General features: G+C 70.9%; 102 protein-coding genes, 1 tRNA gene and 1 pseudogene (2 of these 104 running past the window's edge). 59 read left to right on the top strand and 45 right to left on the bottom strand.

Going from position 1 to position 115034, the window contains the following annotated elements; all coding sequences use genetic code 11:
* The 3 genes from pepN to CP978_RS09765 all read left to right on the top strand — a co-directional run.
* Positions 1-1147, top strand: the final stretch of a protein-coding gene (gene pepN / locus CP978_RS09775; RefSeq protein ID WP_043439466.1) for an aminopeptidase N. The gene continues 1394 nt to the left of window position 1, outside the view; only the last 1147 of its 2541 coding nucleotides appear in the window; its start codon lies off the left edge, out of view; it ends in the stop codon at positions 1145-1147.
* Positions 1148-1366: 219 nt separating this feature from the next.
* On the top strand, positions 1367-2722 hold the full coding sequence (locus tag CP978_RS09770; protein ID WP_043439463.1) for a pyridoxal phosphate-dependent decarboxylase family protein: 1356 nt from the start codon (positions 1367-1369) through the stop codon (positions 2720-2722).
* On the top strand, positions 2719-4128 hold the full coding sequence (locus CP978_RS09765; RefSeq protein WP_043439458.1) for a lysine N(6)-hydroxylase/L-ornithine N(5)-oxygenase family protein: 1410 nt from the start codon (positions 2719-2721) through the stop codon (positions 4126-4128). The genes CP978_RS09770 and CP978_RS09765 overlap by 4 nt, the downstream gene beginning before the upstream one ends.
* A gap of 83 nt (positions 4129-4211) precedes the next feature.
* On the opposite strand, the gene CP978_RS09760 is transcribed toward CP978_RS09765, so the two are convergent.
* Positions 4212-6035 carry a bifunctional metallophosphatase/5'-nucleotidase gene (locus CP978_RS09760; protein ID WP_043439455.1) on the bottom strand — a complete coding sequence of 608 codons (1824 nt, stop codon included), beginning with the start codon at positions 6033-6035 and terminating at the stop codon, positions 4212-4214.
* A gap of 327 nt (positions 6036-6362) precedes the next feature.
* Between CP978_RS09760 and pyk the strand changes: the two genes are divergently transcribed.
* On the top strand, positions 6363-7799 hold the full coding sequence (pyk, locus tag CP978_RS09755; protein WP_043439452.1) for a pyruvate kinase: 1437 nt from the start codon (positions 6363-6365) through the stop codon (positions 7797-7799).
* Between the two features lie 17 nt (positions 7800-7816).
* Here pyk and CP978_RS09750 read toward each other — a convergent pair whose 3' ends face one another.
* The gene (locus CP978_RS09750; protein ID WP_043439446.1) at positions 7817-8590 is read right to left on the bottom strand and encodes a helix-turn-helix domain-containing protein; all 774 of its coding nucleotides are present in this window, start codon (positions 8588-8590) and stop codon (positions 7817-7819) included.
* A 106-nt stretch (positions 8591-8696) separates the two neighbouring features.
* Positions 8697-8772, bottom strand: a tRNA-Leu gene (locus tag CP978_RS09745).
* Between the two features lie 102 nt (positions 8773-8874).
* Between CP978_RS09745 and CP978_RS09740 the strand changes: the two genes are divergently transcribed.
* Positions 8875-9525, top strand: coding sequence for an ANTAR domain-containing response regulator (locus CP978_RS09740; protein ID WP_043439443.1), 651 nt, complete (start codon positions 8875-8877; stop codon positions 9523-9525).
* 79 nt (positions 9526-9604) lie between these two features.
* On the opposite strand, the gene CP978_RS09735 is transcribed toward CP978_RS09740, so the two are convergent.
* From CP978_RS09735 to CP978_RS09700, 8 genes are all read right to left on the bottom strand, one after another.
* Positions 9605-10324 carry an ABC transporter ATP-binding protein gene (locus CP978_RS09735; RefSeq protein ID WP_043439440.1) on the bottom strand — a complete coding sequence of 240 codons (720 nt, stop codon included), beginning with the start codon at positions 10322-10324 and terminating at the stop codon, positions 9605-9607.
* The gene (locus CP978_RS09730) at positions 10321-11349 is read right to left on the bottom strand and encodes an ABC transporter ATP-binding protein (protein WP_043439438.1); all 1029 of its coding nucleotides are present in this window, start codon (positions 11347-11349) and stop codon (positions 10321-10323) included. Before CP978_RS09730 ends, CP978_RS09735 begins: the two co-directional genes overlap by 4 nt.
* 5 nt (positions 11350-11354) lie before the next feature.
* Positions 11355-13184 (bottom strand): branched-chain amino acid ABC transporter permease, encoded by a 1830-nt coding sequence (locus CP978_RS09725; protein WP_043439437.1) that lies wholly within the window; start codon positions 13182-13184, stop codon positions 11355-11357.
* A gap of 5 nt (positions 13185-13189) precedes the next feature.
* On the bottom strand, positions 13190-14122 hold the full coding sequence (locus CP978_RS09720; RefSeq protein WP_043439435.1) for a branched-chain amino acid ABC transporter permease: 933 nt from the start codon (positions 14120-14122) through the stop codon (positions 13190-13192).
* 110 nt (positions 14123-14232) lie between these two features.
* Positions 14233-15465 carry a branched-chain amino acid ABC transporter substrate-binding protein gene (locus CP978_RS09715; RefSeq protein WP_043439432.1) on the bottom strand — a complete coding sequence of 411 codons (1233 nt, stop codon included), beginning with the start codon at positions 15463-15465 and terminating at the stop codon, positions 14233-14235.
* Positions 15466-15753: 288 nt separating this feature from the next.
* Positions 15754-16380 (bottom strand): hypothetical protein, encoded by a 627-nt coding sequence (locus tag CP978_RS09710; RefSeq protein ID WP_043439430.1) that lies wholly within the window; start codon positions 16378-16380, stop codon positions 15754-15756.
* 379 nt (positions 16381-16759) lie between these two features.
* On the bottom strand, positions 16760-17224 hold the full coding sequence (locus CP978_RS09705) for a PaaI family thioesterase (protein ID WP_043439428.1): 465 nt from the start codon (positions 17222-17224) through the stop codon (positions 16760-16762).
* Between the two features lie 54 nt (positions 17225-17278).
* Positions 17279-19558: an FdhF/YdeP family oxidoreductase gene (locus CP978_RS09700; RefSeq protein WP_043439427.1), complete on the bottom strand. Its 2280-nt coding sequence runs from the start codon at positions 19556-19558 to the stop codon at positions 17279-17281.
* A 250-nt stretch (positions 19559-19808) separates the two neighbouring features.
* Between CP978_RS09700 and polA the strand changes: the two genes are divergently transcribed.
* The gene (polA, locus tag CP978_RS09695) at positions 19809-22532 is read left to right on the top strand and encodes a DNA polymerase I (protein ID WP_043439425.1); all 2724 of its coding nucleotides are present in this window, start codon (positions 19809-19811) and stop codon (positions 22530-22532) included.
* A 63-nt stretch (positions 22533-22595) separates the two neighbouring features.
* Here polA and CP978_RS09690 read toward each other — a convergent pair whose 3' ends face one another.
* Positions 22596-23453: a DUF4184 family protein gene (locus tag CP978_RS09690; RefSeq protein WP_043439424.1), complete on the bottom strand. Its 858-nt coding sequence runs from the start codon at positions 23451-23453 to the stop codon at positions 22596-22598.
* A 301-nt stretch (positions 23454-23754) separates the two neighbouring features.
* Between CP978_RS09690 and CP978_RS09685 the strand changes: the two genes are divergently transcribed.
* The gene (locus CP978_RS09685) at positions 23755-25506 is read left to right on the top strand and encodes a lytic transglycosylase domain-containing protein (protein ID WP_043439423.1); all 1752 of its coding nucleotides are present in this window, start codon (positions 23755-23757) and stop codon (positions 25504-25506) included.
* Positions 25507-25577: 71 nt separating this feature from the next.
* Here CP978_RS09685 and CP978_RS36370 read toward each other — a convergent pair.
* The 3 genes and pseudogenes from CP978_RS36370 to CP978_RS09670 all read right to left on the bottom strand — a co-directional run.
* A pseudogene (locus CP978_RS36370) lies at positions 25578-25865 on the bottom strand (S-methyl thiohydantoin desulfurase domain-containing protein); the annotation flags it as partial.
* A 53-nt stretch (positions 25866-25918) separates the two neighbouring features.
* Complete coding sequence (gene hrpB, locus CP978_RS09675; protein ID WP_043439422.1) at positions 25919-28462, bottom strand: ATP-dependent helicase HrpB; 2544 nt, start codon at positions 28460-28462, stop codon at positions 25919-25921.
* Positions 28463-28558: 96 nt separating this feature from the next.
* The gene (locus CP978_RS09670) at positions 28559-29545 is read right to left on the bottom strand and encodes a class I SAM-dependent methyltransferase (protein WP_079162070.1); all 987 of its coding nucleotides are present in this window, start codon (positions 29543-29545) and stop codon (positions 28559-28561) included.
* A 234-nt stretch (positions 29546-29779) separates the two neighbouring features.
* Between CP978_RS09670 and rpsA the strand changes: the two genes are divergently transcribed.
* From rpsA to CP978_RS09650, 4 genes are all read left to right on the top strand, one after another.
* Entirely contained in the window at positions 29780-31270 is a 1491-nt protein-coding gene (rpsA, locus tag CP978_RS09665; protein ID WP_043439420.1) for a 30S ribosomal protein S1, read from the top strand.
* A gap of 203 nt (positions 31271-31473) precedes the next feature.
* Positions 31474-32412 (top strand): PAC2 family protein, encoded by a 939-nt coding sequence (locus CP978_RS09660; protein ID WP_043439418.1) that lies wholly within the window; start codon positions 31474-31476, stop codon positions 32410-32412.
* 141 nt (positions 32413-32553) lie between these two features.
* Positions 32554-33210 carry a dephospho-CoA kinase gene (gene coaE / locus CP978_RS09655; protein WP_052454069.1) on the top strand — a complete coding sequence of 219 codons (657 nt, stop codon included), beginning with the start codon at positions 32554-32556 and terminating at the stop codon, positions 33208-33210.
* 50 nt (positions 33211-33260) lie between these two features.
* Entirely contained in the window at positions 33261-33641 is a 381-nt protein-coding gene (locus tag CP978_RS09650) for a tetratricopeptide repeat protein (protein WP_043439416.1), read from the top strand.
* 81 nt (positions 33642-33722) lie between these two features.
* On the opposite strand, the gene CP978_RS09645 is transcribed toward CP978_RS09650, so the two are convergent.
* A complete protein-coding gene (locus CP978_RS09645) occupies positions 33723-33989 on the bottom strand; it encodes a DUF6343 family protein (RefSeq protein WP_043448331.1) in 267 nt (88 codons plus the stop codon).
* A gap of 153 nt (positions 33990-34142) precedes the next feature.
* Between CP978_RS09645 and CP978_RS09640 the strand changes: the two genes are divergently transcribed.
* Positions 34143-34832, top strand: a complete 690-nt coding sequence (locus tag CP978_RS09640) for a class I SAM-dependent methyltransferase (protein ID WP_043439414.1) — start codon at positions 34143-34145, stop codon at positions 34830-34832.
* 136 nt (positions 34833-34968) lie between these two features.
* Entirely contained in the window at positions 34969-35418 is a 450-nt protein-coding gene (locus tag CP978_RS09635) for a DoxX family protein (protein WP_043439411.1), read from the top strand.
* Between the two features lie 134 nt (positions 35419-35552).
* Here CP978_RS09635 and CP978_RS09630 read toward each other — a convergent pair whose 3' ends face one another.
* Positions 35553-36260 (bottom strand): RNA-binding S4 domain-containing protein, encoded by a 708-nt coding sequence (locus tag CP978_RS09630; RefSeq protein WP_079162069.1) that lies wholly within the window; start codon positions 36258-36260, stop codon positions 35553-35555.
* A 107-nt stretch (positions 36261-36367) separates the two neighbouring features.
* Between CP978_RS09630 and CP978_RS09625 the strand changes: the two genes are divergently transcribed.
* Positions 36368-37090 (top strand): uracil-DNA glycosylase, encoded by a 723-nt coding sequence (locus CP978_RS09625; RefSeq protein ID WP_043439408.1) that lies wholly within the window; start codon positions 36368-36370, stop codon positions 37088-37090.
* A 116-nt stretch (positions 37091-37206) separates the two neighbouring features.
* On the opposite strand, the gene CP978_RS09620 is transcribed toward CP978_RS09625, so the two are convergent.
* The 3 genes from CP978_RS09620 to CP978_RS09610 all read right to left on the bottom strand — a co-directional run bounded on the left by CP978_RS09620 (position 37207) and on the right by CP978_RS09610 (position 38830).
* The gene (locus tag CP978_RS09620) at positions 37207-37623 is read right to left on the bottom strand and encodes a RidA family protein (protein WP_043439405.1); all 417 of its coding nucleotides are present in this window, start codon (positions 37621-37623) and stop codon (positions 37207-37209) included.
* Between the two features lie 95 nt (positions 37624-37718).
* Entirely contained in the window at positions 37719-38177 is a 459-nt protein-coding gene (locus CP978_RS09615; RefSeq protein ID WP_043439404.1) for a hypothetical protein, read from the bottom strand.
* Positions 38168-38830, bottom strand: a complete 663-nt coding sequence (locus tag CP978_RS09610; RefSeq protein WP_376697918.1) for an ATP-binding protein — start codon at positions 38828-38830, stop codon at positions 38168-38170. The genes CP978_RS09615 and CP978_RS09610 overlap by 10 nt, the downstream gene beginning before the upstream one ends.
* A gap of 358 nt (positions 38831-39188) precedes the next feature.
* On the opposite strand from CP978_RS09610, the gene CP978_RS09605 reads away from it, so the two are divergent.
* The 3 genes from CP978_RS09605 (at position 39189) to CP978_RS09595 (ending at position 41212) form a co-directional block, all read left to right on the top strand.
* Positions 39189-40049, top strand: coding sequence for a helix-turn-helix domain-containing protein (locus CP978_RS09605; protein WP_043439401.1), 861 nt, complete (start codon positions 39189-39191; stop codon positions 40047-40049).
* Entirely contained in the window at positions 40049-40303 is a 255-nt protein-coding gene (locus CP978_RS09600; RefSeq protein ID WP_150478184.1) for a DUF397 domain-containing protein, read from the top strand. The genes CP978_RS09605 and CP978_RS09600 overlap by 1 nt, the downstream gene beginning before the upstream one ends.
* A 90-nt stretch (positions 40304-40393) precedes the next feature.
* Positions 40394-41212 (top strand): SAM-dependent methyltransferase, encoded by an 819-nt coding sequence (locus CP978_RS09595; RefSeq protein ID WP_150478183.1) that lies wholly within the window; start codon positions 40394-40396, stop codon positions 41210-41212.
* Between the two features lie 205 nt (positions 41213-41417).
* Here the strand turns inward: CP978_RS09595 and CP978_RS09590 are convergent, their stop codons facing one another.
* Together CP978_RS09590 and CP978_RS09585 are read right to left on the bottom strand one after the other, a co-directional pair.
* Positions 41418-42908, bottom strand: a complete 1491-nt coding sequence (locus CP978_RS09590) for a glutamate synthase subunit beta (RefSeq protein WP_043439397.1) — start codon at positions 42906-42908, stop codon at positions 41418-41420.
* Between the two features lie 91 nt (positions 42909-42999).
* Positions 43000-43692 (bottom strand): DUF2293 domain-containing protein, encoded by a 693-nt coding sequence (locus tag CP978_RS09585; protein ID WP_150478182.1) that lies wholly within the window; start codon positions 43690-43692, stop codon positions 43000-43002.
* Positions 43693-43922: 230 nt separating this feature from the next.
* On the opposite strand from CP978_RS09585, the gene CP978_RS09580 reads away from it, so the two are divergent.
* Entirely contained in the window at positions 43923-44564 is a 642-nt protein-coding gene (locus tag CP978_RS09580) for a nucleoside/nucleotide kinase family protein (RefSeq protein ID WP_043448328.1), read from the top strand.
* A gap of 117 nt (positions 44565-44681) precedes the next feature.
* Complete coding sequence (locus CP978_RS09575; RefSeq protein WP_043439396.1) at positions 44682-45110, top strand: CBS domain-containing protein; 429 nt, start codon at positions 44682-44684, stop codon at positions 45108-45110.
* Positions 45111-45146: 36 nt separating this feature from the next.
* On the opposite strand, the gene CP978_RS09570 is transcribed toward CP978_RS09575, so the two are convergent.
* Complete coding sequence (locus tag CP978_RS09570) at positions 45147-45701, bottom strand: methylated-DNA--[protein]-cysteine S-methyltransferase (RefSeq protein WP_043439393.1); 555 nt, start codon at positions 45699-45701, stop codon at positions 45147-45149.
* Between the two features lie 125 nt (positions 45702-45826).
* Positions 45827-46699, bottom strand: coding sequence for a glycerophosphodiester phosphodiesterase (locus tag CP978_RS09565; RefSeq protein ID WP_150478181.1), 873 nt, complete (start codon positions 46697-46699; stop codon positions 45827-45829).
* Between the two features lie 292 nt (positions 46700-46991).
* On the opposite strand from CP978_RS09565, the gene CP978_RS09560 reads away from it, so the two are divergent.
* From CP978_RS09560 to aroQ, 7 genes are all read left to right on the top strand, one after another.
* A complete protein-coding gene (locus tag CP978_RS09560) occupies positions 46992-47867 on the top strand; it encodes an MHYT domain-containing protein (RefSeq protein ID WP_043439389.1) in 876 nt (291 codons plus the stop codon).
* Positions 47868-47907: 40 nt separating this feature from the next.
* Positions 47908-50046 (top strand): excinuclease ABC subunit UvrB, encoded by a 2139-nt coding sequence (uvrB, locus tag CP978_RS09555; RefSeq protein WP_043448326.1) that lies wholly within the window; start codon positions 47908-47910, stop codon positions 50044-50046.
* 157 nt (positions 50047-50203) lie between these two features.
* The gene (locus tag CP978_RS09550) at positions 50204-50782 is read left to right on the top strand and encodes a TerD family protein (protein WP_043439388.1); all 579 of its coding nucleotides are present in this window, start codon (positions 50204-50206) and stop codon (positions 50780-50782) included.
* 46 nt (positions 50783-50828) lie between these two features.
* On the top strand, positions 50829-52784 hold the full coding sequence (locus tag CP978_RS09545) for a TerD family protein (protein WP_150478180.1): 1956 nt from the start codon (positions 50829-50831) through the stop codon (positions 52782-52784).
* A 292-nt stretch (positions 52785-53076) separates the two neighbouring features.
* The gene (locus CP978_RS09540) at positions 53077-54111 is read left to right on the top strand and encodes a TerC family protein (protein WP_052454068.1); all 1035 of its coding nucleotides are present in this window, start codon (positions 53077-53079) and stop codon (positions 54109-54111) included.
* Between the two features lie 21 nt (positions 54112-54132).
* Complete coding sequence (locus tag CP978_RS09535) at positions 54133-55236, top strand: calcium:cation antiporter (protein ID WP_107070373.1); 1104 nt, start codon at positions 54133-54135, stop codon at positions 55234-55236.
* Positions 55237-55377: 141 nt separating this feature from the next.
* Positions 55378-55851 (top strand): type II 3-dehydroquinate dehydratase, encoded by a 474-nt coding sequence (aroQ, locus tag CP978_RS09530; protein WP_043439387.1) that lies wholly within the window; start codon positions 55378-55380, stop codon positions 55849-55851.
* A 27-nt stretch (positions 55852-55878) separates the two neighbouring features.
* Here aroQ and CP978_RS09525 read toward each other — a convergent pair whose 3' ends face one another.
* The 5 genes from CP978_RS09525 to CP978_RS09505 all read right to left on the bottom strand — a co-directional run bounded on the left by CP978_RS09525 (position 55879) and on the right by CP978_RS09505 (position 59996).
* Positions 55879-56607, bottom strand: a complete 729-nt coding sequence (locus CP978_RS09525; RefSeq protein WP_043448322.1) for an amino acid ABC transporter ATP-binding protein — start codon at positions 56605-56607, stop codon at positions 55879-55881.
* Between the two features lie 65 nt (positions 56608-56672).
* Positions 56673-57593, bottom strand: coding sequence for an amino acid ABC transporter permease (locus CP978_RS09520; RefSeq protein ID WP_043439384.1), 921 nt, complete (start codon positions 57591-57593; stop codon positions 56673-56675).
* On the bottom strand, positions 57590-58474 hold the full coding sequence (locus CP978_RS09515; protein ID WP_043439382.1) for an ABC transporter substrate-binding protein: 885 nt from the start codon (positions 58472-58474) through the stop codon (positions 57590-57592). The genes CP978_RS09520 and CP978_RS09515 overlap by 4 nt, the downstream gene beginning before the upstream one ends.
* A gap of 129 nt (positions 58475-58603) precedes the next feature.
* The gene (locus CP978_RS09510; protein WP_043439381.1) at positions 58604-59260 is read right to left on the bottom strand and encodes an MBL fold metallo-hydrolase; all 657 of its coding nucleotides are present in this window, start codon (positions 59258-59260) and stop codon (positions 58604-58606) included.
* A gap of 46 nt (positions 59261-59306) precedes the next feature.
* Complete coding sequence (locus tag CP978_RS09505; protein ID WP_043439378.1) at positions 59307-59996, bottom strand: maleylpyruvate isomerase family mycothiol-dependent enzyme; 690 nt, start codon at positions 59994-59996, stop codon at positions 59307-59309.
* A 223-nt stretch (positions 59997-60219) separates the two neighbouring features.
* Here CP978_RS09505 and uvrA point away from each other — a divergent pair, with 223 nt between their 5' ends.
* Positions 60220-63249 (top strand): excinuclease ABC subunit UvrA, encoded by a 3030-nt coding sequence (gene uvrA, locus CP978_RS09500; RefSeq protein ID WP_043448321.1) that lies wholly within the window; start codon positions 60220-60222, stop codon positions 63247-63249.
* A gap of 173 nt (positions 63250-63422) precedes the next feature.
* Here the strand turns inward: uvrA and CP978_RS09495 are convergent, their stop codons facing one another.
* Both CP978_RS09495 and CP978_RS09490 read right to left on the bottom strand, forming a co-directional pair.
* Positions 63423-64334, bottom strand: a complete 912-nt coding sequence (locus CP978_RS09495; RefSeq protein WP_043439376.1) for a carbohydrate kinase family protein — start codon at positions 64332-64334, stop codon at positions 63423-63425.
* Positions 64331-65377 carry a LacI family DNA-binding transcriptional regulator gene (locus tag CP978_RS09490; RefSeq protein WP_043439375.1) on the bottom strand — a complete coding sequence of 349 codons (1047 nt, stop codon included), beginning with the start codon at positions 65375-65377 and terminating at the stop codon, positions 64331-64333. Before CP978_RS09490 ends, CP978_RS09495 begins: the two co-directional genes overlap by 4 nt.
* A 278-nt stretch (positions 65378-65655) precedes the next feature.
* Here CP978_RS09490 and CP978_RS09485 point away from each other — a divergent pair, with 278 nt between their 5' ends.
* Entirely contained in the window at positions 65656-66081 is a 426-nt protein-coding gene (locus CP978_RS09485; RefSeq protein ID WP_043439374.1) for a Rieske (2Fe-2S) protein, read from the top strand.
* 18 nt (positions 66082-66099) lie between these two features.
* On the opposite strand, the gene CP978_RS09480 is transcribed toward CP978_RS09485, so the two are convergent.
* Positions 66100-67047, bottom strand: a complete 948-nt coding sequence (locus CP978_RS09480) for a hypothetical protein (protein ID WP_043439372.1) — start codon at positions 67045-67047, stop codon at positions 66100-66102.
* Between the two features lie 436 nt (positions 67048-67483).
* Between CP978_RS09480 and uvrC the strand changes: the two genes are divergently transcribed.
* From uvrC to pgi, 10 genes are all read left to right on the top strand, one after another.
* Positions 67484-69514: an excinuclease ABC subunit UvrC gene (uvrC, locus tag CP978_RS09475; RefSeq protein ID WP_043439370.1), complete on the top strand. Its 2031-nt coding sequence runs from the start codon at positions 67484-67486 to the stop codon at positions 69512-69514.
* Complete coding sequence (gene rapZ, locus CP978_RS09470) at positions 69511-70542, top strand: RNase adapter RapZ (RefSeq protein ID WP_043439367.1); 1032 nt, start codon at positions 69511-69513, stop codon at positions 70540-70542. The genes uvrC and rapZ overlap by 4 nt, the downstream gene beginning before the upstream one ends.
* Entirely contained in the window at positions 70539-71606 is a 1068-nt protein-coding gene (locus CP978_RS09465; RefSeq protein ID WP_043439365.1) for a gluconeogenesis factor YvcK family protein, read from the top strand. Before rapZ ends, CP978_RS09465 begins: the two co-directional genes overlap by 4 nt.
* Entirely contained in the window at positions 71597-72586 is a 990-nt protein-coding gene (gene whiA / locus CP978_RS09460; RefSeq protein WP_043439363.1) for a DNA-binding protein WhiA, read from the top strand. Before CP978_RS09465 ends, whiA begins: the two co-directional genes overlap by 10 nt.
* 482 nt (positions 72587-73068) lie before the next feature.
* Positions 73069-74076 (top strand): type I glyceraldehyde-3-phosphate dehydrogenase, encoded by a 1008-nt coding sequence (gap, locus tag CP978_RS09455; RefSeq protein ID WP_043439361.1) that lies wholly within the window; start codon positions 73069-73071, stop codon positions 74074-74076.
* Between the two features lie 169 nt (positions 74077-74245).
* Positions 74246-75457 (top strand): phosphoglycerate kinase, encoded by a 1212-nt coding sequence (locus CP978_RS09450; protein WP_043439358.1) that lies wholly within the window; start codon positions 74246-74248, stop codon positions 75455-75457.
* A 6-nt stretch (positions 75458-75463) separates the two neighbouring features.
* A complete protein-coding gene (tpiA, locus tag CP978_RS09445) occupies positions 75464-76240 on the top strand; it encodes a triose-phosphate isomerase (RefSeq protein ID WP_043439355.1) in 777 nt (258 codons plus the stop codon).
* 156 nt (positions 76241-76396) lie between these two features.
* On the top strand, positions 76397-76633 hold the full coding sequence (gene secG, locus CP978_RS09440) for a preprotein translocase subunit SecG (RefSeq protein WP_174498616.1): 237 nt from the start codon (positions 76397-76399) through the stop codon (positions 76631-76633).
* Between the two features lie 211 nt (positions 76634-76844).
* Positions 76845-77180 carry an RNA polymerase-binding protein RbpA gene (locus tag CP978_RS09435; protein ID WP_079162067.1) on the top strand — a complete coding sequence of 112 codons (336 nt, stop codon included), beginning with the start codon at positions 76845-76847 and terminating at the stop codon, positions 77178-77180.
* Positions 77181-77650: 470 nt separating this feature from the next.
* On the top strand, positions 77651-79306 hold the full coding sequence (pgi, locus tag CP978_RS09430) for a glucose-6-phosphate isomerase (RefSeq protein WP_043439348.1): 1656 nt from the start codon (positions 77651-77653) through the stop codon (positions 79304-79306).
* 90 nt (positions 79307-79396) lie between these two features.
* On the opposite strand, the gene CP978_RS09425 is transcribed toward pgi, so the two are convergent.
* From CP978_RS09425 to CP978_RS09415, 3 genes are all read right to left on the bottom strand, one after another.
* A complete protein-coding gene (locus CP978_RS09425) occupies positions 79397-81679 on the bottom strand; it encodes an ABC transporter permease (RefSeq protein ID WP_150478179.1) in 2283 nt (760 codons plus the stop codon).
* Between the two features lie 63 nt (positions 81680-81742).
* Positions 81743-82495 (bottom strand): ABC transporter ATP-binding protein, encoded by a 753-nt coding sequence (locus CP978_RS09420; protein ID WP_043439342.1) that lies wholly within the window; start codon positions 82493-82495, stop codon positions 81743-81745.
* Entirely contained in the window at positions 82492-83007 is a 516-nt protein-coding gene (locus CP978_RS09415) for a PadR family transcriptional regulator (protein ID WP_043439341.1), read from the bottom strand. The genes CP978_RS09420 and CP978_RS09415 overlap by 4 nt, the downstream gene beginning before the upstream one ends.
* Positions 83008-83295: 288 nt before the next feature.
* Between CP978_RS09415 and CP978_RS09405 the strand changes: the two genes are divergently transcribed.
* The 5 genes from CP978_RS09405 to CP978_RS09385 all read left to right on the top strand — a co-directional run bounded on the left by CP978_RS09405 (position 83296) and on the right by CP978_RS09385 (position 89969).
* Entirely contained in the window at positions 83296-84567 is a 1272-nt protein-coding gene (locus CP978_RS09405; protein WP_043439339.1) for an ABC transporter substrate-binding protein, read from the top strand.
* Positions 84568-84734: 167 nt separating this feature from the next.
* Complete coding sequence (locus CP978_RS09400) at positions 84735-86381, top strand: glycoside hydrolase family 13 protein (RefSeq protein WP_227745345.1); 1647 nt, start codon at positions 84735-84737, stop codon at positions 86379-86381.
* Positions 86382-86430: 49 nt separating this feature from the next.
* Positions 86431-87762 (top strand): ABC transporter substrate-binding protein, encoded by a 1332-nt coding sequence (locus tag CP978_RS09395; protein ID WP_150478178.1) that lies wholly within the window; start codon positions 86431-86433, stop codon positions 87760-87762.
* A 6-nt stretch (positions 87763-87768) separates the two neighbouring features.
* Positions 87769-89133: an ABC transporter permease subunit gene (locus CP978_RS09390; RefSeq protein ID WP_043439338.1), complete on the top strand. Its 1365-nt coding sequence runs from the start codon at positions 87769-87771 to the stop codon at positions 89131-89133.
* Positions 89130-89969, top strand: a complete 840-nt coding sequence (locus CP978_RS09385) for a carbohydrate ABC transporter permease (RefSeq protein ID WP_043439336.1) — start codon at positions 89130-89132, stop codon at positions 89967-89969. Before CP978_RS09390 ends, CP978_RS09385 begins: the two co-directional genes overlap by 4 nt.
* 72 nt (positions 89970-90041) lie before the next feature.
* Here the strand turns inward: CP978_RS09385 and CP978_RS09380 are convergent, their stop codons facing one another.
* From CP978_RS09380 to tkt, 6 genes are all read right to left on the bottom strand, one after another.
* The gene (locus CP978_RS09380; RefSeq protein WP_043439334.1) at positions 90042-90827 is read right to left on the bottom strand and encodes an alpha/beta fold hydrolase; all 786 of its coding nucleotides are present in this window, start codon (positions 90825-90827) and stop codon (positions 90042-90044) included.
* A gap of 142 nt (positions 90828-90969) precedes the next feature.
* Positions 90970-91752: a 6-phosphogluconolactonase gene (gene pgl, locus CP978_RS09375; protein WP_043439332.1), complete on the bottom strand. Its 783-nt coding sequence runs from the start codon at positions 91750-91752 to the stop codon at positions 90970-90972.
* Positions 91749-92807 (bottom strand): glucose-6-phosphate dehydrogenase assembly protein OpcA, encoded by a 1059-nt coding sequence (opcA, locus tag CP978_RS09370; protein WP_043439329.1) that lies wholly within the window; start codon positions 92805-92807, stop codon positions 91749-91751. The genes pgl and opcA overlap by 4 nt, the downstream gene beginning before the upstream one ends.
* The gene (zwf, locus tag CP978_RS09365) at positions 92804-94336 is read right to left on the bottom strand and encodes a glucose-6-phosphate dehydrogenase (RefSeq protein ID WP_150478177.1); all 1533 of its coding nucleotides are present in this window, start codon (positions 94334-94336) and stop codon (positions 92804-92806) included. The genes opcA and zwf overlap by 4 nt, the downstream gene beginning before the upstream one ends.
* Positions 94337-94340: 4 nt before the next feature.
* The gene (tal, locus tag CP978_RS09360) at positions 94341-95459 is read right to left on the bottom strand and encodes a transaldolase (protein WP_043439327.1); all 1119 of its coding nucleotides are present in this window, start codon (positions 95457-95459) and stop codon (positions 94341-94343) included.
* Positions 95460-95493: 34 nt separating this feature from the next.
* The gene (gene tkt, locus CP978_RS09355; RefSeq protein WP_043439325.1) at positions 95494-97581 is read right to left on the bottom strand and encodes a transketolase; all 2088 of its coding nucleotides are present in this window, start codon (positions 97579-97581) and stop codon (positions 95494-95496) included.
* Positions 97582-97994: 413 nt separating this feature from the next.
* On the opposite strand from tkt, the gene CP978_RS09350 reads away from it, so the two are divergent.
* From CP978_RS09350 to CP978_RS09340, 3 genes are all read left to right on the top strand, one after another.
* Positions 97995-99008, top strand: a complete 1014-nt coding sequence (locus CP978_RS09350) for a heme o synthase (protein WP_376697989.1) — start codon at positions 97995-97997, stop codon at positions 99006-99008.
* A gap of 135 nt (positions 99009-99143) precedes the next feature.
* Complete coding sequence (locus CP978_RS09345) at positions 99144-99509, top strand: hypothetical protein (RefSeq protein WP_043439322.1); 366 nt, start codon at positions 99144-99146, stop codon at positions 99507-99509.
* Positions 99510-99635: 126 nt separating this feature from the next.
* Positions 99636-100742 carry an amidohydrolase family protein gene (locus CP978_RS09340; RefSeq protein WP_043439320.1) on the top strand — a complete coding sequence of 369 codons (1107 nt, stop codon included), beginning with the start codon at positions 99636-99638 and terminating at the stop codon, positions 100740-100742.
* A gap of 49 nt (positions 100743-100791) precedes the next feature.
* On the opposite strand, the gene CP978_RS09335 is transcribed toward CP978_RS09340, so the two are convergent.
* The 4 genes from CP978_RS09335 to CP978_RS09320 all read right to left on the bottom strand — a co-directional run bounded on the left by CP978_RS09335 (position 100792) and on the right by CP978_RS09320 (position 104526).
* Positions 100792-101799: a COX15/CtaA family protein gene (locus CP978_RS09335; protein WP_043439318.1), complete on the bottom strand. Its 1008-nt coding sequence runs from the start codon at positions 101797-101799 to the stop codon at positions 100792-100794.
* A 104-nt stretch (positions 101800-101903) separates the two neighbouring features.
* Positions 101904-102620: an ABC transporter permease gene (locus tag CP978_RS09330; protein ID WP_221501236.1), complete on the bottom strand. Its 717-nt coding sequence runs from the start codon at positions 102618-102620 to the stop codon at positions 101904-101906.
* A gap of 124 nt (positions 102621-102744) precedes the next feature.
* On the bottom strand, positions 102745-103668 hold the full coding sequence (locus tag CP978_RS09325; protein ID WP_043439314.1) for an ABC transporter ATP-binding protein: 924 nt from the start codon (positions 103666-103668) through the stop codon (positions 102745-102747).
* 66 nt (positions 103669-103734) lie between these two features.
* Positions 103735-104526: an AAC(3) family N-acetyltransferase gene (locus tag CP978_RS09320; protein ID WP_043439311.1), complete on the bottom strand. Its 792-nt coding sequence runs from the start codon at positions 104524-104526 to the stop codon at positions 103735-103737.
* Between the two features lie 161 nt (positions 104527-104687).
* Here CP978_RS09320 and CP978_RS09315 point away from each other — a divergent pair, with 161 nt between their 5' ends.
* From CP978_RS09315 to CP978_RS09255, 13 genes are all read left to right on the top strand, one after another.
* Positions 104688-105470: a helix-turn-helix transcriptional regulator gene (locus CP978_RS09315; RefSeq protein WP_043439309.1), complete on the top strand. Its 783-nt coding sequence runs from the start codon at positions 104688-104690 to the stop codon at positions 105468-105470.
* Positions 105467-106888, top strand: coding sequence for a Fe-S cluster assembly protein SufB (gene sufB / locus CP978_RS09310; RefSeq protein ID WP_043439308.1), 1422 nt, complete (start codon positions 105467-105469; stop codon positions 106886-106888). Before CP978_RS09315 ends, sufB begins: the two co-directional genes overlap by 4 nt.
* Positions 106889-106975: 87 nt before the next feature.
* On the top strand, positions 106976-108160 hold the full coding sequence (sufD, locus tag CP978_RS09305; protein WP_150478176.1) for a Fe-S cluster assembly protein SufD: 1185 nt from the start codon (positions 106976-106978) through the stop codon (positions 108158-108160).
* The gene (locus CP978_RS09300; protein ID WP_150478175.1) at positions 108157-108477 is read left to right on the top strand and encodes a bifunctional 3-phenylpropionate/cinnamic acid dioxygenase ferredoxin subunit; all 321 of its coding nucleotides are present in this window, start codon (positions 108157-108159) and stop codon (positions 108475-108477) included. Before sufD ends, CP978_RS09300 begins: the two co-directional genes overlap by 4 nt.
* A 7-nt stretch (positions 108478-108484) precedes the next feature.
* On the top strand, positions 108485-109249 hold the full coding sequence (gene sufC, locus CP978_RS09295) for a Fe-S cluster assembly ATPase SufC (RefSeq protein ID WP_043439306.1): 765 nt from the start codon (positions 108485-108487) through the stop codon (positions 109247-109249).
* Positions 109246-110502, top strand: coding sequence for a cysteine desulfurase (locus CP978_RS09290; protein ID WP_043439304.1), 1257 nt, complete (start codon positions 109246-109248; stop codon positions 110500-110502). The genes sufC and CP978_RS09290 overlap by 4 nt, the downstream gene beginning before the upstream one ends.
* A 16-nt stretch (positions 110503-110518) precedes the next feature.
* Positions 110519-110986: a Fe-S cluster assembly sulfur transfer protein SufU gene (gene sufU / locus CP978_RS09285; protein WP_043439303.1), complete on the top strand. Its 468-nt coding sequence runs from the start codon at positions 110519-110521 to the stop codon at positions 110984-110986.
* Positions 110983-111318, top strand: coding sequence for a metal-sulfur cluster assembly factor (locus CP978_RS09280; RefSeq protein WP_043439302.1), 336 nt, complete (start codon positions 110983-110985; stop codon positions 111316-111318). The genes sufU and CP978_RS09280 overlap by 4 nt, the downstream gene beginning before the upstream one ends.
* Positions 111319-111453: 135 nt before the next feature.
* Complete coding sequence (locus CP978_RS09275; RefSeq protein WP_043448316.1) at positions 111454-111774, top strand: DMT family transporter; 321 nt, start codon at positions 111454-111456, stop codon at positions 111772-111774.
* Complete coding sequence (locus CP978_RS09270) at positions 111774-112325, top strand: TetR/AcrR family transcriptional regulator (RefSeq protein WP_043439301.1); 552 nt, start codon at positions 111774-111776, stop codon at positions 112323-112325. Before CP978_RS09275 ends, CP978_RS09270 begins: the two co-directional genes overlap by 1 nt.
* A gap of 55 nt (positions 112326-112380) precedes the next feature.
* Entirely contained in the window at positions 112381-113370 is a 990-nt protein-coding gene (gene dapD, locus CP978_RS09265) for a 2,3,4,5-tetrahydropyridine-2,6-dicarboxylate N-succinyltransferase (protein ID WP_043439298.1), read from the top strand.
* 100 nt (positions 113371-113470) lie between these two features.
* Positions 113471-113926, top strand: a complete 456-nt coding sequence (locus tag CP978_RS09260; RefSeq protein WP_043439296.1) for a hypothetical protein — start codon at positions 113471-113473, stop codon at positions 113924-113926.
* Positions 113927-114016: 90 nt separating this feature from the next.
* On the top strand, positions 114017-115034 hold the 5' portion of the coding sequence (locus tag CP978_RS09255) for a helix-turn-helix transcriptional regulator (protein WP_043439294.1). The gene runs 161 nt beyond the window's last position; only the first 1018 of its 1179 coding nucleotides appear in the window; its start codon is at positions 114017-114019; its stop codon lies beyond the right edge, outside the window.

Here is a 115034-nt window from a genome sequence, read left to right as displayed (position 1 = left end):
CACCGTCGACCACTACGGCAGCCGACCCCACCGCATCACCGTCGGCCTCTACGACCAGTCCCTCACCGAGGACACCGGCCTCACCCTGCGCGAACGCCTCGACCTCGACATCCCGGACACCACACCCCGACCCCTCGGCAGGCGCCCCGCCCTGCTGCTGCTCAACGACGGCGACCTCACCTACGCCAAGATCCGCTTCGACGACGCATCCTTCACCAACGTCCGCAACGCCCTCTCCGGCCTGCCCGACCCCCTCACCCGCGCCGTCGTCTGGAACGCCCTGCGCGACGCCGTACGCGACGGACGGCTCCCCGCCGGCGCCTACCTCGACATCGCCCGCACCCATCTGCCCCACGAGACCGACCTGGCCCTCACCGAAGGCGTCCTCGGCTTCGCCGCCGGCCAGATCGCCGACCGCTATCTGCCGGCCCACGGCCACCCGGCCCCGCCCGAGCAGCACGGCACCCCCACCGACCGCCCCGCCGCGCTCGCCACCCTCACCACGCTCTGCCGCGACCTCATCCGCCGCACCGAGGACGGCACCCACCCCGGACTGCGCCTGATCGCCGTACGCCACTTCATCGACGCCGCCGCCCACCCCGACACCATCGCCGCCTGGCTCGCCGACGGCACCGTACCCGGCGGACCCGAACTCGACCCCGAACTGCGCTGGCGCATCCTCGGCCGCCTCGCCGCCCTCGGCGCCGTCGACCAGGCCGCCATCGCCGACGAACTCACCCGCGACCCCAGCGCCACCGGACAGGAAGGCGCCGCCCGCTGCAACGCCGCCCTGCCCGACCCCGACGCCAAACAGCGCGCCTGGGACGCCATGTTCACCACCGACGACCTGTCCAACTACCTCTTCACCGCCACCGCACAGGGCTTCTGGCAGCCCGAACAGACCGCACTCCTCGAGCAGTACACCGACCGCTACTGGACCGACGCACCCGCCGTCGCCGCCCGCCGCGGACCCGCCATCGCCGCCGTCGCCGCCCGCTGGGCCTTCCCCCGGCACGCCGTGCACGCCGACACCCTCCGGCGCGGCGAGCAGTGCCTCAACGAGACTGACCCCACCCCGGCGCTGCGCCGCGGACTGGTCGACGCCCTCGACGACCTGGCCCGCGCCCTGCGCATCCGCGAGGCATAACCACCCGCCGGCACAGCCGGCCACCGCCGGCACCACCCGACACCGCCGGCGCCCGGACACCGCACCGGGCGCCGGCCCACGGCCCGCACCCCCATGGCGCCACCCACCGCCACCCCACCCCGATCCACCGGAAGGCAGAACCCCACCCCCCTCGGATCGTTGTCCTCCTCAGGCGGGCCCGCCCGGCCCGGACCCCCGCCGCACCCCCGGAGGACGCCCATGAGCCTGCCGCCCCTCGCCTCAGGACCCCACGGCCCCCACGCCCTACGACCGCTGCTCGCCACCGTCCTCGACGCCCTCGAAGAAGGCACCCGGCGGCGCGGCGGCCCCCTGCCCGCAGGCGGCCCCCGAACCGTCGCCGCACAGGTCCGCGACACCCTCGGCGACGTACTGCCCGAGCACGGCGACCCCGACGCCCTCCACACCGTCGTCCGCACCCTCGCCGAAGGCGCCGCCGACCCCGCCCACCCCCTGTGCGCCGCCCATCTGCACTGCCCGCCCCTCGCCACCGCCACCGCGGCCGACCTCGCCGCCAGCGCCCTCAACCCGTCCCTCGACTCCTGGGACCAGGCCCCCGCCGCCTCCGCACTGGAAACCCTGGTCACCCGCGCCCTCGCCCGGGAGACCGGCGCCGCAGACGCCCTCGTCACCACCGGCGGCACCGAAGCCAACCAACTCGCCCTGCTCCTCGCCCGCGAGACCTCCGGACCCGTCCGTCTCGTCTGCGGCGCCCACACCCACCACTCCCTCACCCGCGCCGCCTGGCTCCTCGGCCTGCCCCCGCCCCTCGTCCTCCCCACCCCCCGCGGCACCCTCGACCCCGCCGCCCTCCACTCCACCCTCACCGGGCTGACCGAACCCGTCCTCGTCGCCGCCACCGCCGGCACCACCGACGCCGGGCTCATCGACCCCCTGCCCCGCATCGCCGACCTCTGCGCCGGCCACCGCGCCCGCCTCCACATCGACGCCGCCTACGGCGGCCCACTCCTGTTCAGCGACCACCACCGGACCAAACTCGAAGGACTCGAACGCGCCCACACCATCACCCTCGACCTGCACAAACTCGGCTGGCAGCCCGTCGCCGCCGGACTCCTCACCGTCCGCGACCCCCACGACCTGGGCGCCCTACGACACCAGGCCGACTACCTCAACGCCGACGACGACACCGAAGCCGGACTGCCCGACCTCCTGGGACGCTCCCTGCGCACCAGCCGACGCCCCGACATCCTCAAGATCGCCGTCACCCTCAAAACCCTCGGCCGCACCGGACTGGGCGCACTCATCGACCAGGTCTGCACCCACGCCCACACCCTCGCCGACCTCATCACCGCCCACCCCACCCTCGAACTCCACGCCCCACCCACCATCAGCACCGTCCTGTTCCGGCCCACCACGGCATCCGACGACACCGTCGCCGGCATCCGCCGCACCCTCCTCCACAACGGCCACGCCGTCCTCGGCCGGGCCCGCCTCGACGGCCGCCTCTGGCTCAAGGCCACCCTCCTCAACCCCCACACCCGTCCCCGCGACCTGACCACACTCCTGAACCTGGTGGAAGGAAGCACACCCCCATGACCACCCCGCCACCCCCCGGACCCGCCACCCCCCGCGACCTCGTCGGCATCGGCATCGGCCCCTTCAACCTGTCCCTCGCCGCCCTCGCCCACCCCCTCACCGAACTCGACACCGCCTTCTACGAACAACGCCCCCGCTTCGACTGGCACCCCGGACTCCTCATCGACGGCGCCACCCTCCAAGTCCCCTTCCTCGCCGACCTGGTGACCCTCGCCGACCCCGCCAGCCCCTGGAGCTTCCTCAACTACCTCAAAACCCGCGACCGGCTCTTCCCCTTCTACTTCGCCGAGCGCTTCCACATCGAACGCGCCGAATACGACGCCTACTGCCGCTGGGTCTCCACCCATCTCCCCGGACTCCACTTCGGCCACCGTGTCGACACCATCCGCTGGAACCCCGACCACCAGCTCTTCGCCGTCGACCACACCCGGCTCGACGACGACGGCACCCCCCGCTCCACCGGCCGCACCCACGCCCGCAACATCGTCCTCGGCATCGGCACCCAACCCCATCTGCCGCCGGCCCTGGAACCCCTCGTCGCCGCCCCCGGCACACCCGTCCTCCACGCCGCCGACTACCTACGGCACCGCGGCGAACTCCTCACCGCCCGACACATCACCGTCGTCGGCGCCGGCCAGTCGGGCGCCGAGATCTTCCTCGACCTGCTCCGACACCGCCCCCTCGGCCGGGAACACCTCCACTGGCTCGCCCGCACCGAGGCCTTCGCCCCCATGGAGTACTCCAAACTCGGCCTGGAGCACTTCACCCCCGACTACACGCGCTACTTCCACGCCCTCGACGAACCCCAGCGCGACCGCCTCGTCGCCGCCCAATGGCAACTCCACAAAGGCATCGACGCCGACACCATCGCCGCCATCCACGACGAGCTCTACCGGCGCACCCTCCACGGAGACTGGCCCGACGCCGTCCTCACCCCCGGCATCACCGTCCACACCGCCCGACGCACCCCCACCGACCGGCTCGAACTCCAGCTGGAACACACCCGCCAGCACACCCGCTCACACCTCGTCACCGACGCGATCGTCCTCGCCACCGGCTACCGCGAACGCCCCCTCGGCCGCCTCCTCGCCGCACTCGACCCCCATCTGCAGCGCGACGACAGCGGCCGCCCCCGCATCGACGAACAGTTCCGCATGATCCTCGACCCCACCGTCACCGGAACCGTCCACGTCCAGAACGCCGAACTCCACACCCACGGCGTCGGCACCCCCGACCTCGGCCTCGCCGCCTGGCGCAGCGCCACCATCCTCAACTCCCTCACCGGCAAGGAGCCCTACCCCCTGCCCCGGCGCACCGCCTTCACCACCTTCGGACTCCGGCAGCCGGACACCGTCCCGCACGCCCGACGGCCCAGCACACCCACCCCGCTCACCGAACGGCGGTAGCACCACGAACCACCGGCGAACACAACGGCGGCGACGCGGCCCGCAAGGCCGTCGCCGCCGCCGAGAAGCAGGCCCGCGAACCGTCAGAACATCGGGACGCCGTCCCGCGTGAGCTTCCAGTCCACCGAAGAGAAGTCCTTCGGGTCCAGCTCACCCTTCGCGGTCACCCACTCCGCGATCCGGGTCCGGATCTCCGTCGACTCCGACCACAGCTCCTGAGCCGAAGCAACGTACGGGAAGTCACCACCGCCGTTCGCGCGGTAGTTGTTCACCGCCATCACGAACTGCTGCGCGTCATCCAGAGCCGCACCGTTGTACGTCAGATTCTTGATACGCGAACCCGGCGCCTGCGCCACATCGATGTCGTACTGCAGCCCCGACACATAGTCGTAGTTGTAGTCCGGACGGTTCTTCGCGTTCGTCAGCTTGTCCACGTCGACCGCCGCACCGGCGGGCGTCTGCACGTAGTACTCCGCCGAGTACTCCAGGTACGCCCGCACCTGCGCACCCGTCATCAGCTTCGCGACCAGCGTGTTGTCATACACATACAGGCTCGACAGATCCCGGATCGTCACCTTGCCGGCCGGGATCTCCGAGGTGCGCGAGAACGGCGACGCCTGCGCGATCACCGGCAGTGCGGCATACGCCGTACCCGCCAGCGCCTCCTTGACCACGTCCTCCTGGACCTTGGTGATCAGGTCGATGATCGGGGCGTCCTTGTAGCGGGCGTCCACCGTCGTCAGCGTCTCGGTCGCCGTGCCGACCACCTGGTTGACATACGCGACGACCTTGGCGTGCTCCGCCCGGAGCAGCTTGGTGATCTTCGGGTCGTCGGCGACCGTGGCGGCGTTCCGCAGCGACGCGGAGACCGACTCGACGTCCCACTTGCCCTTGTTGAAGACCAGGGTGATGTCGAAGACCGACAGCCGCTCCGCGAAGCACAGCGGCTCCGACAGCACAACCGTCTTCCCGGTCTTCTCGTTCTTGACCTTCAGCTCCGGGATCTCCTGGTGCGCATGACCCACCAGGATCGCGTCGATACCCGGAACCTTCTTGGCCACCTCGGCCGCCGCGTCCTCCAGATACGGCAGCTGGTCACCGTAGGACGACGTGCCGGACGTACCGGAGTGCGCCGACACCACGACCACGTCCGCGCCCATCGACCGCAGCTTGGGCACCCACTTCGCCGCCTGCTCCTCCAGACCGGGGAACGTCAGCTTGCCCTGGACATAGGCCTTGTCCCAGATCGCGATGCCCGGGTTGGTCAGACCGAGGACGGCGACCTTCACCGGGGGGCCGCCCTTCACCTTGAAGGTCTTCATGAAGTACGCGGGGAAGGCCGGCTTCAGCGTCTTCGCGTCCAGCGCGTTCGCACCCAGCAGCGGGAAGTCGCACTGCGACTCGAACTTCCGCAGCGTCTCGATGCCGTAGTTGAACTCGTGGTTGCCGAGCGCCACGGCGTCGTACCCGATCGCGTTCATCGCCCGCGCCATCGGGTGGACCGGGCCCTTCTTGGCCGTGATCGGGTCGACCTTCGCGTAGTAGTAGGTCAGCGGCGTGCCCTGGATCGTGTCGCCGGCGTCCAGCAGCAGCGTGTTGTCGCGGCCCTTCTCCTTCCGGACCTGCTCGATCAGGGTCGAGACCCGGGCCAGGCCCATGGCGTTGCCCGCCGCGTCCGAGTACTCCGCGTCCTTGAAGTAGTCCCAGTTGAAGACGTGTCCGTGCAGATCGGTCGTCCCCATCACCGTCAGGGAGCAGCGCTTGGCGTCCTTGGGGTTCTTGGGGTGCTCGGGGCCCTTCTTCGCCGGTGCGGCCTGGGCCGAGGGAACCGCGGCCGTACCCGCGATCGCGACCCCCGCCCCGGTTATGGCGGATCGCTTCAGGAACTTCCGGCGGTTCAACGGCATGTCTCGTTCTCCTCGAGAGGTGGGCGACGACGGGCAATGACGCGCGTAGATTCTGGCCGATCGTCATCGGTCGCAACAGAGCCCGAAGGTTGCGATCCGATGACCAGCAGGAGCCGGTCCCGGCCCGGCGCAGACGCGCGAGCGCGATCACCCGAGAAGACGAGAATGCGGGACACGCCCCGGAAATCCATCCCCATTCCCACCGGGATGCTCATCGGAGCGTGTCACCGCACAATTCAACGCTTGTCAATAACGCTTCATCCAAAGGTTGTTGAGAGGACACGTCGCACCAATTCGCTACCCACCGGTAAGGCCTACGCTCGAAACATGCGCCGAGCGAAGATCGTCTGCACCTTGGGCCCCGCCACCGGCACGTACGACCAGATCAAAGCCCTGGTCGACGCCGGGATGGACATCGCCCGCCTCAACCTCAGCCACGGCAGCCACACCGAACACGAGGAGCGCTACCAGCGCGTGAGAAAGGCCTCCGACGAAACCGGCCACAGCGTCGGAATCCTCGCCGACCTTCAGGGCCCGAAGATCAGACTCGGCCGATTCACCGAAGGCCCCGTACTCCTTGAACGCGGAGACACCTTCACCATCAGCGTCGAAGAAGGCACCGAAGGCGACCGCCACATCTGCGGAACCACCTACCCCGGACTGGCCGCCGACGTCACCCCCGGAGAACGCGTCCTCGTCGACGACGGAAAAGTCACCCTCGAGGTCACCTCCGTCGACGGCCCCCACGTCCACACCACCGTTGTCGAAGGCGGCATGGTCTCCGACCACAAGGGCCTCAACCTCCCCGGCGTCGCCGTCTCCGTCCCCGCCCTCTCCAAGAAGGACGAGGACGACCTCCGCTGGGCCCTGCGCACCGGCTGCGACATCATCGCCCTCTCCTTCGTCCGCACCGGCCGGGACATCAAGGACGTCCACCGCATCATGGACGAGGAAGGCCGCCGCCTCCCCGTCATCGCCAAGGTGGAGAAACCCCAGGCCGTCCAGAACATCGACGAGATCGTCGCCGCCTTCGACGGCATCATGGTCGCCCGCGGCGACCTCGGCGTCGAAATGCCCCTCGAACAGGTCCCCATCGTCCAGAAACGCGCCATCACCCTCGCCAAACGCAACGCCAAACCCGTCATCGTCGCCACCCAGATGCTCGACTCGATGATCGACAACGCGCGCCCCACCAGGGCGGAGGCCTCCGACGTCGCCAACGCGGTCATCGACGGCACCGACGCCGTGATGCTCTCCGGCGAGACCAGCGTCGGCAAACACCCCGTCGAGACGGTCAGAACCATGGCCCGCATCGTCGAGGCGGCCGAGGAGGACATCCTCGCCAAGGGACTCTCCCCGCTGACCGAGACCAACAAGCCCCGCACCCAGGGCGGAGCGATGGCCCGCGCGGCCGCCGAGACGGGCGACTTCCTCGGCGCGAAGTTCCTGGTCGCCTTCACCCAGTCCGGGGACACCGCCCGCCGCCTCTCCCGCTACCGCTCCCCGATCCCGCTGCTCGCCTTCACCCCCGAGCCGGCCACCCGCTCCCAGCTCAACCTCACCTGGGGAGTGGAGACCTTCCTCGGCCCCCATGTCGACTCCACGGACGCGATGGTCGAACAGGTCGACGAACTGCTGTTGAAGTACGGCCGCTGCGAGCGGGGCGACATCGTGGTGATCACCGCCGGTTCGCCCCCCGGGGTCCCGGGCTCCACCAACCTGGTCCGCGTCCACCACATCGGCGAGGACGACACCCCCAAGTGACCCCCACCGGCCGGGCCTCAGTACTTGGGCCCCACATGGGCGTCCAGCAGGGCGACGGAGGACTTGCGAGCGACGGAGACGTTGAACGGGTCGCTGCCGCGGGCGAGGGTGGTCCACTCGACGCCGACCTTGTCGAGGGTGTCCGTGAACAGCCTGCGGATGTCGTCGGACTTGTTGGAGAAGAAGTAGCGGGGGTATTCATAGCGCTTGCGTACGCCCCCGACGGTCTTCTCGGTCCAGTTGGTGATGCGGCAACCGTCGGAGTGGATGAGCCCGCGGACGAACTCCCAGGGGTGGTCGTTGACGATGGCCCCCTGCCAGGGCTCGAGGGCGATCCGCCGCTCGTGCTTCTTGCCGGGGCCGTGCTGGGGGAACAGGCAGGGCCAGTGCTTGCTGAAGCAGGTGACGTACTGGCATCCGGGTCGCTGGATACGGCAGACCCGGTTGGCCGGGCGTACCGCCTGAATGGCTTCGGCGCAGGCGTCGATGAGGCCGGGCCATGTGTCGCTGCAGGCGATGCGGAGGGAGTAGACGCCCCTCCGGTGGCGGCTCACACAGCCGTCTCCGAGGTAGAGGCCCAGCAGGTAGGCGTACGCAGGCTCGTCAGGTGTGCCGGGGATGTCGTGGCATCGGGGGCAGGACACCGAGCGGCTCGGGTCGAGAGGTTCGAGGCGCATCTGCCAGGAGCGGATCGCTGCCCGGGAAATCCCCGTCTGCTTGCTCACCGAATTCACGCTGCGCCCCTGAGCGACCAGGGCGAGGGCTCGCTTGCGTGTTCCCACGTCGTACATGAGCCCACTGTCCGTGGCCGGTCCTGCCCTTGTACGGCGAAAAGCGGAGGTTCACGAGAACGTGAACGTCCGCTTCTAGATGGTGACCTTGGAAACTAAGGAAAAGTGCCCCGGGTCGGACTCGAACCGACACTGTATGGGTTTTGAATCCATTGCCTGCTGCCAAATTGGGCTACCGGGGCCCAACGAATCGAAGGTTTGCCTCGACCCGCCGCCTGACCACCTTACCGTAGCTGGGTAGGCTCTTGTCAGCAGTACTGCCTGCCCTGAAACAAGGAGCCCGAGTGACCGCGTCCGAGTCACCCCAGCCCGTCGCCGGCGACGACGCGTCGCATGTGCCTCCGATGACCACCCGTGTCGTCATCGCCGAGGACGAGGCGCTCATCCGGCTCGATCTCAAAGAGATGCTCGAGGAAGAGGGCTACACCGTCGTCGGAGAGGCCGGTGACGGCGAGCGGGCCGTCGAGCTGGCGCGTGAGCACCGTCCCGACCTGGTGATCCTGGATGTGAAGATGCCGAAGCTCGACGGCATCTCCGCGGCCGAGAAGATCGCCGAGGAGTGCATCGCCCCCGTGCTGATGCTCACCGCGTTCTCGCAGCGCGACCTGGTGGAGCGGGCCCGGGACGCGGGTGCGATGGCGTATCTGGTGAAGCCGTTCAGCAAGAGCGATGTCGTCCCGGCGATCGAGATGGCGGTCTCGCGGTTCACCGAGCTGAAGGCGCTGGAGCGGGAGGTCGCCGACCTCACCCAGCGGCTGGAGACCCGCAAACTGGTCGACCGGGCGAAGTCGATCCTGCAGACCGAGTACGGGCTGACCGAGCCGGCGGCGTTCCGGTGGATCCAGAAGACGTCCATGGACCGGCGTATGTCGATGCGGCAGGTCGCGGAGGCGGTCGTCCAGGATTCCGAGGAGAAGAAGGCCGCGAAGGGCTGAGCCCGGCGGTTCTCGTCCCTTGTACGGGTGAGGCCCGCGTCCCCGGGGTCCGGGGACGCGGGCCTTGTCGTGGGGTCGCTCAGTCGTCCTCGCCGAGGTACGCCTTGCGCACGGAGTCGTCGTGGAGCAGGTCCTGTCCGGTGCCGGAGAGGGCGATGCTGCCGACTTCCATGACATGGCCCTGGTCGGCGAGGGAGAGTGCCGCCTGGGCGTTCTGCTCGACGAGCAGGATGGTGGTGCCCTGGGCCTTCAGCTCGGCGATGGTGGCCATGATCTTCTGCATCATGATGGGGGAGAGGCCCATCGAGGGTTCGTCGAGCATGAGCAGTTTGGGCTGGGACATCAGGGCGCGTCCCATGGCGAGCATCTGCTGTTCGCCGCCGGAGAGGGTTCCGGCCGCCTGCTTTCTGCGTTCTCCGAGGATGGGGAAGAGGTCGTAGGCCCGCTGGACGTCTTTTTCGATGCCCTGTTTGTCGCTGCGCAGGAAGGCGCCGAGGAGCAGGTTGTCCTCGATGGTCATGCGGGGGAAGATGTGCCGGCCCTCGGGGGAGTGGGCGAGCCCCAGGGAGACGATCTGGTGGGCGGGGACCTTCTTGAGTGATCTGCCGTTGAACTTGATCTGGCCGCCGACCGGTTTGAGGAGACCCGAGAGGGTGCGCAGGGTGGTGGTCTTGCCGGCGCCGTTGGTGCCGATGAGGGTGACGATCTGGCCGGCCTCGACCGTGAAGGAGATGCCCTTGACGGCGTGGATCTTGCCGTAGGCGACGCGGAGGTCTTCCACTTCGAGCAGTGCGGTCATCGGTCGTTCTCCTTGCCGGGCGCGGCGTCCGTGGTGGCCTCGGCGGGTGTGTCGGCCGGTGTCTCCGTGGGTGCGTCGGTCGGTGCGGCGTCCGTCGGTGCCGCATCGGCCGGTGCAGCGTCGACGGGTTCCGCCTCGGCCGGTGCCGCGTCGGCCTGTTCGTGTGCGGCCTCGGCGCTCTCGACCTCGGCCACCTCCTCGTCGCCGGGGGCGCCTTCGAAGGGTTCGCCGAGGTAGGCGGCGACCACGCGTTCGTCGCCCTGGACGGTGGCGCTGTCGCCTTCGATGAGTTTTTCGCCCTGGACGAGGACGGCGACGCGGTCGCAGAGGTTGAAGATGAACCGCATGTCGTGCTCGATGACGAGGACGGCGATGCCCATGTCGCGGATGGCGAAGACCAGTTCCTCGGTGGCGCGGGTCTCCTGGGGGTTCATTCCGGCGGTGGGCTCGTCGAGGAGCAGCAGTCCGGGTTCGCTGGCCAGGGCGCGGGCGATCTCCAGCTTGCGCTGTTCGCCGTAGGGGAGGTTGCGGGAGAGGTGTTCGGCCTTGTGGGCGAGGCCGACGAACTCCAGGAGTTCCATGGCGCGGGCCTTGGAGGCGGCTTCGGCGCGGTGGAAGCCGGGGCCGCGCAGGACGGCGGACCAGAAGCCTTCCTTGGTGCGGGTGTGCCGGCCGACGAGCACGTTCTCCAGGACGGTCATGTTGGCGAAGAGCCGGATGTTCTGGAAGGTGCGGGCGACGCCTGCGGCGGTGACCTTGAAGGACTTGGGTGGCAGGACCTGGCCCTGGTAGCGGACTTCGCCCTCGGTGGGGACGTAGAGGCCGGTGAGGCAGTTGAAGAAGGTGGTCTTGCCGGCGCCGTTGGGTCCGATGAGGCCGACGATCTCGCCGCTGTTGACGGTGAGGTCGACTCCGCGTACGGCGGTGAGGCCGCCGAAGCGCATGGTGACGCCGCGGGCTTCGAGGACGGGGTTGCCGGGGGTGGTGGTCACCGGCGTGTCCTTGGTGGTGGTGTCGGTGGTCATGGTGGTCAGGCCCCCGTCTTGCTGAGGACTGCGGGCGCGTCGGCCTCGTCGTGGAATTCCAGCTGGCGGCGGCGGTTGGGGATGAGGCCCTCGGGCCGGAAGCGCATGAGGAGGACGAGCGCCAGTCCGAACGCGAGGAGTTGGTAGTCGCCGAGGAACTGGAGCTTGTTCGGGATCAGGAAGAGCAGTGAGGCGCCGATGAGCGGTCCGGCGATGGTGCCCATGCCGCCGAGGACCACCGCGGCGAGCAGGAAGGCGGAGTTGGGCGGGGTGGAGCTGGCGAAGAGGTACTGCTCGGGGGTCACGGTGTAGGTGACGTGGGCCTGGACGGTGCCGGCGAGGCCGGCCAGGCAGGCGCCGACGGCGAAGGCGATCAGTTTGACCCGGAAGCCGTTGATGCCCATGGCCTGGGCCGCGGTCTCGTCCTCGCGGATGGCCACCCAGGCGCGCCCGATGCGGGAGTCGCCGCTGCGCCGGAAGACGAGCACGACGACGGCGGTGATCAGCAGCATCAGGAGGAAGTAGTTGGCGAAGCGGCCGATGGTGAATCCGGCGATGTCGTGCGGGAGGCCGAAGTCGAAGCCGAGGATCTTGAGGTTGGGGATGGAGGAGACGCCGTTGGAGCCGTTGGTGAGGTCGGGTCCTGAGGTGCCGTCGAGGTTGTTGGCGGTGATGCGGAAGATCTCACCGAAGCCGAGGGTGACGATGGCGAGGTAGTCGCCGCGCAGCCGCAGGGTCGGGGCGCCGATGAGGACGCCGAACACCAGTGAGGCGGCGGCGCCGACGAGGAGGGCGGCCCAGAACGGGAAGTGCACGTGGAAGGGGGAGTTGGGGGAGCCGGAGACCAGGGAGGCGGCGTAGGCGCCGACGCCGAGGAAGGCGACGTATCCGAGGTCGAGGAGGCCGGCGAGGCCGACGACGATGTTCAGGCCGAGTGCGACGGTGGCGAAGATCAGGATGTAGACGCCGAGGGTGGCGTACTGGTCGTCGGACTGGGTGAAGGGGAAGACGGCCGCGGCCAGGAAGGCACCGAAGGTGGTGATGCTCTGGTGCCGGCTGGTGATCTGGGAGGCGTGGGCGATGAGGCCCGACTTGTTGAGGGCGGCGAAGCTGAAACCGGCCAGGATGAGGAAGCCGATGAACAGTTCGTCGTATTCGGTGCCGATCCCGTAGGTGAAGACGGTGAGGCCCAGTGCGAGGACGCCGACGATGATCAGGATCTCGGCGTAGGACGGCAGCGTGCCCACGGGGCGGGGGGTGCCGGTCGCGAAGTTCGCCTTGACGATGGCCCGGAGGCGGGCCGCCTTGTGCTTGAAGTGCTCCCAGCCGCTGTCGTCGGGGTCGATCGGGTCCGGCTCGGGGCGTTCGAAGGGCAGGGCCAGGGCGCCGGTGAGGGCGACGAGGCTGCCGGCCGCGACGAGGTAGCCGCCGGGTTCGAGGTTGACGACGCCGCCGAGTTTGGCGCTGATGGCGATGACCGCGTACAGCGCGGTGCCGGCGGTGCCCAGCGCGGCGAGCTTGATGGCCCCGTCGGCGCCTGCGGGGGTGAGCCAGCGCAGGCCCTTGACGCCGTAGGAGGAGAGCGCCAGCAGGATGGTGAGGGCGGCGCCGATGAGGACGAGGACCTGGAGGCCGCCTGGGTAGCCGTAGACGGTGAGGTCGCCGGGGAAGTCGGAGGTCCAGGTCCAGGCGAGGAAGGTGGCGGCGAGTGTGAGGACGCCACCGCCGGTGGCGAGGGCGCGGCCGATGTGTTCCGGCATCGGGACCAGGCCGGTGCGTGCGGTGTCCGCGGCGGGGGCGCTGGGGGTCTCGGGTGCTGTGGTCTGTGTGGTCATCGGTGTCACGCCCTGTCCGCGACGCGCTCGCCGAGCAGGCCCTGGGGCCGGAAGAGGAGCACGAGGATGAGGAGAACGAACGCCCAGACGTCTGCCCAGGTGTTGCTGCCGAACTTCTCCATGCCGGGGATGTCGGCGATGTAGGCGGTGGCGAGGGTCTCGGCGACGCCGAGGACGACGCCGCCGATCATGGCGCCGTAGATGTTGCCGATGCCGCCGAGGACGGCCGCGGTGAAGGCCTTGAGTCCGAGGAGGAAGCCCATGCGGAAGTCGATCTGGCCGTACTTGAGGCCGTAGGCGACGCCTCCGACGGCGGCGAAGGCGGCGCCGAGGGCGAAGGCGACCACGATGATGCGGTCGGTGTTGATGCCCATGAGCCGGGCGGTGTCGGGGTCCTGGGCGGTGGCCTGCATGCCGCGTCCGGTGCGGGTCTTCATGACGAAGTAGCCGAGGACGGCCATGCTGAGCGGCGCGGCGACGAGCAGGAAGATGTCGCCGGTCTGGATGGTGACGCCGCCGATCTCGAAGGGGCCTCCGGCGATCTGCGGGAAGGTGAGGGCATCCTTGGCGCCCGGGTACCAGGCCCACACCGCCTGCTGCAGGGCGAGGGAGAGGCCGATGGCGGTGATCAGGGGTGCCAGGCGTGGCGCGCCGCGCAGTGGCCGGTAGGCGAATCGTTCCGCTCCGACCGCGACGAGGACGGCGACGATGATGGCGCCCACCAGCATCAGCGGCAGGGCGACCCACATCGATGTGCCGTTGGGCAGTACCCACAGATACACGGAGAGCGCGCCGAAGGCTCCCGTCATGAAGATCTCGCCATGGGCGAAGTTGATGAGCTGGACGATGCCATAGACCATCGTGTAGCCGATGGCGACCAGCCCGTACATGGATCCCAGTAGCAGGCCGTTGACCAGCTGCTGCGGCAGTTCGTTCACCGCATGTCCTCCGAGACTTCGGATGTTTGTCGAATGTGGCCGGATGCGTGTGCGCGCGGGGCGCCAGTGGAACAGCGCCCCGCGCGACTGGTAAGCGGTGCTGGTGCGGCTCAGCCGGTGAAGGTGCCGGAGTGGACCGACTCCCAGGCGCCGTTCTTGACGGCGTAGACGGTGAGCTGCTTGTTGGTGGCGTCGCCGAACTCGTCGAAGGAGACCTTGCCGGTCACACCGTCGAAGGAGACGTTTTGCATGGCCGCGGTGACCTTGGCGCGGGCGTCGTCGGGCAGCTTGCCGCCGTTGTCCTCGACGACCTTCTTGACGGCCTCGATGACGGCCCAGGCGGAGTCGTAGGAGTAGCCGCCGTAGGCGGAGTACTCGTCCTTGTAGCCCGCTGCCTTGTAGTCGGCCACGAACTGCTTGGCGGAGTCGAGGGTCTCGACGGGCGCGCCGACGGAGGTGGAGAGGTCACCGTCGCTGTCGGAGCCGGCCAGTTCGATGAACTTGTCGTCCTTGATGCCGTCGCCGCCGATCAGCGGGACCTTGGCGCCGGCAGCCTTGATCTGCTTGCTGAGCGGGCCGGCCTGCGGGTACTCGCCGCCGTAGTAGACGACGTCGGCGCCGGAGTTCTTCACCTTGGTGGCGACCGCGGAGAAGTCCTTGCTCTCGGGGTTGATGTGCTCGGTGCCGACGACCTTGCCGCCGAGCTTCTTGAACTCCTCGGTGAAGGTTCCGGCCAGGCCCGCACCGTAGGTCTTCTTGTCGTCGATGACGAAGACCTTCTTCTTCTTGGCCTCGTTGTAGAGGTACTGCGCGGCGAACGGGCCCTGGATGGCGTCGGTGGTCGCGGTGCGGAAGTACGACTTGTACTGGCGGACCTTCTTGTTGCGCCAGTCTGCGCCCTGGGTGAGGCCGGGGCCGGTGTTGGCGGGGGAGACCTGGACGAGGTGGGCGTCGTCGAGGACCTTCTGCATGCCCTCGGCCACGGACGAGTTCAGGGGGCCGACAACGCCGAGTACGGACTTGTCCGCGACGAATTTGGTGGCGTTCTGCTGGCCCACGGAGGCCTGGATCTGGTCGTCCAGAGCCTGGACCTTGAAGGTGACGCCCTTGACGAAGTTCTGCTTGTTGGCCGTCTTGGCGGCCAGGTCGGCGGAGTTCTTGATGCCGAGGCCCATGGCGGACAGGCCGCCGGTCAACGGAGCGTCGACGCCGATGGTGACAACGGTGCCACCCTTGCCGGAGTCCGAACCCTTGTCGTCTCCGCCCCGGGAGCCGCAGGCGGTGAGGGTGAGTGCTCCCGCTGCCAGTGCTGCGGTAACGGCGATGAGTGAACGTTGACGCACGATCAGTCCTTTCCCTGGCACGGCCCTCCCCCCTGGAAGTAGCCGAGTCGAACGCAGGGCCGAACTGACATTCAGGCCACGCGGTGACTGGCCGTGACTCTAAGCGCGTGCGGGGAATGTGGAGGAGGGTCTGACCAAGGCTGTGACTCTCTTGTTATGACACGAGGTAATGCAGAGCGGTACTTGGTGGGTGGAACAGTGGAATTCCGGCGGATTCGTCGCGTCCACATTGTGAGAACTCGCAGGACTCGTGGGGCCAAGTTCAGGTGCATGAGGGGTTTTTGCTGATTACTTTGCATGGTTGCCGCAGGCGACGTGCAGGGCGCCCGAGAGGTCGTGCGCATAGCGCGCCCCGAGGATGAAGCCGTGCGTCTCCTTTGCGCGCGCATTACGCAGAGTTAGATCCAGGAAAGGGAGCCCGGCGTTCTCAGGTGTTTTTCCGCATTCCGTCACATGTGCGTTGATGATGATCTTGCGGGAAGAACCCGCTTTTGTGCGGAAAGGGAGCCCCGGGGTCGTGGTCAGGGACAGCCCGGCGTAGGGCTGGGTCAGCCGGGTCACGGTGACGGGCGGGCCGGAACGCACGCTCAGCCGCACGGAGAAGCTGAAGCTCCTGGCCGGGGCGTCGCGCGGGGTGGCCTCGGGGTGCAGATAGACGACGGTGGTCACCTGGGAGGGGTACGCCGGGGCCGACGGGGCCGGCGGCGGAGGTGTCTGAGGGCGGGTGGCGTAGAGGTAGCCGCTGCCGGCGAGCAGGAGGGTGGCCGCAGCGGCCGTGAGCACGACCCGGCGGGAGCGGCCGTGGAGCCGTGGCGGACGCCTGCGCGGAGGTCCGCCGGCCGGCGGCAGGTCCGGGACGGGGGCGTCCCAGACGTGTGTGCCGTCGCCCGGCTCGACGGGGCCGATGCCGCTCATCGCCGGTGGCCCTGGCCCGGGCCGTCGGTGCCCCGGCGGCCGGCACCGCCGCGCGTCCCGTGCGGAAGGCTCCGCGCGGGCGATGTGTCGGCGGGGCGGCCCTGCGGGGGTGCGGCCGTGACGGGGGCCCGCGCGCCGATTCCGCTCCGGCCGGAGCCTGCGTACGGGGTCGCCGACGCCCCCGCGAACCGGGATTCGAGCGCCGTCACCGCGGTGCGGAGCGCTCCTTCCGCTGCCATGTCCTGACGCTAGGCCCACCGGGAGCGCGCGGACAACGGTGCGGCGGGGGCCGGTTCGGCACCCCGCCCCCGGCCGTGCGCATCTGCGCCGGTGTGCACGGCCGGGACGAGAGGACCCAGGGCGTGTTTCGGAACACGCCCTAGTTGCCGGAGTTCGCCTCGCGCAGCAGGCAGGTCAGGCGGGCGCTGCACACCCGCTTGCCCTCCTCGTCGCTGATCACGATCTCGTAGGTCGCGGTCGAACGGCCCCGGTGGACGGGGGTGGCGACGCCGGTGACCAGACCGGAGCGCACCCCGCGGTGGTGGGTGCAGTTGAGGTCGACACCCACCGCGATCTTGGAGCTTCCGCCGTGCAGCATGGCGCCGATGGAGCCGAGGGTCTCGGCGAGGACAGCGGAGGCGCCGCCGTGCAGCAGCCCGTACGGCTGGGTGTTGCCCTCCACCGGCATGGTGCCCACGACCCGCTCCGCGGAGGCCTCGACGATCTGGACGCCCATGCGGGTGCCGAGGTGCCCGGCGGAGAAGAGGGCGGGCAGATCGACGCCGAGTGCGGCGTACTCGTCGAGGACTTCCTGAGGGAACTTCACGGTGTGCTGTTCGCCCATGGGGTACTGCTCCGTTCGTGGTGTCCGGTCACTCGCCTCTGGCTGAGCGGGCGCTCAGTCGGTCGTCGATTGTTCCAGGCGGACCACGACGGACTTGCTGGCGGGGGTGTTGCTGGTGTCGGCGGTGGCGTCCAGCGGGACCAGGACGTTGGTCTCCGGGTAGTAGGCGGCCGCGCAGCCCCGTGCGGTGGGGTAGTGCACCACGCGGAAACCGGGCGCGCGCCGCTCGACGCCGTCCTTCCACTCGCCGACCAGATCGACATGGGAACCGTCGGCCACGCCCAGTGCCCGCGCGTCCTCGGGGTTCACCAGCACCACCCGGCGGCCGTTCCTGATGCCGCGGTAGCGGTCGTCGAGGCCGTAGATGGTGGTGTTGTACTGGTCGTGCGAGCGCAGGGTCTGCAGCAGCAGCCGCCCCTCGGGCAGTTCGGGGTATTCCACGGGGGCCGCCGTGAAGTTGGCCTTGCCGGTGGCGGTGGGGAAGCGGCGCTCGTCGCGGGGCGCGTGGGGCAGCGCGAAGCCGCCGGGGCGGGCGACCCGCCGGTTGAAGTCCTCGAAGCCGGGGATCACGCGGGCGATGCGCTCCCGGACGGCCGAGTAGTCCCGCTCGAACTCCTCCCAGGGGACCCGGCTGTCCGTGCCGAGCACCCGGCGGGCCAGCCGGCACACGATGGACGGCTCGGACAGCAGCTGCGGGCTCGCGGGCTCCAGCCGGCCGCGGGAGGCGTGCACCATGCCCATGGAGTCCTCGACGGTCACGAACTGTTCGCCGCCGTCCTGCAGATCGCGCTCGGTGCGGCCGAGGGTGGGCAGGATCAGGGCGCGGGCGCCGGTGACGGTGTGCGAGCGGTTCAGCTTGGTCGACACATGCACGGTGAGCCGGGCGCGGCGCATCGCGGCCTCGGTGACCTCGGTGTCGGGGGAGGCGGAGACGAAGTTGCCGCCCATCGCGAAGAAGACCTTCGCCTCGCCGTCGCGCAGGGCGCGGATGGCCCGTACGACGTCATAGCCGTGCTCGCGCGGCGGGGCGAAGCCGAACTCCTTCTCCAGGGCGTCCAGGAAGGCGGGCGCGGGGCGTTCGAAGATGCCCATGGTGCGGTCGCCCTGCACATTGGAGTGGCCGCGCACCGGGCAGACGCCCGCGCCGGGCCGGCCGATGTTGCCGCGCAGCAGCAGGAAGTTGACGATCTCGCGGATGGTGGGGACGGAGTGCTTGTGCTGGGTGAGGCCCATGGCCCAGCAGACGATGGTGCGCCGGGAGGCGAGAACCATCCGCAGGGCCTCGTCGATCTTCTCGCGGGTGAGGCCGGTCGCCGTGAGGGTCTCGTGCCAGTCGGCGGCGCGGGCGGTCTCGGCGAACTCCTCGAAGCCATGGGTGTGTTCGCGGACGAACTCCTCGTCGACCGCGCCCTCGGTCTCCAGGACCAGCTTGTTGAGGAGGCGGAAAAGTGCCTGGTCGCCGCCGATGCGGATCTGCAGGAACAGATCGGTCAGGGCGGCGCCCTTGAGCATGCCCTGGGGGGTCTGCGGGTTCTTGAAGCGCTCCAGGCCCGCCTCGGGCAGCGGATTGACACTGATGATCTTCGCGCCGCCCGCCTTGGCCTTCTCCAGGGCGGAGAGCATGCGCGGGTGGTTGGTGCCCGGGTTCTGCCCGGCGACGATGATCAGGTCCGCCTGGTAGAGGTCCTCCAGCAGGACGCTGCCCTTGCCGATGCCGATGGTCTCGGTGAGGGCGGAGCCGGAGGACTCATGGCACAGGTTCGAGCAGTCGGGCAGGTTGTTGGTGCCCAGCTCGCGGGCGAAGAGCTGGTAGAGGAACGCGGCCTCGTTGCTGGTGCGGCCCGAGGTGTAGAAGACGGCCTCGTCGGGGGAGGCGAGCGCGGTCATCTCCTCGGCGATGATGTCGAAGGCGCGCTCCCAGCCGACCGGCTCGTAGTGTTCCGCACCCTCGGGGAGATACATGGGGTGCGTCAGCCGCCCCTGCTGCCCCAGCCAGTAGCCGCTGCGCTCGGCGAGGTCGGCGACGGGGTGGGCGGCGAAGAACTCCGGGGTGACCCGGCGCCGGGTGGCCTCCTCGGCGACCGCCTTGGCGCCGTTCTCGCAGAACTCCGCGGTGTGCCGGTGGTCGCCCTCGGGCCAGGCGCAGCCCGGGCAGTCGAAGCCGTCCTTCTGGTTGACGCGCAGCAGGGTGAGCGCGGTGCGGCGCACGCCCATCTGCTGCTGGGCGATCCGCAGGGTGTGTCCGATGGCCGGCAGCCCCGCCGCCGCGTGCTTCGGCTCGGTGACCCGCGGCGCGTCCTGGACCGGGTCACCCTTGGGCGGTTTGCTGGCCATCTCCGACCTCCCCTTCGTGTACAGGTGTGAGATACGTCTCCGATCCTCGCACGGGGTGCCGACAATGACGGCGCCCGGTCATGCACGGGACGAGGACAGTGCTTGCGGGGGCAGCGGACCGGGGGTGCGGGCGCCGGGGCGGGGTGCGCGGGGCGTCGGGCAGCGGGGGACGGGTCGTGGTGGCCGCGGGACCTTCGGGGGCGCTCGTGGGCGGGGCCGGGTGTCAGTGGCTCGTGGCAGGATCGGGGACGTGGCAGATTCAGCATCGAAGAAGACCGAGAAGACCTCCGCAGGCCGCCCGCGGCTGATGCTCATGGACGGGCACTCGCTGGCCTACCGCGCGTTCTTCGCGCTGCCCGCGGAGAACTTCACGACCGCGACGGGCCAGCCGACGAACGCGATCTACGGCTTTGCGTCGATGCTGGCGAACACGCTGCGTGACGAGGCGCCCACGCACTTCGCGGTGGCGTTCGACGTGTCCCGCAAGACCTGGCGCTCCGAGGAGTTCACGGAGTACAAGGCGAACCGTTCGAAGACCCCGGACGAGTTCAAGGGTCAGGTCGAGCTGATCGGCGAGCTGCTGGACGCGATGCACGCCCGGCGTTTCGCGGTCGAGGGGTTCGAGGCGGACGACATCATCGCCACGCTCGCCACCCAGGCCGAGGCCGAGGGCTTCGAGGTGCTGATCGTCACCGGCGACCGTGACTCCTTCCAGCTGGTCACCGAGCACACCACGGTGCTGTACCCGACGAAGGGCGTCTCGGAGCTGACCCGGTTCACCCCGGAGAAGGTCGTCGAGAAGTACGGGCTGACGCCGGCGCAGTACCCGGACTTCGCGGCGCTGCGCGGCGACCCGTCGGACAATCTGCCCGGCATCCCGGGTGTCGGCGAGAAGACCGCCGCGAAGTGGATCAACCAGTTCGGTTCGTTCGCGGAGTTGGTCGAGCGGGTCGAGGAGGTCAAGGGCAAGGCCGGGCAGAATCTGCGCGACCATCTGGAGTCGGTGAAGCTCAACCGCCGGCTCACGGAGCTGGAGCGGCAGGTGGAGCTGGAGCGGACCGTCGCCGACCTGGAGCGCGCCCCGTACGACCGCACCTCCGTCACCATGATCCTGGACACCCTGGAGATCAGGAACCCCTCGCTGCGGGAGCGGCTCTTCGCCGTGGACCCGGGGGCGGAGGAGGCCGAGGGGACCCCGGTCGTGGCGGACGGCGTGGAGCTGGACGGCGCGGTGCTGGGCGCGGGGGAGCTGAAGCCGTGGCTCGCCGAGCACGGCGGGCAGGTCCTCGGCCTGGCCACGGTCGACTCCTGGGGGCTGGGTGCGGGCGCGGTGGCCGAGGTGGCGCTGGCCACGGCCGACGGCCCGGCGGCCTGGTTCGATCCGGCACAGCTGGACGAGGCGGACGAGAAGGCGTTCGCGGCCTGGCTCGCCGACCCGGCGAGGCCCAAGGTGCTGCACAACGCCAAGGGCGCGATGCGGGTCTTCCCCGAGCACGGCTGGTCCGTGGAGGGCGTGGCCATGGACACCGCCCTCGCCGCGTATCTGGTGAAGCCGGGCCGCCGCAGTTTCGCCCTGGACGCGCTGTCGCTGGAGTATCTGGGCCGGGAGCTGGCGCCGGCGGCCACCGCCGACGGGCAGCTCGCCTTCGGCACGGACGACGATGCCGAGGCCGACGCCCTGATGATCCAGGCCCGCACGATCCTCGATCTCGGCCAGGCGTTCGAGGAGAGGCTGGGGGAGGTCGGCGCGGCGGATCTGCTGCGGGACATGGAGCTGCCCGTCTCCGTGCTGCTGGCCCGGATGGAGCGCCATGGCATCGCCGCGGACCGGGCCCATCTGGAGGCCATGGAGCAGATGTTCGCGGGCGCCGTCCAGCAGGCGGTGAAGGAGGCGCACGAGGCGGCGGGGCACGAGTTCAACCTGGGCTCGCCCAAGCAGCTCCAGGAGGTGCTGTTCGGCGAGCTGGGTCTGCCGAGGACGAAGAAGACCAAGACGGGTTACACCACGGACGCGGACGCGCTGGCGTGGCTGGCGACCCAGACCGACAACGAGCTGCCGGTGATCATGCTGCGTCACCGTGAGCAGGCGAAGCTGCGGGTGACCGTCGAGGGCCTGATGAAGACGGTCGCGGCGGACGGCCGGATCCACACCACGTTCAACCAGACGGTCGCGGCGACCGGCCGGCTGTCCTCGACCGACCCGAATCTGCAGAACATCCCGGTGCGCACGGACGAGGGCAGGGCGATCCGCCGCGGCTTCGTGGTCGGCGAGGGCTTCGAGTCCCTGATGACGGCGGACTACAGCCAGATCGAACTGCGGGTGATGGCCCATCTGTCGGAGGACGAGGGCCTGATCCGGGCGTTCACCTCCGGCGAGGACCTGCACACCACCGTCGCCTCCCAGGTGTTCGGTGTCGCCCGCGACGCGGTGGACGCGGAGATGCGCCGCAAGATCAAGGCGATGTCGTACGGACTGGCCTACGGTCTGTCGGCGTTCGGCCTGTCCCAGCAGCTGAACATCGAGGCCGCGGAGGCGCGAGCCCTGATGGACACCTACTTCGAGCGGTTCGGCGGGGTGCGGGACTATCTGCGCCGCGTGGTGGACGAGGCGCGCGCCACCGGTTACACCGAGACCCTCTTCGGCCGCCGCCGCTATCTCCCCGACCTGAACAGCGACAACCGTCAGCGCCGGGAGATGGCGGAGCGCATGGCGCTGAACGCCCCGATCCAGGGCACGGCCGCGGACATCGTCAAGATCGCCATGCTGAATGTGGACCGGGCGCTGGGCGAGGCCGGTCTCACCTCCCGGATGCTGCTCCAGGTCCATGACGAAATCGTGCTGGAGATCGCCCCGGGCGAGCGGGAGAAGACGGAGGAGCTGGTCCGCCGCGAGATGGCGGGAGCGGTGCGGTTGAAGGCGCCCCTGGATGTGTCGGTGGGCGTCGGCGGGGACTGGGAGTCGGCGGCCCACTGAAGGGTCCGGGGCGGTCTTCCTCGCCCCGGGGCCCGGGCCCGGTCCGACGTGCTGCCGTCCTTGTCAGTGGGACGGTGACCGGACCGGTTCCGGCGCCGAGGCCGCAGGGGCGGTGGGGGCCGGGCGCCACATCCTGACGGCGGCCGTGTACAGCGCGAGTCCCACGACAAGGCCCGTACCCGCCCCGAAACACACCGTCGGTATCAGTTCCCAGGGCTTCGCGGACGCTCCCCAGTAGGACCACCACCGGTGCGCCCGATGCACCGCGGCCGCCGTCGCGCATCCGCCGATCACCGTGGCCGCCAGCAGGCGGTCCGCCCGGGACAGCGCGGGCACCCGCGCGGCGACGGCGGGTGCGCCGGAGGGCATCCGCCGCAGCGCCGTCGCGACGAACACCGCGATCACCACCGCCGCGGCGGCCGAACTCCCGTACTGCAGGTACCAGTACAGCGGCGCACCCGCGAACTCCTGTCCCAGCACCGGGAACAGGTGTATGCCCCAGCGGCCGGGATGGGTGAAGGCGTCCCACACCACATGCGTCGAGGCGCCGAGCACCGCCGAGACGTACCACCACAGGGCCGGACCCGACGCGACCTCGCGCGGTGGTGTGCCGCAGCGCAGCAGCGCCGCCACCCGCCCCTGCCCCGCCCGTGGGAGCAGTGCCACCAGCGGCTCCCGCAGCAACTGCCAGAGGCCCACCAGCGTCCAGGCGATGAGCACATCGACCGTGAACACCCCGGGGAGGGAGTGGGTGACCGCACCGAACTCCATCGCCCCGGGCACCACGCTCGCCGCGTAATAGGTCACATCGGGCGCGAACGACCCGGCGAGGAGGACCGCGGGCACCAGCCGTCCCCGGCCGGAACCGTCCCGGCGTACGGCGGGCAGCACCCCGGCTGCATGGCTGAGGGTGAACGGCACATCTGCTCCCCGTGCGGTGGTCCGCCGGGCCTGCCCCCGGCGACAGGAGGGTCCAGTATGAGGGGCGTCGGAAAGAGGCCGGGCGTTCCGGCCGGGTCTCCGCTCCCGGACAGGGCCGCGGATGACCAATGAGTGACAAGCCTCCGCCCGCTTATGACCAACGGGTGAAGACCGGGCACCAACCGATGTCCGGGTGGCGGAAGTTGTCGTAGGGTCATCTGGGCGCCGAGCCGGGCGCGTGGTCGAATACGTACACGACCGCAACGGGGCACACGGGGTCGTCGACGGGAGGGGTCACTCAATGGCGGCGCATTTCGGCAGCAGGCTGCGCAAGGGTGCGGCGAACACTGCCGTGGCAGCGGTCGCGGTCGCGGCCATGGCCGCGTCCCAGGCTCCGGGAACGGCCGCCGAGAGCGGACGGGGCGTCGACTCCCAGTCCGCCTCCGACACCGACGCCCACGGCACCGGCGAGGACAGCGCCACCGGCAACAGCCTCTACTACACCGATCTTCCGCCGCTCAACAGCCCCGTCGAGTCGTCCGCTCCGAGCGCCGGCCCCACCACGGGCACCAGCGGCACCACCGGCGACTCCGAGTCGGGCATACCCGCCACGGTCCTGGACGCCTACCAGAAGGCCGCGGCCGAGATCCGGCAGTCCAAGCCGGGCTGCAATCTGCCCTGGGAACTCCTCGCCGCCATCGGCAAGGTGGAGTCCGGTCATGCGAGCGGCGGCCGGGTCGACGCGGAGGGCACCACCTACTCGAAGATCCTCGGCCCGGCGCTCGACGGCAACGGCTTCGCGCTGATCAAGGACACCGACAACGGCCTCTACGACGGCGACTCCACCTACGACCGTGCCGTCGGGCCCATGCAGTTCATCCCCTCGACCTGGGCATGGGCGGGCCGCGACGGCAACGGGGACGGCGTCAAGGACCCCAACAACGTCTACGACGCCGCGCTCGCCGCCGGCCACTACCTCTGCCGCTTCGACCGTGACCTGTCGGTCCAGTCGGACATGAACGCGGCGGTCCTCGGCTACAACAACTCGCAGGCCTATCTGAGCACGGTCCTGTCCTGGTACGACTACTACCGCAAGGACGCCCACTCGATCCCGGACGGCACCGGCACGCTGCCCTCGCACCGCAGCGACGAAGGCTCCACCCCGAGCCCCGCCCCCACCTCCGGTCCGGCGAAGAAGCCCGGCAAGTCCCCGAGCGGCAACAAGCCGGGCAGTGGCAGCAGCCCCGGCGCCGACCCCACGCCCTCTCAGCCGTCCAGGCCGACGCCCACGCCGACGCCGACCCCCACCGACACCGTGGACCACCTGACGGACGGGGGCACGGGCGAGCTCTCCGCCATGGCGGGCGACACCTTCGGCCGCAAGGTCGTGGTGAAGGCCGTCACCGAGACCGGCAAGGCCGTGCCGGGGGTCCGGGTGCGGTTCCTGATCAGCGGCGACACCGACGCCGCCTTCTCCGGCGGCGAGATCGTGGCGACCGCCGTCACCGACAGCACGGGCAAGGCCACCGCGCCCGCGCTCGTCGCCGGTGAGAAGACCGGTTATTTCCAGGTCCGCGCCCTCGTGGTGGGCCGCACCGTGAGCGGCGTCGACTATCCGGCCACCGTGACCGAGCGCCGGGCCGACACGCTGGTCCGCGTCGGCGACGCCCCGCCGGCCTGCGTCCCGGGCGGGGAGTTCGCCGGGCAGATCGTGGTGAAGGCCACCTACCAGGGGGCCGTCGCGGACGGCGTCGCCGCCACCGCGACCCTCGTCAAGGCGGCCGACAACCCGTCCGAGGCTGGCTCGGGCCCCTACTTCAAGGACGCCGCAGGCAACGTCGTACGCACCCTCACGGGCCTGCGGACCGACGCGGGCGGCCTGTTGAGCCTGCCGAAGCTGTACGCCGACGACACCGCCGGCACGTTCCTGCTCCGGATCACCACCGCGGGCGGCGCGACGGTGACGGTCGAACTCCAGGTGGAGGCGGCCACCCCGTCGCCCACCCCGTCGCCCACCCCGTCCTCCAGCCCGTCGTCCGACGGCGCCTCGTAGCGCCGCCCGGAGGTCCAGGGGCGGCGGTCGGCTTCGGCCATGGACGCCGAGGCGGTCGGGACCATCACGGTGTCGGCGACCGGGCCGGCCAGCGTCGGCGGGGCGGCCCGGTGGCCGGTGACGGCGACGGTGGTCCGGTTGATCCGTGGGAAGGCCCGGCCCATGAGGTCGCCGTCGAGGACGGGCGCCCCGAGCCGGGCGGCGGCGAGCACGGCGGCGACCGCGTTCAGCCCGCCGATGTCGATCACGCCGACCGCGGCGAGCCCCCCCGCCGAGGTGGCCGGCCCACGGTCTCCACGGTCGGCGCGAGGTCGCGGGGCGCGAGCAGTCGTCCGACGAGCACATCGCCCGCACGGCACGGTCCGCCGCTCGTGCGTCCGGGGGCGGCCGGGTCCGGGGAGCCGGGGGCCGGTCAGCGCCTGAGCCGGGCGTTGGTGTGCCGGGTCGGCTCCGCACCCGCCGGGTCCTCGGGCCACGGGTGCTTGGGATAGCGGCCCCGCAGCTCCGCCCGTACCGCCCGGTAGCCGTCCCTCCAGAAGGAGGCGAGGTCGGCGGTGACGGCGGCGGGCCGCCCGGCGGGGGAGAGCAGATGCACCAGGAGCGGCACACCGGCGACCGTGGGTGACCTCTGGAGCCCGAACAACTCCTGGAGTTTCACCGCGAGCACGGGACGCTCGGGGTCCTCGTAGTCGATCCGGATCCTGGAGCCGCTCGGCACGGTGATCCGCTCGGGGGCGAGCTCGTCCAGCCGGGCCGCGTCGCCGGTGGACCAGGGCAGCAGCCGGGCTAGGGCCTCCCCGGCGTCGATCCGCGCGAGATCGGCCCGCCGCCGGGCCCGGCTCAGCTCCGGCTCCAGCCAGTCGTCGGGGCGTGCGTGCAGCGCCTCGTCCGAGACGTCCGGCCAGGGCTCCCCCAGATGCAGCCGCAGAAAGGCGAGCCTTCGGCGCAGCAGACGGGCGTCGGGGGACCAGCGCAGCAGTTCGAGCCCGTCCTCCCGCAGCCCCTCCAGAAGGGCTTCCCGTACCGGGGCGGGCGCGGGCTCCCGCAACGGCCGCACCGTCAGCTCCACGGCCCCGAGCCGTTCGACCTCACGGGCGACGACCTCCCCGTCGGCCCAGTGGACCTCCTCCCGCACGGTGTGCAGCGCGGCGGAGGCCCGGCGCGCCACGTCCTCGTCCACGACGGCGGCGAGCCGCACCCGGGCGTGCACCGATCCGACGGGCCGGTCGGCGACGGCGACGGCGAGCCAGGGGGCGCCGCGCAGCCTCGACCCGTCCGCCGGTTCGGCGCGGGTGCCGTTCACCATCAGGAAGGAGCCGCCGTCGGACCGTGCGAGCCGCTCGGGGAAGGCGAGGGCCGCGACCAGCCCCACCACCTGATCGTCCTGTGCCCCCGCCGCCCTGTCCGCGCCGGCGGAGCCCGCCTCGCCTGCCGCCGCCCGCAGCCGCCGTGTCTCCTCCCGCCAGCGGGCCGCATAGGCGTCGCCCCCGCGCCGGGCCGTCCGCCATGCCGCCGACAGATCGTCCCCGTACTCCCGCGGGGGCTCCTCGCTCAGCAGGGCGACCACCTCGGCGGCACGGTCGACACCGATCTCGGGGGCCGCGTCCAGCAGGGCCCGGGCCAGCCGGGGATGCAGGCCGAGCCGGGACATCCGGGTGCCGCGTTCCGTGGCCCGTCCCGCCGTGTCCACCGCGTCGATCGCCGTCAGTACCGACCGTGCCGCCGCCATCGCCCCCGCCGGCGGTGCGTCCAGGAGGGCGAGGCCGGAGGCGTCCGGGTCTCCCCAGCACGCGGTCCCCAGGGCGAAGGCCGTCAGATCGGCCAGCTTGATCTCCGGCGCCGGGAAGCGGGGCAGCCGCCCGTCCTCCGCCTCGGACCAGCAGCGGTACACCCGTCCCGGAGCCTCACGTCCCGCCCGGCCCGCGCGCTGCCGCCCGGTGGCCTGCGAGGCCCGTACCGTCGTCAGGGCGCTCAGCCCGCGCGCATGGTCGACCCGCGGCTCCCGCGCAAGACCGGAGTCGACGACCGCCCGCACCCCGGGCACGGTCAGCGACGACTCCGCCACGGCCGTCGCCAGGACCACCCGGCGCCCGGTGCCGGCGGACAGCACCGCGTCCTGCACGGCCGCCGGGGCCCGTCCGTGCACCTGAAGCACCTCGACCCCGCCGCCCAGGTCCCTCAGCTGCGCGGCCACGCGTGCGATCTCCCCGACACCGGGCAGGAAACACAGCACGTCCCCCGCGCACTCGGCGAGCGCCCGCCGCACCACCGACGCCACATGGCTCAGCAGCGCCGGGTCCACGCGCATCCCGTGCGGGGGCCGGACGGGACGCGTCGGGGCCCCTCCGGCGCGCGGTCCCGGGGGAGGCGCCCACACCACCTCGACGGGATGGGACACGCCCTCCGCCTCGACCACCGGTGCCCCGCCCAGCAGGCGGGCCCAGCCCTCCGCGTCCGTCGTCGCGGAGGCCGCCACCAGCCGCAGCTCCGGGCGCAGGGCCGCCCGTACGTCGAGCAGGAAGGCGGCGGCCGTATCGGCGTCCAGATGCCGTTCGTGGCACTCGTCGAGCACGACCACGTCGACGCCCGCCAGCTCCTGGTCCCGCTGCAACCGCTGGAGCAGCACCCCGGTCGTGACGACCTCCACACGGGTGCGCGGCCCCCTCACCCGCTCCCCTCGCACGGTGTGCCCGACGCTCTCGCCGGGCCTCTCCCCGAGCAGCCAGGCCATCCGCCGCGCCGCGGCCCGTGCGGCGATCCGCCGGGGCTCGGCGACCACCACACGGCGCGCCGGTCCGCCGCCCACCAGCCCGGCGAGGACCAGCGGCACCAGGGTGGTCTTACCGGTACCGGGCGGCGCGCACAGCACCGCGACACCGTGTGCGTCCAGCGCGTCCCGGAGCGCGGGAAGCGCGGAACGGACGGGGAGGCGGTCGAGGGCGTCATGGCGGATCACCGCACCAGTGTTCCAGGCACGCCCCTTCCGGCCGGATGCCCGGCGGGGGCCGCCTGCCCCGGCGCCGAAGCCGCCGGGGCAGGCCGGAGTCGCCCGTCAGTCCCGTTCGCAGACGAAGATCGCCGTGCCCGGGATCAGTGCGCCCCGCAGGGGTGACCAGCCGCCCCACTCCGAGGTGTTCCAGTCGGGCCACTCCGGTTCGACCAGGTCGACGAGCCGGAAGCCGGACGCCACGACGTCCCGCACCCGGTCGCCCAGGGTCCGGTGGTGTTCGACGTACACCGCCCGGCCCTCGTCGTCCTGCTCGACGTACGGCGTGCGGTCGAAGTAGGAGGTCGCCACCGACAGCCCCTCGGGGCCCGGCTCGTCGGGGAAGGCCCAGCGGATGGGGTGCGTGACCGAGAAGACGAGACGGCCGCCGGGGCGCAGCACCCGGTGCAGCTCGCGCAGGACCAGGACCGGGTCCGCGACGAAGGGCAGCGCCCCGTAGGCGGAGCACGCCAGGTCGAAGGAGCCGTCCCGGAAGGGCAGGGTGCCCGCGTCCGCCTGGACGAGGGGGAAGGCCCCGCCGATGCGGAGGGCGTGCTGGAGCTGGCGGTGGGAGAGGTCGAGGGCCACCGGGTGTGCGCCCTGACCGGCCAGCCAGCGCGAACACTGGGCCGCGCCGGCGCCGATCTCCAGGACGTCCTTGCCCTTGAGGTCCTCCGGCGCGCCGAGCAGCCCGGCCTCGATCTCGTCGAGCCCCTCGGGGCACCAGACGAAGCGGGCGTCGCCGAGGAAGGTGCCGTGTTCGATCTGATACTCGTCCGCGTTCCGGTCCCACCAGCCCCGGTTGGCCCGGGAACTCTCCGTGACGCCCGCGGCGCGGCGGGTGGCTTCCGGTTCGGACTGTTCGGGCTCTTGGATGGTGGGCTCCCTCGTCGTACTCTTCGTATTCTTCCGTCCCGGCCCCGCCTCGGCGGGGTCACGGAGGGCGTGTGCCGGGCCCGCGTGACTCGGGCGTTGTCCGGCATATGGGTGGCGTCGCGTGGCGTCTTGTGCCGGGAATGCGGCGATCCGCCCCGGCTGTGCGCCTTCGCGCATTGACCCTGTCCGGCTGCCCCCGTATGCTACAAGTTGCGCTGCGGGCCTGCGCGCCTCAGACGGAGCAGGCTGCGCTCGCATCTGTTGTATGTCCCCTCGGTTGTCGAGGCGTCATAGGTCACTTCGTGTCTCTGTGTGGCGCTTCCTTGGCTGTCCGGCTTCTTCAGAGCGAAACGGGCTCCCGGCGCAACGCAGTACCTACGACTCAATGTCCGTACCGGAGCCCTTTCCCACATGACGAGCAGCACCGAGACCACCGCCACCACCCCGCAGGTAGCGGTCAACGACATCGGTAACGAGGAAGCCTTCCTCGCCGCGATCGACGAGACGATCAAGTACTTCAACGACGGCGACATCGTCGACGGCGTCATCGTGAAGGTCGACCGGGACGAGGTCCTGCTCGACATCGGTTACAAGACCGAAGGTGTCATCCCGAGCCGCGAGCTCTCGATCAAGCACGACGTCGACCCGAACGAGGTCGTGGCCGTCGGCGACGAGATCGAGGCCCTGGTTCTCCAGAAGGAGGACAAGGAAGGCCGCCTGATCCTCTCGAAGAAGCGCGCCCAGTACGAGCGTGCCTGGGGCACCATCGAGAAGATCAAGGAAGAGGACGGCATCGTCACCGGTACCGTCATCGAGGTCGTCAAGGGTGGCCTCATCCTCGACATCGGCCTCCGCGGCTTCCTCCCGGCCTCCCTGGTCGAGATGCGCCGGGTCCGCGACCTCCAGCCGTACGTCGGCAAGGAGCTCGAGGCCAAGATCATCGAGCTGGACAAGAACCGCAACAACGTGGTCCTGTCCCGCCGTGCCTGGCTGGAGCAGACCCAGTCCGAGGTCCGCCAGACGTTCCTCACGACCCTGCAGAAGGGTCAGGTCCGGTCCGGTGTGGTCTCCTCGATCGTCAACTTCGGTGCCTTCGTGGACCTGGGTGGCGTCGACGGCCTGGTGCACGTCTCCGAGCTGTCCTGGAAGCACATCGACCACCCGTCCGAGGTCGTCGAGGTGGGCCAGGAGGTCACCGTCGAGGTCCTGGACGTCGACATGGACCGCGAGCGTGTCTCCCTGTCGCTGAAGGCGACCCAGGAAGACCCGTGGCAGCAGTTCGCCCGCACCCACCAGATCGGCCAGGTCGTGCCCGGCAAGGTCACGAAGCTGGTTCCGTTCGGTGCGTTCGTCCGCGTGGACGAGGGCATCGAGGGTCTGGTCCACATCTCCGAGCTGGCCGAGCGCCACGTGGAGATCCCGGAGCAGGTCGTCCAGGTCAACGACGAGATCTTCGTCAAGGTCATCGACATCGACCTCGAGCGCCGTCGCATCAGCCTCTCGCTGAAGCAGGCCAACGAGTCCTTCGGTGCCGACCCGTCCGCGGTCGAGTTCGACCCGACCCTGTACGGCATGGCCGCGTCCTACGACGACCAGGGCAACTACATCTACCCCGAGGGCTTCGACCCCGAGACCAACGACTGGCTCGAGGGCTACGAGACCCAGCGCGAGGCGTGGGAGCACCAGTACGCCGAGGCGCAGTCCCGCTTCGAGCAGCACCAGGCGCAGGTCATCAAGTCCCGCGAGGCCGACGCCGCTGCCGCCGCCGAGGGTGGCGAGGCCGCCGCTCCGGCCGCGTCCGGCGGTTCGTACTCCTCCGAGGGTGGCGACAACTCCGGCGCCCTCGCCTCGGACGAGGCCCTGGCGGCCCTGCGTGAGAAGCTGGCCGGCGGCCAGAGCTGAATCGGCCACGGCCCGCCGGGCCGGAGCTGATCGCCTGCTGAGGCCCAGCCGCTGACCGAAGGCCCGCACCCCCAGGGGGTGCGGGCCTTCGGCGTTGCCCATGCCCCGGCCGGTGACCGACCGTGCGCTGCCGGGGTACGGTCGGGAATGACCGTGCCCCGGCCCCTGTTGTGCAGTACGGACACAAGGAGGAGCGGTCTACAGTGCTTGATCCGCAGGGTTTGTACGCATGGGAGCCGAAGGGCCTGGCCGTCGTCGACATGGCGCTCGCCCAGGAGTCGGCCGGCCTGGTCATGCTCTATCACTTCGACGGCTACATCGATGCGGGCGACACCGGCGAGCAGATCGTCGACCGGCTCCTCGACACGCTGCCCCATCAGGTCGTGGCCCGCTTCGACCACGACCGGCTCGTGGACTACCGCGCCCGTCGGCCGCTGCTCACCTTCCGGCGTGACCGCTGGACCGAGTACGAGGAGCCCACCATCGAGGTGCGCCTGGTCCAGGACGCCACCGGGGCACCGTTCCTGCTGCTGTCCGGGCCCGAGCCGGACGTCGAGTGGGAGCGCTTCACCCTGGCCGTCCGGCAGATCGTGGAACGGCTCGGCGTGCGCCTCTCCGTGAACTTCCACGGCATCCCGATGGGCGTCCCGCACACCCGCCCGGTGGGCCTCACCCCGCACGGCAACCGCAGCGAACTCGTCCCGGGCCACCTCAGCCCCTTCGAGGAGGCCCAGGTCCCCGGCAGCGCCGCCGCCCTGATCGAATACCGGCTGATGGAGGCCGGGCATGACGTCCTGGGAGTCGCCGCGCACGTTCCGCACTACATCGCCCGCTCCCCGTACCCGGACGCCGCACTGACCGCCCTGGAGGCCGTCACGGCCGCCACCGGGCTCGTGCTGCCGGGTGTCGCGCACTCCCTGCGCACGGACGCCCATCGCACCCAGACGGAGATCGACCGGCAGATCCAGGAGGGCGACGAGGAACTGGTCGCGCTCATCCAGGGCCTCGAGCACCAGTACGACGCCGCCGCGGGCGCCGAGACCCGCGGCAATATGCTCGCCGAGCCCGTGGAGATCCCGTCCGCGGACGAGATCGGGCAGGAGTTCGAGCGTTTTCTGGCGGAACGCGAGGGCGACATCTGATCGGATACGCTCCCGGGTGGCCGCGCCCGCCGGTCCCGCCGCTGCGGGGGCGGTCCGCGGCCGGCCCGACCGGCGGTGTCCGGCGGCGTCGGAGTCGGCAAGTCGTCCCCGCGGCGGGGGCATGAGGGTGGAGGCGCGGTCGTGCTGTCCGTGGGCCTGACCGGCGGAATCGGTGCCGGCAAGAGCGAGGTGTCGCGGCTGCTCGTGGAGTGCGGCGCCGTGCTGATCGACGCCGACCGTATCGCGCGCGAGGTCGTCGCGCCCGGCACGGCGGGACTTGCCGCGGTCGTCGAGGCCTTCGGGGAGGGGATCCTCGGACCGGACGGCGGCCTGGACCGGCCCGCGCTGGGCTCCCTCGTCTTCGCCGACCCGGACAAGCTCGCCGTGCTGAACGCGATCGTGCACCCCCTGGTGGGCGCACGCTCCCGCGAGCTGGAGTCCGCCGCACCCGAGGACGCCGTGGTCGTCCACGACGTCCCGCTCCTCACGGAGAACGGGCTCGCCCCGCGCTACGACCTGGTGATCGTCGTCGATGCGAACCCCGCCACCCAGCTCGACCGCCTCGTCCGGCTGCGCGGCATGACCGAGCAGGACGCACGCGCCCGCATGGCCGCCCAGGCGACCCGAGAGCAGCGCCTGGAGATCGCCGACGTCGTCATCGACAACGACGTCCCCCTGGAGCGGCTGAGGCAGCGTGTCCAGGAGGTGTGGGCGGATCTTTCGGGGAGGGCGCGGCGCTCCCGGGAGCGAACCCCGGGCATCGCCCCCGGGACCTCCGCGGACGGCCCCCAGGAATAGCGCTCGCCGCCGGGAGCGTTGAAGCGAGTCGGCCAGGGAAGGAATCAGCCGTGCCCGAGTTCAGCGATCCGACCGGACGTACTCCGGAGACCCATGTCATCGACTTCCGCGCCGCGGAGCAGCTGCTGGCCGCGCGGGACCCCCGGGGCGCGGTGAAGCTGCTCGACGGCGTGATAGCCGCGCACCCCGAGAACACGGCGGCCCGGCTGCTGCGGGCCCGCGCCTTCTTCGCCGCCGCGCAACTGCGACCCGCCGAGCTGGAGTTCAGCATCGTGCTGGAGCGCGAGCCGGACAACGCGTACGCGCACTTCGCACTGGCCCGCACCTATGAGCGCCAGGCACGGCCGGAGCAGGCCCTGCGGCACTTCCGGCTGGCGGCCGCGCTGGACCCGAACCCGCAGTATGTGGAGGCGGCGCGGTTCGACGCGTAGCCGGCGCGATCGCACGCTCCACGGCCGGTACGCCGACCTCCTGCCTCCTGCCTTCTGCCCGTGGGGCACGCCCCCGGGCCGCTAGCGGCGGCGGTGCTCGGGCGGCAGATACGGCGGGATCTCCCGGCCCGGCTGCCAGTGCGGGCCCTGGTGGATATGGCGCACGATCATGGCCAGATCGAGGGCGACGATCAGCCACAGCGCACCGCACGCGGCGGCCCAGCCGGGCTGTTCCAGCAGGGCGAAGACGACCGTTCCCAAGGTCGCCCAGACCAGGCCCCAGACGCTCAGCCAGAAGCGCGCCCGCAGGGCACTGCGCGCTGTCGTCGGTTCACTGCCTGTACGCATCCGGATCACTGCTCCTCTCCTCACACGTACCCCTCGTGCCGCACATCCACCGGGGGGACCGTGATCGGATCAGGAGTTCGCCTCTCGAACGTTCACTCCATCGAGTGACGGAGGGGCGGGAACGGGGTCCGGTGGGCGGCCCGTTGGACGGGCATGAGGGCGAAGACACGGGACGGTTATCAGGGCACGGGCCCCGGCGCGATCACGCCGGACGGCTGCGCGGTCGAGCTGTACGCACGGCTGCCGATCGGGGAGGAGCCGGAGATCATTGCCGCGGCGGTGCCCGCGGGCGCGCACATTCTGGAGCTGGGCTGTGGGGTCGGGCGGATGACTCATCCGCTGCTGGAGCGCGGTTTCACGGTCACCGCGGTCGACGAGTCGCCGGAGATGCTGGAGCGGGTGCGCGGGGCACGCACCCGGTGCTCTCCGATCGAGGATCTCGACCTGGGCGAGAGGTTCGACGTGGTGATGCTCGCCTCCTTCCTCGTGCACGCGGGGGACGCGGAGGTGCGGCGAGGGCTTCTGCGGACCTGCGTCCGGCACCTGGCGGACGACGGGTGCGTGCTGATCCAGCGTGAGGGGGAGGACTACCACACCCGGGTACCGCGTGAGCGGGTCGACCCAGCGGGCTTCACCATACGGATCGCCTCCTCACGGCCCGTCGGTGACGGAGTGCGCGCGGTGCGCGCGGAGTACGAGTTCCCCGACGCGGCCTGGACACAGACCTTTCTGGCCCGCCCGCTGAGCAGGGAGCAGTTCGAGGAGGCGCTCGGAGAGGCGGGGCTGCGGGTGGACCGGTATCTGACCGAGGACCGGATGTGGGTGAGAGCGGTGCGGGCGTAATAGCCGGGGCCGGACGGCTCTCCGTCGAAAAGGCGGCCGGGCGGCGATGAGTCCGGCGACCTGGACGGGTCTACCTCTGTGACAGCACCGCGGTCGTGTGACAGCACCGTGGACAGGTTCCAGCGAGGAGGACCCCATGTCCGAGACCACCGCCACCGGCACCACTGCTTCCATGGAGGGCCGTGATCGTGGCCGTGTCCGGGGCCGTCGTGCGGAGATCGCTCTGCGGTCCCTGCAGATCGTGCTGGCGCTCTTCTACGGCATCGCGAGCGCGCTGCCCAAGCTGATCGCGCATCCGTCGGCCGTCGAGTCCTTCGACACGATCGGCTGGGGAAGCGCGGCGATGTATCTCATCGGCGCACTGGAGCTGGCCGGTGCGGTGGCGCTGCTGGTCCCGGTGCTGTCGTCGGTCGCGGCGGTGGCGCTGTCCGCCCTGATGGTGGGCGCCTTCATCGTCCAGCTCACCTCCTTCGACGGTGAGAACGCGGCGACCCCGCTGATCCTGATGGTTCCGCTGATCCTGATCGCCTGGGCCCGACGCCACCGCACGGCGGACTTGGCGCGCCTGCTGCCCCGCCGGGCGTGACGACGCCCGCGGACCAGGTGGGGCGTGCCGGGGGGCGCCGGGTGCACCGAGGAATCCCGAGCGCACCGAGCGCACCGAGCGCACCGAGTGTCCCGAGGACACCGGGACGGAGCAGGCCCCTCCCCGTCCCGCGCTCAGTGCTTGCCCGAGCCGCCCCGGCTGCCCGGTCGGCCCCGGGTTCCGGACCCGCGACGGCTGCCGGAGGGGCCTGGAGCCCCATGACCGTCACCGAAGCCACCGCCCGGGCTCCGCAGGCGCTCCATCTCACGGCGGTCGCGCTTGGTGGGGCGACCGGCGCCGCGGTCGCGGATGCCCGCCGGGGCCACGGCATCCCGCGGCGGCGGGGGCGGGCTGTTGTCGACATAGCACTGGACGGCCACCGGGGCCCCGACCCGCTTGCGGATCAGACGCTTCACCACGACGATCCGCTCCCGGCCCTCATGGCGCAGCCGCACCTCGTCACCGACGCGCACGGCGTACGCGGGCTTCACCCGCTCACCGTTCACCCGCACATGACCGCCCCGGCAAGCGGTGGCGCCCATCGAGCGGGTCTTGACGAGCCTTACGGACCAGATCCAGCTGTCGATGCGCACACTTTCGTCGGCCGACGGGCCCGCCGCCTCCGCAGCGGCCAGCGCGGCGGCCGTCTTCGCGTCCGACGGCTTCTCCCCGGTGGGCTTCGGGTCGCCGCTGCCGGGCGACCCGACCGCCTCGCCCTCCCCGGCTGCCCGGTGTTCCCCGGCCGTGACGGACTCCCACCGGTCCTCCGCGCGCTTTCCGCCCGCCGCGGATTCCTGGCCGGTCCCGCCCGTCCTGCCACCGTTCCCCACTACAGAAGCCATGTCCCGACCCTAGTCCTTCGGGCCCGCACGACCCGACGGCTTTTCCGCCCGGGGCCCGAGAGCGGCCTCCGCCCTGGAAGGCATCGCGGTGGCCCTACCGTGGAGAGATGGACGGCAAGGGCCTCACCGGGCTGGACGAGCGGATCACGGGCTGCCGTGCCTGCCCGCGCCTGGTCGCATGGCGCGAGGAGGTGGCACGTACCAAGCGGGCCGCCTTCGCCGACTGGACGTACTGGGGACGGCCGGTACCGGGCTTCGGGCCTCCGGACGCACGGCTGCTGGTGGTCGGTCTCGCCCCCGCGGCCCACGGCGGCAACCGCACCGGACGCATGTTCACCGGGGACCGGTCCGGGGATGTGCTGTTTGCGGCACTGCACGCCGTGGGTCTGGCCTCACAGCCCACCTCGGTGTCCGCCGACGACGGCCTGGAACTGTACGGCGTGCGGGTCACCGCGCCGGTGCACTGTGCGCCGCCCGGCAACAAGCCGACGCCCCAGGAACGGGACACCTGCCGACCCTGGCTGGTACAGGAGCTGCGGCTGCTGCGGCCGTCACTGCGGTCCGTGGTCGCTCTGGGCGGCTTCGCCTGGCAGTCCACCCTGACCGCGCTCGCGGAGGCGGGCCGCCCCGTGCCCCGGCCCCGCCCCGCCTTCGGCCACGGCGCCCGGGTTCCGCTGGACGGGCTGGAGCTCTTCGGCTGCTTCCACGTCAGCCAGCGCAACACCTTCACCGGCCTGCTCACCCCCCGGATGCTGCGGGACGTACTGCGCACGGCGGCCGACGCCGCGGGCCTCCCGACCCACCCGGAACCACACCCGCCCGGACCGTGACACGGAGCGATACCGCGACAGGGACCACCCGCGTCCCGGACCGACCGCGCCCGAGGCACCACGCCCGAGACACCGCGACCCCGAGACACCGCGACGCCCCGTTGCCGTGACCGGCGTCAGGCGTCCTCAGCGTCGGTCGGTACGACGGCCGTCGCCGTGATCTCCACGAGCTGTCCGGTGTAGCCGAGACAGGCCACCCCGAGGAGGGTCGACGCATGCGGCCCGTCGCTGAGGCCCGAGGCCCGGACCACGTCCCACACCGCGGAGAGCACCGCCGGATCCTGGCTCACGACATACACGTCCGTCGACACGACATGGGCCAGGTCGCTGCCGACCGCGCGCACCTGCTCGCGGAGGTTGGCGAGCACCTGCTCGGCCTGGCGCACGGGATCGCCCGCGCCGACGAGCCGCCCTTCGGAGTCGAGAGGCACGGACCCGGCGAGGAACGCGAGCCGGGTGCCCGCCTCCACGACGGACGCATGGGCGTAGCCGGGCGGCGGGAAGAGGGTGGGGACGAGGACGCGCTTCAGCATGGGGCCTCCAGGACGGGAGTGGGACCGGCACGGTGGCCTGGGCGTCCTCCCGCTCCCGTCCCCGGGATCTCAACGTACCGTCCGGTCAGATGGGTTCAGGCGGTGAGGGGGCGGGACCAGGACGGGGTGGTGCCGGTGACTCGGCACAGGGCCAGATAGAGCGGGATCGGCGGGGTGTAGGGGACGTCGTCGTCCGGGCGGTGGATCAGACCGGGGGTGTCCGGTGCGTCCGGTGCCAGCGCGCCGGGTGCGTAGCGTGCGGGGGCCGGCCACTCCAGAGCCACATCGGAGTCGGACGGCACGATCCACCACCAGTCGGCCCGGTCGGCGTAGACACAGCCCACCCGGGGCAGCCGAGGCAGCACCAACGGTCCGTAACGGGCGGGTACGGACACCGCGTCGCAGCCGAGCGGGAGCGTCATGCCGCTGGGCAGGGGGAGCCGTCGGCAGTCCCCCGCCGGTGTCCGTCGCGCCCGCCCGAGGCGGACCAGGGAGTCCAGGGCCACGGCCCGGGTACTGCCGGGTCCCGTGGTCCGCGCCGCCCTCACGCCCATGCGGTCCTCGTTCCCCCGTACGCGCCGGCCCCTGAACCCTGGCCGTCGGCCGGCGGCCGCTTCGCGCTCCAGCCCAGGTCGGACCGGGCCTCGCCGTCCGAGGCCGGTTCCCCGGCGCTCCGGTCCGGGCCGTGACCCGTGCCGGTGCTCGCGGTGTCCTCCGGCGCCGTCCCTTCCACGGCCCGGGACCTGCCGCCGGAACACGGCAGGTCCCGGGACGGCTGTGCGGGGACGACCGGCCCGGCCTCCGTCGGCCGGTCGCCCTCCCGTGGTAGCTCGGCCCAGACCAGCAGCCCGGCCCCGGCCTGCTGGGCACCCCAGGCCCGGCACAGGGTCGCGACGAGAAGCAGTCCCCTCCCGTGCTCCTCCTCGGGGAGGGACGGTGCGGGGTGCGGCTGGCCGGGAGCGCATCCCTCGTCCCGTACGGCGATGCGCACCACGTCGTGCTCGTCGCGGAGTTCGCAGACGACCCGCTCACCGGCGGTGTGCACGATCGCGTTGGTCACCAGTTCGGAGACGACCAGAGCGGCCGTGTCGCAGGTGTCCTCGCACGCCGACCAGCCGGCCAGCCGGGCACGCGTCAGTTCTCGGGCCTGTGCGACGGAACTCGGGCGTGCGGCGAGTTCGAAGCGGAACCGGCGTCCGGTGGCCACCCCCGGGCGCACCTCCCCGGCGTCGGCCGGTCCCCACAGGTCCCCGGCGGCCTCTGTCTCTAACGGCGCGGACGGAATCACGTCTGCCACTATCGCCCCGCCGCGAACACTTGGCAAGAGTCACTCTGAAAAATGCAGAGTGCAGTGTGACTTCGAGATGCCGCGTGGCACACTGCTTCGCAACAGCATTTACGGCGGCGCCAGTTGGTACCCGGTCAGGGGCAACCGCGTCCGCTGCCCGCATCGGGAGCCCGCACCCCGCGTGAGCACGCGGGCGGGCGCGCCATGCATGGTGCGGAAAGGTTTCGAACAGCGCCGTTCGGGCTGGAAAGGCACTGGGGACGCGAGGAGGCACGAGGTGAGCGAGCCGCGGTCGGCGCCGACGGTCGGTCAGGTCGTCCTCGGACGACGCCTGCTGGATCTGCGGGAACGCGCGGGTCTCAAGCGGGAGGAGGCCGCGCGCATCCTGCGTGTCGCGCCCGCCACCGTCCGCCGGATGGAGATCGCCGAGGTCGGCCTGAAGATCCCGTACCTCCAACTGCTGCTGAAGGCCTACGGGGTGAGCGACGAGGAGGCCGAGACGTTCGTCCAGCTGGCGGAGGAGGCCAACCGGCCGGGATGGTGGCAGCGGTTCCACGACATTCTCCCGGGCTGGTTCTCGATGTACGTCAGCCTGGAGGGCGCCGCCACGATCATCCGCCAGTACGAGCCCCACTTCGTGCCCGGCATCATGCAGACCGAGGACTACGCCCGGGGCGTCCTGAGATCGGGCGCCATCGGCCAGACCAGACCCGAGGACATCGAGCGGCATGTGGCGCTGCGCATGCAGCGTCAGGAGCTGCTGACGCGCGCGGATCCGCCCCGGGTCTGGGCCGTGATGGACGAGACGGCGCTGCGCCGCCCGGTCGTCGGCCCCCAGATCATGCGCGACCAGATCGAGAAACTGCTGGAGGTCGTGGAGCTGCCCCAGGTGACGCTGCAGGTGACCGAGTTCTCCTCGGGTCCGCACCCCGGCACCTACGGGCCCTTCGTCCTGTTCCGATTTGCCATGTCAGAACTGCCGGACATGGTCTACAGCGAGTACCTGACCGGCGCCGTCTATCTGGACGCGCGCGCCGAGGTGGCGACCCACCTCGAGGTCATGGACCGCATGGCGGCTCAGGCCGCTACGGCACAACGCACGAAGGAGATCCTCGTGGATCTCCGCAAGGAGCTGTAATGGAACGCACCACGTCGCGCCAACGCGTCTACAACGGCATGCCCGCCCGCGAGTTGGGGAGTGAGGGCTGGCACAAGCCGTGGAGCGGTGGCAACGGCGGCAACTGCCTGGAGGCGATGAAGCTCGCCGACGGCCGGATCGCCGTCCGCCAGTCCACCGACCCGGACGGGCCCGCGCTGATCTACACCTCCGACGAGATGACGGCGTTCATCCGTGGGGCCAAAGCAGGGGAGGCCGACTTCCTGCTCACATAACTCCCTTGTTTCCATGTGTTGTTGCTCTGCAGACCACTAAATTGGCACTCAGTTGATCACTCACTGTCCTCGACATCCACGGAGTTCCTCATGACCGGGCAGGACCCCGCTCAGGACGACCTCGTCATCGACAGCAGCAAACCGCACCCCGCCCGTATGTACGACTGGTACCTCGGCGGGAAGGACAACTACCCCGTCGACGAGGAGCTGGGCCGGCAGATGGTCGCCCTCGAACCGAGGGTGCCCGTGATGGCGCGGGTCAACCGCGCCTTCATGCACCGGGCCACCCGCTGGCTGGCCCAGAACGGCATACGGCAGTTCCTGGACATCGGCACCGGCATCCCCACCGAGCCGAACCTCCACCAGATCGCCCAGGGGGTCGCACCGGACGCACGCGTGGTCTACTGCGACAACGACCCGATCGTGCTGGCCCATGCGGCGGCCCTGCTGCGCAGCACGCCCGAGGGCGTGACCGAGTATCTGCAGGCCGATGTGCGGGACCCGGCCACCATCCTCGAGGGGGCCGGGAAGGTCCTGGACCTCAGCCGGCCGGTGGCGCTCTCCCTGGTCGCGCTGCTGCACTTCATCCCCGACGAGGACGGCGCGTACGAGCTGGTCGACCGGCTGCTGTCGGGGCTGCCCTCCGGCAGCTGTCTGATGATGACCCACGCCACCGCCGACTTCACCCCGCAGGACAAGGCGACGGAGGCGACCGAGAAGCTCAGGTCGGGCGGGGTCACCCTGGCGCTCCGCTCCCGCGACGAGTTCGCCCGTTTCTTCGACGGACTCGACCTCGTGGAACCCGGCGTCGAGGTGGTCCACCGGTGGCACCCGGAGCTGGGCGAGCCGGTCCCCGGCCAGGACGACGGGATCATTCCCGGCTACGGCGCGGTGGCCCGCAAGCCGTAACCGGGCGGGACGGACGGGACCGGAACCGGACCGCACCGGCCGTGGGGCGCCCACCAGGTGTCCCACGGCCCGTGCGGTCCGGTCGCTTCCACCGGCGTCGCGCGGTCCGGTCGTATGGTCCTTCCACCGGCGGTCGCGCGGTCCGGTCGCGTAGGCCCGTCCCGTGGTCGCCCCACCGTCGCCGGCCGGACCCGGGCGGGGCGGGTCAGGCGGTCATCGGACGGTCGTACGGTCCGATCGGCGCCGGCAGGCGCGAGGCGCCCCCGTTCAGCAGCCGGTCCACCGCCGCCGCCACGGCCCGGCCCTCCGCTATCGCCCATACGATCAGCGACTGTCCGCGCGCGGCGTCCCCGGCGGCGAACACACCCGGGACGTTGGTCGTGAAGTCCTCGTCCCGGGTGATCGTCCCGCGCGGGTCAAGGGCCAGCCCGAGCTGGTCGATCAGCCCGTCCTCGCGGTCGGGCCCCGAGAACCCCAGGGCGAGCAGCACCAGGTCGGCCGGCAGGGTCCGCCCGGTGCCCGGCAGCGGCTTCCGCCGCTCGTCCACCTCGACCAGATGCAGCGCTCGCACATGGCCGTCCGGGTCTCCCTCGAAGCGCAGCGTGGACGCCGCGAAGAGCCGCGCGTCCGCGTCCGCGGCGGGCGCCGTGCGCAGCGCGCCCGCCTCCTCGTGCGCGCCGGTCAGCCGGTAGATCTTCGGATAGGTCGGCCACGGCTGGGTGAACTCGTTGCGCTCCGCCTCCGGCAGCGGATAGATGTCCAGCTGGGTGACGGACGCGGCACCTTCGCGCACCGCGGTCCCCAGGCAGTCCGCCCCGGTGTCCCCGCCGCCCACGATCACCACATGCCGGCCGGCCGCCGACAGCGGGGAGACCTCCAGATCGCCCTCGCACACCCGGTCGGCCAGCGGCAGATACCGCATGGCCTGGTGTATCCCGGCCAGCTCTCGCCCGGGGACGTCCAGTTCGCGCCAGGCCGTGGCGCCGGTCGCGATCACCACGGCGTCATAGCGGGCCCGCAGCTCGGCGGCCCCGATGTCCTCGCCCACGGTGACGGACGTCCGGAACTTGGTGCCCTCGGCGCGCATCTGCTCCAGCCGCCGGTTCAGATGCCGCTTCTCCATCTTGAAGGCCGGTATCCCGTAGCGCAGCAGGCCTCCGATCCGGTCCGCCCGCTCGTACACCGCCACCGTGTGCCCGGCACGGGTGAGCTGCTGGGCCGCCGCGAGCCCCGCGGGACCCGACCCGACGACGGCGACGGTCCGCCCCGACAGCCGCTCCGGAGGGCAGGGCGGGGCGAAGCCCTCCTCCCAGGCCCGGTCCGCGATGGCGGCCTCGACGTTCTTGATGGTGACCGCGGGCTGGTTGATGGCGAGCACACACCCCGCCTCGCAGGGAGCCGGACACAACCGTCCCGTGAACTCGGGGAAGTTGTTGGTGGCGTGCAGCCGTTCGCTCGCCGCCCGCCAGTCCTCGCGGGAGACCAGGTCGTTCCACTCGGGGATCAGATTGCCGAGGGGGCAGGCGTCGTGGCAGAAGGGGACCCCGCAGTCCATGCACCGGTTCGCCTGCCGGCTGATGATCGGAAGCAGCGCGCCCGGTACGTACACCTCGTTCCAGTCCCGCACCCGTTCCTCGACGGGTCTGCGGGGCCATTCCTCGCGGGGCGTGCTCATGAAGCCCCTGGGATCGGCCATGGCCTTCCCCTTGCGTACGCATAGGAACCACCGCTGCGTGCCACGATACGACGCCCCCCTGCCGCCCGCTCCCCGGCGCCGGGGCCCGGGATCAGGCGGCCTCCGGGAGCCGCCACGACCGCAGCACCGACTCCACCCCGTCCGCGATGCGCCGCCGCGCCTCGGGCCGTGGCACCCCCTCCATCAGCAGACGGTCGTACGCCGTCTCCCTGTGCCGCACGGACGCCCGTACCGCGGCCGTCACCGCCTCCGGCGACAGCGCCCGCCCCGCCGCGCTGCGCCCGACCCGTCCGCTGCCGCGCAGCGAGGCATGCGCCGCGATCGCCTGGGCCCGCCCCGCCGGGCATCCGGGGAACAGCCGCCGGATCTCCCCGGCGAACGCCTCCGTGAACCGCAGGTCCTGCACCGCCCGCCGCCGGGCGTCCCGCGCCCGGCGTCTGCGCCGGGCCTCGGCGTCCGCCAGACACCGCTCCTCGGCCAGCGCGAGGGCCGCCTCCTCGACGAGCACCCCCTGCCGCTCGTAACGGCCGTGGCGCCGGTCGAACCGCACCACCACCGCGGACAGCACGCTCGCCTCCCGCGACCGCCGGGTGAGCGCCGTGTCGCCCCGCGGCAGGAACACCAGATGCCCGAGGTCCGCACAGTCCAGACAGCGCGGCCTCCCCTCCTCCACCACCAGCAACGGCTGCGGTCCCCTCCGGCATGCGGAGCAGTGCCGTCGCCTCAGCGGCTGGACCACCACAAGGCCCGGCGGGAGCGGAGGAGTCGGGGGCGGCGGCGCCATGACGGCTTTCTTCCCCGCCGGGCGGGCCGTGGACCGCCCCGGCCGGAGCCGTCGCGCGGGAATGTCCGGGCCGACCGCGCGGGAAAGTCCCGGGCCGGTCGCATGGGAACGTCCGGGCCGGTCGCACGGTGGCGGTCCGGGACGACAGGGGTCCGGGCCGGCGCGGGTTCCTCTTGGGCCGGACCGGCGGCGGCGATCGTGTCCCGGACGCACCGTCGGGGCGCGGCATCATGGGCCCTGTGCGACTCGAACCGATCACCTGGGAGCGGCTCGGCGACCTCCTCGCCGACCGGCTGCTCCTCCTGAAACCCGGCGACGGCGGTGCCTGGCCGCGCATCGCGTTCGACGGCGCCCCGGCGGCGCGCCCCGGTGACCTCGCCCGGCGGGTGTCCGAGGCGTTGCGCCTGCGCGGCAGGCCCTCGCTCGTCGTCGGTGCCGAGGGCTTCTGGCGCCCCGCGTCCGTCCGCCTGGAACACGGCCACCGGGACCCGGAGTCCTATTACGACGGCTGGGTCGACACCGGGGCCCTGTGGCGCGAGGTCTTCGGTCCGCTGGAGCCGGACGGCGACGGCCGTGTCCTGCCCGATCTGTGGGATCCGGTCACCGACCGCGCCACTCGCAGCTCCCCTGTGCAGCTCCCGCCCGGGGGACTGCTGTTGCTCCACGGTCCGTTCCTCCTCCGGCACTGGTTCCCCTTCGATCTGACGGTCCATGTGCTGCTCTCGCCCGGTGCGCTGCGCCGCCGCACCCCGGAGCCGGAGCACTGGACCCTGCCCGCCTTCGAGCGGTACGGGAGGGAGACGGAGCCGGGCGCCGTCGCCGACGTGCTGATCCGCGCGGACGACCCACGCCACCCGGCCTGGAACGGCTGACGCACCGCCGCCACGGGCTCCGGGTGCGTTTCCCGGGGTACCCGGCAAGAATGAAGGGCGCCGGGACATGCGGTGCGTCCCGTGCCGCGCCGGCCGTCCGGTATCAGGAGGTACTCCATGACCACCGCCGGAGAAATCATGCACCGTGGCGCCCAGTGGATCCCGTCCCACGAGACCCTGGACCGCGCCGCCCAGCTGATGCGCGAACTCAACGTCGGTGCCCTCCCCGTCAGCGACGAGAACGAGCGGCTCTGCGGCATCCTCACCGACCGCGACATCGTCATCGGCTGTGTGGCCATGGGCCACGACCCCGCGCGGGTGACCGCGGGCGACCTCGCCAAGGGCACGCCGCGCTGGATCGACTCCAACGCCGGTGTGGACGAGGTGCTCAACGAGATGGAGTCGCACCAGATCCGCCGGCTGCCGGTGATCGAGAACAAGCGTCTCGTCGGCATGATCAGCGAGTCCGACCTCGCCCAGCATCTGTCGGAGGATCAGCTCGCCACCTGGGTCGAGACCGTCTACGCGAGGAGCATGACGCGCTGACCCGGCCCGCTCCGGCCGGTCGTTGCCGGGCCCGCTTCAGAACAGCGGCTCCGGCAGCACCCCTTCGAGCGCCAGCAGCTTCCGCTTGGTCTCCAGCCCGCCCCCGAACCCGCCGATGCCGCCGTCCCGCTCCACCACGCGGTGGCACGGCACCACCACCGGGAGCGGGTTGGAGCCCATCGCCATGCCCACGGCCTGGGCCGCGCCCGGCTGGCCGACCCGGCCGGCCAGCTCGCCGTACCCCACCACCGCCCCGTAGGGCACGGTGGACGCCAACTCGCGCAGCACCTGCCGATTGAAGCCGGTGATCAGGGACCAGTCCAGCGGCAGCCGGAAATCGCGCAGCTCACCCGCGAAGTACGCCGCGAGCTGACGTATCGCCTCGGCCAGCAGCGGGGAAGCGGCGTCCTCGACGGGGGCCGCGCCGAGCCGGGAGGCGAGTCGTGCCAGTGCCTGGTCCCGGACCGGTTCCGTCGCGTGGAACACCACGTTCACCAGGCCCGCGCGGGTGGCGGCCAGCAGCAGCGGGCCGATGTCGGTGGCCACCACCGTCCACACCGGCTGCTGCTCGTCCTGCCCAAGACTGTCCATGGCCCCACCGTACGGCGCGGCACCGACAATGCCCCGGGGCGCCCACGGCACGCGGACCGAGTCCGGCCGTACGCACCCCGCGGACACCGTCGGCCGCTCCCGGTCCGTACCCCTGGGAGGCACCCCTAGTAGGCGGTCACCGCCTTGCGCACCACGTCGGGCGCATTGGTGATGATGCCGTCCGCGCCCATCTCGGTCAGCCGCCGGGCCTCGTCCGCGCGGTTGACGGTCCAGGCGAAGACCTTCAGGGGCTTGGCGTGCGGGCCCTTGAACGCGTGCACCGCGGAGACATAGGGGCCGGAGAGCTTGCCGCGGTCGGAGTTGATCTGGTCGGTGAACCGCGCGTACGCCGGGAGTTCCGTGATCCGCGGGGTGCCCAGATAGGCGGTCCTGACCCCCGGCCGCAGCCGGTGGACGGTACGGACACTGTCCGCGCTGAAGCTCTGGACGATCAACCGGTTCCGCAGATGGCCGGGGTCGAGCCAGCCCTCCCGGTCCAGCAGCCGGAGGGTCTGGCTCTCGATCCCGGGGTACAGCTCCGGGTTCTTGATCTCCAGGAGCAGGTTCTGGTGGTTGTGCGACAGCCGCCGCATGTACTGCCGCAGCGTCGGTACGCGCACGCCCGCGTACCCGGGGCCGTACCAGCTGCCCGCGTCGAGACGTGCGATCTCCCGGGCGGTGAAGTCCTTGACCCGCCAGGGGGCCCGGCCGGGGAACAGCCGTTTCACATCGGTGGTGCGCTCCAGCGTCCCGTCGTGGATGACCACCAGCCGGCCGTCCTTGGTGCGCTGCACATCGTTCTCGACCCAGCCGAATCCCATGGCGGCCGCCTTGTCGACGGCGGCCAGGGTGTTCTCGGGCGCATAAGCTGAGGCACCCCGGTGGGCGATCACGACCGGACCGTCGGCGCTGACGGCTCCGGCGGGGGGAGTGGGCAGTATGGCGACGCCGAGCCCGAAGAAGACGGTGGTCGTGGCGGCGGCAACGCGCGCATGCATGCGTACTCCTCGCGTCGATCGGTCACATACAGCACCACAGTGACAGCACAGAGCGATGGACCGGAACGGCGGACGACCGTGGATTGACGCGCGTCGCCCGAAAACATGCGCCGGAGCCGCCGCGCCGGGGGCGGCGGCATCGGATTCTTTGCCGGAAAATCGTTCGACCGTTCCGGTGAGGGCCGGGAGGGCCCTAACCTCTGCCTAACCCCGGCCGATTCCGGTCGTCGCGGACCTGGGGCGGGGGAGTTGTGCGATCGGGGACTCGGCAGGGTGGGAGGGGCAGCCGCGTATGCAGGGCACCGTGGACGGCTTCAGCTATGGAATGGTCACACCGCTGGTGGCGTGCCTCATGGCCTGCCTCGGCGGCGCGCTCGGTCTGCGCTGCGTCATCAGAGCGAGAAGGGCCGCTCCGGCCTGGCGGGCGGGCTGGCTGGCCCTGGGATCGGCCACGATCGGGTCGGGCCTGTGGACCACACATCTCGTCGCGATGACGGGCTTCAGCGTCGCGGAGACCTCCGTGCACTACGACGAGCCGATGATCTTCGCCGGTCTTGTCGTCGCCGTCGTCATGGTCGGCATCGGTGTCTTCATCGTGGGCCACCGGGGCGCCACCGGGGTGGCGCTCTTCACCGGCGGCACCGTCACCGGACTGGGCATGGCCTCGATGCACTATCTGGGCATGGCCGGAACGCGCCTGGACGGGGTACTGGAGTACAACACCGTCACCGTCGCCGCGTCCGTGGCCATCGCGGTCGTCGCCGCGACCGCCGCGCTCTGGGCGGCCGGACGGCGCAGTGGATTCCTGTGGAGCGTCGGCGCCGGCCTCGTCATGGGACTCGCCATGGTCGGCCTGCACTACACGGGCATGGCCGCCGTCAGCGTGCATCTGCACGCCACCCGCACGGTCCTGGCGGGCGACCATTCCGGCTCCCCGCTCGTCCCGATGATGATCGGTCCCCTCGTCTTCCTGTGCCTGGCAGGCGCCGTCGTGGTGTTCGACCCGCTGATGGTCATGGGCCGGCCCGAGCCGGCCCCGGCGGAGCGCAAGCCCGGTGTTCCCGCTCACCCAGGGAGCGGCCGTCCCGGGAGCGCCCGCCCCGGCCGGCGCCCGCCGTCGGGTGCCGGCCACCGCGACACCCGCAGCCGCGCCCCGCAGCGCCGGTGATCCGGCCCCGTTGTCAGTGCGGGGTCGTACGGTGGATGACATGCGGCCCGTATCACAGATCGAACGCACGGTGGCGCCCTTCGAGGTCGTCAGCCCCTACCGGCCCAGCGGCGACCAGCCCACGGCCATCGCCGACCTGGAAAAGCGCATCCGCGCAGGCGAGAAGGATGTCGTCCTGCTGGGCGCGACCGGCACCGGCAAGTCGGCGACCACCGCGTGGATGATCGAGAAGCTCCAGCGCCCCACCCTGGTGATGGCGCCGAACAAGACACTGGCCGCCCAGCTGGCCAACGAGTTCCGCGAACTCCTGCCGAACAACGCGGTCGAATACTTCGTCTCGTACTACGACTACTACCAGCCCGAGGCGTACGTCCCCCAGTCGGACACCTACATCGAGAAGGACTCCTCGATCAACGAGGAGGTGGAGCGGCTGCGGCACTCCGCCACCAACTCGCTGCTCACCCGCCGCGATGTCGTGGTGGTGGCCTCGGTCTCCTGCATCTACGGCCTGGGCACCCCCCAGGAGTACGTGGACCGCATGGTCGCCCTCGAGGTCGGCGACGAGATCGACCGCGACCAGCTGCTGCGCCGGTTCGTGGACATCCAGTACACACGCAACGACGTGGCCTTCGCGCGCGGCACCTTCCGGGTGCGCGGCGACACCATCGAGATCTTCCCGGTCTATGAGGAGCTGGCCGTCCGGATCGAGATGTTCGGCGACGAGATCGAGGCCCTCTCCACCCTCCACCCGCTCACTGGCGAGGTCATCAGCGACGACCGGCAGCTGTATGTCTTCCCGGCCTCCCACTACATCGCCGGACCCGAGCGCATGGAGCGGGCCGTCAACGGCATCGAGAGGGAGCTGGAGGTGCGTCTGGCCGAGCTGGAGAAGCAGGGAAAGCTCCTGGAGGCCCAGCGGCTGCGCATGCGCACCACGTACGACATCGAGATGCTCCGCCAGATCGGGACCTGCTCCGGTGTGGAGAACTACTCGATGCACTTCGACGACCGTGAGCCCGGCTCCCCGCCCAACACCCTGCTGGACTACTTCCCGGACGACTTCCTGCTCGTCATCGACGAGTCCCATGTCACCGTCCCGCAGATCGGCGCGATGTACGAGGGCGACGCCTCCCGCAAGCGCACCCTCGTCGAGCACGGCTTCCGGCTGCCGTCCGCCCTGGACAACCGCCCCCTGAAGTGGGAGGAGTTCCAGAAGCGCATCGGCCAGAGCGTCTATCTGTCGGCCACCCCGGGCCAGTACGAGCTGTCCCGGTCCGACGGCCAGGTCGAGCAGATCATCCGCCCCACCGGCCTCATCGACCCCGAGGTCGTGGTCAAGCCCACCGAGGGCCAGATCGACGACCTGGTGCACGAGATCCGCAAGCGCACCGAGAAGGACGAGCGCGTCCTGGTGACCACGCTCACCAAGAAGATGGCCGAGGACCTCACCGACTACTTCCTCGAACTCGGCATCCAGGTGCGCTATCTGCACAGCGACGTGGACACCCTGCGCCGCGTGGAACTGCTGCGTGAGCTGCGGTCCGGTGAGTTCGACGTGCTGGTCGGCATCAACCTCCTCAGGGAGGGCCTCGACCTGCCCGAGGTCTCCCTGGTGGCGATCCTCGACGCCGACAAGGAGGGCTTCCTGCGCTCGGGGACCTCGCTGATCCAGACCATCGGCCGGGCCGCGCGCAATGTCTCCGGCCAGGTCCATATGTACGCCGACAAGATCACCCCGGCGATGGAGAAGGCCATCGACGAGACCAACCGCCGCCGGGAGAAGCAGATCGCCTACAACACGGCGAACGGGATCGACCCCCAGCCGCTCCGTAAGAAGATCAATGACATCGTGGCGCAGATCGCCCGTGAGGACGTGGACACGGAGCAGCTGCTCGGCACGGGCTACCGCAGGACGAAGGACGGCAAGGCCGCCAAGAGCCCGGTGCCCTCGCTGGGCGACCAGAAGGCCAAGGGCGCCAAGGCCGCCAAGGGCAAGGCCGGTAAGACGGCCCCGACCGACCGTCCCGCGGCCGCACTGGCCGAGCAGATCGAGGACCTGACGGACCGGATGCGGGCCGCCGCCGCCGACCTCCAGTTCGAGATCGCGGCCCGGCTGCGTGACGAGGTCTCCGAGATGAAGAAGGAACTGCGGCAGATGAAGGAGGCCGGCCTGGCCTGACGGACCGTTGTCCGTGCCGGACCCCGGCATCCGTGCGGTGTGTTGCAAGACCGACACAAAGCGCGGACCGGGGTTCGGCACGGTCGACGCCGCTGCGTAGGGTTTTGAACATCCGCGGATCCCGCGGGGACCAGGGAGAACCTGAGAGGGGAACAGCGTGACCGTCAACTTGACCAAGGGTCAGGCCATCAGTCTTCAGAAGAACGACGGAGGCACGCTGACCGCGGTGCGGATGGGCCTCGGCTGGCAGGCCGCCCCCCGGCGCGGGCTGTTCGGCAAGCGCACCCGGGAGATCGACCTCGACGCGTCCGCCGTGCTGTTCGCGGACAAGCAGCCCGTGGACGTGGTCTTCTTCCAGCACCTCGTGAGCGACGACGGCTCCGTGCGGCACACCGGCGACAATCTGGTCGGCGGTGCCGGCCAGGGCGGCGACGACGAGTCGATCCTCGTCGATCTGGAGCGCGTCCCGGTCCACATCGACCAGATCGTCTTCACCGTGAACTCGTTCACCGGCCAGACCTTCCAGGAGGTGGAGAACGCGTTCTGCCGTCTGGTCGACGAGACCACCGGCCAGGAGCTGGCCCGCTACACTCTCGCGGGCGGCGGCGCGCACACCGCGCAGATCATGGCGAAGGTGCACCGCGTGGGCGGCGGCTGGACGATGACGGCCCTCGGCACATCCGCCGACGGCCGCACCTTCCAGGACCTGCTGCCGGCGATCCTGCCCCAGCTGTAGGGCGGCCGGACGCCCGGGACACGACGCGACACAGGGGGACGAGGCGATGGCGGCCGAGCTGGTCCGGGGGCAGAACCATCCACTTCCCCAGTCCCGACTCGAGGTCCGGGTGTCGGCCGGCCGGCCGGTCGTGGCGGGGGCCGCACTCGGCGACGCGCAGGGCAAGGTGTCCGGCAGCGAGTGGGTGGCCCACCCGGGCGCGCCCACCCTGCCGGGCCTGGAGGTCTCCCGGCAGGCGGCGGCCGAACACCGCCTCGCCTTCGACCTCGACGCCCTGCCGCCGGGCGTGCAGCGGGTCAGCGTGCTGCTCGCCCTGCCGCCGGGCATCGGCGGTCCGGTGCGGTTCGGCGCCGTCGCCGCCCCCTGGATCGCGGTCACCGGACTCGACGGCCAGGAGATCGCCCACTACACGATCACCGGACTGGACTCCGAGTCCGCGGTGATCGCGCTGGAGCTCTACCGCCGGCAGGGCGCCTGGAAGGTGCGCGCGGTCGGCCAGGGATATGCGGGCGGGCTGGCCGACCTCTTCCAGGACCAGGGCCTGCCGGAGGCCCGCCGGCTCGCGGACGGCATCAACGAGGCCGTGGCGCGGGGCCTGGCCCGCTCGGTGGCACCACCCCCGCCGCGACTGCCGGAGGGCGACCGCACCCGGCAGATGCCCGCCCCCGCCGCGCCCGGCGCCACCGGCGGCGTACCCCCGCGGCAGGACAGCCCCGGCGCGCCGCAGCAGGGTTCGCCCTACGACGCCCCCGGCCCGACGGGTTCCGCCGTACCTCCCGTCTCCGGCGGGGCGATCGACTACACCCACCCCCGCCGGGGGACCCCGGCACCGCCCCCGCCGGCCGCCCCCGCGGCTCCGCCCGGGCAGCCCGCACAGCCCGTCGCGGGAGACGCGACCGGCTGGTCCATGGACGAGCGGCTGTACAACCAGGTGTGGGGCATGTTCGAGGACCTGGCGCGCACCACGGCCGCGTACCGCAGCGCCGTCGACTTCGCCGAGGCGCGCCTGGAGCAGGAGCTGGACACGGTCCTGTCCGATCCGCGCAACAGGGTGAGCGGGCCGGGCGACGCCGCCCGCGCGGCCGCCGAGACCAAGCACACCGACCTGGTCGACCAGGCCAGGGCCGCGCTCGACCGTGACCTCACCCAGCTCGTCGCCGAGTCCGATGTCGTCGAGCCCGCCCTGCCCCCGGCGTTCGCCCGCTGGGACAACCCGGTCTGGCACGGCTACCGGGTGCCGATGGAGATCCCCATGGCCGTGCGCCTCGGCGACCTCCGGCTGCCCGAGAGCGAGAACCTCCGCATCCCCATGCTGGTGAGACTGCCGCTGGAGCGCGGGCTGTGGATCGACAGCGGCCGCCCGGGATCCCCGGACGCGCTCGTGGAGCCGGACGAACCGCGCCGGCTGGCCATGGAGACGGCGGTGACGCACGCGGCACGGCTGCTCGCCGTGTATCCGCCCGGCGAGTTCGCGGTGCAGGTCATCGACCCGGCGGGTGCGGGGGCCGCGGCACTGGCGCCCCTGGTGCGGTCGGGGGTGCTCGCCGCCCCGCCGGCCGCCGGAGCCGCGGGCACGGCCGAGATGCTGGCCGCCCTCACCCGGCGGGTCGACCTGGTGCAGATGGCGCTGCGCGGCGGAGCCTCCGACGCCCTGCCGCCCGGTTTCGACACCGCCGCACAGCTGCTGATCGTCCATGACTTCCCGCACGGCTTCGACGACCGGGCCGTGAACCAGCTGCGTTATCTCGCGGACGAGGGCCCGGCCGTCGGCGTCCATCTGATGATGGTGGCGGACCGGGAGGACGCCACCGCCTACGGCCCGCTGCTCGACCCGCTCTGGCGGAGACTGCTGCGGCTCACCCCGACGCCCGACGACCACCTCGCGGACCCCTGGGTCGGCCACGCCTGGACCTATGAGCCGCCGAGGGTGCCGGAGGGGAGCCAGGTGCTCTCTCAGGTGCTCACCCGGGTCGCCGAGGCGCGCCGCGCCTGGAACCGCTGATCCGGATCCGGGGCGTCCGACCAAGAACCAAGGACAGGTAAAGGGCTCCGACCAGCCATTTTGACCTTTCCTTGGGGAATCTCTTTACCTTCTCTTGGTGATCTGTGTAGTCTTTTTCCCACGGAGGGGAGTACTCCCTGATTGTTTCGGCGTCCCGTCAGTACGGATCGAGGTCTGGTCCCGGGGCGTCGGCCCAGCGGCCCCGGCGCCTGCCGTGCGCCGGGTGCCGCGGGCGGAGGAGACCTCCGGCAGCGACGACGCTGACTTGCCGTGACGTATGCCGGAGGACACAGTGAACGTTTCCCTGACCCTGTGGGTCCTGACCATCGGGGGCCTCGCCGCCCTCATCGCGGTCGACTTCTTCATCGGCCGCAGACCGCACGAGGTATCGATCAAGGAAGCCGGTGTCTGGACGGTCGTCTGGATCGCCCTCGCCGGACTCTTCGGAGCGGGTCTGTCCGTCCTCGGCGGCGGCCGGCCCGCCGGGGAGTTCTTCGCCGGTTACATCACCGAGAAGTCGCTCAGCGTCGACAACCTCTTCGTCTTCGTTCTGATCATGACGAAGTTCGCGGTGCCCTCGAAGTACCAGCAGCGGGTGCTTCTCGTCGGGGTGCTGGCGGCCCTGCTGCTGCGGGCCGTGTTCATCGCCGCGGGCGCCGCGATCGTCGCGTCCTTCTCCTGGGTCTTCTACCTCTTCGGTGCGTTCCTGATCTGGACCGCCTGGAAGCTGATCCAGGGCGCCGGGGCCGGCCAGGAGGACGAGACGTATGAGGAGAACGGGCTGCTGAAGGCCGTTCAGCGCCGCTTCGGCGTGGCCGACCGCTATCACGGCACCCGGCTGTGGATCCGGCGCAACGGCAAGCGGGTCATGACGCCGATGCTGGTCGTGATGCTCGCGATCGCCACCGCGGACCTGCTCTTCGCCCTGGACTCCATCCCGGCGATCTTCGGCCTCACCCAGGACCCGTACATCGTCTTCACGGCGAACGCGTTCGCGCTGATGGGCCTGAGGCAGCTGTACTTCCTGATCGGCGGACTGCTCAAGAAGCTGGTCCACCTCGCGTACGGACTGTCGGTGATCCTGGGCTTCATCGGGGTCAAGCTGGTGCTCCACGCCCTCCACGAGTCCGGCGTGCGGGTCCCCGAGATCTCCATACCGGTCTCCCTCGGCGTGATCTGTGCCGTCCTGATCATCACGACGGTCACCAGCCTGATGGCCCCCCGGGCCCGGAAGACGCCCGAAGAGGCCGGGAGGCCCACCGAAGGCGCCTCCGAGGAGCGCGTCGGATGCGACACCGGCACCGGCACCGGACATGCGGGCCCCTGACACTTCTGAGAGGATCACCGCATGATCGTCGGGCTGCTCCGGTCACTCCTGGGGGGCTGGACGGTTGTCGTACCGGTGATCGCGGTGGTCCTGCTGGCGCTCACCTGGGGACGCGCCCTGCCCGGCGCGGTCGTCGCCCTGGTGACCCTGGTGCTCGCCGGATCGGTCCTGGCCGCGGTCCACCACGCGGAAGTGATCGCGCACCGGGTCGGAGAGCCGTTCGGCTCGCTCGTGCTGGCCGTCGCGGTCACGATCATCGAGGTCGCGCTGATCGTCACCCTGATGGCGGACGGCGGCGCCAAGACCGCGAGCCTGGCCCGGGACACCGTCTTCGCCGCGGTGATGATCACCTGCAACGGCGTCGTGGGCCTGAGCCTCCTGGTCGCCTCGCTGCGCCATGGAATCGCGGTCTTCAACCCCGAGGGCACGGGGTCCGCGCTCGCCACCGTCGCGACCCTGGCCACCCTCAGCCTGGTCCTGCCGACCTTCACCACCAGCAAGCCCGGCCCGGAGTTCTCCACGGCCCAGCTCACCTTCGCCGCGCTCTCCTCACTGGTGCTGTACGCCCTGTTCGTGACCACCCAGACCGTGCGCCACCGCGACTACTTCCTCCCGATCACCCGCCAGGGAGAGGTGATCACCGCGGACGACCACGCCGACGCCCCGTCCGCCCGGGCCGCGGTCTTCAGCCTGGGCATGCTCGGTCTCGCTCTCATCGGCGTCGTGGGGCTCGCCAAGGGCGTGTCGCCCACGGTCGAGTCCGGTGTGACGGCGGCCGGACTGCCACAGGCCGTGGTGGGCGTGGTGATCGCGCTGCTGGTGCTGCTGCCCGAGACCATCGCCGCACTGCGGTCGGCGCGCCGCGACCGGGTCCAGACGAGCCTCAACCTCGCCCTGGGCTCGTCGATGGCCAGCATCGGTCTGACCGTCCCCGCCGTCGCCCTGGCGTCCCTGTGGCTCTCCGGACCGCTCGTCCTGGGCCTCGGCGCCCTGCACATGGTGCTGCTCGCCCTGACCGTGGTGGTCAGCGCCCTGACGGTGGTCCCCGGGCGTGCCACCCCCCTCCAGGGAGGCGTCCATCTGGTGCTGTTCGCGGCGTATCTGGAGCTGGCGGTCAATCCGTAGCCGGGACACCGGACAGCGGCGGCCGGGGTGTTCGGCCGAGCAGGACGGGACGGCTCCTCACCCGCCCGGTGCATCGTGATAGACCGGGGCGAGCAGCGGTCCTTCGCCAGGGCCGGCAGACCCGAACGGACCGGAGGAACCGTGCCCCGCACCCTCGCCGACGCCCCGATCATGATCCTCAACGGGCCCAATCTGAACCTCCTCGGGCACCGCCAGCCGGAGGTCTACGGCTCGGACACGCTCGCGGACATCGAGGCCCTGTGTGTGAAGGCGGTGGCCGCCTACGGGGGCACGGTGGACTTCCGGCAGTCCAACCACGAGGGCGAACTGGTGGACTGGATCCAGGAGGCACGGCTGAACCACGCCGGGATCGTGATCAACCCGGCGGCCTATTCGCACACCTCCGTCGCGATCCTCGACGCGCTCCACGCCTGTGAGGGGCTTCCGGTCGTGGAGGTCCACATCTCCAACATCCACCGGCGCGAGCAGTTCCGGCACCACTCCTATGTCTCCCAGCGGGCCGACGCGGTCATCGCGGGGTGCGGGGTGCAGGGCTACGCCTTCGCCGTGCAGCGCGTGGCGACCCTGGCGGGAGCGGCACGGACCCAGGTCTGACCCACCGGCGCCCGGGCCCCGGGCGCCTCAGAGCCGCCCCGCCTCCACGATGCGATGCAGGAACCGCCGGGTGCGCTCCTGCTGCGGATCGCCGAAGACCTCCTCCGCCGTGCCGCGTTCCAGGACCACACCGCCGTCCAGGAAGCAGACCTGGTCTGCGACCTCACGGGCGAAGCCCATCTCATGGGTGGCCAGCACCATGGTCATGCCGTCCTCCTTCAGGTCCCGGACGACGGCGAGGACCTCACCCACGAGCTCCGGGTCGAGGGCCGCGGTGATCTCGTCCAGGAGCAGCAGCCGAGGGCGCACGGCCAGCGCGCGCACGATCGCGACGCGCTGTTGCTGACCGCCGCTGAGCCGGTCCGGGTACTCGGCCGCTCTGGCGGCGAGCCCCAGACGCTCCAGCAGCTCGCGGGCGTGCCCCTCGGCCGCGGCCCGGTCCAGACCGTGCACCCGGCGTGGGGCGAGGGTGATGTTCTCCAGGACCGTCATATGCGGAAAGAGGTTGTACGCCTGGAAGACCACGCCGATCCTGCGGCGCACGGCGTCCTGGTCGGCACGCGGGTCGGTGATCTCCTTGCCGTCCAGCCAGATCGCGCCGTCGTCGATCTCCTCCAGGAGGTTCGCACAGCGCAGCAGCGTCGACTTGCCGGACCCGGAGGCACCGATCAGCGCGGTCACCGTGTGCGGGGCGACCTCCAGATCGACGTCGCGCAGCACGACCGAGCCGCCGAAGGTCTTGCGTACGGACTCCATGCGCAGCACGGGCGATCCGGCGTCCGCGGGGCCCTCGGGGCGGCCGTCCGGCTGAAGGATCTCGCTCACAGGTTCCCTCCCTGCGCCCGCCGCCGGTCCATCCGGGCCGTCACCCAGTCCGTGAACCGGGTCATGGGGATGGTCAGCGCCACAAAGGCCAGCCCCGCGACGATGTACGGGGTGTAGTTGAGACTGCGGCCCGCGATGATGTCGGCGGCCCGCACGGCGTCCACCGCGCCCCCGATCGAGACCAGCCCGGTGTCCTTCTGCAGCGACACCAGGTCGTTGAGGAGCGGCGGCACCTGACGCCGTACGGCCTGGGGGAGCACCACATGGCGCAGCGCCTGACGGTGGGTGAGCCCGAGCGAGCGGGCCGCGGCGCGCTGTGAGGGGTGGACGGACTCGATGCCGGCACGGAACACCTCGGCGACATACGCGGAGTACGTCAGCGTGAGCGCGGTTCCGCCGAGCAGCACCGGGTCCACGGTGACCCCCTGCAGCCGCAGCGCCGGCACACCCAGGACCACGATCATCAAAGTGATGATCAGCGGGAGCCCCCGGAAGAAGTCCGTGTAGGCGGTGGCCAGGACGCGCAGCGGGAAGAACACCGGACCGCGCAGGGTGCGGGCGACGGCGATCAGCATGCCGAGGACCAGGACCGCGATCCCGCACACCAGCAGCAGCCGGAGGTTGAGCCACAGCCCGTCCAGGACCTTCGGCAACGCCTCCCGTGCGTAGCCCGCGTCGAAGAAGGTCTCCCTGGTGCGCGGCCAGCCGGGCGCATGGACGACGATCAGATACAGGACGACACCGGTGACCAGGGTCGAGAGCGCGGCGACGGCGGTGGCGCGGCGGGCACGGCCACGCCGGTGACGCTCACGTGCGATCCGCCGCTCGGAGGGGACGTAGGTGTCGTCCCCCGCGGCCCCGTCCGCCGTACCGCCCGCGTCCGGACTCCCGGCGGGCTCCCGCTCGGTGAACGTCATGTGAGGACCGGGGCGTCGACGGCGTCGGAGAGCCACTGCTGCTCCAGCCGGGCCAGGGTGCCGTCCTTGCGCAGGGCGTCCACGGCGGAGCTCACACACGGGGTGAGCGCGCTGCCCTTGTCGAGCACAAGACCGAACTGCTCGGGTGTACCGCCCTGGTGCTCGAACTGGCCGACGATCTTCGCATCGGTCACCTCGGCGGCGGTGATGTAGAACGCGGTCGGCAGATCGGTGACGACGGCGTCCACCTGACCGTTCTTCAGGGCGGACTTGGCCTGGTCGTTCTTGGCGAACGCGGCCGGCTGCCGCTTCGGCTTCACCACGTCGGTGATGTAGTCCAGGCTGGTGCTGCCCACCTGGGCGCCCAGGGTGACGTCCTTGAGGTCGGCGATGCTCTTCGCCTCGGCCGCCCGGGAGCCCTTCAGGGCGATGACGGCCTGGCGCACGTCGTAGTAGCCGGACGAGAAGTCCACGGCCCTTCTGCGTTCGGCGCTGATCGACACCTGGTTGATGTCGAAGTCGAAGGTCTTCTCCCCGGGCGCGTAGGCCTTGTTGAAGGGGACGGACTGCCAGACGACGGCGTCCTTGCCGTAGCCGAGCCGCTCGGCCACGGCGTAGGCGACCGCCGACTCGAAGCCCTTGCCGCCGGCCGGCTCGTCGTCCTTGAACCAGGGCTCGTAGGCGGGCTGGTCGGTCGCGATCGTCAGCCTGCCGGAGGTCCTGGTGGCCAACGCACCCTTCGCGCAGCTTCCCGCGCCGGTGGCGGACGTCGAGCCGGAGGCCTTCTCCTCAGGCTGCGGGGCACAGCCCACGGCGAGGGCGAGCAGGGCGACGGTGGCGCCGGACGCGGCGCGGCGCAGGGCGTGTCGATCGAGTCGCATGGCGGCAATCATGGCGGGAGAGTGACAGTGTGACATCCCGTTTGTCGAGGTCACGCGAGCAATTGTCCGCAATGTGGGAACGCATGTTGCACCCGTATGAACACCCCCGCGCCGCCACTCCGCCCGCGCTCACCACCCCCGGGCGCGCCACTCCGGCAGATGCGGCCGCTCGGCGCCCAGGGTGGTGTCGTTCCCGTGTCCGGGGTAGACCCAGGTCTCGTCCGGAAGCACGTCGAAGATCTTCGTCTCCACGTCGTGGAGCAGGCGCGCGAAGGCCTTCGGATCCTTGTGCGTGTTGCCCACGCCTCCTGGGAAAAGGCAGTCCCCGGTGAACACATGCGGATGTCCGTGCGGGTCGTCGTAGACGAGGGCGACGGAACCCGGGGTGTGGCCCACCAGATGGCGTGCGGTGAGTTCGACGCGGCCGACGCGGACGGTGTCGCCGTCGTCGAGCGGGACGTCCGTCGGTACCGGGATGCCCTCGGCGTCCTCGCGTCCCGCGTGGGTGCGGGCGCCGGTGGCCGCCACGACCTCCGCGAGGGCCTGCCAGTGGTCGCCGTGCCGATGGGTGGTGACGACGGAGGCGATGCCGTCGTCACCGATCATGCCGAGCAGGGTGCCCGCGTCGTTGGCCGCGTCGATCAGCAGTTGCTCGTCGGTGGCCCGGCAGCGCAGCAGATAGGCGTTGTTGTCCATCGGCCCGACCGCGATCTTCGTGATCATCAGGTCCTGCAGCTCGTGCACATCGGCAGGGCCGCCCACCTTCACCGCTCCGCTGTACGTCATGTCGGCAGCCTATAGTGGCGGCACTCGGACGAGCGCGGTGCGACGGCTACAGCGGCGGAAGCGCCGGAAGCGGTCCGCCCTCGGTCCTCAGGGCCGATCCGTCGCGACGGCCCGCGAGCCAGCCGAGCAGTTCGGGCGCGGGGCCGTGCACCACGACCGGACCGCCCTCGGCGCCGCCGCCGGTCGTCCAGCGCCGGCCGTCGTCCGCAGCCAGGTCCGTGGCGGGCACGTCCCGGTGCCCGCGGAACCGCTCGGCGAGGAACTCGATCTCCCGCTCGACGAACTCCGCCGGCAGGTCCTCCAGCTCGTATCCGATGCCGAGATCGACATGGTGGAGCTCCACCTCGACCCGGCGCCGGAACGGAAGCCGGGCCGCGGTGTCCGTGACCCCGTTGCGCAGCTCGACCGTCCGCGACCAGTCCGCGGGGGCGTCCGTGATCTTCTGGAACCGGGCGCCGCTCTCCCGTAGGTCGGAGAGCTGGACGTCCAGGGGGCGCGGCGCGTCCCGCTCGATGTCGGCGTCCCGGGCCGCGGCGGAGACATACATGGGCCGCCCCTCCAGCACGTTCACGAGTGCGTCCGCGTTGCGGGCGAGGTGGGCGAGCACATGGCCCCGGGTCCAGCCCGGAAGCCGTGACGGTTCGGCCACGTCCGCGTTGTCCATGCGGGCGGCTGCGGTGAGCAGTCGTTCGGTCGCGTCACGTACAGACGCCAGGTCGTGAGCGTGATCAATCATGTGGCCGACCCTAGCCCCGCCACTCCTTCGGGTGAAGGAGACGGAGCTGAGTCATAAATCGAATGTACGTGCTATATGGTCGAGCATGGCGTCGGGCATGCTGGATGGCCGGGGATTGTTGTGAACCCAGGAATCCGACCGGCGTTGTCGGTGGCTCCCCCTAGTGTGTGAAGGGACGGGGGCCCCGCCCCTGTCGCTTCTCTCAAGAAAGGTGCGGACCGGCGTGGCCGACCGTCTCATCGTCCGTGGCGCGCGCGAGCACAACCTGAAGAATGTCTCGCTCGACCTGCCGCGCGACTCGCTCATCGTCTTCACGGGCCTGTCGGGGTCGGGCAAGTCCTCGCTGGCCTTCGACACGATCTTCGCCGAGGGCCAGCGGCGCTACGTGGAGTCGCTGTCCTCGTACGCCCGGCAGTTCCTCGGGCAGATGGACAAGCCCGACGTCGACTTCATCGAGGGCCTGTCGCCGGCCGTCTCGATCGACCAGAAGTCGACCTCGCGCAACCCGCGCTCCACGGTCGGCACCATCACCGAGGTCTACGACTATCTGCGGCTGCTCTTCGCGCGCATCGGCAAGCCGCACTGCCCCGAGTGCGGCCGCCCCATCGCGCGCCAGTCGCCGCAGGCGATCGTCGACAAGGTCCTGGAGCTCCCGGAGGGCAGCCGTTTCCAGGTGCTGTCCCCGCTGGTGCGCGAGCGCAAGGGAGAGTTCGTCGACCTCTTCGCCGACCTCCAGACCAAGGGCTACAGCCGCGCCCGGGTGGACGGCGAGACCATCCAGCTGTCGCAGCCGCCCACGCTGAAGAAGCAGGAGAAGCACACCATCGAGGTGGTCGTCGACCGGCTCACGGTGAAGGACTCCGCCAAGCGCCGGCTGACCGACTCCGTGGAGACCGCGCTCGGACTGTCCGGCGGCATGGTCGTGCTCGACTTCGTGGACCTCCCCGAGGACGACCCCGAGCGCGAGCGCATGTACTCGGAGCATCTGTACTGCGCGTACGACGACCTGTCCTTCGAGGAGCTGGAGCCCCGCTCCTTCTCCTTCAACTCGCCCTTCGGCGCCTGCCCCGAGTGCACCGGCATCGGCACCCGCATGGAGGTCGACCCCGAGCTGATCGTCCCGGACCCGGAGAAGACCCTCGACGAGGGGGCCATCCACCCCTGGTCGCACGGGCACACCAAGGACTACTTCGGCCGGCTCGTCGGGGCCCTCGCGGACGCGCTGGGCTTCCGGACCGACATCCCCTTCGCGGGCCTGCCGCAGCGCGCCAGGAAGGCCCTGCTCCACGGCCACAAGACCCAGATCGAGGTCCGCTACCGCAACCGGTACGGGCGCGAGCGGGTGTACACCACCCCCTTCGAGGGCGCCGTACCCTTCGTGCGGCGCCGGCACAGCGAGGCGGAGAGCGACGCCAGCCGTGAGCGCTTCGAGGGCTATATGCGCGAGGTGCCCTGCCCCAGCTGTGCGGGTACCCGACTGAAGCCGATCGTCCTGGCGGTCACGATCATGGGAAGGTCGATCGCCGAGGTCTCCGCGATGTCGATCAGCGACTGCGCGGACTTCCTGCACGAGCTGACGCTGGACGCCCGGGACAAGAAGATCGCCGAGCGGGTCCTCAAGGAGGTCAACGAGCGGCTGCGGTTCCTGGTCGACGTCGGCCTGGACTATCTCTCGCTGAACCGCGCGGCCGGCACCCTCTCCGGCGGCGAGGCCCAGCGCATCCGGCTGGCCACCCAGATCGGTTCCGGTCTCGTCGGCGTCCTCTACGTCCTCGACGAACCGTCCATCGGGCTGCACCAGCGTGACAACCACCGGCTGATCGAGACCCTGGTCCGGCTGCGCGACATGGGCAACACGCTCATCGTCGTCGAGCACGACGAGGACACCATCAAGGTCGCCGACTGGGTCGTCGACATCGGTCCCGGCGCCGGCGAGCACGGCGGCAAGGTCGTGCACAGCGGCTCCCTGAAGGGGCTGCTCGCCAACGCCGAGTCGCAGACCGGCCAGTATCTGTCCGGCAAGAAGTCGATCCCGCTGCCCGACATCCGCCGCCCGCTCGACCCCTCCAGGTCCCTCACGGTGCACGGCGCCCGGGAGAACAACCTCCAGGACATCGACGTGTCGTTCCCGCTGGGCGTCTTCACGGCCGTCACCGGTGTGTCGGGATCCGGAAAGTCGACCCTGGTCAACGACATCCTGTACACCCACCTGGCCCGGGAGCTGAACGGCGCCCGGAACGTCCCCGGGCGGCACACCCGGGTGGACGGCGACGACCTCGTCGACAAGGTCGTGCATGTCGACCAGTCGCCCATCGGCCGCACCCCGCGGTCGAACCCGGCGACCTACACCGGGGTCTTCGACCACATCCGCAAGCTGTTCGCCGAGACCACCGAGGCGAAGGTCCGCGGCTACCAGCCGGGCCGCTTCTCCTTCAACGTCAAGGGCGGCCGCTGCGAGAACTGCGCGGGCGACGGCACCATCAAGATCGAGATGAACTTCCTCCCGGACGTCTATGTCCCGTGCGAGGTCTGCCACGGTGCCCGCTACAACCGGGAGACCCTGGAGGTCCACTACAAGGGCAAGTCCATCGCCGAGGTCCTGAACATGCCGATCGAGGAGGCGCTGCAGTTCTTCGAGGCGGTCCCGGCGATCGCCCGCCACCTCGGGACGCTGCACGACGTCGGTCTCGGCTATGTCCGCCTCGGCCAGGCCGCCACCACGCTGTCCGGCGGTGAGGCACAGCGCGTCAAGCTCGCCAGCGAACTGCAGAAGCGGTCCACCGGCCGCACCGTCTACGTCCTGGACGAGCCGACCACCGGTCTGCACTTCGAGGACATCAGCAAGCTGCTCACGGTGCTCGGCGGACTGGTCGACAAGGGCAACACGGTCATCGTCATCGAGCACAACCTGGACGTCATCAAGACCGCCGACTGGCTCATCGACATGGGCCCCGAGGGCGGCGCGGGCGGCGGCCTGGTGGTCGCCGAGGGCACGCCCGAGGAGGTGGCGGGGATCCCGGCCAGCCACACCGGAAAGTTCCTGCGCGAGGTCCTCGGCGCCGAGCGCGTCAGCGATGCGGTCCCGTCACCGCGCAGGGGCGCCGTGAAGGCGGTGGCGGCCACCTCGGCGGCGAAGCGGACGGCCACGGCCCGGACGGCGAAGAACGCCGACAACACGGCGACCAAGAAGGCGGCCGGCGTCACCGGCAAGGCGGCACCCGCGAAGAAGACCACCCGGGCGCGCAAGGCCTGACGGCGGGCAGAGCCCGACACCCGGGCGGGAGCCCGGCGGGGACGGCCGGTCCCGGACCACGAGGGGCGAGAGAGCGCCTCGCGGTCCGGGACCATCGCCACCGACACAGGCGGGAGCGATCCCGTACGCCGTCCGGAACGGGCGGGTCAGGACAGCCGTCCGGAACGGGCGGGTCAGGACAGGGACAGTTCGGATGCGTACGGCGGTTCGGCGCCGGCCCGGGAGCAGGTGATCGCGGCGGCCCGGGCCGCGAGGCTCAGCAGTTCGGTCCAGCCCTCCGCGTCCAGGGCGGCCGGCGCCTCGGGGGAGAGGGCGTCGCGGGCGGCCAGACCGTGCAGCAGCGCCGCATTGACCGTGTCACCGGCGCCGATCGTGTCCACCACATCGACCGGCACCCCCGGCACGGAGTGCTCAGCCCCGTCCCGGGTGAACGCCGTCAGCCCGTCGCCGCCCCGCGTGATCACCACGGCGGCGGGACCGGCGTCCAGCCACTCGCGCGGGGTGCCGCCCAGCCAGGCGGCGTCCTCCTCGGAGAGCTTGAGCAGCGACACCGAGGGCAGCCAGCTCTTGAAACGGGCCCGGTAGGCAGCGGGGTCCGGGATCAGCCCCGTACGGATGTTCGGGTCGAGCGCAGTGAACACGCCCTCCGCGGCGGCCCGGTGCAGCAGTTCCTCATAGGCGCTCGCGCCCGGTTCGAGGACGAGTGAGCAGGTGCCGAACGACACGGCCCGGGTGCCCTCGGGAAGGGCCGCGGGCGCCGTGAACAGCCGGTCGGCGGTGCCCTGCACATAGAAGGAGTACGCAGCCGAACCGCTCTCGTCGATCGTGGCGACCGCCAGTGTGGTCGGCTCCGAGCCGCGCTGCACCGCCGAGACGTCCACGCCCGCGCCGCGCAACCCGTCGAGCAGGGCCTGGCCGAAGGCGTCCGAGGAGGTGCGGGAGCAGAAGGCCGTGGGGGAGCCGAGCCGGCCGAGCGCGAGGGCGGTGTTGTACGGGCCGCCGCCCAGCGCGGGTTTCAGCTGGGCGAGCGCGCCCGTTCCCTGCGGGACCAGGTCGATGAGGGCCTCACCGGCGACGACGATCACAGTGCGGTTCCCTTCCGGGAGAGGGTGTCGGGGCAGCCGCACGAGGTGCGGTGGACGAACGTGCAGGGGAGCCGCTCGGTGCGGGAGGGGCGGTCCGGCGCGTCCAGCCGGTCCAGGAGCAGTTGTACGGCCCGGGCACCGATCTCCCTGCTGGGCTGGGAGATCGCGGTGAGCCGGGGTGCGAAGAGATCGGCCCAGGCGAAGTCGTCGAAACAGCACAGCGCCAGGTCGTCCGGTACGGACAGCCCGCGCTCCCGCAGGGCCCGCAGGGCGCCGATGGTCATGGCGTTGTTGGCGGTGACCAGGGCCGTGGGCGGGTCCGCCAGGGACAGCAGGGCGGCGGTGGCGCGCTCGGCACCCTCCGCCGCGGAGTCGCCCCCGGTGACCAGTCGCTCGTCGTGGGGGAGTCCGGCGGCCACGAGACCCTGCCGGTAGCCGTCGATCCGCTCGGTCGTGGTGCTGAGCCCGGGCAGGCCCGCGACCAGAGCGATGCGGCGGTGGCCGGCACCGGCGAGATGGCTGACCAGACGGGCCATGGGCGCGGTGTTCTCGGCGCAGACCTGATCGAAGCGGAAGGCGGCGCCGGCCCGCTCCTCCTCGATCAGCCGGTCCAGGAACACGGTCGGTACGGAGTGCCGCGCGAGAAGGGCCAGGAGCCCGCGCGGGTCCGCCGAGGGCGCGACGATCACACCGTCGACCCGGCGCTCGTGCAGCAGCCGGACGGCCTTGCACTCCTGCTCCGGGTCGTCATGGGGATCGGCGATCAGCAGCCCGTAACCGTGCTCCAGGGCGCGGGCCTCGACCCCCTGGAGGATCTCCGTGAAGTAGGGGTTGCTGATCGCCGACACCGCGAGCCCGATGGAGCGGGTGCGGGAGGTCACCAGGGAGCGGGCGAGGGTGTTCGGGGTGTAGCCGAGCGCCTCGACGGCGTCCAGCACCGCCCGGCGGGTGTGCGGCAGCACGCGGCGGGTCTCGTTGAGGACATGGGAGACGGTCGCGACGGACACACCCGCGTGGCGCGCGACCTCGGCCATGGTCGCCATGGCATCCCCTCCTCGAACGGTCCGGTCTTCGAACGTTGGTCCGGCCGGGAAGATATCCCATTCCATGACCGGCGTAAACGCTTGCGCAAGCGTTTACGCCCCGTCCCCGCCTGTCCCCCCGCCTGTCCCCGCCTGTCTTCGTGGTGATTCACGACCTGTCCCCGTGCGACCGGGCGGACCCCGGCCCCCCGCCCCGGCACCGGAGGCGACGACCGCCACCGGTATCGTCGACCTGTTCCGCCGCCCGGTGGTACCGGGCCCTGACCAGTGGAGATCTCATGCCCGACCGTCCTGCGGCGACCCGCCGTACCGTCCTTCGCGGGGCGGCGCTCACCCCGGTCGCCGGGCTCGGTCTCGCGGCCTGTTCGCCGGGCGGGCAGGGGGCGGGGCCCGCCGCGCCGACCGCGCCGGTCACCCTGGGCCCCGAGAGCGAGGTCCCCAAGGGCGGCGCAAAGCTGTACCGGGATGCGAACGTCGTGGTCAGCCGCGCCGCGGACGGCTCCTTGAAGGCGTACAGCTCGATCTGCACCCATGCCGGGTGCGCCATCAACAAGCTGTCGGGCACCACGCTGATCTGTCCCTGCCACGGCAGCGAGTTCGACGCGCTCGACGGCAAGGTGGTGCAGTCCCCGGCCTCCGTGCCGCTGACCGAGCTGTCCGTCGAGGTGAAGAACGGCGGGATCGTGGCGGGCCCGGCGTCCTGACGGCCCGGCGGGGCCCCGTCACTCCCAGTCCCACTCGATCCCCAGGATTCCCGAGCGCACTCGCGGCTCCACCAGGTGCACCGAGCGGTGCTGCCCGCTCAGCGCGAGCTCCTGACGGCCGCCGCGCGGAGCGGCCGGGGAGTGCTGGGTGAACCGGTGGCAGCGGACCGGCAGCGCCCCCTCGTCGAAGCGCACCTGGAGCGCGTACTGCCCGCCCGCGAGGCGGAAGCTGCGGACGTACTCGCAGGACGCGCCGCCGGTGCCGTCCTCGAAGCCGTAACGGAAGAGATGGGTGTCGCCGGTGCGCAGCTCTGTGTCGAAGAGCAGTTCGGCGACCAGCACGCCCGTGTCCTGGTGCCATCGCACCCGGCCCGTGCGGCAGTTCTCCAGCGCGTGCACCGCGATCCGCTCCGGGGCGCATCCCGGATCGCCGTGGTGGACGGCCATATAGCGGTCCACCCCGTCCTTGTGGGCGCGCACTATGTGCTGGGACTCCCGGGCCTGCAGCTGCCGGTGTGCCCCGATCCGGACGCGCTCATGGTGGCCGATGGTGTGCAGCCCGCCGTCGGTGCCCGCCTCGAGCTCGGAGAGCAGCCGTTCCAGCACCCCCGAGGCCTCGACCAGCAGCCGGTAGGAACGGCCCGGGAGGCGGTCCGGTTCGGGCCCCTCGTCGGTCGTGGCCAGCAGCCGTATCAGTGATTCGTCCGGCAGCTGGAGGATCTCCTCCAGGGCGCGCACGGCGCGCAGGGACTCGGGGCGCTGCGGGCGGCGCGCCCCCTGCTGCCAGTAGCTCAGGCTCGTCACACCGACCCTGACCCCGTACCGCGACAGATGATGTTGCACGCGTTGCAGCGGCAGTCCGCGGGCGGCGATCGCGGCGCGCAGCGCGACATGGAAGGGGCCGCCGCGCAGTGCGGCCTCCAACTCGGTCGGGACGACGTCCGCATGCTGTGTGCCGTGCCGCATACCGGGGGGCCTTTCTGTGAATGTTCACGACGGTTGGTCAGACCGTTCGCAGGGGTTCCGGGCCCGCCGGGGCGTCCGAGATTCGTTCACCAACGGACCTCGCCGATCACGGCCCGAAGTTTCCCCGCATTGAAGCGTGTTGACCAATCGCCGACAACACTTGACGCTCACCCCGCGGAAGACTCCACCTCTCCGTGGCCGGAATGATGGCCTCCGCTCAGTGCTCCGCCCGCCCGTCCGCCCCCTCCCTCCGACACCTGTGCGACCGCCTTCGACCCGCCGGTCACCGTCGTACGACCCCGCCGTCACCGTCACCCCGGCCGGTCGGTGCGGCGGCGCAGGCCGGGGCCCCGACGGCCGCCGCACCCCGCGGGCCGTGTCGGCGCTCGTCCACAGGGCCGCCGCGCTGTCGGCCCCCGCAAGTAGGGTGTGAGACATGGCCGACCCCTCCAGCTACCGCCCCAGACCGGGAGACATCCCGGACTCGCCCGGGGTCTACAGGTTCCGGGACGAGCACCGTCGGGTGATCTACGTCGGAAAGGCGAAAAGTCTGCGCCAGCGCCTGGCGAACTACTTCCAGGACCTGGCGAACCTCCACCCGCGCACCCGCACCATGGTCACCACCGCCGCGTCCGTGGAGTGGACGGTGGTGTCGACGGAGGTCGAGGCCCTTCAGCTGGAGTACACCTGGATCAAAGAGTTCGACCCCCGGTTCAACGTCAAGTACCGCGACGACAAGAGCTACCCCTATCTCGCGGTCACGATGAACGAGGACTTCCCCCGCGTCCAGGTGATGCGTGGCCACAAACGCAAGGGCGTGCGCTACTTCGGGCCGTACGGGCACGCCTGGGCGATCCGCGACACCGTGGATCTGCTGCTGCGCGTCTTCCCCGTGCGCACCTGCTCGGCCGGCGTCTTCAAGAACGCCGCCCGCACCGGCCGCCCCTGTCTGCTCGGCTACATCGGCAAGTGCTCCGCCCCCTGCGTCGGCCGGGTCACCCCCGAGGAACATCGCGACCTGGCCGAGGAGTTCTGCGACTTCATGGCCGGCCGCACGGGGACCTATCTGCGCCGTCTGGAGAAGCGGATGACGGAGGCGGCCGAGGAGATGGAGTACGAGCGGGCGGCCCGTCTGCGCGACGACATCGGGGCCCTGCGGAAGGCCATGGAGAAGAGCGCGGTCGTGCTCACCGACGCCACCGACGCCGACCTGATCGCCGTCGCCGAGGACGAACTCGAGGCGGCCGTACAGATCTTCCATGTGCGCGGCGGTCGCGTGCGCGGCCAGCGCGGCTGGGTGACCGACAAGGTGGAGGACGTCACCACCGCCGCCCTCGTCGAGCACGCCCTCCAGCAGCTCTACGGCGAGGAGACGGGCGACTCGGTGCCCAAGGAGGTCCTGGTCCCCGCCCTGCCCGACCCCATAGAGCCCGTCCAGGACTGGCTCACCGACCGTCGTGGCTCGAATGTGTCGCTGCGCATACCGCAGCGCGGCGACAAGAAGGCGCTCATGGAGACGGTGCAGCGCAACGCCCAGCAGGCGCTCGCGCTGCACAAGACCAAGCGTGCCTCCGACCTGACCACCCGCTCCCGCGCCCTGGAGGAGATCGCCGACGCCCTCGACCTGGACAGCGCCCCGCTCAGGATCGAGTGCTACGACATCTCGCACCTCCAGGGCGAGGACGTCGTGGCCTCCATGGTCGTCTTCGAGGACGGGCTGCAGCGCAAGAGCGAGTACCGCCGCTTCCAGATCAAGGGCTTCGAGGGCCAGGACGACGTCCGGTCCATGCACGAGGTGATCAACCGCCGCTTCAGGCGCTATCTCGCCGAGAAGGAGCGGACGGGGGAGTGGGACGGGGACGCCTCTCTGGAGGACGACGGGCGGCCCAAGCGGTTCGCCTACCCGCCGCAGCTCGTCGTGGTCGACGGCGGCCGGCCCCAGGTCGCCGCGGCCAAGAAGGCGCTGGACGGGCTCGGCATCGACGACATCGCCGTGTGCGGCCTCGCCAAGCGCCTGGAGGAGGTGTGGCTGCCGGACGAGGAGGATCCGGTGGTGCTGCCCCGCACCAGCGAGGGGCTCTACCTGCTCCAGCGCGTCCGTGACGAGGCCCACCGCTTCGCGATCACCTACCAGCGGACCAAGCGGGCCAAGCGTCTGAGGTCGAGCCCCCTTGACGACGTACCGGGCCTCGGCGAGACCCGCAAACAGGCGCTGATCAAGCATTTCGGTTCGGTGAAAAAGCTGAGGTCCGCGACCATCGACCAGATTCAGGAGATTCCCGGCATCGGCCGCAAGACGGCCGAGACGATCGCCGTGGCCCTCGCCCGTACGGCCCCGGCCGCGCCCGCCGTGAACACGGCGACCGGAGAGATCATTGAAGAGGAGGAACCCGGAGCGACGCCGGATTCCCCCGGGGAGCCCGTGACCGCGGGTCCCCCGGACGAGCGACGGGGGCAGGAGACATGACCGAGCACGACCATCGCGAAGAACAACGCCCGGCCGAAGAGGTACGTCCGGCACCGGGCGGGCCCGCTCACGAGGAGACGGGCGAGGAAAGGCCGCGCCAGCCGGCGGGCCAGGAAAACGGAGCTCAGGTGGGTACGGGCATCGAAACAGCCGGGGTGCCGGAGGCGGCCATCCCCGAGCTGGTGATCATCTCCGGAATGTCCGGCGCCGGCCGGTCGACGGCCGCAAAGTGTCTGGAGGACCTCGGCTGGTTCGTCGTCGACAACCTGCCACCCGCACTGATCCCCACCATGGTGGAGCTGGGCGCCCGCTCCCAGGGGAACGTGGCACGGATCGCGGTCGTCGTCGATGTCCGCGGCCGCCGCTTCTTCGACAACCTCCGAGAGTCCCTGGCGGACCTGGAGACGAAGAACGTCACCCGGAGGATCGTGTTCCTGGAGTCCTCCGACGACGCCCTGGTGCGCCGCTTCGAGTCCGTCCGCCGCCCCCACCCCCTCCAGGGCGACGGCCGGATCGTCGACGGCATCGCGGCCGAGCGCGAGCTGCTGCGCGAGCTGCGCGGTGACGCCGATCTGGTGATCGACACCTCCAGCCTCAACGTGCACGAGCTGCGCGCCAAGATGGACGCCCAGTTCGCCGGCGAGGACAAGCCCGAGCTGCGGGCCACCGTGATGTCCTTCGGCTTCAAGTACGGCCTCCCGGTGGACGCCGACCTCGTCGCGGACATGCGCTTCCTGCCCAACCCGCACTGGGTCCCCGAGCTGCGCCCCTACACCGGACTCAACGAGGAGGTGGCCGCCTATGTCTTCAACCAGCCCGGCGCCAAGGAGTTCCTCGACCGCTACGCAGAGCTGCTCCGGCTCGTCGCGGCCGGATACCGCCGTGAGGGCAAGCGGTATGTGACGATCGCCATCGGCTGCACCGGCGGCAAGCACCGCTCGGTCGCCACATCCGAGAAGCTCGCCGCCCGGCTGGCCGCCGAGGGCGTGGAGACCGTGGTCGTGCACCGGGACATGGGGCGCGAGTGACCGGACGTACTCTGCGGCTGAGCAGGCTGCGCCGGGGGGTGTCCGAGGGGCGCGGAGGCCGCCCCGTCGAGGCCCGCGGCGGCCGGGCACGCCGCCGCGGCACCCAGCCCAAGGTGGTCGCCCTCGGCGGCGGCATGGGCCTGTCCGCGTCGCTCGCCGCGCTGCGCCGGATCACCGGGGACCTCACCGCGGTCGTCACCGTCGCCGACGACGGCGGCTCCAGCGGCCGGCTCCGTGACGAGCTGGGGGTGCTCCCGCCCGGCGATCTGCGCAAGGCGCTGGCCGCGCTGTGCGGTGACGACGACTGGGGCCAGACCTGGGCCCGTGTCATCCAGCACCGCTTCCAGACCCAGGGCGACCTGCACGGCCATGCGGTCGGCAATCTGCTGATCGTGGCCCTGTGGGAGCAGCTCGGCGACCATGTCCAGGCCCTCGACCTGGTCGGCAGGCTGCTCGGCGCCCACGGCCGTGTGCTGCCCATGTCCGCTGTGCCCCTGGAGCTCCAGGCGCTGGTCAAAGGGCATGATCCGGAGCGCCCCGAGGAGGTCGGCACCGTGCGGGGGCAGGCCACCGTCGCCCTCACCCCCGGCGAGGTGCAGTCCGTGCATCTGGTGCCGCACGATCCGCCCGCCGTCCCCGAGGCCGTCGACGCGGTCCTGGACGCCGACTGGGTGGTGCTCGGCCCGGGCTCCTGGTTCTCCTCGGTGATGCCGCATCTGCTGGTGCCCGAGCTGCTGGACGCGCTCCTTCAGACCCGGGCGCGCCGGATACTCTCCTTGAACCTCGCCCCGCAGCCGGGAGAGACCGACGGCTTCTCTCCGCAGCGTCATTTGGAGGTTTTGGGACGACACGCCCCTAAACTCGCCCTGGACGTGGTGCTGGCCGACCAGGACGCCGTGCCCGACCGTGCCTTGCTGAACGAGGCCGCCGAGCGGTTCGGCGCCGCGGTCGAGCTGGCGCCGGTGGCCCGCACCGACGGGACCCCGCGGCACGACCCGGAGCTGTTGGCCGCTGCGTACGACCGTATTTTTCGGATGCATGGAAGGATCGGCCCATGGCGATGACGGCAGCGGTGAAGGACGAGGTCTCCCGGCTTCCCGTCACCCGGACCTGCTGCAGGAAGGCGGAGGTCTCGGCGATCCTGCGGTTCGCGGGGGGACTGCACCTGGTCAGCGGCCGCATCGTGATCGAGGCGGAGCTGGACACGGCCATGGCGGCCCGGCGGGTCAAGCGGGACATCCTGGAGATCTTCGGCCACAGTTCCGAGCTGATCGTGATGGCGCCCGGCGGTCTGCGCCGCGGCTCCCGCTATGTGGTGCGGGTGGTCGCGGGTGGTGACCAGCTGGCCCGCCAGACCGGTCTCGTCGACGGCCGGGGCCGGCCGATCCGCGGCCTGCCCCCGCAGGTGGTGTCGGGGGCGACCTGTGACGCCGAGGCGGCCTGGCGCGGCGCCTTCCTGGCGCACGGCTCGCTGACCGAGCCCGGTCGCTCGTCCTCCCTCGAGGTGACCTGCCCCGGACCGGAGGCCGCGCTCGCCCTGGTCGGTGCCGCCCGCCGGCTGTCGATCGCCGCGAAGGCCCGCGAGGTGCGGGGCGTGGACCGGGTGGTGGTCAGGGACGGCGACGCGATCGGCGCCCTGCTCACCCGTCTCGGTGCCCATGAGTCCGTGCTGGCCTGGGAGGAGCGGCGGATGCGCCGCGAGGTCCGCGCCACCGCGAACCGCCTCGCCAACTTCGACGACGCCAATCTGCGCCGCTCGGCCCGTGCCGCCGTCGCGGCAGGCGCGCGGGTGGCCCGCGCCCTGGAGATCCTCGGCGAGGAGGTCCCCGAACACCTCGCGGCCGCGGGCCGACTGCGCATGGAGCACAAGCAGGCGTCCCTGGAGGAGCTGGGCGCCCTCGCCGACCCGCCGCTGACCAAGGACGCGGTCGCGGGCCGTATCCGCCGGCTGCTCGCGATGGCCGACAAGCGGGCCGCGGACATCGGCATCCCGGGCACCGAGTCCACCCTGACGGAGGAGATGGCGGACAACCTCGCGGGCTGACCCGTCCCCCGACACGCCGGTGCCGGCGCCCATCACGGCGCGTCGGCACCGGCGTTGGGCTTCCCGGGGGACGCCGGCCGCGGTCCGCGCCCCCGGCTCGTCGCCTTCCGTCTCTCCCCGATGCGGATGCGGCGCGCAACGCGCCGCCGGGGAGACGGTCCCGGCCGGACGGAGACGGTGCGGGGCCGTGCGGTCCCCAACGGGGTTCTCCGGGCGGGCAGTCGGCGACGGAGGGACCGTCCAGGACCGGCCGGGCGGACGGCGGGTCGACGGCAGTCGGTCGTCCGTCGCCGAAACAGGCGGCCGGGCCGTCCTCTCCGGGCGGTCCGTCCGCGTACCGGCTGGTACGGGCCGCACCACCATGTATGGGACATCTCGATGTCACTCCGGGGGCCGCAGAGGGGTAGGGTCGGGGGTGGTCGGGGACATCCATACAGCTCGCCGGCGTCGAAAGCCGGCGTACCAACGAGGAGATCGGTTACGTGACGATCCGCGTAGGCATCAACGGCTTTGGCCGCATCGGTCGTAACTACTTCCGCGCGCTGCTGGAGCAGGGTGCAGACATCGAGATCGTGGCTGTCAACGACCTGGGTGACACCGCGACCACCGCCCACCTGCTCAAGTACGACACCATCCTGGGCCGCCTCAAGCAGGAGGTCTCGCACACCGCCGACACCATCACCGTCGACGGCAGGACCATCAAGGTCCTCTCCGAGCGCAACCCCGCGGACATCCCGTGGGGTGAACTGGGCGTCGACATCGTCATCGAGTCGACCGGCATCTTCACCAAGAAGGAAGACGCCGAGAAGCACATCGCCGGTGGCGCCAAGAAGGTCATCATCTCGGCTCCTGCCAAGAACGAGGACGTCACCATCGTGATGGGCGTCAACCAGGAGCAGTACGACCCGGCGAACCACCACGTCATCTCCAACGCCTCCTGCACCACCAACTGTGTGGCGCCGATGGCGAAGGTCCTCGACGAGAACTTCGGCATCGTCAAGGGTCTGATGACCACGGTGCACGCGTACACCAACGACCAGCGCATCCTTGACTTCCCGCACAAGGACCTGCGTCGCGCCCGCGCCGCCGCCGAGAACATCATCCCGACCACCACCGGCGCCGCCAAGGCGACCGCCCTGGTGCTGCCGCAGCTCAAGGGCAAGCTGGACGGCATCGCGATGCGCGTCCCGGTCCCGACCGGCTCGGTCACCGACCTGGTCGTCGAGCTCGGCCGCGAGGTCACCAAGGAAGAGGTCAACGCCGCCTTCCAGAAGGCCGCCGAGGGTGAGCTCAAGGGGCTCCTCGACTACACGGAGGACCCGATCGTGTCCTCCGACATCGTCAACGCCCCGGCGTCCTGCACCTTCGACTCCTCCCTGACCATGGTTCAGGACGGCAAGAACGTGAAGATCATCGGTTGGTACGACAACGAGTGGGGTTACTCCAACCGCCTCGTCGACCTGACGGTCTTCGTCGGCAACCAGCTCTGATCGCCGGAGCAGGCGCCTCGATGTGAGCACAGGGCTCGGGCAGCGCACCGTCGCGCTGCCCGAGCCCTGACTCGCGCCGGAGCCCTGACTCACCCACGGCGAGCCCCGGCTCGCGTGCCGATCGATCAGCCCTCGTACGATCAAGAGCCTTCATCAGGAGTCCCCACTTATGAAAACGATCGACGAACTGCTCTCCGAAGGGGTGGCCGGCAAGCGGGTCTTCGTGCGCGCGGACCTCAACGTCCCGCTGGCCGACGGCCTCATCACCGACGACGGCCGCATCCGCGCCGTCCTGCCCACCGTCAAGGCGCTCGCCGACGCGGGCGCCAAGGTGGTCGTCGCCTCCCACCTGGGCCGCCCCAAGGGTGCCCCGGACCCGGCCTTCTCGCTGCTGCCCGCCGCCGAACGCCTCGGTGAACTCCTCGGCGCCCCGGTCGCCTTCGCCCAGGACACCGTCGGCCCCGCCGCCCACGACGCGGTGGACGGCCTTCAGCCCGGCCAGGTCGCCGTCATCGAGAACCTGCGGTTCAACTCGGGCGAGACCGCCAAGGACGACACCGAGCGCGGCGAGTTCGCCGACCGGCTCGCGGCCCTCGCCGATGTGTATGTGGGCGACGGCTTCGGCGCGGTGCACCGCAAGCACGCCTCGGTCTACGACCTGCCGGCCCGGCTGCCGCACTACGCGGGGTACCTGATCGCCACCGAGGTCGGCGTGCTGAGGAAGCTCACCGCCGACGTCCGGCGGCCGTACGCCGTGGTGCTCGGCGGCGCCAAGGTGTCCGACAAGCTCGCCGTGATCGACGAGCTGCTCGGCAAGGCCGACCGGCTGCTCATCGGCGGCGGCATGGCCTACACCTTCCTCAAGGCCAAGGGCTACGAGGTCGGTGGCTCCCTCCTCCAGGAGGACCAGATCCCGGCCGTCACCGAGTACCTCGAGCGCGCGGAGAAGAACGGCGTCGAGCTGCTCCTCCCCGTCGACGTACTGGTCGGCCCCGAGTTCCCGGACCTGAAGACCAAGGCCCCGGCCAACCCCTCGACCGTCGCCGCCGACGCGATTCCGGAGGGCCGGCTGGGCCTGGACATCGGCCCGGCGACCCGCAAGCTGTACGCCTCGAAGCTCGCCGACGCCGGCACCGTCTTCTGGAACGGCCCCATGGGCGTCTTCGAGCACCCCGACTACGCCGAGGGCACCAAGGAGGTCGCCCAGGCCCTCGTCGACTCCCCGGGCTTCACCGTGGTCGGTGGCGGCGACTCCGCCGCGGCCGTCCGTACCCTGGGCTTCGACGAGTCGGCATTCGGCCACATCTCGACCGGTGGCGGCGCCTCCCTCGAATACCTCGAGGGCAAGACGCTCCCCGGCCTCGCCGCACTGGAGGACTGAACCTCGATGAGTACCCGCACGCCGCTGATGGCGGGCAACTGGAAGATGAACCTCAACCACCTCGAGGCCATCGCCCATGTCCAGAAGCTCGCCTTCGCCCTGGCCGACAAGGACTACGACGCCGTCGAGGTCGCCGTCCTGCCCCCCTTCACCGATCTGCGCTCCGTGCAGACCCTGGTCGACGGCGACAAGCTCAAGATCAAGTACGGCGCCCAGGACATCTCGGCGCACGACTCGGGCGCCTACACGGGCGAGATCTCCGGCCCGATGCTGGCCAAGCTGAAGTGCAGCTATGTGGCGATCGGCCACTCCGAGCGCCGGCAGTACCACAACGAGACCGACGAACTGGTGAACGCCAAGGTCAAGACCGCCTACAAGCACGGTCTGACCCCGATCCTGTGTGTGGGCGAGGAACTGGACGTCCGCGAGGCGGGCAACCATGTCTCCCATACGCTCGCGCAGGTCGAGGGCGGTCTGAAGGACCTGCCGGCCGAGCAGGCCGAGACGGTCGTGATCGCCTACGAGCCCGTCTGGGCCATCGGCACGGGCAAGGTCTGCGGTGCCGACGACGCCCAGGAGGTCTGCGCGGCGATCCGCGGCAAGATCGCCGAGCTGTACTCACCGGACGTGGCCGACGCGGTGCGCATCCAGTACGGTGGCTCGGTGAAGTCCGGCAATGTGGCCGAGATCATGGCGAAGCCGGACATCGACGGCGCTCTGGTCGGCGGTGCCTCGCTGGACGCGGACGAGTTCGTCAAGATCATCCGCTTCCGCGACCAGTGAGCGGCGCCCCCCTGGGGCGAATCGACAGGTCGTGAGTATGCGGGAGGGGCGATCCGTCGTACCCTTGCGGGGCCGGAACTGTTGGTCGAAACGTGAAGTTTCAACAAAGGCTCCGGCCCCCGTCGTCCATCCGAATCCGAGGAAGTTGGTCCAGCCGTGGTTTTGGGGTTCTCGATCGCCCTGATCGTCTTCAGCCTGCTGCTGATGCTGCTGGTGCTGATGCACAAGGGGAAGGGCGGCGGCCTCTCCGACATGTTCGGTGGCGGCATGCAGTCCTCCGTCGGCGGCTCCTCGGTCGCCGAGCGCAACCTCGACCGGATCACCATCGTGGTCGGTCTGCTCTGGTTGGCGTGCATTCTGGTGCTCGGCATACTGATGAAGGTCAACAGCTGACGTCGGCCGGGAGCGGCAGACCACATCTCACGTACGTAACGCCCCATGTTCGGTACGGGTCTTCGGACGCGGCCTATCATGGGGCGTGCGTCTAGGGGCGGGGGTAACTCCCATCGCTGGACGCGCGTTGGGCCTTACGTAGACTGAGGCGCTCGCAGCGAAGCGGAACGCCGACTCGCTTTGCGGCACCATCACGCAGGGAGTTACGACCGTGGCAAGTGGCAACGCGATCCGAGGAAGCCGCGTCGGGGCGGGGCCGATGGGCGAGGCCGAGCGTGGCGAGTCCGCGCCGCGTCTGCGCATCTCCTTCTGGTGCTCCAACGGGCACGAGACCCAGCCGAGCTTTGCCAGCGACGCGCAGGTTCCCGACACCTGGGACTGCCCGCGCTGCGGCTTCCCGGCCGGACAGGACCAGGACAGCCCGCCGGACCCGCCGCGCACCGAGCCCTACAAGACGCACCTCGCCTATGTGCGGGAGCGGCGCAGCGATGCGGACGGCGAGGCGATCCTCGCCGAAGCCCTCGCCAAACTGCGGGGCGAGATCTAGACATCACGTCACGTCCCCCGGCCGGGGACCCGGCGCTGTCCGGCATGGGGCCGGACGCCGGAAGGTGTCCGGCCGAGGCCCTTTTCACCGGCGGGCCGCCTCATGGCACCGGTCCCGCTGTCGGCGGTGCCGGCCTTCGCGCCGAGCGCCCTCCGGACCTTCTTCGACCATGCCTCCACGGCGCTGCCGTCCGCCCCGGTGGGCCGTGACGCGCCGACGCCGCCACCTGCCTCGGTGGCCTCCTTGCGGACACGCCCGCCCGCACGGCCGAACGGGCCGCGCTGCCGGTCGCCGCGTTCTTCGTGCTCGCCGTCATCTCATTGACACCCGCGCGCAAGCGGGACGTATCTGTGGGTGCGCCGGACGACGGTGTGATGTCGGCTCACCTCACGCCCTGATCAATTAGGTTGGGAGCGGCAGCGGGGCAAGGTACGCAGTAGCACAGACCAGGAAGAAGGCGGAAGTCCGACATGAATGCAGACAGCCGTACCCGGCTCGACCAGATGCCCGAGTGGAGCGCTCTGGCCCGGCATCGCGAGCAGGCCGGCGAGGTCCGGCTGAGGGACCTGTTCGCGGCGGACCCCGGGCGGGGCGGCGCCTACACCCTCCAGGTCGGCGATCTCCATATCGACTACTCCAAGCACCTGGTCACCGACGAGACCCTGCGGCTGCTGCGTCAGCTGGCCGCCGCGCGGGACGTCTTCGGCCTGCGGGACGCCATGTTCCGCGGGGAGAAGATCAACACCACCGAGGACCGCGCGGTGCTGCACACCGCGCTGCGGGCGCCGCGGGACGCGGTGGTCGAGGTCGACGGGGAGAACGTCGTCCCCAAGGTCCATGAGGTGCTGGACAAGATGGCCGGCTTCGCCGACCGGGTCCGCTCGGGACAGTGGACCGGACACACCGGCAAGCGCATCAAGAACGTGATCAATGTCGGTATCGGCGGCTCCGACCTGGGTCCGGCGATGGCCTACGAGGCGCTGCGGGCCTTCACCGACCGCGATCTGACGGTCCGCTTCGTCTCCAATGTCGACGGTGCCGACCTGCACGAGGCCACCCGCGACCTCGACCCGGCCGAGACCCTCTTCGTGATCGCCTCCAAGACGTTCACCACCATCGAGACGATCACCAATGCGACCTCGGCCCGCGACTGGCTGCTGACCGGGCTGAAGGCGGGTCAGGAAGCGGTCGCCCGGCACTTCGTGGCCCTGTCGACGAACGCCGGCAAGGTCGCCGACTTCGGCATCGACACCGATAACATGTTCGAGTTCTGGGACTGGGTCGGCGGTCGCTACTCCTATGACTCGGCGATCGGCCTCTCCCTGATGATCGCCATCGGTCCGGACCGCTTCCGGGAGATGCTGGACGGCTTCCGCATCGTCGACGACCACTTCCGCACCGCGCCCGCCGAGTCCAATGTGCCGCTGCTGATGGGTCTGCTGGGCATCTGGTACGACGACTTCCATGACGCCCAGACGCATGCCGTGCTGCCGTACTCGCACTATCTGTCGAAGTTCACGGCCTACCTCCAGCAGCTCGACATGGAGTCCAACGGCAAGTCCGTGGACCGTGAGGGACACCGGGTTGACTGGCAGACCGGCCCGGTGGTGTGGGGCACCCCGGGCACCAACGGGCAGCACGCCTACTACCAGCTGATCCACCAGGGCACCAAGCTGATCCCGGCGGACTTCATCGGTTTCGCCCGGCCGGTGGACGAGCTGGAGCCCGGTCTGGCCGCCCAGCACGATCTGCTGATGGCCAACTTCTTCGCGCAGACCCAGGCGCTGGCCTTCGGCAAGACCCCCGAGGAGGTGCGTGCCGAGGGCGTTCCCGAGGAGCTGGTGCCGCACAAGACGTTCCGGGGCGACCGCCCGACCACCACCATCCTTGCCAGGGAACTCACCCCGTCGGTGCTGGGCCAGCTGGTCGCCCTCTATGAGCACAAGGTGTTCGTCCAGGGCGCCGTCTGGAACATCGACTCCTTCGACCAGTGGGGCGTCGAGCTGGGCAAGGTGCTCGCCAAGCGCGTGGAGCCCGCCCTCACCGAAGGTGCCGAGGTGCCGGGGCTCGACGGGTCCACCAAGGCCCTGGTCGCCAAGTACCGCGAGCTGCGCGGCCGCCGGTAGCGGTCGCGGCACGGGGGAGGGCGGCGCGCCGTCCTCCCCCCGACCGTTCCCACGGGCCCTCACGACCGGGACCGCGCCGGGCCGCGGTGCTCAGGCCACCGCGCTCAGGGTGTCGGCGAGGCGGCGCCGCGCCGAGCGGGCCGCGGGCAGTACGGCGAGGGCGGCGGCGCCCAGCACGGTGGCGCCCGAGAACAGCAGCAGAACGGCGGGGGAGGGCCCCCGCGCCAGCCCCGCACCGATGCCGCTGGACCGGCCCTGGGCGTCGATCAGCCAGTGGGCCAGCGGAATCCCCAGGGCCGTACCGACGACGACCGCGGCCAGGGCGGTGCACGCGGTGGCCATGACGGTGATCGCGGTGATCGCCCGCGGGGACAGCCCGATGGCCTTGAGCGCCAGCAGGTCCGGCTCGCCCTCGCGGACGGTGCCGCCGATCGTGGTGAGCAGTTCGACGACCCCGATCAGCCCGAGGACGGCGATCAGTCCGGCGACCAGTCCGCGCAGCGGCGAGAGCCCGTCCGCCGGATTGGTCACCGGGTGCACATCCAGATGCCCGTGCCCGGCCGCGGCCAGTTCGTCGGCGACCGCGTGCGGATCGGCGCCGGGGCGGAGCACCAGCTGGTAGAGGGTGGGAATCAGCCGGGGGTCGTTCTCCCGGAGGGTGTCGAGCGAGGTGGAGATGTTCCGGCCGGCGTTCTCCGGCTCGATGCTGCGCCCCACGATGTGCAGGATCTGCGGCTGGTCGCCCACCGTCATCCGCACCCAGTCCCCGACCCGTACATCCAGCAGGTCGAGCAGCCCCTGCCCGGCCACTGCCTCGTCACGGCCCAGCGCGGGACGGCCCTCGGCGAGGGCGTAGGGATACGGTTCCCGGCGGGTGCCCAGACCGCGCAGGGCGATGGTGGCCGTCTGGCCCGGCACCAGGGCCGCCACCTCGACACCGGGGTAGGTGTCGGCGATCCGGGGGTTCGCCGTCAGCAGCGCGCGGGTGGCGTCGTCGTCCAGACTCCCGTCGGGGCGGACGGTGAGGGAGGCCGCGAGACCGACCTCCTCGGGCCTGCTGTGGAAGCGGTCGATCGTGGTCCAGGCGCTCATCGCCACCACGATCAGCAGCAGCGGCAGCGCCAGCCGGGCGATGGCGGCCCAGGACCGGGCACGACCGGTGAAGGCCTTGTGCCAGCCCAGGACCAGCGCGGCCGGCAGCCGCAGACCGAGGGCCCCGCGCGCCGCACCGCTCAGCCGCCCGCCGGCCGGGGCCGCGGGCCGTGGCACGGGTACGGGCGGCACCCGCCCCGCCCGCCAGGCCGCGAGCCAGGTGGTGGCGGCGATGAACAGGACCGCGCCCACCGGGATCGCGAACAGCGCCACGGTGTGCTCGGGCAGCCCCTGCCACACCCCGACCGCGTCCCCGAGACGCCCCGGGATCCGGCCGCCGAGCCCCTGGGTGAGCGCCGCCGCGGCCACGGCACCCAGCAGCGCGTACGCCACATGCTGGATCAGAAAGATCCGGACGACCTGGCCGGGGGTGAAGCCGATCGCCTTGAGCACCGATATGTCCCGCAGATGCCCCCGGACCCGGGTCCCGATCGCCCCGTGCACCGCGAACCCGGCGGCCACCAGCGCGCCGAGACCGAACAGCCCCAGCACCTGCCCCAGCAGCCGGTTCTCGCCCTGGGCCTCCGCCCTGGTCTGCTGCCAGGTCGAGACCTCGCTGACCGCGCCGGCCCCCAGCACGGTGACCGCGCGCTGGACGGCGTAGTCGGTGTCCTCCGGGTCGGTCAGCCGCAGCCCGGTCACCTGGCTGCCGGGTTCGCGCACCACGGCCGGCGGCGCCCAGACGATGCCAGGCTGTTCGCCGGGGCGGTAGCCGGGTTCGGCGCTGTCCGCGATGCCCACGACGGTCACCGTCCGGGCCGTGCCGGCCACCGACAGGGTGTCCCCGGGCTCGGCCAGCAGCGCGCGGGCCAGCCGGCTCTCCAGCACCACCCCGTCGGGCCGCGCGGGATCCAGCCATCGGCCCGAGGTGATCAGCGGTCGGCCGACGGACGGCAGCCGGGGCGTGCCGCGCAGTTCCACCGAGGCACGGGTGCCCCGGGACACCACGGTCGCCGCCTCCGTGGCATAGGGGCCGGCGACGGACTCCACGCCGTCGAGACCGGTCAGTTTCGCGGCATCGGCGCCGCGCCCGGTGTGGATCCACACATGAGCGCCGTGCGCCTGGGCGAAGACCCGCTGCCAGGGGTTGGTCGCATAGCCGAAGAGTGCCGTGGCCAGCAGCAGGGAGGTGACGATGCCGGCGGCGGCGAGCACGATGGACAGCGCCTCGCCGCGGTGCGTCCGCAGATCGGAGTGCGCCCAGCGCAGGGTGGCTCGCACGTCTCAGCCCCTCGGCCCGCGCGCGGCGGGGGCGTGTGCCGTCGGTTCCTGGTGCACGGTGGATCAGTCCCTCAGTTCCAGCACACCGGAGGCGCCGCCCCTGCGGGACGGGGTGCTGCCGTCCAGCGCCGCGTCGTCGACGATCCGGCCGTCGAAGAAGCTGATCACCCGGTCGGCGGCGCTCGCCAGCCGGGCGTCATGGGTGACCAGCAGGATGGTCTGGCCGCGCTGATGGAAGCGGGAGAGCAGCCGCATCACCTCGCGGGTGCCCCTGCTGTCGAGGCTGCCCGCGGGTTCGTCGGCGAGCAGCAGCGGCGGATGGTTGACCAGGGCCCGGGCCAGGGCGACCCGCTGCTGTTCACCGCCGGACAGCTCGCCCGGCATGCTGCGCTCCTTGCCCGTGAGGCCCAGCTCGGCCAGCAGCTCCTCGCGCTCGGAACGGGCCTGCCGCGGCGGGAGGCCGGCCAGCAGCGCGGGCAGTTCGACATTGTCCGCGACCGACAGATTGGACACCAGATTGAAGAACTGGAAGACGATCCCGATGCGCTTTCTGCGCTCCACGGCCCAGCGCGCCTCACCGTAGGAGTCCGTGCACTCGCCGTCCAGCCAGATGCTGCCGGCGTCGGGACGCTGGAGCCCGCCCAGCAGATGCAGCAGGGTCGACTTGCCCGCGCCGGAGGGCCCGGTGACGGCCACGAACTCGCCCCGGGCCACTTCCAGATCGACCCCGCGCACGGCATGGGCGGGCGCGCCCTCGCCGTGATGGGTCTTGACCAGGCCCTCGGCCCGCAGCACAGGAGCGGGGTGCTCGCTCACTCCAGCTCCTCCAGTTCCTCCTGGCACCGCTCCAGCCAGTCGAGGTCGGCCTGCAGATGCAGCATCGCGCCCTCGATCAGCAGATGGGCCGTCTTGTTGTCGCGGTCTTCGGCGGCGGCCAGTCTGGACAGGCTGCGCATGGTGTTGAGGTACTGGCGCCGCTGCTTGTTGATCAGGGCGATCTGGTCGGCGAGACGGGTCTGCGGAGCCAGGGCCAGCTTCATGAAGAACTCGTCCCGTACCCGAGGCTCGTCCGTGGTCTCCTCGTACCAGGCGCGCAGTGCCTCCCGCCCGGCGTCGGTGAGGTGGTAGATCTTCTTGTTGGGCCGGCTGGACTGCTCGACCTCCTCGCCCTCGATCAGCCCCGACTTCTCGAGACGGCCCAGGGTCACATAGATCTGGCCGACGTTCGGCTGAGGGTACGCGGAGCCCAGGAGCTGCTCAAGGTCCTGCTTGAGCTCATAGCCGTGGGCGGGGCCGCGCGCGAGGAGGGCCAGGAGGGGCAGGCGCACTCGTGCTGTCCTCCTCGGATCCCGGTATGTGCTCCAGGGGCCTAGTGCCCCGACAGGCAACGTTCGCCCCGTCGCGACGCCCGGCACGCACTCTCGCCGCACCGGCCGCAAGCCCAAGTACGTCCAGTACGAGGACTTCCGGCCGGCACACCGAGAGCACGCACCGGACGCCGCTCCTTCACGGGCGAACGTTGCCTGCCGCGGCACTAGTATCGCCCATACCTAACAGGTATACATGGCCTCGGACGCCGGACGACGATGCCCGGTGCCGGTGCACAGGGAGGGACCATGCGGTGGAGGCACGCCGCCGGCCGGTTCCTTCTGGTCCTGGCCGTGGTGCTGACCGGCTGTGTCACCTCGGGCGCCCAGGCCGACGAGGGTGCCTCGGGCGGACGCGGGCCGCTCACCCTGGCCACCGCGGGCGACCTCACCGGCTATCTCGGAGCGGTGCTGGAGGGCTGGAACCGCACCCACCCCGATGAGCGGGTCACCCTCGTCGAACTCCCGGACTCCGCCGACGAGACCCATGCGCAGATGACCACGGATCTGCGCGCCGGTGAGCGCAGCCGCTTCGACGTCCTCAACATCGATGTCGCCTGGACCTCCCAGTTCGCCGCCGCGGGCTGGATCCGCCCGCTGCCGCGCGAGCGCTTCCCGCTGGACAGCTTCCTGCCGCCGGTCGTCGACACGGCGACCTACGACGGACATCTGTACGCGGTGCCGTACGTCACCAACGCCGGGCTGCTCCTGTACCGCAAGGACATCCTCGAGAAGGAGGGCGTCGCGCCGCCGCGCACCTGGAGCGAACTGGAGCAGGCCGCGAAGACCATCGCCCCGAAGTACGGGCTGGACGGCTACGCGGGGCAGTTCCTGCCGTACGAGGGACTCACCGTCAACGCGGCCGAGGCCGTGTATTCGGCGGGGGGCACGATCCTGGGTGATGAGGGCGAGCGCGTCACGGTGAACTCGGCCGCGGCCCGCGAGGGCATCGGCTATCTCGCCCGGGGCCTGCGCGAGGGCTGGATCCCCGAGGAGGCGCTGAACTACAAGGAGGAGGAGTCCCGGCAGGCCTTCCAGGACGGTCGGCTGCTCTTCCTGCGCAACTGGCCGTACGCGTACGTCAGTGCCTCCGCGCCGGGCTCCGAGGTCGCCGGGAAGACCGGTGCCGTGCCGCTGCCGGGGCCCGAGGGGCCGGGGACCAGCGTTCTGGGCGGCTCCAATCTGGCGGTCAACACCCATGCGCGGCACCCGGAGTCGGCCATGCGCCTGATCGGGTATCTCACCGGCGAGCGGGTGCAGCGCGAGGTCCTCACCCGCGGCGCGCTGCCCCCGGTGAGGGCCGCGCTCTACGACGATCCCACGCTGGTGCGGGAGTTCCCGTATCTGCCGACCCTGCGGGCGAGCGTTCTGGCTGCCGCCCCGCGCCCCAAGAGCCCGCGCTACGACCAGGTCAGCCTGGCGGTGCAGGCGGTCGTGCATGACGCGCTGACCGGGCACGAGACGCCCGAGAGCGCGGTGCGACGGCTGGCGCGGGAGCTGGCCGCCCTCTCCCACCGCTAGTTACTTGTTAGGTAACGCCCGGGTCTCTCTTCGCTCTTCAGTGACCCGATATATCCCCATAATCAGGGCCAACTCCCCGGTATCTTACGTCGGTTCATTGACACCCTTATGACACGCCTACTTAACATGCATGCATAACCGTAAGCACGCACAGACAGGTCGACGGGGTGAGTCTCAAGCACATCGACACCCACCGCTGGTGGCGCGATGCAGTGATCTACCAGGTGTATGTCCGCAGCTTCCTGGACAGCACCGGTGACGGCATCGGCGATCTGGCCGGGGTCAGAGCAGGGCTGCCGTATCTGAAGAAGCTCGGCGTGGACGGGATCTGGCTGAGCCCGTTCTTTCCCTCGCCCCAGCACGACCACGGCTACGACGTCTCCGACTACTGCGACGTCGACCCGCTCTTCGGGGATCTCGACGAGTTCGACCGGCTGATGGCGGCCGCCCGGCGCCTCGGCATCAAGGTGCTCCTCGACATCGTCCCCAACCACTGCTCCAGCGAGCACCCGTGGTTCCGCGAGGCGCTCGCCTCCGCGCCCGGCAGCCCGGCCCGGGCCCGCTTCCACTTCGCCGAGGGCCGCGGCCCCGGCGGCGCCGAGCCGCCCAACAACTGGCACGCCATGTTCGGCGGTCCGGCCTGGAGCCGGGTCACCGAGGCGGACGGGACCCCCGGCCAGTGGTATCTGCATATGTTCACCCCCGAGCAGCCCGACTGGAACTGGCGCAACCCCGAGATCGCCGCCCACTTCGACCATGCGCTGCGCTTCTGGCTGGACCGGGGCGTCGACGGCTTCCGTATCGATGTCGCCGCCGGACTCTTCAAGCACCCCGAACTGCCCGACTCCCCGGACCCGGAGGCCGACGCCCGCACCCGCGACTCGGTCAACCCGCTCGCCTGGAACCAGCCCGAGGTGCACGAGGTGTGGCGGCACTGGCGCGCGGTGTGCGAGGAGTACACGGCACGCGACGGCCGTGAGCGGCTCCTGGTCGGCGAGGTCTCGGTGCCCACCGCCCGCGAACACGCGCAGTACGTCCGCCCGGACGAGCTCCACCAGGCCTTCTTCTTCGACCTGCTCAGCGCCCCCTGGGACCCGGACGCCTTCCGCAAGGTCGTCTCCGAGGCCATGCAGGACATCGCCGGCACCGGCTCCACGGTCACCTGGGTGCTCAACAACCACGACCAGGTCCGCACCGTCACCCGCTACGGGGAACCGGCCGTCGAGGGCAGCGGCCTGGGTGCCGCCCGGGCCCGCGCCGCCGCGTTGCTGATGCTCGCGCTGCCCGGCGCCGCCTATATCTACCAGGGCGAGGAACTGGGGCTGCCGGAGGTCGTCGACCTGCCCGACGACGTGCTCACCGACCCGATCTTCCGGCGCACCGGAAGCCGCGCCCGCGTCCGCGACGGCTGCCGGGTGCCGCTGCCCTGGTCGGGACACGCCTCCCCGTTCGGCTTCACCTCAGGGGCAGAGGGCGCCAAGCCGTGGCTGCCGCAGCCGGACTGGTTCGCCGAGCACGCCACCGACCGTGCCCTCGCCGACACCCGCTCCTTCTGGCATCTGTACCGCGACGGCCTCCAACTGCGCACCGCGCTGGCCCAGCTAGGCGAGGGCACCCTGCGCTGGCTCGACACCCCGCCCGACGTGCTCGCCTTCGTCCGCGGCGACGACCTGGTCTGCGCCGTCAACTTCGGCACGGCACCCACGACCGCCCCGGTCCCGGGCACCCCGCTGCTCGCCAGCGGCCCCTGCCCGCCCGGAGAACTCCCCGGCTCGACCGCCGCGTGGTGGATCAGCGACGGCAGCGGCCTCTGATCCTCCTCCGGTTCCCGTCAACTCCCACTCTCTCGAAGGGACATCAACGATGATGAGACGACGTACCACCCTCCTCACCGGTTGCACCGCCCTCGTCCTGGCGCTCGGCGCCACCGCCTGCGGCGGCGAGCCCGTGTCCGCGGGCGGCGGCGACAAGGAGCTCAGCGGCCAGACCGTCACCGTGGCCGGTGTCTGGTCCGGCAGCGAGCAGAAGAACTTCCAGAAGGTGCTGGACGCGTTCACCGAGAAGACCGGCGCCAAGACGCAGTTCATCTCCACCGGCGACAATGTCTCCACGGTCGTCGGCAGCAAGATCGAGGGCGGCAACGCACCCGATGTCGTGATGGTCCCGCAGGTCGGCGTGCTCCAGCAGTTCGCCAAGGAGGGCTGGCTCAAGCCGCTGTCCGAGACCGCGCAGAAGAGCGTGAACGACGGCTACGCGAAGGTGTGGCAGAGCTACGGCAGCGTCGACGGCACCCTCTACGGCCTGTACTTCAAGGCCGCCCACAAGTCGACCGTCTGGTACAGCCCGGACGCCTTCACCCAGGCCGGCATCGAGGCGCCGAAGACCTACGACGAGATGCTGAAGGCCGGGCACACCGTCTCCGACTCGGGCCTCGCCGCCTTCGCGGTCGCCGGACAGGACGGCTGGACGCTCACCGACTGGTTCGAGAACATCTATCTCTCCCAGGCCGGGCCCGAGAAGTACGACGCCCTGGCGTCCCACGAGCTGAAGTGGACTGACGCGAGCGTGGTCAAGGCGCTCGGCACCCTCGGCAAGCTCTTCAAGGACAAGCAGCTGATCGCGGGCGGCCAGAAGGGTGCCCTGAACACCGACTTCCCGGGTTCCGTGGAGAAGGTCTTCGGTCCCAAGCCCGAGGCCGGCATGGTCTACGAGGGCGACTTCGTCGCCGGCGTCGCCCACGACCAGTTCGGCAGGACCATCGGCAAGGACGCCGACTTCTTCCCGTTCCCGGCGGTCGACGGCGGCAACGCGCCCGTGGTCAGCGGCGGTGACGCAGCGGTCGCCCTCAAGGACGGCAAGAACGCCAAGGCCGGCATGAAGCTCCTGGAGTACCTGGCGACCCCGGAGGCCTCCGCCGTGTGGGCGAAGGCGGGCGGCTTCCTGTCCCCGAACAAGAAGCTCGACCTCGCCTCCTACAGCGACGACGTCACCCGTGCCACCGCCAAGTCGCTGATCGAGGCCGGTGACGCGGACTCGGTGCGCTACGACATGTCGGACATGGCGCCGGCGGCCTTCGGCGGCACCAAGGGCGTCGGCGAGTGGAAGCTCCTCCAGGACTTCCTGCGCGACCCCTCCGACCCCAAGGCGACCGCGGCCAAGCTGGAGGACGCGGCGGCCAAGGCGTACCGGGGCTGACCGGGCATGACCGCCACCACGCTCGTGAAAGAGGCGGGCCCGCCGCCGCCCGCGGCCGGCGCGGAACGCGCCCGGCGCGCGCGGCGGCGCGGGCGGGCCGCCGCCCTGCTGTTCGCCTTCCCCGCCTTGCTGCTGCTGGGCGCCCTCGTCGTCTACCCGGTGCTGTTCTCGATCGGGCGCAGCTTCTTCGACGCCTCCGGGAACCGGTTCGTGGGCGGCGAGAACTACACCGAGATGTTCCGCGACCCGGCGACGCTGAAGGCCATCCGCAACACCACCATCTGGGTGGTGGTGGCCCCGGCGCTGCTGACCGGGCTCGGACTGATCCTGGCCGTGCTGGTGGAGAAGGTCCGCTGGGCGACGGCGTTCAAGCTGCTGCTGTTCATGCCGATGGCGGTGTCCTTCCTCGCCGCGGGCATCACCTTCCGGCTCGCCTATGACGAGGACCCGGACAAGGGTGTGCTGAACGCCGCCGTGGTCTCGGTCCACGACGCCTTCAAGGGCTCCTCGTCGTACCCGACGGCCCGGGCCCGTGAGGGGGAGGCGCTGAGCGCGTCCGCGGACGGCTCCTACCGCACCCGTGCGGGCGTCTCGCCGGGTGACTCGGTGGTGCTGCCCATGGTCGGCGTCCTGCCCAAGGACCTGCCCGCGGGGGCCGAACCCGCCGCCGCGGCGGCCGGGCGCAAGGCGGCCGCCGACGAGCTGCGCGGCGTGGTCTATCTGGACTTCACGCCCGGCGGGGGCGGACAGCAGGGCAAGGTCGACGCGCAGGAGAGCGGCCTGCCGAAGATGCGGGTGGAGGCGCTGCGCGACGGCCGGACCGTCGCGAGCACCACCACCGCGTCCGACGGCTCCTTCCACTTCTCCCAGCTGGCCGCCGGCTCGTACACGCTGAAGCTGCCGGCGTCCAACTTCGCACCGCCCTACCAGGGGATCTCCTGGCTCGGCCCGACACTCGTCACACCGGCGATCATCGGGGCCTATCTGTGGATCTGGACCGGCTTCGCCATGGTGCTGATCGGCGCGGGCCTGTCCACCCTGCCGCGGGACGCGCTGGAGGCGGCGCGGATCGACGGGGCGAACGAGTGGCAGATCTTCCGCCGGATCACGGTGCCGCTGCTCGCACCGGTGCTCACCGTGGTCTTCGTGACCCTGGTGATCAATGTGATGAAGGTCTTCGACCTCGTCTACATCATCGCGCCCGGTCCGGTGCAGGAGGACGCGACCGTGCTCGCGACCCAGATGTGGCTGGTGTCTTTCGGCGGCGGCAACAACCAGGGCCTCGGCAGCGCGCTCGGCGTGCTTCTGCTGCTGCTGGTGATCCCCGCGATGGTCTTCAACGTCCGTCGTTTCCGAAGGAGTCAGCGATGAACGCGATCAGGCGCGGCCTGGGCAACGGTCTGGTCCAGGCGTTCCTCGTGGTGGTCGGGCTGATCTGGCTGACCCCCCTGGCGGGGTTGTTCGTCGCGTCGCTGCGCTCGCCCGAGGACACCGCGAAGGGCGGCTGGTGGACGGCGCTGTCCGCCCCGGCACAGATGTCCTTCGACAACTACTCGGCGCTGCTGAAGAACGCCGGGATGACCCAGGCGTTCTGGAACACCGTGATGATCTCGGTGCCCACCACCGCGCTGGTCGTCATCATCGCGGCGCTCGCCGGATATGCCTTCGCCTGGCTGGACTTCCCGGCCCGTGAACCGCTCTTCCTGCTGGTGGTGGCGCTGCTGGTGGTGCCGGTGCAGATCGGTCTGCTGCCGGTCGCCAAACTCTTCGGGCAGCTGGGGCTGTTCGGCACCATCCCCGGAGTGGTGCTGTTCCATGTGGCGTACGGACTGCCGTTCGCGGTGTTCCTGCTGCGGAACTACTTCGCCGAGATGCCCAAGGAGATGCTGGAGGCGGCGCGGATGGACGGCGGCAGCGAATGGCGGATCTTCACCCGCCTGGTGCTGCCCGTGGGCCGGCCCGCCCTCGCCAGCCTGGCCATCTTCCAGTTCCTCTGGGTGTGGAACGACATGCTGGTGGCCCTGCTGTTCGCCGACGGCTCCTCCCAGCCGCTGACCGTGGAACTCCAGACCCAGCTACGGCAGTTCGGCAGCAACATCGATGTCCTGGCCCCCGGGGCCTTCCTGTCCCTGATCGTTCCGGTGGCGGTGTTCTTCGCCTTCCAGCGGCACTTCGTCCAGGGAGTCATGGCCGGGTCGGTGAAGTAGGGGCGCGTAAGCGGGCGGGCGGGACGGGCGCGGGCAGGCGTCCTCCCGCCCGTCGTTTGTCAGGGCGGGCCCCTACAGGTCGAGGAACGGGACCAGTACCGACAACAGTTCGGCGGGCGCGTCCAGTGCGATGAGATGAGCCGCGGTGGGGAACTCGACCAGACTGGCACCGGGGATCTCGGCGGCGTACCGCCGGCCGATGTCCTGGAAGTCGGCGACGTCCAGCCGTCCGGTCCCCACCAGCACGGGGACGGAGACAGCGGCGAGATCGCCGGGCGCGGTGGACCGGGAGTGCTCCTCCACGACGCCCTGATTGACCAGCGACGTGCGCATCGGCCCGCGGAGCCCGTCGGCGAGACCGGGCGCGACGTCCTCCCACTCTCGAGCCGGCCCGCGCAGCCACATGTCCAGGTTGACACGGACGGCGGCCTCCATGTCCCCCGAGGCCAGGGCCGCCGTCTCCGCCTCGTCGTACGCGACCATGTCCGCGGACCAGTCGTATCCCGGCCAGGGCGGGGCGAGCAGTGCCAGGGAACACACCCGGTCCGGGTGGGCCAGAGCGAAGTTCAGGGCCACCCGACCGCCCCAGGACGCGCCGACGAGCCGGACCCGTTCATGCCCGAGACGGTCCAGGAGACGGCGCAGATCGTCGGCCTCGTCGAACGGGCCGGTCGGGGGCTCGGACGCACCGAAGCCCCGCAGGTCGTACCGGACGACGGTGTGCCGCTCCGCGAGACCGGGCACGATCGCGTCCCACATACGGTGATCGGCGACGCCCGCGTGCACAAGGACGACAGGGGGTCCGTCGCCCTCGACGGCATAGGAAAGACGGCCGAGATCATCGGCAAGTATGAGCATCCGCAGATGCTCGCAGCGTCACCGCGCGGGTGTCACCCGAAAATGGGTCGCTACAGCACCATGCCCCGGGCTCCGACTTGCGGAGCCCGGGGCACCGGCACGGCCCGTCCGGCGTTTCGCCGGGGGAGCCGCCGCGCGTTCCTCACGGTGAGGCGGGCGGGTACAGGGATCTCGGGAGCTGGGACGCCGCTGCCGCGTCCAGCAGCCACAGGGTGCGGGACCTGCCGTACGCGCCGGCCGCCGGGGCCTGGATCTCGCCCGCGCCGGACAGGGCGATGGCCACCGCCCGGGCCTTGTCCTCGCCGGCCGCCAGCAGCCACACCTCGCGGGCGGACCGGATGGCGGGCAGGGTCAGGGTGACCCGGGTCGGCGGCGGCTTCGGCGCGCCGTGCACGCCGACCACCGGGGACTCTGTCTCCCGCACCGCGGGCAGCTCGGGGAAGAGCGAGGCCACATGCGTGTCCGGGCCCACCCCCAGCAGCAGCACGTCGAACGCGGGCACCGCACCGTGGTTCTCGGGCCCCGCGGCCCGGGCCAGCTCCGCCGCGTACGCCTCGGCCGCCGCGTCCACATCGGCGCCGTAGGCACCGTCGGAGGCGGGCATGGGATGCACCCGCTCCGGGTCCAGCGGCACGGCGTCCAGCAGCGCCTCGCGGGCCTGGGTGTGGTTGCGTTCCGGGTCGCCCTCCGGCAGATAGCGCTCGTCGCCCCACCACAGGTCGATGCGGCTCCAGTCGACGGCGTCCCGGGCGGGCGCCTCGGCGAGCGCGGCCAGCAGACCGTTGCCGTTGCGCCCGCCGGTGAGCACCACCGAGGCGGAGCCGCGCGAGGCCTGGGCGTCCACCACCTTGGTGATCAGCCGGGCCGCCGCGGCCTGGGCCATCAGCTCCTTGTCGCGGTGCACGACGAGCTGGGGGGTGCTCACTGCGCCGCCGCCCGGTGCGCGGAGCCGGACTGCGGGGCCGATTCCTGCGTCTGCCCCGGCTCGGGGCCTCCGGCCACGTCCGCCTCCTTCACCGGGGGCTGCCCGGCCGGGGCTCCCGCGGGCTTCGCCGGGGCGCCCAGCCGGTCCACGCCGTAGCGCAGCGCCGAGGCATAGGTGTCGTCCGGGTCGAGCCGGCGCAGCTCCTCCGCGATCAGCTCGGAGGTCTCGCGCCGCTTCAGCGCCACCGCGCGGTCGGGCTGACCGTGGATGGAGAGCGTGGCGAGCGAGCCGTCCGCCCGGTCGAGGACGATCGGACCGCAGCTGGTGCCCAACCGGACGGCGGTGAGGCCGGGCCCTGCGGACCGGGAGCGCATGACGGGCACGTCCAGCCGGTCCGCGAGCCACATCGCCAGCAGCTCACAGCTCGGGTTGAACTCCTCGCCCTCCACCTCGACCGTGGTGACCTCGCAGGTGACCTGGTCGAGGGCCGCGGCCAGCATCGAGCGCCAGGGCGTGATGCGGGTCCACGACAGATCGGTGTCGCCGGGCGTGTAGGCGTCGGCGCGGGCGTTCAGCTCCCGCACCGGGGCCTCGGCCGTGTAGGAGTCCGTGACCCGGCGCTGGGCGAGCGCGCCCAGCGGGTCGTTGGCCGGGTCGAGCGGCGCGTCGGCCGGCCACCACACCACGACGGGGGCGTCCGGCAGCAGCAGCGGCAGCACCACGGAGTCCGCGTGGTTCACCACTTCGCCGTACAGCCGCAGCACCACCGTCTCCCCGGTGCTCGCGTCCGCGCCCACCCGGACCTCGGCGTCCAGCCGGGAGGAGGTGCGGTCGCGCGGGGAACGGGAGATCCGCTTGATGACCACCAGGGTGCGCGAGGGGTGCTCGCGCGAGGCCTCGTTGGCGGACTTCAGCGCGTCGTAGGCGTTCTCCTCGTCGGTGACGATGACCAGGGTGAGCACCATGCCCACGGCGGGGGTGCCGATGGCACGGCGTCCCTGCACCAGCGCCTTGTTGATCTTGCTGGCCGTGGTGTCCGTGAGGTCGATCTTCATGGCCTGCGCCAGCTCCGTCCGTCTCGTGCGAGCATCTCGTCGGCCTCGACGGGCCCCCAGGTGCCGGCCGGGTACTGCGCGGGCTTGCCGTGCGTGTCCCAGTACTCCTCGATCGGGTCGAGGATCTTCCAGGACAGCTCGACCTCCTCGGTGCGCGGGAACAGGTTCGAGTCCCCGAGCAGCACGTCCAGGATCAGGCGCTCGTAGGCCTCCGGGCTGGACTCGGTGAAGGACTCGCCGTAGGCGAAGTCCATGGACACGTCCCGGATCTCCATCGAGGTGCCCGGCACCTTGGAGCCGAAGCGCACGGTGACGCCCTCGTCGGGCTGGACGCGGATGACGACCGCGTTCTGGCCGAGCTCCTCGGTGGCGGTGGTGTCGAAGGGGGAGTGCGGGGCGCGCTGGAAGACGACCGCGATCTCGGTGACCCGGCGGCCCAGCCGCTTGCCGGTGCGCAGATAGAAGGGCACGCCCGCCCAGCGGCGGTTGTCGATGGCCAGCTTGACCGCGGCATAGGTGTCGGTCGTGGAGGCGGGGTCGATGCCCTCCTCCTGGAGATAGCCGACCGCCTTCTCGCCGCCCTGCCAGCCGGCCGCGTACTGCGCGAACACGGTGTCCCGGCCCAGCTCTCTGGGCAGCCGGACCGCCCCGAGGACCTTGGTCTTCTCGGCGGCGAGCGCATCCGCGTCGAAGGAGGCGGGCTCCTCCATGGCCGTGAGGGCCAGCAGCTGGAGCAGGTGGTTCTGGATGACGTCGCGGGCGGCACCGATGCCGTCGTAGTAGCCGGCCCGGCCGCCGATGCCGATGTCCTCGGCCATGGTGATCTGCACATGGTCCACGAAGGACCGGTTCCAGATCGGCTCGAACATCGTGTTGGCGAAGCGCAGCGCCAATATGTTCTGGACGGTCTCCTTGCCCAGATAGTGGTCGATGCGGAAGACCTGGTCCGGGGCGAAGACCTCGTGCACGATCGCGTTGAGCTCCTCGGCCGACCTCAGATCGTGGCCGAAGGGCTTCTCGATCACCGCGCGCCGCCAGGAGCCGCCGGTCTGGTCGGCCAGACCGTGCTTCTTCAGCTGCTGGATGACCACCGGGAAGGACCGGGGCGGCACAGAGAGATAGAAGGCGAAGTTGCCGCCCGTGCCCTGCGCCTTGTCCAGCTCCTCGATGGTGCCGCGCAGCCGTTCGAAGGAGTCGTCGTCGTCGAAGGTGCCCTGGACGAAACGCATGCCCTGGATCAGCTGCTGCCAGACCTCCTCGCGGAAGGGCGTGCGGGCATGCTGCTTGACGGCGTCATGGACCTCCTGGGCGAAGTCCTCGTCCTGCCACTCGCGGCGGGCGAAGCCGACGAGGGAGAAGCCCGGCGGCAGCAGACCACGGTTGGCGAGGTCGTAGACGGCGGGCATCAGCTTCTTGCGCGACAAATCGCCTGTAACGCCGAAGATGACCAGGCCCGACGGCCCCGCGATGCGCGGGAGCCGTCGGTCCGCGGCGTCACGAAGCGGATTCGCTTCGTGTACGGATGTCAAGGTCTCAGCCCTCCGAGGGGGCGAGGCGCCGGAGCTCCGCCTCGGTCGACTCGAGCAGGTCGTTCCAGGAGGCCTCGAACTTCTCGACGCCCTCGTCCTCCAGGAGCTGGACCACGTCGTCGTACGAGATCCCGAGCCGCTCGATCGCGTCCAGATCGGCGCGCGCCTGCTCGTAGGTGCCGGTGACGGTGTCGCCGGTGATGTCGCCGTGGTCCTCGGTGGCCAGCAGGGTGGCCTCGGGCATGGTGTTCACCGTGTTCGGCGCCACCAGGTCGTCCACGTACAGGGTGTCCTTGTAGGCCGGGTCCTTGACGCCGGTGGAGGCCCACAGCGGGCGCTGCTTGTTGGCCTGCGCCTTGTCGAGGGCCAGCCAGCGGTCGCCGCCGAACACCTCCTCGTACGCCTGGTAGGCGAGCCGCGCGTTGGCGAGCGCCGCCTTGCCGCGCAGCCCCTTGGCCTCGGGCGTGCCCTGGGCGTCCAGCCGCTTGTCGATCTCGGAGTCCACCCGGGACACGAAGAAGGACGCCACCGAGTGGATCTTGGAGAGATCCAGGCCGCGTTCCTTCGCCTTCTCCAGACCGGTGATGTAGGCGTCCATCACCGCGCGGTAACGCTCCAGGGAGAAGATCAGCGTCACATTGACGCTGATGCCGTTCGCGATGGTCTCGGTGATCGCCGGAAGCCCCGCCTCGGTGGCCGGGATCTTGATGAGCGTGTTCGGGCGGTCGACGAGCCAGGCCAGCTGCTTGGCCTCGGCGATGGTGGCGCGGGTACGGTGCGCCAGCCGCGGGTCGACCTCGATCGACACCCGGCCGTCCTGGCCCTGGGTGGCGTCGAACACCGGCCGCAGGATGTCGGCGGCGTCCCGGACGTCCGCCGTGGTGATCATGCGGACGGCCTCGTCGACGGTGACCTTGCGGGCGGCCAGGTCGGCGAGCTGCCGCTCGTAACCGTCCCCCGCCGAGATCGCCTTCTGGAAGATCGTCGGGTTGGTGGTGACGCCCACGACGTGCTGCTCGTCGATCAGTTCGGCGAGATTGCCGGACGTGATCCGCTTGCGCGACAGGTCGTCCAGCCAGATCGCGACGCCTTCCTCGGAGAGGCGCTTCAGTGCGTCTGTCATGGAAATTGCATCTCCTACGTGTCGTGTATCAGCGTCAGCGCCGGGCTGCGGCGATCGATTCCCGGGCGGCGGCGGCGACGTTCTCGGGAGTGAAACCGAACTCACGGAACAGGACCTTGCCGTCCGCCGAAGCACCGAAGTGCTCCAGGGAGACGATGCGGCCGGCGTCCCCCACGAAGCGATGCCAGGTGAGGCCGATCCCGGCCTCGACCGCGACCCGCGCCTTCACCGACGGCGGCAGGACGCTGTCCCGGTACCCCTGCTCCTGCTCCTCGAACCACTCCACGGACGGCATCGACACCACCCGCGTCGGCACGCCCTCGGCCTGGAGCTGCTCACGGGCCTCGACGGCCAGGTGCACCTCGGAACCGGTGGCGATCAGGACGACCTGCGGCTCGCCGCCCTCGGCCTCGGCCAGCACATAACCGCCGCGCGCGGTGTCCTCGTTGGGTTCGTAGGTCGGCACACCCTGACGGGTCAGCGCCAGACCGTGCGGGGCGCCCTTGCCGAACTCCTTGGTCCAGCGCCTGAGGATCTCGCGCCAGGCGATCACGGTCTCGTTGGCGTCGGCGGGGCGGACGACGTTCAGACCCGGGATCGCCCGCAGCGAGGCCAGGTGCTCGACCGGCTGGTGGGTGGGGCCGTCCTCACCCAGGCCGATGGAGTCGTGCGTCCACACATAGGTCACCGGCAGATGCATCAGCGCGGACAGCCTGACCGCGTTGCGCATGTAGTCGGAGAACACCAGGAAGGTGCCGCCGTAGACACGGGTGTTGCCGTGCAGGGCGATGCCGTTCATCTCCGCGGCCATGGAGTGCTCGCGGATGCCGAAGTGCACGGTGCGGCCGTAGGGGTCGGCGCTCGGCAGCGGGTTGTCCGCCGGCAGGAAGGAGCTGTTCTTGTCGATGGTGGTGTTGTTGGAACCGGCCAGGTCGGCCGAACCGCCCCACAGCTCGGGGACGACCGCGCCGAGGGCCTGCAGCACCTTGCCGGAGGCGGCACGCGTGGCGACGCCCTTGCCCGTCTCGAAGACCGGGAGCTTCTCCTCCCAGCCGGTGGGCAGCTCACCCTTGCTGATGCGGTCGAACTCGGCGACGTGCTCCCCGGCGCGGTTGCGCCACTCCTGGAACGACTTCTCCCACTCAGCCTTCGCCTGACGGCCCCGCTCCAGGGCCTTGCGGGTATGGCCGATGACCTCGTCGGAGACCTCGAAGGTCTGCTCCGGGTCGAAGCCGAGGACGCGCTTGGTGGCCGCGACCTCCTCCTCGCCCAGTGCCGAGCCGTGCGCGGCCTCGGTGTTCTGCGCGTGCGGGGCCGGCCAGGCGATGATCGAGCGCATCGCGATGAAGGACGGCCTGTCCGTGACCTTCCGGGCCTGCTCGATCGCGTCGTAGAGGGCGTGCGGGTCCAGGTCGCCGTCCGGCTTCGGCGCCACGCGCTGCACATGCCAGCCGTACGCCTCGTACCGCTTGACCGTGTCCTCGGAGATCGCGGTCTCCGTGTCGCCCTCGATCGAGATGTGGTTGTCGTCCCACAGCAGGATCAGATTGCCGAGCTTCTGGTGACCGGCCAGCGAGGACGCCTCGGCCGAGATGCCCTCCTGGAGGCAGCCGTCACCGGCGATGCAGTAGATGAAGTGGTCGAAGGGCGAGGCGCCCTCGGGACCCTCCGGGTCGAACAGGCCGCGCTCGTAGCGGGAGGCCATGGCCATGCCCACCGCATTGGCGACACCCTGGCCCAGCGGGCCGGTGGTCGTCTCCACGCCCGGCGTGTGCCCGTACTCGGGGTGGCCGGGGGTCCGGGAGCCCCAGGTGCGGAAGGACTTCAGATCGTCCAGCTCCAGACCGAAACCGGCCAGGTAGAGCTGGGTGTAGAGGGTCAGCGACGAATGGCCGGCGGACAGGACGAACCGGTCGCGGCCCACCCACTCGGGATCCGCCGGGTCATGGCGCATCACCTTCTGGAAGAGGGTGTAGGCGGCCGGAGCCAGGCTCATCGCCGTACCCGGATGGCCGTTGCCGACCTTCTGTACGGCGTCGGCGGCCAGGACGCGGGCGGTGTCGACGGCCCGCTGGTCCAATTCGGTCCACTCGAGGTCTGGTGTGGTCGGCTTGGTGATCACCCTGGGTCAGGGCTCCTCTCCACATGTCGAATGCCGGTGCACTGGGGGCACCGGCCGGTGCTGAGCCTACCCCCGTCGGTACATGCATCTTTCGAGTCATTCCAGACTGCCGGGAGCGGCCACTGTCTGCCTCCCGATCAGCGCGTTCGTGCATTTCGCAACTGAATACGGACGGCGTCAGAAGAGCGCTCAACCGAGCAGGATCCTGCTCCTGATTCCGGGGCCGTCCGGGGCGCGATCCCGCTTCTGACCGCGGGTCCGCCCGGCGCCGCCGCCCCCCGAGCGCGGCCGTCCCAACACGACCGACCCCCGAGGAGGGCGGTCTGGGGGCAACGTCTAAAGTTGCGTGAGTACGCGCGAGCATGTACCGGGCATTCACACCCGGCGCGCTCGCTGAGATGTCTCTGTCAGGGGTGTACGTGACGGCCGTCGAATCCCGTCCCGGGAATGCCTCCCTTGCCCTCAAGGCCATGGGGGAGAGTGCGGGCACCGCCTTCCCGGCCGCGAGAGAGCTCGGGACGAGCAGCAGCCGGACCCGGCGGTCGTTCGGGGCCCGGGTCAAGGCATTCGTGGCACTGACGAAGCCGCGGATCATCGAGCTGTTGCTGATCACCACGGTGCCGGTGATGTTCCTCGCCCAGCAGGGCGTGCCCGACCTCAAGCTGGTGCTGCTCACCTGCCTCGGCGGTTATCTGTCCGCGGGCGGCGCCAACGCGCTGAACATGTACATCGACCGTGACATCGACGCGCTGATGGACCGCACCTCACAGCGTCCCCTGGTCACGGGGATGGTCAGCCCCCGTGAATGCCTCGCCTTCGGCATCACCCTGGGGATCGTCTCCACCCTGCTGTTCGGTCTCACCGTCAACTGGCTGTCCGCCTGGCTCTCGCTCGGCGCGCTCCTCTTCTATGTCGTCGTCTACACGATGATCCTCAAGCGGCGCACCTCGCAGAACATCGTGTGGGGCGGCATCGCCGGCTGTCTGCCGGTGCTCATCGGCTGGTCCTCGGTCACCAACTCCATGTCGTGGGCCCCGATCATCCTCTTCCTGGTCATGTTCTTCTGGACGCCGCCGCACTACTGGCCGCTGTCCATGAAGGTCAAGGAGGACTACGCGCGCGTGGGTGTGCCCATGCTGCCGGTCGTCGCCTCCAACAAGGTGGTCGCCCGCCAGATCGTGATCTACAGCTGGGTGATGGTCGCGGTCTCGCTGCTGCTCACCCCGCTCGGCTACACCGGATGGTTCTACACGGTGGTGGCCGTGGCGGCCGGCGGCTGGTGGCTGTGGGAGGCCCACGCCCTGCAGAACCGCGCCAAGGCGGAGGTCACGGGCGGGAAGCTCAAGGAGATGCGGCTGTTCCACTGGTCCATCACCTATGTCTCGCTGCTGTTCGTCGCGGTCGCGGTGGATCCGTTCCTGCGCTGAGGCCTGAGGGCCGAGGCCCGGGGTCCGTGCCTCCGCGATGCGCCGGGCGCGGCCTTCCGGGGCGCGGTGCTCCGTGTCCCAGGCCACGCGGCCTTGCCGTCGCCCTGCGGTTTACTCATCGGTAGCATCCTGACCATGGCAGACACGGCAGACACGCAGCAGTTCGACGCGGGCCCCGAGGCCCGGAAGGCCGCCGGGGCGGAGCGCACGGCGGCCCGGCTCGCCCGGCAGATCGGCGCCTTCGCCCGGCAGCACGGCGGTGCCGAGGGACAGGTGGCGTACGTCGGGGAGCGCGGCGCCCGGATCGTGCTCGTCGGCGAGGACGGCGACTGGGGCGACCTCTTCGCACCCACGTACGCGATCGCCGAGGAGGCCGTGCGCATCTCCGGGATCACCGTCCATGAGGCGTTCGACGGGGAGCTCGCGGGCAAGGTCAGGACCGGCCCGTACGAATGGAAGCGCATGGCGGGGCTCCAGCTGGGCGGCCGGCAGGGCGCCTGAGACCGGCACCTGGATCCGGCGGCCGTTCCCGCCGGTCCCGCGCCCGGGGGACGGGGGAGCAACACCTCACGCCCGGTTCACCCGTTAGGACCCTGTGGAGGCACGGTCCAGTCGCGGGGAGTCCGGATGATCGAAATGCCGTCCCTGGTGGACCAGTACTGCCACGGTGTGCTCCGTACCGAGCTGGGCCTCGGCACCTTCGAGGCCCACCTCGCCCGCACTGAGGGCCCGCCGGCCGCCGGCACCACCCTCTTCGACACCCAGACCGGCTTCGCCGTACGCCGCTGGTGTCCGCCGCTGCTCGGTCTGGAACCGCACTGCCCGCCCGCCCGCTATCTCGCGCGGCGCCGTGAACTCGGGGTCCTGGAGGCGGGGCGCAGACTGCTGCGGGGCAGCGGCATCACCACCTACCTGGTCGACACCGGACTGCCCGGCGATCTCACCGGGCCCGCCGAGATGGCCGCGACGGGAGCGGCCGAGGCCCATGAGATCGTCCGCCTGGAGCTGCTCGCCGAACAGGTGGCCGACACCTCGGGCACGGTGGAGTCCTTTCTCGGCAATCTCGCCGAGTCGGTGCACGGGGCGGCGGCGCACGCGGTGGCCTTCACCTCGGTGGCGGGCGTACGCCACGGTCTGGCGCTCGCGCCGGAGCCTCCCGGGCCGGGGGAGGTGCGCGGTGCGGCGGGGCGCTGGCTCGCGGGCCGCCGGGTGGGCGGCGCCCTCTCGGACCCGGTGCTGCTGCGCCATCTGCTGTGGAGCGCGGTGGCCTCGGGCCGGCCCCTCCAGCTCCACGCGGGACTCGGCGAACCGGGGCTGCGCATCGACCGTACCGACCCGGTCCTGCTCACCGACTTCGTGCGCGCCACGGCCGGTCTCGGCACCGATCTCGTGCTGCTGCACGGCTATCCCTACCACCGGCACGCGGCCCATCTGGCCGGGGTGTTCCCTCATGTTCATGCGGACCTGGGCGCGGTGTTCCTGCGGACCGGTGCCCGGGCCGCGGATGTGCTCGCCGAGGTCCTGGAGCTGGCCCCCTTCGGCAAGCTCCTCTTCTCCAGCGGCGCCCACGGTCTGCCCGAACTCCATGTGGTCGGCGCCTGTCTGTTCCGTGAGGCGCTCTCCCGGCTGCTGGGGGACTGGGTCACCGGGGGCGCCTGGTCGCCTGCGGACGCGCGGCGGGTCGCGGAGATGATCGCCGCGGGCAACGCCCGGCGGATCTACGGACTGAAGTGAGCCGTAAGGACCCGCCGGCCCCGCGCTGCGCGTCCCGCGGGGGCGGGTGTCAGGCGGCGGCGAGGGCGGGTTCCGCCGGGGGGCCCGGCAGATCCGGTGCCGCCCCGGCGCGTTCGCGCAGCGACAGCAGCACCCGCAGCACCCCGATCCACACCAGGCAGGAGCCGAACATATGGAGGCCGACCAGGACCTCCGGCAGATGGGTGAAGTACTGCACATAGCCCAGCACGCCCTGGAGCAGCAGCACCATGAACAGCTCCCGGGTGCGGCGCAGCGGGCTCGCGGGGGAGTCGACCGCCTTGAGGATGAACCACAGGGCGAAGGTCAGCGTCACCACGATCCAGGCCAGCACGGCGTGCACCTTGGCGACCGTCTCCCAGTCGATGTGGATCCGGTCGACCTCGCTGGAGTCACCCGCGTGCGGGCCCGCGCCGGTGACCACCGTGCCCACCGCGATCAGCAGCACCGCGGCGACGACCAGGAACCACACCAGCTGCCGCACCGCCTTGCCGACCAGCGGACGCGGCGCGGCGTCGCCCTCGCGGGTGCGCTGCCACATCACCGTGGCCACCGTGATCAGTGCCGTGGAGAGCAGGAAGTGCGCGGCCACGGTGTACGGGTTGAGGCCGACCAGCACCACGATGCCGCCGAGCACCGCATTGCCCATCACCACCCAGAACTGCGCCCAGCCGAGCCGGGTGAGGCCGCGTCGCCACGGCTTCTGCGAGCGGGCCGCGACGATCGCCCAGCCGACCGCCGCACACAGCACATAGGTCAGCATGCGGTTGCCGAACTCGATGACGCCGTGCACGCCCATCGCCCGGGTCGTGGTCAGCGAGCCGTCCGTGCACTGCGGCCAGGTCGGGCAGCCGAGCCCGGAGCCGGTCAGACGCACCGCACCGCCGGTGACGACGATGACCACCGACATCACGAGCGCGGCGAGTGCCGCCCGCCGGACCGTCCGGGGGTCCGGAGTCCAGCGTTCGGCGATGAAGGCGAGCGGATTGCGGATGGCCGCTACGGCATCGGCGCGGGTCACGTTTGGCACGCTCTTCATGGTAGGGGTCCGCTTGTGCACGCTTTCACGAGGGGTCGTGCCCGGGGGTGGGAGGCCACCGGCGGCGGTCGTCCTGGGCGGTCGCTCCCAGCCTCCCCGGGCCGTCACTCCCAGCGGAAGAACCGGCCGGCCGCGGCCAGGCCCAGCACGGCCCACACCGCCAGGATCCCCAGGTCGCCCCAGGGCGTTCCGGCCCCGTGCTGGAGGACCTCCCGGAGGCCGTCGGAGAGCGCGGAGATCGGCAGCAGACCGAGGACGTCCTGGGCGCCGGAGGGGAACTTGTCCAGCGGGACGATCACGCCGCCGCCCACGAGCAGCAGCAGAAAGACCAGATTGGCGGCGGCCAGGGTGGCCTCGGCCTTCAGCGTGCCCGCCATCAGCAGACCGAGCCCGGAGAAGGCCGCCGTGCCGAGGACCAGCAGAAGCAGCACGGAGAACGGATCGCCGTGCGGCGACCAGCCGAGCGCGTAGGCGATCACCGCCAGCAGGATCACCTGGAGGACCTCGGTGACCAGGACGGACGCCGTCTTGGCCGCCATCAGCCCCCAGCGCGGCAGCGGTGAGGAGGCGAGCCGCTTCAGCACGCCGTAGCGGCGCTCGAAACCGGTCGCGATCGCCTGCCCGGTGAACGCGGTCGACATCACGGCGAGTGCCAGGATGCCGGGCGCCAGGAAGTCGACGGCCTTGCCGGCACCGGTGTCCACGATGTCGACGGAGCTGAAGAGGGCCAGCAGCAGTGTGGGGATGACGACCGTGAGCAGCAGCTGCTCGCCGTTGCGCAGCAGCATCCGGGTCTCCAGCGCCGCCTGCGCCGCGATCATGCGCGGAAGCGGCGCGGCTCCCGGCTCCGGGGCGTACCTGCCGGTGATGCTCGTCACGAGCGTGGTTCCTTCCCCGTGAGTTCCCCCCTGGACCCCGGTCCGGGGGCGGTGCCGGTGTGCCGCGTCATGAGCGCAGCTCCTTCCCCGTGAGCTCCAGGAAGACGTCCTCGAGCGTGTGCCGTTCGACGGAGATCCGGTCCGGCATCACCCCGTTCTGGGCGCACCAGGAGGTGACCGTCGCGAGCAGCTGAGGGTCGACCTTGCCGACGACGCGGTAGGTGCCCGGGGTCGGTTCCGTCGCGGTGCAGTCGGCCGGAAGGGCCTTCAGCAGCGACGCCATGTCGAGGCCGGGGCGCCCCGTGAAGCGCAGGGTGTTCTCCGCACCGCCCCGGCACAGCTCCTCGGGGGTGCCCTGGGCGACGACCCGGCCCGCGTCGATGATCGCGACATCGTCGGCGAGCTGCTCGGCCTCGTCCATGTAGTGGGTGGTCAGGATCACGGACACGCCGTCGGCGCGCAGATCGCGCACCAGGTCCCAGGTGGCCCGGCGGGCCTGGGGATCGAGTCCGGCGGTCGGCTCGTCCAGGAAGACCAGTTCGGGCCGGCCGACGACGGCCATGGCCAGCGCGAGCCGCTGCTGCTGGCCGCCCGAGAGCCGCCGGTACGAGGTCCGTCCGCAGCTGTCCAGGCCCAGCCGTTCGATCAGGGCGTCCACATCCAGCGGATGGGCGTGCAGCCGGGCGACATGGCGGAGCATCTCGTCGGCGCGGGCGCCCGAGTAGACACCGCCGGACTGGAGCATGACCCCTATGCGGGGGCGCAGCGCGGACGCCTCACGGAACGGGTCGAGGCCCAGCACGCGCACCGTGCCGGAATCCGGCTTCCGGTACCCCTCGCAGGTCTCGACCGTGGTCGTCTTGCCCGCCCCGTTGGGGCCGAGCACGGCGGTGACACCCGCCCCGGCCACCAGATCGAGGCCGTCCACCGCGGTCTTCGCGCCATAGCGCTTCACCAGGGACCGGACCTGGACGACCGGCTCACTTCGCATGGGTCCAGAGTCTAGGGAGGCCGGCCGGGTGCCCGACGCGGGGGTCCGGGATCCGTCCCCGCGGGCTCACACCTCGCGGGGACGGTGCAGGGCCAGCCAGCGCTCCGCGTACGCCACCGCGTCCGCCACGGGGAACAGGCGTACGACCGCCGCGCCCACCCTGCCCCGCGCCACCGGGCGGTCCCGTTCGAAGTCGTGGCCCAGCTCGTCGAACCGTTCCCCCGTGATCGACACCTCCTCCGGCTCCTCCCAGCCGGACGGTCCCGGCCGTCCCACCCGGACGAGCGGGGAGGGGATCCGGTACTCGGCCAGATGGAAGCTGGTGCAGGACTCGTAGCCCGCGCCCAGCAGCAGCACCCGGGCGCCGAGCGCCTCCAGCCGGGCCAGCGGGCTCCGCTCGCCGAGCCGGCAGTCGGGAGCGTGTCCCCGCGTGATCCACGCCGCGCGGGGGCCGACCGCCGCGAAGGAGGTCTGCGGGTGGGCGCTGCGCAGCGCCCCGGGCCAGGTGCGCACGGTCTCCGGTATCACCCCGACGCCGCGCGAAGGGGTGATCAGCGGATCGTAGGCGGGCATCGTGGACCGGATCGTCTCCCACCACTCCTCGGGCACCGGCGGGGCGCTCCACAGCGCGGGGTCCGAGAGGTCGCCGGACTGGGTGGGGACCACCAGGGTGCCGTCGGGCCCGAGGGCGTCGAGCAGTCCCCGGACGACCGCGACGGCGCCCCCGGACACCCAGCCGAGCGAGCTGAGCGAGGAGTGCACGAGGAGGGTCTCGCCGGGCCGTACGCCGAGCGTGCGCAGCTGCGCGCACAGGGTGTCGCGGGTCACAAGAGGGCCGGTCGGAAGGGGTGCGGGCATGGTCCCGGAGTCTTCCCCGTGCCGCCGGCGACCGCCACCCCCTCGATCGATCGGAGATCGTTTGCGCAGGTCACCTTAGGTATGCCTAAGTGATGCAGCGCACCGTCGCCCCGTCCGGGCGTCGCTTGTCAGGCTCCGAGGAATTACGCAACAATGGCGTTGTGAAAAACGTCGGCGAGGCTCGTGAGGCCCCCACGGGGACCCCTCAGGAGGAGTTCGCGACCGGAGAGCGCTCGACGCGCAACCGGGTCGCGCGGTCCATCCTGGACCACGGCCCCTCGACCGTCGCGGAGCTCGCCGGGAGGCTGGGGCTCACCCAGGCGGCCGTACGGCGCCATCTGGACGCCCTGGTGGCCGACGGTGTCGTGGAGGCGCGCGAGCAGCGCGTGTACGGAACGCGTACGCGTGGCCGGCCCGCCAAGGCCTTCGCGCTCACCGACTGCGGCCGGGACGCCTTCGACCAGTCGTACGACCAGCTCGCCGCGGACGCCCTGCGCTGGATCCAGGAGCGGTGCGGCGGCGACGAGGCCCTGATGGCCTTCGTGCGTGCCCGGCTGGCCGAGCAGGCCGCCGCCTACCGTGCGGCCATCGAGGCCGCCGACCCCGACCAGCGGACCGAAGCGCTGGCCAAGGCCCTGAGCGTCGACGGGTACGCTGCTACGGCGCGCAGCGCACCGGTCGGCGAGCAGCTCTGCCAGCACCACTGCCCGGTCGCCCATGTCGCGGAGCAGTTCCCGCAGCTGTGCGAGGTCGAGACGGAGGTCTTCTCCGAGCTGCTCGGCACGCATGTCCAGCGGCTGGCGACGATCGCGCACGGCGACGGCGTCTGTACGACGTTCATCCCCAAGGCGCCGGGCCCCTCAAAGGTCTCCGGGACCACCCACCACGCATCCGCGACCACCCACAACGCATCTGCCAGCAAGGCCGGGAGGAACCCCGCATGACTCTCCCCACGGAGACTGCCCACCCCGAACTCGAGGGCCTGGGCAACTACGAATACGGCTGGGCCGACTCCGACGAGGCCGGTGCCGCGGCGAAGCGCGGTCTGAACGAGGACGTCGTCCGTGACATCTCGGCGAAGAAGACCGAGCCGGAGTGGATGACCAAGCTGCGTCTCAAGGGCCTGAAGCTCTTCGAGAAGAAGCCCATGCCGAACTGGGGCTCGGACCTGTCGGGCATCGACTTCGACAACATCAAGTACTTCGTGCGCTCCACGGAGAAGCAGGCGGAGTCCTGGGAGGACCTGCCCGAGGACATCAAGAACACGTACGACAAGCTCGGCATCCCGGAGGCGGAGAAGCAGCGCCTCGTCGCCGGTGTCGCGGCCCAGTACGAGTCCGAGGTCGTCTACCACCAGATCCGCGAGGACCTGGAGGAGCAGGGTGTCATCTTCCTCGACACCGACACGGCCCTCAAGGAGCACCCGGAGCTCTTCAAGGAGTACTTCGGCACCGTCATCCCCGCCGGTGACAACAAGTTCGCCTCCCTGAACACGGCCGTGTGGTCGGGCGGCTCCTTCATCTATGTGCCGCCGGGCGTGCATGTGGAGATTCCGCTCCAGGCCTACTTCCGTATCAACACGGAGAACATGGGCCAGTTCGAGCGGACCCTGATCATCGTCGACGAGGGCGCCTATGTGCACTACGTCGAGGGCTGCACGGCTCCGATCTACAAGTCGGACTCGCTGCACTCCGCGGTCGTCGAGATCATCGTCAAGAAGAACGCCCGCTGCCGTTACACGACCATCCAGAACTGGTCGAACAACGTCTACAACCTGGTCACCAAGCGCGCCGTCGCCTACGAGGGCGCGACCATGGAGTGGATCGACGGCAACATCGGCTCCAAGGTGACGATGAAGTACCCGGCGGTCTACCTGATGGGCGAGCACGCCAAGGGCGAGACCCTCTCCATCGCCTTCGCGGGCGAGGGCCAGCACCAGGACGCCGGTTCCAAGATGGTCCACATGGCGCCCAACACCTCGTCCAACATCGTCTCCAAGTCGGTGGCGCGCGGCGGCGGCCGTACCTCGTACCGCGGCCTGGTCGAGATCGGCGAGGGCGCGGCGGGCTCCAAGTCCAACGTGCTCTGTGACGCGCTGCTCGTCGACACCATCTCCCGCTCGGACACCTACCCCTATGTGGACGTCCGCGAGGACGACGTGTCCATGGGCCACGAGGCGACCGTCTCCAAGGTCTCCGAGGACCAGCTCTTCTACCTGATGAGCCGCGGTCTCTCCGAGTTCGAGGCGATGGCGATGATCGTGCGCGGTTTCGTCGAGCCGATCGCCAAGGAGCTGCCGATGGAGTACGCGCTGGAGCTCAACCGGCTGATCGAGCTGCAGATGGAAGGCGCGGTCGGCTGACCGACCCCCTACGAGCAGCGCCGGCCCGCCCGAACGGGGCGGGCCGAGGATCACCAACCGACGTAGGAAGAGAGCACAAGACCAGCCATGGCTGAGGCCCCTATCATCCCGGTGGGCTCCACCACCGCAGGCCAGATCGCGGTGGCCGCCGAGTCGACCGTCGCCACGCGCATGAGCGCGCCGCCGTCCTTCGACGTGGCCGACTTCCCGGTCCCGCACGGCCGTGAGGAGGAGTGGCGGTTCACCCCGCTGGAGCGGCTCCGCGGTCTGCACGACGGCACCGCCGTCGCGGACGGCGAGGGCGTGAAGGTCACCGTCGAGGCCCCCGAGGGTGTCACCGTCGAGACCGTCGGCCGCGACGACGCCCGGCTCGGCAGGGCGGGCACCCCGGTGGACCGCGTCGTCGCGCAGGCGTACTCGGCGTTCGAGCAGGCCGGCGTGGTCACCGTCCCCAAGGAGACGGTGCTCACCGAGCCGATCCGTATCGCCGTGCAGGGCGAGGGCGGTGTCGCCTTCGGCCACCAGGTGATCGAGCTCGGTGCCTTCGCCGAGGCCGTCGTCGTCCTCGACCACACCGGTGACGCGGTGCTCGCCGCCAACGTCGACTATCTCCTCGGCGACGGCGCCAAGCTGACCGTGGTCTCCGTCCAGGACTGGGACGACAAGGCGGTGCACATCGCCCAGCACAACGCGCTGGTGGGCCGCGACGCCTCCTTCAAGTCCGTCGTCGTGACCTTCGGCGGCGATGTCGTACGCCTGCACCCGCGCGTGACCTACGCGGGCACCGGCGGCGAGGCCGAGCTGTTCGGGCTCTACTTCACCGACCAGGGCCAGCACCAGGAGCACCGGCTCTTCGTCGACCACAACGCCCCGCACTGCAAGTCGAACGTCGTCTACAAGGGCGCGCTCCAGGGCGACGACGCGCACGCCGTGTGGATCGGCGACGTCCTCATCGAGGCCAAGGCCGAAGGCACCGACACCTACGAGATGAACCGCAACCTGGTCCTCACGGACGGCGCGCGGGTCGACTCGGTCCCGAACCTGGAGATCGAGACCGGGGAGATCGTCGGCGCCGGCCACGCCTCCGCCACCGGCCGCTTCGACGACGAGCAGCTCTTCTATCTGATGGCCCGCGGCATCCCGGAGCAGGATGCCCGCCGTCTGGTGGTCCGCGGCTTCTTCGCCGAGCTGGTCCAGCAGATCGGCGTCGAGGACATCGAGGAGCGCCTGATCGCCAAGATCGAGGAGGAGCTGGAGGCGTCGGTCGGATGACCACCTTCGAACGCGTCTGCGGACTGAGCGAGCTGGCGGAAGGCACCCCGAAGCGGGTGGAACTCGACGGCACGCCGATCTCGGTCGTCAAGACCGAGGGCGAGGTGTTCGCGATCTACGACATCTGTTCGCATGCGAACGTCTCGCTCTCCGAGGGCGAGGTGGAGGACTGCCAGATCGAGTGCTGGCTGCACGGCTCCAGCTTCGACCTCCGCACCGGTAAGCCGTCCGGCCTCCCCGCGACGCGCCCCGTCCCCGTATATCCCGTAAAGATCGAAGGGGACGACGTTCTCGTCTCCGTCACCCAGGAGTCCTGAGGCACCCATGGCAACGCTTGAAATCCGAGACCTGCACGTCACCGTCGAGGCCGACAACGCCACGAAGGAGATCCTCAAGGGCGTCGACCTCACCGTGAAGCAGGGCGAGACGCACGCCATCATGGGCCCCAACGGCTCCGGCAAGTCGACTCTCGCCTACTCGCTCGCGGGTCACCCCAAGTACACGATCACCGGCGGCACCGTGCTGCTGGACGGCGAGGACGTCCTCGCGATGTCCGTCGACGAGCGCGCCCGCGCGGGCCTGTTCCTGGCCATGCAGTACCCGGTCGAGGTCCCCGGCGTCTCGGTCTCCAACTTCCTGCGCACCTCCGCCACCGCCGTCCGCGGCGAGGCGCCCAAGCTGCGCACCTGGGTGAAGGAGGTCAAGGAGACCATGGAGCGTCTTGCCATGGACCCGGCCTTCGCCGAGCGCAATGTGAACGAGGGCTTCTCCGGCGGTGAGAAGAAGCGCCACGAGATCCTCCAGCTGGAGCTGCTCAAGCCGAAGATCGCGATCCTCGACGAGACGGACTCCGGACTGGACGTCGACGCGCTCCGCGTCGTGTCCGAGGGCGTCAACCGCGTCCGCGAGACCGGTGAGGTCGGCACTCTGCTGATCACGCACTACACGCGCATTCTGCGCTACATCAAGCCCGATCAGGTCCATGTGTTCGCCGGTGGCCGCATCGTCGAGTCCGGCGGCCCCGAGCTCGCGGACAAGCTGGAGGAAGAGGGCTACGAGGCATATGTGAAGGGTGGCGCATCCGCGTGACACAGCTGCCGGGCCTTCTCGACACCGAGGCGATCCGCAAGGACTTCCCGATCCTGGACCGGCTGGTCCACGACGACAGGAAGCTGGTGTACCTGGACAACGCGGCGACCTCGCAGAAGCCGCGCCAGGTGCTGGACGTCCTGGGCGAGTACTACGAGCGCTACAACGCCAATGTCCATCGCGGAGTGCATGTGCTCGCCGAGGAGGCCACGGCGCTGTACGAGGGCGCGCGCGACAAGGTCGCCGAGTTCATCAACGCGCCGAGCCGCGACGAGGTGATCTTCACCAAGAACGCCTCGGAGTCGCTCAACCTCGTGGCGAACATGCTGGGCTGGGCCGACGACCCCTACCGGGTCGACCAGGACACCGAGATCGTCATCACGGAGATGGAGCACCACTCCAACATCGTGCCGTGGCAGCTGCTGTCGCAGCGCACGGGCGCGAAGCTGAAGTGGTTCGGCCTCACCGACGACGGCCGGCTCGACCTGTCGAACATCGACGAGATCATCACGGAGAAGACGAAGATCGTCTCCTTTGTGCTGGTGTCCAACATCCTGGGCACGGTCAACCCGGTCGAGGCGATAGTCCGCCGCGCGCAGCAGGTCGGCGCGCTGGTGTGCATCGACGCCTCGCAGGCCGCTCCGCACATGCCGCTGGACGTCCAGGCGCTCCAGGCCGACTTCGTGGCCTTCACCGGCCACAAGATGTGCGGCCCGACCGGCATCGGCGTCCTGTGGGGCCGCCAGGAGCTGCTGGAGGACCTGCCTCCGTTCCTGGGCGGCGGCGAGATGATCGAGACGGTGTCGATGCACTCCTCGACCTACGCTCCCGCCCCCCACAAGTTCGAGGCGGGCACCCCGCCGGTCGCCCAGGCGGTCGGTCTCGGCGCGGCGATCGACTATCTGAGCGCGATCGGCATGGACAAGATCCTCGCCCATGAGCACGCGCTGACCGAGTACGCGGTCCAGCGGCTGGCGGAGGTCCCCGACCTCAGGATCATCGGCCCGACCACGGCCGAGGACCGGGGCGCGGCGATCTCCTTCACGCTCGGCGACATCCACCCGCACGATGTGGGCCAGGTCCTCGACGAGCAGGGCATCGCGGTCCGGGTCGGCCACCACTGCGCCCGCCCCGTCTGCCTGCGCTACGGAATTCCTGCGACCACGCGAGCGTCGTTCTATCTGTACTCCACGCCGGCCGAGATCGATGCACTGGTCCAGGGGCTGGAGCACGTACGGAACTTCTTCGGCTGAGAGGCGTACGGGAGCTGTGAAGCTGGATTCGATGTACCAGGACGTCATCCTGGACCACTACAAGCACCCGCACGGGCGTGGTCTGAGGGACGGCGACGCCGAGGTGCACCACGTCAATCCGACCTGCGGCGACGAGATCACGCTGCGTGTGAAGTACGACGGTACGACGATCAAGGACGTCTCGTACGAGGGCCAGGGCTGCTCCATCAGCCAGGCCTCGGCCTCCGTGCTGAACGATCTCCTGGTCGGCAGGGAACTGGCCGAGGCGCAGAAGATCCAGGAGACCTTTCTGGAGCTGATGCAGTCCAAGGGCCGGATCGAGCCCGATGACGCGATGGAGGAGATCCTGGAGGACGCGGTCGCGTTCGCCGGGGTCTCCAAGTACCCGGCGCGGGTGAAGTGCGCCCTCCTGAGCTGGATGGCGTGGAAGGACGCGACGGCCCAGGCGCTGGGCGGAGCCGACGCCGAAAGGAAGACGGCATGAGCGACACCGTGGAGATGAAGCCGGTCTCGGAGGAGGAGATCCGCGAGGCCCTGATGGACGTCGTCGACCCCGAGTTGGGCATCGACGTCGTCAACCTCGGCCTGATCTACGGCATCCACATCGACGAGACGGCGAGCATCGCCACCGTCGACATGACCCTGACCTCCGCGGCCTGCCCGCTGACGGACGTCATCGAGGACCAGGCCAAGTCCGCCACGGACGGGCTGGTCGGCGAACTGCGGATCAACTGGGTCTGGATGCCGCCGTGGGGCCCCGACAAGATCACGGACGACGGCCGGGAGCAGCTGAGGGCACTGGGCTTCAACGTCTGAGGTCCCCTCCCCGGCTCATGGCGAACGGCGACGCTCCTCGGGCGTCGCCGTTCGCCATGAGCCGGTGTGTTTCCGTTCCCCGGTACGACCGCCGCCTGTGTACGCCCGTACACATCGATGCGTACACTCGTACACATGGGATACGCCTTCCTCGCCGGGGCCATCGCCTCCGAAGTCGCCGCCACCACCGCCATGAAGTACAGCGAAGGCCTCAGCAGGTTCTGGCCCTCGCTGCTGACCCTGCTCGGCTATGCGGTCTCCTTCGTGCTGCTCGCCCAGACCCTGAAGACCCTGTCCGTGGGCACGGCCTACGCGATCTGGTCCGGGGTGGGCACCGCGGCCATCGCCGCGATCGGACTGGTGCTCTTCGGGGAAGGGCTGGGGCTGGCGAAGCTCGCCGGGATCGTGCTGATCGTCGGCGGGGTGGTGGTGCTGAACCTGGGAGGTGCGCACTGATGTCCCGGCGCCATGACCCCGAGCGACGGCAGCGGATCATCGACGCGGCGATCCGGGTCGTGAGGCGGAAGGGCATCGCCGGGCTGAGTCATCGCTCGGTGGCCGCCGAGGCCGATGTGCCGCTCGGCTCCACCACGTACCACTTCACGACCCTCGACGAGCTGCTGGTCGCCGCGCTGCGCCAGTCCAACGAGGGCTTTGACACGGTGCTCGCCGCGCACGACCGGCCCGAGGGCGATCTGGCCACGGACCTCGCCCGGGCCCTGGGGGAGTGGCTCGGCGGCGAACGCACCGGCGTCGAGCTGGAGTACGAGCTCTATCTCGCGGCCCTGCGCCGCCCCGCCCTGCGCCCCGTCGCCGCCGAGTGGACCGAGGAGACCGCCGAGCGGCTGGCCCGGCGCACGGACCCGCTGACCGCGCGGGCCCTGCTGGCCCTGATGGACGGCATCTGTCTCCAGGTGCTGCTCACCGGCACGGCGTACGACGAGCGCTATGCGCGGGAGGTCCTGGCCCGGGTGATCCCGCCGACCGGGGGTGCGCCCGGCACCTGAGACGCCCCCCCCTGCCGGTTCGCCCGGGCGCCCCCCGCCAGGTTAGGTTTCCCTCATGACCGACACGACTGCTTCTCGCACCACCGGTGCCGTGGCCGCCGGACTCGCCACGATCGCCGCCGACGGCACCGTCCTCGACACCTGGTTCCCCGCGCCCGAGCGGGCCGCCGAGCCCGGCCCGTCCGGCACCGAGCGGCTGTCCCCGGAGCGCGCCGTGGAGCTGCTCGGGGAGGGCGCCGCGAAGGCGATCGGCCCGGACCCCCGCCGGGGCGTCGAGGTGGTCGCGGTCCGCACGGTCATCTCCTCGCTCGACGAGAAGCCGATCGACGCGCATGACGTCTATCTCCGTCTGCACCTGCTCTCGCACCGGCTGGTCAAGCCGCACGGCCAGAGCCTGGACGGCATGTTCGGCTTCCTCGCCAATGTCGCCTGGACCTCGCTCGGCCCGGTCGCCGTCGACGACATCGAGGCGGTCCGTCTCAACGCCCGCGCGGAGGGCCTGCACCTCCAGGTGACCTCCATCGACAAGTTCCCCCGCATGACGGACTATGTGGTGCCCAAGGGCGTCCGCATCGCCGACGCCGACCGGGTCCGGCTGGGCGCCCACCTCGCCGAGGGCACCACCGTGATGCACGAGGGCTTTGTGAACTTCAACGCCGGCACCCTCGGCACCTCCATGATCGAGGGCCGGGTCTCCGCGGGCGTCGTGGTCGGCGACGGCTCGGACATCGGCGGCGGCGCCTCCACGATGGGCACGCTCTCCGGCGGCGGCAATGTCATCATCTCCCTCGGCGAGCGCTGCCTGATCGGCGCCGAGGCGGGCGTGGGCATCGCGCTCGGCGACGAGTGTGTGGTCGAGGCCGGCCTGTACATCACCGCCGGCACCCGGATCACCATGCCCGACGGCCAGATCGTCAAGGCCCGCGAACTCTCCGGCGCCTCCAACATCCTCTTCCGCCGCAACTCCATCACCGGCGCCGTCGAGGCCCGCCCCAACAACGCGGTCTGGGGCGGCCTGAACGAAATCCTGCACACCCACAACTGACCCCGCCGTCGAGCGCCCTCCCACGGCCGGCCCCGCGCCGCCGCCGGGAGGGCGCTCGCGCATCACCGGCGGGGGCGGTCCCGCGGCACGGAGGCAAGCGGTGTTTGCACTTGAGCGAGGCGCCACCGGCTTCTACGACCCCCGGGACGGACCGCTTCCCCGAACGGACACACGCGCGCTCCGCGCTGCCTGGCATGCGTCCGCTCGCGTAGCCGGTGGCCGGGTCAGCGAGTGGACCGAACAGCGGTATCCGCGGACGTATCACACTGCCCCGGTCGCCGATCGTGGCGGCCTGTACCGCGCCTTGTGCCACGCGTATCTGCCGCTGGTCGCCTATGTCGGCGACCCTCGCTTCCGCCATGTCCACGAGTTCCGCGATCCCCCGGCGTGGTCGCGACCCTTCACCGAGTCCGGCTTCACCGTGCTGAGCCTCGAACAGCTGAACACGCCCCTCGGTGACGTCGACACCACGGTGCTGACAGATGCGGAATGGCGAGAGGTCCGTATCTGGGAGGCCACCACGCTGGGCGGAGTGCTGTTCAACTCCTGGGACTAGAGGTTTCTCTCGGATCACCTGGCCGACCCCGGCGGCGGGCGTTCTCGGCGTTCCCTGATCCGGCCCTCCCGTACGCCGTACCCTCGAATCATGAGCGCCAACTTCGGTGAACGGCTCCGGGAGGTCCGTAAGCGTCGGGGCCTGAGCCAGCGCGAGTTGTCGGAGCTCTCGGGTGTCTCCCTCTCTCTCATCCGCAAGCTGGAGCAGGGTGAGCGAGATGACACGCGCTTGGAGACCGCGCGTCGGCTCGCGAACGTGTTGAAGGTGCCCACAACCCGGCTCATCACCGAGCACGCGGAGGCCGCGGCCGACGAGGAGACGGTGCACCGCTGGGCGCCCGTTCACGCGGCTCTGGCGGCTCCCCCAGATCTTGACGGGCTCTCGGAGGAACCCACCTACGACGGCGTACGGGACGCGCTCGAGGCGGCCGTGCCCCTGTTCGCCCGCGACCGCTTCGTCGAACTCGTCGCCGTTCTCCCACCCCTCCTGCGTGACGCCGAGGTACTGACCGAGACCGACCCGCGCGGTCGGCCGCTCCGCGCACGGCTGTTGGAGCTGACTGGCTGGCTGATGACTCAGACGCGCCAGTTCGACGCAGCGGATCTGGCCTTGGAACGGGCCCTGGACGACGCGGTCGATCGCGTACAGGGCGCCGCCACCGTCAGCGTCCAGTGCTGGCTACTGCTGCGCCGCGGAAGGCTGGCCGAGGCCCGCGCGCTGGCCGTCGAGTGGGCTGACGAGGTCGAGCCCCGCATGTCCCGAGCCACTCCCACCGAACTGAGCGCCTGGGGCTGGCTCCTGCTCCGCGTGTCGGCGGCAGCGATCCGGGACAACCGCCCCGGCGAGGCCGGAGACGCCCTGCGGCTCGCCCGGTCGGCTGCTGTGGCCCTGGGGGAGGAGTGCACTCCCGAGGGCGACTTCCTCCGCACTTTCGGGCCCGTCACCGTGGCGTTGAAGCGCACGGAGAACGCGATGGTGGCCGGCCGCCCCGACGAGGTGCTCTCCCTGGCTGCCAAAATCCCTGCGGACAGCCTGAAGCCGACCTCGAACAACCGGAACCGGCATCTACTCGATGTCGCCGACGCACAGACGCAGCTACGGCAGTACG

The organism is Streptomyces nodosus (genome assembly GCF_008704995.1).
In the GTDB taxonomy this organism is placed as follows: domain Bacteria; phylum Actinomycetota; class Actinomycetes; order Streptomycetales; family Streptomycetaceae; genus Streptomyces; species Streptomyces nodosus.
This window is presented reverse-complemented; position numbering and strand designations above follow the sequence as displayed.

Excerpts from the sequence above, each read along its gene's own strand:
- pgi (WP_043439348.1), top strand. The coding sequence starts at position 77,651 with ATGAATGCAGACAGCCGTACCCGGCTCGACCAGATGCCCGAGTGGAGC.
- uvrC (WP_043439370.1), top strand. The coding sequence starts at position 67,484 with ATGGCCGACCCCTCCAGCTACCGCCCCAGACCGGGAGACATCCCGGAC.
- CP978_RS09770 (WP_043439463.1), top strand. The coding sequence starts at position 1,367 with ATGAGCCTGCCGCCCCTCGCCTCAGGACCCCACGGCCCCCACGCCCTA.
- CP978_RS09490 (WP_043439375.1), bottom strand. The coding sequence starts at position 65,377 with ATGGCGACCATGGCCGAGGTCGCGCGCCACGCGGGTGTGTCCGTCGCG.
- CP978_RS09480 (WP_043439372.1), bottom strand. The coding sequence starts at position 67,047 with ATGCGGCACGGCACACAGCATGCGGACGTCGTCCCGACCGAGTTGGAG.
- pyk (WP_043439452.1), top strand. The coding sequence starts at position 6,363 with ATGCGCCGAGCGAAGATCGTCTGCACCTTGGGCCCCGCCACCGGCACG.
- CP978_RS09595 (WP_150478183.1), top strand. The coding sequence starts at position 40,394 with ATGACCGGGCAGGACCCCGCTCAGGACGACCTCGTCATCGACAGCAGC.
- CP978_RS09335 (WP_043439318.1), bottom strand. The coding sequence starts at position 101,799 with ATGAAGAGCGTGCCAAACGTGACCCGCGCCGATGCCGTAGCGGCCATC.
- uvrB (WP_043448326.1), top strand. The coding sequence starts at position 47,908 with ATGCGGCCCGTATCACAGATCGAACGCACGGTGGCGCCCTTCGAGGTC.
- CP978_RS09560 (WP_043439389.1), top strand. The coding sequence starts at position 46,992 with ATGCAGGGCACCGTGGACGGCTTCAGCTATGGAATGGTCACACCGCTG.
- sufC (WP_043439306.1), top strand. The coding sequence starts at position 108,485 with ATGGCAACGCTTGAAATCCGAGACCTGCACGTCACCGTCGAGGCCGAC.
- CP978_RS09510 (WP_043439381.1), bottom strand. The coding sequence starts at position 59,260 with ATGACGTACAGCGGAGCGGTGAAGGTGGGCGGCCCTGCCGATGTGCAC.
- CP978_RS09615 (WP_043439404.1), bottom strand. The coding sequence starts at position 38,177 with ATGGGCGTGAGGGCGGCGCGGACCACGGGACCCGGCAGTACCCGGGCC.
- CP978_RS09645 (WP_043448331.1), bottom strand. The coding sequence starts at position 33,989 with ATGCGTACAGGCAGTGAACCGACGACAGCGCGCAGTGCCCTGCGGGCG.
- CP978_RS09320 (WP_043439311.1), bottom strand. The coding sequence starts at position 104,526 with ATGCCCGCACCCCTTCCGACCGGCCCTCTTGTGACCCGCGACACCCTG.
- CP978_RS09535 (WP_107070373.1), top strand. The coding sequence starts at position 54,133 with ATGATCGTCGGGCTGCTCCGGTCACTCCTGGGGGGCTGGACGGTTGTC.
- CP978_RS09725 (WP_043439437.1), bottom strand. The coding sequence starts at position 13,184 with ATGACCACACAGACCACAGCACCCGAGACCCCCAGCGCCCCCGCCGCG.
- CP978_RS09580 (WP_043448328.1), top strand. The coding sequence starts at position 43,923 with ATGGGCCCTGTGCGACTCGAACCGATCACCTGGGAGCGGCTCGGCGAC.
- CP978_RS09600 (WP_150478184.1), top strand. The coding sequence starts at position 40,049 with ATGGAACGCACCACGTCGCGCCAACGCGTCTACAACGGCATGCCCGCC.
- CP978_RS09710 (WP_043439430.1), bottom strand. The coding sequence starts at position 16,380 with ATGAGCGGCATCGGCCCCGTCGAGCCGGGCGACGGCACACACGTCTGG.
- CP978_RS09575 (WP_043439396.1), top strand. The coding sequence starts at position 44,682 with ATGACCACCGCCGGAGAAATCATGCACCGTGGCGCCCAGTGGATCCCG.
- whiA (WP_043439363.1), top strand. The coding sequence starts at position 71,597 with ATGGCGATGACGGCAGCGGTGAAGGACGAGGTCTCCCGGCTTCCCGTC.
- dapD (WP_043439298.1), top strand. The coding sequence starts at position 112,381 with ATGACCGACACGACTGCTTCTCGCACCACCGGTGCCGTGGCCGCCGGA.
- CP978_RS09385 (WP_043439336.1), top strand. The coding sequence starts at position 89,130 with ATGAACGCGATCAGGCGCGGCCTGGGCAACGGTCTGGTCCAGGCGTTC.
- CP978_RS09765 (WP_043439458.1), top strand. The coding sequence starts at position 2,719 with ATGACCACCCCGCCACCCCCCGGACCCGCCACCCCCCGCGACCTCGTC.
- CP978_RS09275 (WP_043448316.1), top strand. The coding sequence starts at position 111,454 with ATGGGATACGCCTTCCTCGCCGGGGCCATCGCCTCCGAAGTCGCCGCC.
- CP978_RS09395 (WP_150478178.1), top strand. The coding sequence starts at position 86,431 with ATGATGAGACGACGTACCACCCTCCTCACCGGTTGCACCGCCCTCGTC.
- CP978_RS09625 (WP_043439408.1), top strand. The coding sequence starts at position 36,368 with ATGGACGGCAAGGGCCTCACCGGGCTGGACGAGCGGATCACGGGCTGC.
- CP978_RS09565 (WP_150478181.1), bottom strand. The coding sequence starts at position 46,699 with ATGCATGCGCGCGTTGCCGCCGCCACGACCACCGTCTTCTTCGGGCTC.
- tpiA (WP_043439355.1), top strand. The coding sequence starts at position 75,464 with ATGAGTACCCGCACGCCGCTGATGGCGGGCAACTGGAAGATGAACCTC.
- CP978_RS09505 (WP_043439378.1), bottom strand. The coding sequence starts at position 59,996 with ATGATTGATCACGCTCACGACCTGGCGTCTGTACGTGACGCGACCGAA.
- CP978_RS09630 (WP_079162069.1), bottom strand. The coding sequence starts at position 36,260 with ATGGCTTCTGTAGTGGGGAACGGTGGCAGGACGGGCGGGACCGGCCAG.
- sufB (WP_043439308.1), top strand. The coding sequence starts at position 105,467 with ATGACTCTCCCCACGGAGACTGCCCACCCCGAACTCGAGGGCCTGGGC.
- CP978_RS09735 (WP_043439440.1), bottom strand. The coding sequence starts at position 10,324 with ATGACCGCACTGCTCGAAGTGGAAGACCTCCGCGTCGCCTACGGCAAG.
- CP978_RS09325 (WP_043439314.1), bottom strand. The coding sequence starts at position 103,668 with ATGCGAAGTGAGCCGGTCGTCCAGGTCCGGTCCCTGGTGAAGCGCTAT.
- CP978_RS09345 (WP_043439322.1), top strand. The coding sequence starts at position 99,144 with ATGGCAGACACGGCAGACACGCAGCAGTTCGACGCGGGCCCCGAGGCC.
- CP978_RS09750 (WP_043439446.1), bottom strand. The coding sequence starts at position 8,590 with ATGTACGACGTGGGAACACGCAAGCGAGCCCTCGCCCTGGTCGCTCAG.
- CP978_RS09585 (WP_150478182.1), bottom strand. The coding sequence starts at position 43,692 with ATGGCGCCGCCGCCCCCGACTCCTCCGCTCCCGCCGGGCCTTGTGGTG.
- CP978_RS09340 (WP_043439320.1), top strand. The coding sequence starts at position 99,636 with ATGATCGAAATGCCGTCCCTGGTGGACCAGTACTGCCACGGTGTGCTC.
- sufD (WP_150478176.1), top strand. The coding sequence starts at position 106,976 with ATGGCTGAGGCCCCTATCATCCCGGTGGGCTCCACCACCGCAGGCCAG.
- opcA (WP_043439329.1), bottom strand. The coding sequence starts at position 92,807 with ATGAAGATCGACCTCACGGACACCACGGCCAGCAAGATCAACAAGGCG.
- CP978_RS09380 (WP_043439334.1), bottom strand. The coding sequence starts at position 90,827 with ATGCTCATACTTGCCGATGATCTCGGCCGTCTTTCCTATGCCGTCGAG.
- CP978_RS09685 (WP_043439423.1), top strand. The coding sequence starts at position 23,755 with ATGGCGGCGCATTTCGGCAGCAGGCTGCGCAAGGGTGCGGCGAACACT.
- CP978_RS09670 (WP_079162070.1), bottom strand. The coding sequence starts at position 29,545 with ATGCGCGAAGGCGCACAGCCGGGGCGGATCGCCGCATTCCCGGCACAA.
- CP978_RS09635 (WP_043439411.1), top strand. The coding sequence starts at position 34,969 with ATGTCCGAGACCACCGCCACCGGCACCACTGCTTCCATGGAGGGCCGT.
- CP978_RS09545 (WP_150478180.1), top strand. The coding sequence starts at position 50,829 with ATGGCGGCCGAGCTGGTCCGGGGGCAGAACCATCCACTTCCCCAGTCC.
- CP978_RS09700 (WP_043439427.1), bottom strand. The coding sequence starts at position 19,558 with ATGGCCAGCAAACCGCCCAAGGGTGACCCGGTCCAGGACGCGCCGCGG.
- CP978_RS09570 (WP_043439393.1), bottom strand. The coding sequence starts at position 45,701 with ATGGACAGTCTTGGGCAGGACGAGCAGCAGCCGGTGTGGACGGTGGTG.
- CP978_RS09730 (WP_043439438.1), bottom strand. The coding sequence starts at position 11,349 with ATGACCACCGACACCACCACCAAGGACACGCCGGTGACCACCACCCCC.
- rapZ (WP_043439367.1), top strand. The coding sequence starts at position 69,511 with ATGACCGAGCACGACCATCGCGAAGAACAACGCCCGGCCGAAGAGGTA.
- CP978_RS09590 (WP_043439397.1), bottom strand. The coding sequence starts at position 42,908 with ATGGCCGATCCCAGGGGCTTCATGAGCACGCCCCGCGAGGAATGGCCC.
- rpsA (WP_043439420.1), top strand. The coding sequence starts at position 29,780 with ATGACGAGCAGCACCGAGACCACCGCCACCACCCCGCAGGTAGCGGTC.
- CP978_RS09705 (WP_043439428.1), bottom strand. The coding sequence starts at position 17,224 with ATGGGCGAACAGCACACCGTGAAGTTCCCTCAGGAAGTCCTCGACGAG.
- CP978_RS09525 (WP_043448322.1), bottom strand. The coding sequence starts at position 56,607 with ATGGAGTCCGTACGCAAGACCTTCGGCGGCTCGGTCGTGCTGCGCGAC.
- CP978_RS09640 (WP_043439414.1), top strand. The coding sequence starts at position 34,143 with ATGAGGGCGAAGACACGGGACGGTTATCAGGGCACGGGCCCCGGCGCG.
- CP978_RS09405 (WP_043439339.1), top strand. The coding sequence starts at position 83,296 with ATGCGGTGGAGGCACGCCGCCGGCCGGTTCCTTCTGGTCCTGGCCGTG.
- CP978_RS09270 (WP_043439301.1), top strand. The coding sequence starts at position 111,774 with ATGTCCCGGCGCCATGACCCCGAGCGACGGCAGCGGATCATCGACGCG.
- CP978_RS09280 (WP_043439302.1), top strand. The coding sequence starts at position 110,983 with ATGAGCGACACCGTGGAGATGAAGCCGGTCTCGGAGGAGGAGATCCGC.
- CP978_RS09485 (WP_043439374.1), top strand. The coding sequence starts at position 65,656 with ATGCCCGACCGTCCTGCGGCGACCCGCCGTACCGTCCTTCGCGGGGCG.
- CP978_RS09515 (WP_043439382.1), bottom strand. The coding sequence starts at position 58,474 with ATGCGACTCGATCGACACGCCCTGCGCCGCGCCGCGTCCGGCGCCACC.
- CP978_RS09620 (WP_043439405.1), bottom strand. The coding sequence starts at position 37,623 with ATGCTGAAGCGCGTCCTCGTCCCCACCCTCTTCCCGCCGCCCGGCTAC.
- CP978_RS09760 (WP_043439455.1), bottom strand. The coding sequence starts at position 6,035 with ATGCCGTTGAACCGCCGGAAGTTCCTGAAGCGATCCGCCATAACCGGG.
- CP978_RS09390 (WP_043439338.1), top strand. The coding sequence starts at position 87,769 with ATGACCGCCACCACGCTCGTGAAAGAGGCGGGCCCGCCGCCGCCCGCG.
- CP978_RS09300 (WP_150478175.1), top strand. The coding sequence starts at position 108,157 with ATGACCACCTTCGAACGCGTCTGCGGACTGAGCGAGCTGGCGGAAGGC.
- CP978_RS09520 (WP_043439384.1), bottom strand. The coding sequence starts at position 57,593 with ATGACGTTCACCGAGCGGGAGCCCGCCGGGAGTCCGGACGCGGGCGGT.
- CP978_RS09330 (WP_221501236.1), bottom strand. The coding sequence starts at position 102,620 with ATGATCGCGGCGCAGGCGGCGCTGGAGACCCGGATGCTGCTGCGCAAC.
- CP978_RS09450 (WP_043439358.1), top strand. The coding sequence starts at position 74,246 with ATGAAAACGATCGACGAACTGCTCTCCGAAGGGGTGGCCGGCAAGCGG.
- tal (WP_043439327.1), bottom strand. The coding sequence starts at position 95,459 with ATGACAGACGCACTGAAGCGCCTCTCCGAGGAAGGCGTCGCGATCTGG.